At 73.6% G+C, this 96,353-nt stretch carries 85 protein-coding genes; 40 read left to right on the top strand and 45 right to left on the bottom strand.

Going from position 1 to position 96,353, the window contains the following annotated elements; genetic code table 11:
* The first annotated feature begins 73 nt into the window (after positions 1–73).
* A complete protein-coding gene (locus ABD324_RS28750) occupies positions 74–436 on the top strand; it encodes a DUF2516 family protein (protein WP_344424011.1) in 363 nt (120 codons plus the stop codon).
* Positions 437–443: 7 nt separating this feature from the next.
* The gene (locus ABD324_RS28745) at positions 444–974 is read left to right on the top strand and encodes a YbaK/EbsC family protein (protein ID WP_344424008.1); all 531 of its coding nucleotides are present in this window, start codon (positions 444–446) and stop codon (positions 972–974) included.
* 62 nt (positions 975–1,036) lie between these two features.
* Here the strand turns inward: ABD324_RS28745 and ABD324_RS28740 are convergent, their stop codons facing one another.
* Genes ABD324_RS28740 through ABD324_RS28730 form a run of 3 tightly spaced genes read right to left on the bottom strand, consistent with a single transcriptional unit; the run spans position 1,037 to position 5,722 of the window.
* Positions 1,037–3,049 (bottom strand): ABC transporter ATP-binding protein, encoded by a 2,013-nt coding sequence (locus tag ABD324_RS28740; protein WP_344424005.1) that lies wholly within the window; start codon positions 3,047–3,049, stop codon positions 1,037–1,039.
* A complete protein-coding gene (locus tag ABD324_RS28735) occupies positions 3,046–4,743 on the bottom strand; it encodes an ABC transporter transmembrane domain-containing protein (RefSeq protein ID WP_344424002.1) in 1,698 nt (565 codons plus the stop codon). The genes ABD324_RS28740 and ABD324_RS28735 overlap by 4 nt, the downstream gene beginning before the upstream one ends.
* Before the next feature lie 7 nt (positions 4,744–4,750).
* A complete protein-coding gene (locus ABD324_RS28730; protein ID WP_344424000.1) occupies positions 4,751–5,722 on the bottom strand; it encodes an ABC transporter substrate-binding protein in 972 nt (323 codons plus the stop codon).
* 174 nt (positions 5,723–5,896) lie between these two features.
* Between ABD324_RS28730 and ABD324_RS28725 the strand changes: the two genes are divergently transcribed.
* The 4 genes from ABD324_RS28725 to ABD324_RS28710 all read left to right on the top strand — a co-directional run bounded on the left by ABD324_RS28725 (position 5,897) and on the right by ABD324_RS28710 (position 11,508).
* Positions 5,897–6,640: a helix-turn-helix transcriptional regulator gene (locus ABD324_RS28725; protein ID WP_344423997.1), complete on the top strand. Its 744-nt coding sequence runs from the start codon at positions 5,897–5,899 to the stop codon at positions 6,638–6,640.
* Positions 6,641–6,725: 85 nt separating this feature from the next.
* On the top strand, positions 6,726–9,053 hold the full coding sequence (gene lon, locus ABD324_RS28720) for an endopeptidase La (protein ID WP_344423994.1): 2,328 nt from the start codon (positions 6,726–6,728) through the stop codon (positions 9,051–9,053).
* A gap of 178 nt (positions 9,054–9,231) precedes the next feature.
* Positions 9,232–10,593 carry an FAD-binding oxidoreductase gene (locus tag ABD324_RS28715; RefSeq protein ID WP_344423991.1) on the top strand — a complete coding sequence of 454 codons (1,362 nt, stop codon included), beginning with the start codon at positions 9,232–9,234 and terminating at the stop codon, positions 10,591–10,593.
* Positions 10,594–10,671: 78 nt separating this feature from the next.
* The gene (locus tag ABD324_RS28710; protein WP_344423988.1) at positions 10,672–11,508 is read left to right on the top strand and encodes a hypothetical protein; all 837 of its coding nucleotides are present in this window, start codon (positions 10,672–10,674) and stop codon (positions 11,506–11,508) included.
* A gap of 33 nt (positions 11,509–11,541) precedes the next feature.
* Here ABD324_RS28710 and purU read toward each other — a convergent pair whose 3' ends face one another.
* Both purU and ABD324_RS28700 read right to left on the bottom strand, forming a co-directional pair.
* Positions 11,542–12,426 carry a formyltetrahydrofolate deformylase gene (gene purU / locus ABD324_RS28705; protein WP_344423984.1) on the bottom strand — a complete coding sequence of 295 codons (885 nt, stop codon included), beginning with the start codon at positions 12,424–12,426 and terminating at the stop codon, positions 11,542–11,544.
* Positions 12,427–12,535: 109 nt separating this feature from the next.
* Positions 12,536–13,027, bottom strand: coding sequence for a DUF2505 domain-containing protein (locus ABD324_RS28700; RefSeq protein ID WP_344423981.1), 492 nt, complete (start codon positions 13,025–13,027; stop codon positions 12,536–12,538).
* Positions 13,028–13,062: 35 nt separating this feature from the next.
* Between ABD324_RS28700 and ABD324_RS28695 the strand changes: the two genes are divergently transcribed.
* Both ABD324_RS28695 and ABD324_RS28690 read left to right on the top strand, forming a co-directional pair.
* Positions 13,063–14,088, top strand: coding sequence for a UDP-N-acetylmuramate dehydrogenase (locus ABD324_RS28695; RefSeq protein WP_344423978.1), 1,026 nt, complete (start codon positions 13,063–13,065; stop codon positions 14,086–14,088).
* A gap of 112 nt (positions 14,089–14,200) precedes the next feature.
* Positions 14,201–15,364 carry a L,D-transpeptidase gene (locus ABD324_RS28690; protein WP_344423975.1) on the top strand — a complete coding sequence of 388 codons (1,164 nt, stop codon included), beginning with the start codon at positions 14,201–14,203 and terminating at the stop codon, positions 15,362–15,364.
* Positions 15,365–15,488: 124 nt separating this feature from the next.
* Here ABD324_RS28690 and ABD324_RS28685 read toward each other — a convergent pair whose 3' ends face one another.
* Both ABD324_RS28685 and ABD324_RS28680 read right to left on the bottom strand, forming a co-directional pair.
* Entirely contained in the window at positions 15,489–16,226 is a 738-nt protein-coding gene (locus ABD324_RS28685; protein WP_344423972.1) for an SDR family NAD(P)-dependent oxidoreductase, read from the bottom strand.
* A 52-nt stretch (positions 16,227–16,278) separates the two neighbouring features.
* Complete coding sequence (locus ABD324_RS28680; RefSeq protein ID WP_344423969.1) at positions 16,279–16,536, bottom strand: DUF2530 domain-containing protein; 258 nt, start codon at positions 16,534–16,536, stop codon at positions 16,279–16,281.
* Between the two features lie 77 nt (positions 16,537–16,613).
* Here ABD324_RS28680 and ABD324_RS28675 point away from each other — a divergent pair, with 77 nt between their 5' ends.
* On the top strand, positions 16,614–18,044 hold the full coding sequence (locus tag ABD324_RS28675; protein ID WP_425565921.1) for an NCS2 family permease: 1,431 nt from the start codon (positions 16,614–16,616) through the stop codon (positions 18,042–18,044).
* Positions 18,045–18,065: 21 nt separating this feature from the next.
* Positions 18,066–19,334: an MFS transporter gene (locus ABD324_RS28670; protein WP_344423963.1), complete on the top strand. Its 1,269-nt coding sequence runs from the start codon at positions 18,066–18,068 to the stop codon at positions 19,332–19,334.
* Between the two features lie 48 nt (positions 19,335–19,382).
* Here ABD324_RS28670 and ABD324_RS28665 read toward each other — a convergent pair whose 3' ends face one another.
* The 6 genes from ABD324_RS28665 to ABD324_RS28640 all read right to left on the bottom strand — a co-directional run bounded on the left by ABD324_RS28665 (position 19,383) and on the right by ABD324_RS28640 (position 26,751).
* Positions 19,383–20,537 (bottom strand): DMT family transporter, encoded by a 1,155-nt coding sequence (locus ABD324_RS28665; protein WP_344423960.1) that lies wholly within the window; start codon positions 20,535–20,537, stop codon positions 19,383–19,385.
* Positions 20,538–20,707: 170 nt separating this feature from the next.
* A complete protein-coding gene (locus ABD324_RS28660) occupies positions 20,708–21,835 on the bottom strand; it encodes a glycoside hydrolase family 16 protein (RefSeq protein WP_344423957.1) in 1,128 nt (375 codons plus the stop codon).
* 7 nt (positions 21,836–21,842) lie between these two features.
* Positions 21,843–22,685: a VldE C-terminal domain-containing protein gene (locus tag ABD324_RS28655; protein WP_344423954.1), complete on the bottom strand. Its 843-nt coding sequence runs from the start codon at positions 22,683–22,685 to the stop codon at positions 21,843–21,845.
* A gap of 2 nt (positions 22,686–22,687) precedes the next feature.
* Entirely contained in the window at positions 22,688–23,899 is a 1,212-nt protein-coding gene (locus ABD324_RS28650; protein WP_344423951.1) for a hypothetical protein, read from the bottom strand.
* Positions 23,896–24,978: a hypothetical protein gene (locus ABD324_RS28645; RefSeq protein WP_344423948.1), complete on the bottom strand. Its 1,083-nt coding sequence runs from the start codon at positions 24,976–24,978 to the stop codon at positions 23,896–23,898. The genes ABD324_RS28650 and ABD324_RS28645 overlap by 4 nt, the downstream gene beginning before the upstream one ends.
* A gap of 264 nt (positions 24,979–25,242) precedes the next feature.
* Positions 25,243–26,751, bottom strand: coding sequence for a glutamate-cysteine ligase family protein (locus ABD324_RS28640; RefSeq protein ID WP_344423945.1), 1,509 nt, complete (start codon positions 26,749–26,751; stop codon positions 25,243–25,245).
* Between the two features lie 180 nt (positions 26,752–26,931).
* Here ABD324_RS28640 and ABD324_RS28635 point away from each other — a divergent pair, with 180 nt between their 5' ends.
* Complete coding sequence (locus tag ABD324_RS28635) at positions 26,932–27,744, top strand: TrmH family RNA methyltransferase (protein WP_344423942.1); 813 nt, start codon at positions 26,932–26,934, stop codon at positions 27,742–27,744.
* A gap of 4 nt (positions 27,745–27,748) precedes the next feature.
* Entirely contained in the window at positions 27,749–28,300 is a 552-nt protein-coding gene (locus ABD324_RS28630) for a DUF2537 domain-containing protein (protein WP_344423939.1), read from the top strand.
* Positions 28,301–28,694: 394 nt separating this feature from the next.
* On the opposite strand, the gene sepH is transcribed toward ABD324_RS28630, so the two are convergent.
* Together sepH and serC are read right to left on the bottom strand one after the other, a co-directional pair.
* Positions 28,695–30,056 carry a septation protein SepH gene (gene sepH, locus ABD324_RS28625; protein ID WP_344423936.1) on the bottom strand — a complete coding sequence of 454 codons (1,362 nt, stop codon included), beginning with the start codon at positions 30,054–30,056 and terminating at the stop codon, positions 28,695–28,697.
* Between the two features lie 276 nt (positions 30,057–30,332).
* Positions 30,333–31,466 carry a phosphoserine transaminase gene (gene serC, locus ABD324_RS28620; protein WP_344423933.1) on the bottom strand — a complete coding sequence of 378 codons (1,134 nt, stop codon included), beginning with the start codon at positions 31,464–31,466 and terminating at the stop codon, positions 30,333–30,335.
* 125 nt (positions 31,467–31,591) lie between these two features.
* On the opposite strand from serC, the gene ABD324_RS28615 reads away from it, so the two are divergent.
* Positions 31,592–32,188, top strand: coding sequence for an LLM class flavin-dependent oxidoreductase (locus ABD324_RS28615; protein ID WP_344423930.1), 597 nt, complete (start codon positions 31,592–31,594; stop codon positions 32,186–32,188).
* Positions 32,189–32,320: 132 nt separating this feature from the next.
* Here the strand turns inward: ABD324_RS28615 and ABD324_RS28610 are convergent, their stop codons facing one another.
* Positions 32,321–33,256: a GlxA family transcriptional regulator gene (locus ABD324_RS28610; protein WP_344423927.1), complete on the bottom strand. Its 936-nt coding sequence runs from the start codon at positions 33,254–33,256 to the stop codon at positions 32,321–32,323.
* A gap of 71 nt (positions 33,257–33,327) precedes the next feature.
* Here ABD324_RS28610 and ABD324_RS28605 point away from each other — a divergent pair, with 71 nt between their 5' ends.
* Positions 33,328–34,614 carry an MFS transporter gene (locus ABD324_RS28605; RefSeq protein WP_344423925.1) on the top strand — a complete coding sequence of 429 codons (1,287 nt, stop codon included), beginning with the start codon at positions 33,328–33,330 and terminating at the stop codon, positions 34,612–34,614.
* Between the two features lie 103 nt (positions 34,615–34,717).
* Here the strand turns inward: ABD324_RS28605 and ABD324_RS28600 are convergent, their stop codons facing one another.
* Entirely contained in the window at positions 34,718–35,839 is a 1,122-nt protein-coding gene (locus ABD324_RS28600; protein ID WP_344423922.1) for a citrate synthase 2, read from the bottom strand.
* 213 nt (positions 35,840–36,052) lie between these two features.
* Between ABD324_RS28600 and pdxH the strand changes: the two genes are divergently transcribed.
* From pdxH to ABD324_RS28575, 5 genes are all read left to right on the top strand, one after another.
* Positions 36,053–36,709 carry a pyridoxamine 5'-phosphate oxidase gene (pdxH, locus tag ABD324_RS28595; protein WP_344423919.1) on the top strand — a complete coding sequence of 219 codons (657 nt, stop codon included), beginning with the start codon at positions 36,053–36,055 and terminating at the stop codon, positions 36,707–36,709.
* An 86-nt stretch (positions 36,710–36,795) separates the two neighbouring features.
* Entirely contained in the window at positions 36,796–38,334 is a 1,539-nt protein-coding gene (locus tag ABD324_RS28590) for an MFS transporter (RefSeq protein ID WP_344423916.1), read from the top strand.
* Positions 38,335–38,516: 182 nt separating this feature from the next.
* The gene (locus ABD324_RS28585; RefSeq protein ID WP_344423913.1) at positions 38,517–39,821 is read left to right on the top strand and encodes a citrate synthase; all 1,305 of its coding nucleotides are present in this window, start codon (positions 38,517–38,519) and stop codon (positions 39,819–39,821) included.
* 145 nt (positions 39,822–39,966) lie between these two features.
* Positions 39,967–41,370 carry a cryptochrome/photolyase family protein gene (locus ABD324_RS28580; RefSeq protein WP_344423910.1) on the top strand — a complete coding sequence of 468 codons (1,404 nt, stop codon included), beginning with the start codon at positions 39,967–39,969 and terminating at the stop codon, positions 41,368–41,370.
* 71 nt (positions 41,371–41,441) lie between these two features.
* On the top strand, positions 41,442–42,125 hold the full coding sequence (locus ABD324_RS28575) for a sunset domain-containing protein (RefSeq protein WP_344423907.1): 684 nt from the start codon (positions 41,442–41,444) through the stop codon (positions 42,123–42,125).
* A 43-nt stretch (positions 42,126–42,168) separates the two neighbouring features.
* Here ABD324_RS28575 and ABD324_RS28570 read toward each other — a convergent pair whose 3' ends face one another.
* Positions 42,169–43,359 (bottom strand): ABC transporter permease, encoded by a 1,191-nt coding sequence (locus ABD324_RS28570; RefSeq protein ID WP_344423904.1) that lies wholly within the window; start codon positions 43,357–43,359, stop codon positions 42,169–42,171.
* Complete coding sequence (locus ABD324_RS28565; RefSeq protein WP_344423901.1) at positions 43,356–44,288, bottom strand: ABC transporter ATP-binding protein; 933 nt, start codon at positions 44,286–44,288, stop codon at positions 43,356–43,358. The genes ABD324_RS28570 and ABD324_RS28565 overlap by 4 nt, the downstream gene beginning before the upstream one ends.
* A 35-nt stretch (positions 44,289–44,323) precedes the next feature.
* On the opposite strand from ABD324_RS28565, the gene ABD324_RS28560 reads away from it, so the two are divergent.
* Positions 44,324–46,090 carry an NAD-binding protein gene (locus ABD324_RS28560; protein ID WP_344423897.1) on the top strand — a complete coding sequence of 589 codons (1,767 nt, stop codon included), beginning with the start codon at positions 44,324–44,326 and terminating at the stop codon, positions 46,088–46,090.
* A 60-nt stretch (positions 46,091–46,150) separates the two neighbouring features.
* Here the strand turns inward: ABD324_RS28560 and ABD324_RS28555 are convergent, their stop codons facing one another.
* Positions 46,151–48,034 (bottom strand): sigma-54-dependent Fis family transcriptional regulator, encoded by a 1,884-nt coding sequence (locus ABD324_RS28555; protein ID WP_344423893.1) that lies wholly within the window; start codon positions 48,032–48,034, stop codon positions 46,151–46,153.
* Positions 48,035–48,326: 292 nt separating this feature from the next.
* Between ABD324_RS28555 and ABD324_RS28550 the strand changes: the two genes are divergently transcribed.
* The 6 genes from ABD324_RS28550 to ABD324_RS28525 all read left to right on the top strand — a co-directional run bounded on the left by ABD324_RS28550 (position 48,327) and on the right by ABD324_RS28525 (position 55,819).
* Positions 48,327–49,961 carry a ferritin family protein gene (locus ABD324_RS28550; protein ID WP_344424234.1) on the top strand — a complete coding sequence of 545 codons (1,635 nt, stop codon included), beginning with the start codon at positions 48,327–48,329 and terminating at the stop codon, positions 49,959–49,961.
* Between the two features lie 161 nt (positions 49,962–50,122).
* Complete coding sequence (locus ABD324_RS28545) at positions 50,123–51,175, top strand: FAD-binding oxidoreductase (RefSeq protein WP_344423890.1); 1,053 nt, start codon at positions 50,123–50,125, stop codon at positions 51,173–51,175.
* Positions 51,175–52,359, top strand: a complete 1,185-nt coding sequence (locus tag ABD324_RS28540) for an aromatic/alkene monooxygenase hydroxylase subunit beta (RefSeq protein ID WP_344423886.1) — start codon at positions 51,175–51,177, stop codon at positions 52,357–52,359. The genes ABD324_RS28545 and ABD324_RS28540 overlap by 1 nt, the downstream gene beginning before the upstream one ends.
* The gene (gene mimD, locus ABD324_RS28535; RefSeq protein WP_344423884.1) at positions 52,356–52,730 is read left to right on the top strand and encodes a propane 2-monooxygenase effector subunit MimD; all 375 of its coding nucleotides are present in this window, start codon (positions 52,356–52,358) and stop codon (positions 52,728–52,730) included. Before ABD324_RS28540 ends, mimD begins: the two co-directional genes overlap by 4 nt.
* A 200-nt stretch (positions 52,731–52,930) precedes the next feature.
* Positions 52,931–54,616, top strand: coding sequence for a chaperonin GroEL (gene groL, locus ABD324_RS28530; protein ID WP_344423882.1), 1,686 nt, complete (start codon positions 52,931–52,933; stop codon positions 54,614–54,616).
* Between the two features lie 90 nt (positions 54,617–54,706).
* Positions 54,707–55,819, top strand: a complete 1,113-nt coding sequence (locus ABD324_RS28525) for an amidohydrolase family protein (protein ID WP_344423879.1) — start codon at positions 54,707–54,709, stop codon at positions 55,817–55,819.
* Between the two features lie 82 nt (positions 55,820–55,901).
* Here ABD324_RS28525 and ABD324_RS28520 read toward each other — a convergent pair whose 3' ends face one another.
* The 3 genes from ABD324_RS28520 to ABD324_RS28510 all read right to left on the bottom strand — a co-directional run bounded on the left by ABD324_RS28520 (position 55,902) and on the right by ABD324_RS28510 (position 59,253).
* Positions 55,902–57,233, bottom strand: coding sequence for an MFS transporter (locus ABD324_RS28520; protein ID WP_344423876.1), 1,332 nt, complete (start codon positions 57,231–57,233; stop codon positions 55,902–55,904).
* A 133-nt stretch (positions 57,234–57,366) separates the two neighbouring features.
* Positions 57,367–58,545, bottom strand: coding sequence for a GNAT family N-acetyltransferase (locus ABD324_RS28515; RefSeq protein ID WP_344423873.1), 1,179 nt, complete (start codon positions 58,543–58,545; stop codon positions 57,367–57,369).
* 21 nt (positions 58,546–58,566) lie between these two features.
* A complete protein-coding gene (locus ABD324_RS28510) occupies positions 58,567–59,253 on the bottom strand; it encodes a gamma-glutamylcyclotransferase (RefSeq protein WP_344423870.1) in 687 nt (228 codons plus the stop codon).
* A 74-nt stretch (positions 59,254–59,327) separates the two neighbouring features.
* Between ABD324_RS28510 and mtnA the strand changes: the two genes are divergently transcribed.
* Together mtnA and ABD324_RS28500 are read left to right on the top strand one after the other, a co-directional pair.
* The gene (gene mtnA / locus ABD324_RS28505; protein ID WP_344423867.1) at positions 59,328–60,242 is read left to right on the top strand and encodes an S-methyl-5-thioribose-1-phosphate isomerase; all 915 of its coding nucleotides are present in this window, start codon (positions 59,328–59,330) and stop codon (positions 60,240–60,242) included.
* 265 nt (positions 60,243–60,507) lie between these two features.
* Positions 60,508–61,608, top strand: coding sequence for a LacI family DNA-binding transcriptional regulator (locus ABD324_RS28500; protein ID WP_344423864.1), 1,101 nt, complete (start codon positions 60,508–60,510; stop codon positions 61,606–61,608).
* Positions 61,609–61,699: 91 nt separating this feature from the next.
* On the opposite strand, the gene ABD324_RS28495 is transcribed toward ABD324_RS28500, so the two are convergent.
* The 4 genes from ABD324_RS28495 to ABD324_RS28480 all read right to left on the bottom strand — a co-directional run bounded on the left by ABD324_RS28495 (position 61,700) and on the right by ABD324_RS28480 (position 64,771).
* Positions 61,700–62,617 (bottom strand): ribokinase, encoded by a 918-nt coding sequence (locus tag ABD324_RS28495; protein ID WP_344423861.1) that lies wholly within the window; start codon positions 62,615–62,617, stop codon positions 61,700–61,702.
* Between the two features lie 144 nt (positions 62,618–62,761).
* Positions 62,762–63,388, bottom strand: a complete 627-nt coding sequence (locus ABD324_RS28490; protein WP_344423858.1) for an MBL fold metallo-hydrolase — start codon at positions 63,386–63,388, stop codon at positions 62,762–62,764.
* Positions 63,388–64,476, bottom strand: a complete 1,089-nt coding sequence (locus tag ABD324_RS28485) for an S-(hydroxymethyl)mycothiol dehydrogenase (RefSeq protein ID WP_344424232.1) — start codon at positions 64,474–64,476, stop codon at positions 63,388–63,390. The genes ABD324_RS28490 and ABD324_RS28485 overlap by 1 nt, the downstream gene beginning before the upstream one ends.
* A gap of 79 nt (positions 64,477–64,555) precedes the next feature.
* Positions 64,556–64,771, bottom strand: coding sequence for an FDXHR family putative zinc-binding protein (locus ABD324_RS28480; protein WP_344423855.1), 216 nt, complete (start codon positions 64,769–64,771; stop codon positions 64,556–64,558).
* 87 nt (positions 64,772–64,858) lie between these two features.
* Here ABD324_RS28480 and ABD324_RS28475 point away from each other — a divergent pair, with 87 nt between their 5' ends.
* Genes ABD324_RS28475 through ABD324_RS28465 form a run of 3 tightly spaced genes read left to right on the top strand, consistent with a single transcriptional unit; the run spans position 64,859 to position 67,246 of the window.
* Positions 64,859–65,251: a DUF3224 domain-containing protein gene (locus ABD324_RS28475; protein ID WP_344423853.1), complete on the top strand. Its 393-nt coding sequence runs from the start codon at positions 64,859–64,861 to the stop codon at positions 65,249–65,251.
* Positions 65,252–65,270: 19 nt separating this feature from the next.
* The gene (locus ABD324_RS28470) at positions 65,271–66,437 is read left to right on the top strand and encodes a fumarylacetoacetate hydrolase family protein (protein WP_344423850.1); all 1,167 of its coding nucleotides are present in this window, start codon (positions 65,271–65,273) and stop codon (positions 66,435–66,437) included.
* Between the two features lie 14 nt (positions 66,438–66,451).
* Entirely contained in the window at positions 66,452–67,246 is a 795-nt protein-coding gene (locus tag ABD324_RS28465) for an enoyl-CoA hydratase-related protein (RefSeq protein ID WP_344423847.1), read from the top strand.
* Between the two features lie 69 nt (positions 67,247–67,315).
* On the opposite strand, the gene ABD324_RS28460 is transcribed toward ABD324_RS28465, so the two are convergent.
* Complete coding sequence (locus ABD324_RS28460; protein WP_344423844.1) at positions 67,316–67,939, bottom strand: class I SAM-dependent methyltransferase; 624 nt, start codon at positions 67,937–67,939, stop codon at positions 67,316–67,318.
* A gap of 52 nt (positions 67,940–67,991) precedes the next feature.
* On the opposite strand from ABD324_RS28460, the gene ABD324_RS28455 reads away from it, so the two are divergent.
* The gene (locus ABD324_RS28455; protein WP_344424229.1) at positions 67,992–68,516 is read left to right on the top strand and encodes a gamma carbonic anhydrase family protein; all 525 of its coding nucleotides are present in this window, start codon (positions 67,992–67,994) and stop codon (positions 68,514–68,516) included.
* A gap of 106 nt (positions 68,517–68,622) precedes the next feature.
* Entirely contained in the window at positions 68,623–69,468 is an 846-nt protein-coding gene (locus ABD324_RS28450) for a Gmad2 immunoglobulin-like domain-containing protein (RefSeq protein ID WP_344423841.1), read from the top strand.
* On the opposite strand, the gene ABD324_RS28445 is transcribed toward ABD324_RS28450, so the two are convergent.
* From ABD324_RS28445 to ABD324_RS28415, 7 genes are all read right to left on the bottom strand, one after another.
* Complete coding sequence (locus tag ABD324_RS28445; RefSeq protein WP_344423838.1) at positions 69,455–70,051, bottom strand: hypothetical protein; 597 nt, start codon at positions 70,049–70,051, stop codon at positions 69,455–69,457. The two genes, ABD324_RS28450 and ABD324_RS28445, sit on opposite strands and share 14 nt — an antisense overlap.
* Before the next feature lie 98 nt (positions 70,052–70,149).
* Positions 70,150–70,785 carry a MadR family response regulator transcription factor gene (locus ABD324_RS28440; RefSeq protein WP_344424226.1) on the bottom strand — a complete coding sequence of 212 codons (636 nt, stop codon included), beginning with the start codon at positions 70,783–70,785 and terminating at the stop codon, positions 70,150–70,152.
* 50 nt (positions 70,786–70,835) lie between these two features.
* Entirely contained in the window at positions 70,836–72,245 is a 1,410-nt protein-coding gene (locus ABD324_RS28435) for a MadS family sensor histidine kinase (RefSeq protein WP_344423835.1), read from the bottom strand.
* Complete coding sequence (locus ABD324_RS28430; protein WP_344423831.1) at positions 72,242–73,429, bottom strand: iron-containing alcohol dehydrogenase; 1,188 nt, start codon at positions 73,427–73,429, stop codon at positions 72,242–72,244. The genes ABD324_RS28435 and ABD324_RS28430 overlap by 4 nt, the downstream gene beginning before the upstream one ends.
* A 305-nt stretch (positions 73,430–73,734) precedes the next feature.
* Positions 73,735–74,847: an XdhC family protein gene (locus ABD324_RS28425; RefSeq protein ID WP_344423829.1), complete on the bottom strand. Its 1,113-nt coding sequence runs from the start codon at positions 74,845–74,847 to the stop codon at positions 73,735–73,737.
* On the bottom strand, positions 74,840–75,970 hold the full coding sequence (locus ABD324_RS28420; protein ID WP_344423826.1) for a vWA domain-containing protein: 1,131 nt from the start codon (positions 75,968–75,970) through the stop codon (positions 74,840–74,842). The genes ABD324_RS28425 and ABD324_RS28420 overlap by 8 nt, the downstream gene beginning before the upstream one ends.
* Positions 75,971–76,885, bottom strand: coding sequence for an AAA family ATPase (locus tag ABD324_RS28415; protein WP_344424223.1), 915 nt, complete (start codon positions 76,883–76,885; stop codon positions 75,971–75,973).
* 523 nt (positions 76,886–77,408) lie between these two features.
* Between ABD324_RS28415 and ABD324_RS28410 the strand changes: the two genes are divergently transcribed.
* Positions 77,409–77,981, top strand: a complete 573-nt coding sequence (locus ABD324_RS28410) for a LysM peptidoglycan-binding domain-containing protein (RefSeq protein ID WP_344423823.1) — start codon at positions 77,409–77,411, stop codon at positions 77,979–77,981.
* A 21-nt stretch (positions 77,982–78,002) separates the two neighbouring features.
* Here the strand turns inward: ABD324_RS28410 and ABD324_RS28405 are convergent, their stop codons facing one another.
* Genes ABD324_RS28405 through moaC form a run of 3 tightly spaced genes read right to left on the bottom strand, consistent with a single transcriptional unit; the run spans position 78,003 to position 79,379 of the window.
* Positions 78,003–78,419, bottom strand: a complete 417-nt coding sequence (locus tag ABD324_RS28405) for a molybdenum cofactor biosynthesis protein MoaE (protein WP_344423819.1) — start codon at positions 78,417–78,419, stop codon at positions 78,003–78,005.
* 17 nt (positions 78,420–78,436) lie between these two features.
* Entirely contained in the window at positions 78,437–78,916 is a 480-nt protein-coding gene (locus tag ABD324_RS28400) for a MogA/MoaB family molybdenum cofactor biosynthesis protein (RefSeq protein ID WP_344423816.1), read from the bottom strand.
* Positions 78,909–79,379 (bottom strand): cyclic pyranopterin monophosphate synthase MoaC, encoded by a 471-nt coding sequence (moaC, locus tag ABD324_RS28395; protein WP_344423813.1) that lies wholly within the window; start codon positions 79,377–79,379, stop codon positions 78,909–78,911. The genes ABD324_RS28400 and moaC overlap by 8 nt, the downstream gene beginning before the upstream one ends.
* Before the next feature lie 415 nt (positions 79,380–79,794).
* Here moaC and ABD324_RS28390 point away from each other — a divergent pair, with 415 nt between their 5' ends.
* Positions 79,795–80,403: a LysM peptidoglycan-binding domain-containing protein gene (locus ABD324_RS28390; protein WP_344423810.1), complete on the top strand. Its 609-nt coding sequence runs from the start codon at positions 79,795–79,797 to the stop codon at positions 80,401–80,403.
* 109 nt (positions 80,404–80,512) lie between these two features.
* On the opposite strand, the gene ABD324_RS28385 is transcribed toward ABD324_RS28390, so the two are convergent.
* Positions 80,513–81,091: a nucleotidyltransferase family protein gene (locus ABD324_RS28385; protein WP_344423808.1), complete on the bottom strand. Its 579-nt coding sequence runs from the start codon at positions 81,089–81,091 to the stop codon at positions 80,513–80,515.
* Positions 81,091–81,270: a hypothetical protein gene (locus ABD324_RS28380; RefSeq protein WP_344423805.1), complete on the bottom strand. Its 180-nt coding sequence runs from the start codon at positions 81,268–81,270 to the stop codon at positions 81,091–81,093. Before ABD324_RS28380 ends, ABD324_RS28385 begins: the two co-directional genes overlap by 1 nt.
* A 117-nt stretch (positions 81,271–81,387) precedes the next feature.
* Between ABD324_RS28380 and ABD324_RS28375 the strand changes: the two genes are divergently transcribed.
* Positions 81,388–83,616 carry a helicase-associated domain-containing protein gene (locus tag ABD324_RS28375; protein WP_344423802.1) on the top strand — a complete coding sequence of 743 codons (2,229 nt, stop codon included), beginning with the start codon at positions 81,388–81,390 and terminating at the stop codon, positions 83,614–83,616.
* Between the two features lie 15 nt (positions 83,617–83,631).
* Here the strand turns inward: ABD324_RS28375 and ABD324_RS28370 are convergent, their stop codons facing one another.
* From ABD324_RS28370 to ABD324_RS28355, 4 genes are all read right to left on the bottom strand, one after another.
* A complete protein-coding gene (locus tag ABD324_RS28370; RefSeq protein WP_425565920.1) occupies positions 83,632–84,168 on the bottom strand; it encodes a GTP-binding protein in 537 nt (178 codons plus the stop codon).
* A gap of 94 nt (positions 84,169–84,262) precedes the next feature.
* The gene (locus tag ABD324_RS28365) at positions 84,263–84,880 is read right to left on the bottom strand and encodes a DUF742 domain-containing protein (RefSeq protein WP_344423798.1); all 618 of its coding nucleotides are present in this window, start codon (positions 84,878–84,880) and stop codon (positions 84,263–84,265) included.
* A gap of 67 nt (positions 84,881–84,947) precedes the next feature.
* A complete protein-coding gene (locus ABD324_RS28360) occupies positions 84,948–85,370 on the bottom strand; it encodes a roadblock/LC7 domain-containing protein (RefSeq protein WP_037048693.1) in 423 nt (140 codons plus the stop codon).
* Between the two features lie 55 nt (positions 85,371–85,425).
* A complete protein-coding gene (locus ABD324_RS28355) occupies positions 85,426–91,398 on the bottom strand; it encodes a nitrate- and nitrite sensing domain-containing protein (RefSeq protein ID WP_344423787.1) in 5,973 nt (1,990 codons plus the stop codon).
* Positions 91,399–91,924: 526 nt separating this feature from the next.
* On the opposite strand from ABD324_RS28355, the gene ABD324_RS28350 reads away from it, so the two are divergent.
* The 3 genes from ABD324_RS28350 (at position 91,925) to ABD324_RS28340 (ending at position 94,195) form a co-directional block, all read left to right on the top strand.
* Positions 91,925–93,586, top strand: coding sequence for a DNA repair helicase XPB (locus ABD324_RS28350; protein WP_344423784.1), 1,662 nt, complete (start codon positions 91,925–91,927; stop codon positions 93,584–93,586).
* Positions 93,587–93,700: 114 nt separating this feature from the next.
* The gene (locus tag ABD324_RS28345; protein WP_344423781.1) at positions 93,701–93,895 is read left to right on the top strand and encodes a hypothetical protein; all 195 of its coding nucleotides are present in this window, start codon (positions 93,701–93,703) and stop codon (positions 93,893–93,895) included.
* 66 nt (positions 93,896–93,961) lie between these two features.
* A complete protein-coding gene (locus ABD324_RS28340; RefSeq protein ID WP_344423778.1) occupies positions 93,962–94,195 on the top strand; it encodes a PspC domain-containing protein in 234 nt (77 codons plus the stop codon).
* Position 94,196: 1 nt separating this feature from the next.
* Here the strand turns inward: ABD324_RS28340 and ABD324_RS28335 are convergent, their stop codons facing one another.
* On the bottom strand, positions 94,197–94,769 hold the full coding sequence (locus ABD324_RS28335) for a TIGR03086 family metal-binding protein (protein ID WP_344423775.1): 573 nt from the start codon (positions 94,767–94,769) through the stop codon (positions 94,197–94,199).
* A gap of 61 nt (positions 94,770–94,830) precedes the next feature.
* On the opposite strand from ABD324_RS28335, the gene ABD324_RS28330 reads away from it, so the two are divergent.
* A complete protein-coding gene (locus ABD324_RS28330) occupies positions 94,831–95,847 on the top strand; it encodes a helix-turn-helix transcriptional regulator (RefSeq protein ID WP_344423772.1) in 1,017 nt (338 codons plus the stop codon).
* Positions 95,848–96,353 lie beyond the last annotated feature (506 nt).

The following is a 96,353-nucleotide window of genomic DNA, read 5'->3' as shown; positions in this document are numbered from 1 at the left end:
TCGGTCTCTCCGGGGACGCCGCTCACGGGGCGCGGGTATGTCCTGATCGCGCCACCGCACGTAGTCTGGCTCCGTGAACTGGCTCGCGAACCTCGACCTCCTGGTGATGGCCGTCATCGGCATCGTGGTCGCCGCGTACTCGGGCTACGCGTTCGTGCACGCGATCCGGCAACGGGCGGACGCGTTCCAGGCGGCGAGCAAGCTGACGAAGAACGCCTGGCTCGGGATCACGGGTGCGGCCGCGCTGTTCCTGCTGATCATCCCGATCTTCGGCGTGATCTCCTCGCCCTCGCTCGTGGGCGTCGTGTTCTCGTTCCAGGGCCTGCGCAGCGAGCTCACGCTGTTCTGGCTCGCCGGGACCGTCGCGATGATCGTCTACCTGGTCGACGTCAAGCCCGCCGTGGTCGCCGCCTCCCGCGGGGGCAACAGCTGGTGAGCGTGCAGTGCTGAAGGTCCTGGGCTCGCTCACGCCGCTCCCCGCCGCCGAACATCCCGAGCTGCTCGCCGAGCCCGTCGCCAAGGCGATCGCGGGGCTCACGGGCATCGAGGTCGCGGTGATCGATCCCGCGCTGGCGGACACCGCCGCGTTCTGCGAGGCCTACGGCTCTGCACCCGAGTACTCGGCGAACTGCGTGGTGGTCTCCGGGAAGCGGGCCGGCGAGGTCCGCTACGCCGCCTGCCTGGTCCTCGCGACCACCCGGGCGGACGTGAACGGCGTGGTCAAGCGGCGCCTCGACGTGCGCAAGGCGAGCTTCGCCCCGATGGACCGGGCCGTGGAGCTGACGGGCATGGAGTACGGGGGCATCACCCCGCTCGGCCTCCCCGCGGACTGGCCGCTGTTCGTCGCGCCCGGGGTCGCGGCCGCCGAGGCGGTCGTGGTGGGCAGCGGGATCCGGGGCTCCAAGCTCGCGGTCCCCGGCGCCGTGCTGGCAGCCCTCCCGAACGCCGAGATCGTGGACGACCTCGCCCTCTGACCGCCCCACCCGCCGAGATGAACCTCAGGGCGGTTTTCACCATGATCGAACCGCCCTGACGTTCATCTCGACCAGGCTTGCCAGAGGGTGGCGTAGGGGCCGGCGGCCTCGGTCAGGGCCTGGTGGGGGCCCTGCTCGACGATGCGGCCCTCCTCGAGGACCAGGATCTCGTCCGCGGCGGCGGCCTGGCCCAGGCGGTGGGCGATGACGACGCCGGTGCGGTTCTCGAGCACGGCGGCGGCGGAGCGGTCGAGGGAGCGGGCGGCGTCGCTGCCCGCCTCGGCGGTGGCCTCGTCGAGCAGCACGACCTGCGGATCGAGGAGCAGGACGCGGGCGAGCGCGAGCTGTTGGGCGCGGGCGGCGGCGAGCGGGGTGCCGCCGGCGCCGACCGCGGTGTCGAGACCGTGCGGGAGGGCGTCGACCCAGTCGAGGGCGCCGATCGTGGCGAGCGCCGCCCGGAGGTCGTCGGGGGTCGCGTCCGGGGCGGCGAGGCGGAGGTTGTCCGCGATCGAGCCGCTGAACAGGTGGACCTCCTGTGTGACCAGCGCGATCGCGTGGCCGGGGCGGGTGGGTAGCCCGCCGAGGGTGATCCGGCCGCTGCGGGGCGCGCGGAGGCCTGCGATCAGGGTGGCCAGCGTGGACTTGCCGGAACCGGTGGTGCCGACGATCGCGAGCCGGCCCCCGGGCGGGACGTCGAGGTCGATGCCGTGCAGGACCTCCGGGCCCGCGCCGTAGCCGAAGCGGACGTGCTCGGCCCGGAGCGCGGAGTCCGCCTGCGGGAGGGCTCCGTCGACCGGGCGGGCGGGGACGGCGCCGTGGCCGGGTGGGTCCTCGTGGGCGAGCGGCCGGGCACGACCTGCCGGCGCGTCATGGCCGGGAGCCGGGCCGGGGGCCGCGGGAGCCGGACCGGGGGCTCGGGGAGCCGCCGCGGCCGTCACGCCGACCATGCGGGCGAGCCCCGCGCCCGCCTGCTGCAGGGTGTCGACGGTGCCCAGGACCGTGTTGATCGGGGTGAACAGGTTCGCGAAGAACAGGGCCGCGGTGGTCGCCGCGCCGATGCCCAGCACGTCGGCCCGGACCAGCAGGAACGACACCAGCAGGATGGCGGCGAGGCCGATGTACTCGGCCAGGTTGAGGCGGCCGAAGAAGCGGGTGGCGGCGCGGGTCGCGCGGAACTCGTACTCCATCGACTCCGCGGAGGACTCCTGTACCTCACGCTGCCGGCGCGGCCCGAGGCGCAGCGCGCGGACCGTGGGCAGCGCGCTGAAGCCGGTGAGCAGGGCGGCGGTCCGGCGCCCCTCGGCGATCCGGCCGGCGGCGTAGATCGGCCTGGAGGTGCGCAGGTACCAGCGCAGGGTCACCGCCTGGACCGGGACGGCGAGCAGCCCGGCGAGCAGCAGCCGCCAGTCCAGGCTCGCGAGCCCGCCGAGGGTCACGAGGATGGTCAGGGCGGCGCCGAGGAAGCCGGCGAGAGCCTCCTGCGAGGCCTCGGTGAGCTGGTCGGCGTCGCCGGACGCGCGGGCGACGAGATCGCCGGTGCCTCCGGCCTCCAGCCGGTCGAGGGGCAGGGACAGTGCGGCGGCGAGGGTCTCGCTGCGCACCGCGCCGACGGCCGGGAGCACCGCCCGGGCGAGGAGCACGGCGGCGGCCCAGGTGGTCCCGACCCCCACGATCGCCGCCGCCACCAGCAGCACGACCGGCCCGACCAGCGCGGACCCGACCTGCTGCGCGGTGACGGCCTGGGTGATCACGCCGATCGCGATCGGGCCGACCAGGGCCAGGGCGCTGTCGGCGAGGAGGGCGACCGCCGCGGCGACGGCCACACCCCGGCGGCCCCGGAGGAGGCGGCGCAGGTGGGTCCGGACCTCGGAGCCCGTCGCGGTCGGGAGGATCGCGCGCACGCCCGGCGCCGACGGCTCGCGCCCATCCGCCGGCGGGTCGAGCCTGTCCGCCGGCGGGTCGAGCTTGTCCGCTGACGGCTCGCGCCCACGCGCTGGCAGCTCGAGCCCGCCCGTCGACGGCCCGCGCCCACCCGCGGCCGGCCGGGCCCCGTCCCTCCTCCAGTCGTCGCTCATCGCGCCACCAGCTCCGCGTAGTCCGAGCGCTCCCCGAGCAGGTCGTCGTGCGTCCCCGCCCGCCCCTCGAAGATCACCTGATCACACCTCGAGAGCCAGGCCGGACTCGTCGTCACGACCACCGTGGTGCGGCCCCGCCGCAGGTCCCGGACCCGTTCGGCGACGAGGTTCTCGGTGGCCGCGTCGACCGCCGTCGTCGGGTCGTGGAGGACCAGGACGGGCGGGTCGGCCGCGAGTACCCGGGCCAGCGCGATCCGCTGGCCCTGCCCGCCCGAGAGCGTCTCGCCGAGGTCCCCGACGGACGTGTCGGCGCCGTGCGCGACGGTCGTGAGGACCTGGTCGGCGAAGGCGGCGTGGACGGCGCGGTCCACGGGGCCGCCCAGCGCCGCCAGGTTCTCGCCGATCGTCCCCGGGAAGAGGACGGTGTCGTGCCGCGAGACCAGTAGCCGGCCGCGGAGATCGGCGAGCGACAGGGAGCCCAGGGGCCTCCCGTCGAGCCGGATCTCCCCGGCGGCGGGGTCGGCCTCGCGGGCCAGCAGCCCGGTGAGTGCCGTCGCGGTCGCCGGGTCCTCGCAGACGATCCCGGTCAGCGAGCCGGCCTCGATGCGGACGTCGAGCGGTACGCCCCCGATCCGCACCCGGTCCAGCTCCACGAGGCCGGGGCCCGCGGAGGTGCCCGAGCCGGCGACGACCGCGTCCGGCGACGAGAGGACCTCCCGGATCCGCCCGACGGACGCCACGGCCCGGGCGTAGGCGGCATTGGCCTGCGAGAGCCCACGCATCGGCCCGATCACGAACTGCGCCAGCCCGAGCGCGGCCACGAGCTCGCCGATCCCGAGCTCGCCGTTCAGCGCCGACCGGCCACCGATCGCGGCCACGAGCGCCAGGTACAGGCCGGTCAGCAGCGCGGCGACCGCACCGAGCAGGCCCTGTGCCGAGGCGGAGTGCCGTGCGGCCCGCACGGCGTCGCGGCTGGCGGCGGCGTAGCTCGCGGCGGCCGTGGCCTCGGCGCCGATCCCGGCGAGCACCCGGTGGCCCCGGATCAGGTCCGCGGCCAGCGCGGTGGCCTGCGCCTGCCGCCCCTGCTCGACCGCGCTGCGCCGTTGCAGGAGCGCGGCCACGCGGGACTGCGCGACGAGCAGGACCACCGTGCCGCCCAGGATCGTGAGCCCGAGCACCGCGTCGACGAGGAGCAGCAGCACGGTCGCCCCGACCAGCACCACGACCGCCGAGACCAGCCGCGCCAGGAACCCGGCGAAGGCCCCGGCCCGCTCGGCGTCGCTCGACGCCCTGCTCAGCAGCTCCCCGGGCAACCGGTCGGCTCCACCGGTCTCCCGCAGCACCCGCGCGGTCAGCCACATCCGGAGCTGGTGGGCGGTGTGCTGCCGCGCCCGCACGCTCGCCCGCGCCCCGAAACGGAAGGCCATCGACAACAACAGGAAATCCGCGCCGAGCACCGCGAGCCAGCCCGCGATCGCCCCGACGCCCCCGCGGTCCACCGCCCGGCCGACGGTCGCTCCGATGATCACCGGGACGAGCGCCTCGCCCAGCTGATGCAGGCTGAACAGGGCGGAGGCCGCCGCGAGATCACGACGACGGGTGCGCAGCGCGCGTCGCAACAGGGCGGGATCGGACACCGCCCGGCCGCCGGGTGGCCCCGCGACCGACGCGGGGCCGACCTGTATCGCGCTCACGCCGCGATCACGAGCTGGGGTTGCGGCCGTACGCCGTCAGGGCCTTGTCGAGATCGTCGAGCAGCAGGTTCGCCGCCTGGTAGCCGGCGGGGAAGAACCACTTCGTGACGGTCGTGTGGTCCGCCTTGACGGCGGCGAGGTTGTCGTACCCGGCTTGGCCCGCGAGCGCGTTGTTGCCACTGGCGTCGACGGACACGATCAGGCCGTTCGTGCCGTTCAGGACGCCGAAGTTCTCCCCGGACTGCTGCACGAAGTTGTCCTTCTGGCCGGCCGCGGCCCCGAACCGGATCCCGGCCTCGCCGAGCACGACCCCGTGTGACGACGCCGGCCCGTACAGGTACCAGGGAGCACCCGGCTGGCCGCTGACCAGGTCCCAGGTGGTGCGGCCGAGGACGTCGGCGTGGGTGCTCCTGATCTGCGCGGCCTTCCGGTGCATGCCGTCGGCCAACGTGGTCATGTCCGCCGAGCGGCCCACCGCGGCGGCGGTGCGGGAGGCCTCGTCCTGCCAGTTCCCGCCCGCGACCTTCCACTCGAACAGGACGGTCGGCGCGATCGCGGAGAGCTTGTCGTACGGGATCGCGCCGCCGGCCCGCTGCGTGGGGGAGCTCGGGGCGAAGTCGCTGCCGATGATCACGTCAGGCTTCAGCGCGGCGACCTTCTCGACGTCGATCTGGTTGTTGGCGTCGACCCGCGGGACGGTCGCGATCAGCGCGTCGTAGGCCGGGACCTTCGGCACGTAGGTGGGCAGCCCGATCGGCACGATCCCCAGGTCGAGCAGCGCCATGGCCTCGGGGAAGTTGATCGCGACGATCCGCTTCGCGTCCGCGGGGATCTCGATCGGGCCCCGGATGGTGTCGACCGTCCGCGTGGCCGCGGCGGCGGTGGTCGCGGCGGGTGCTCCGGCGCACGCGACCGTGCCGAGGGCGAGGGCTGCGGCCGTGAGACCGAGGACCAGACGGGTGAGGGTGGATCGAGGCACGGGACTCCTTCCGAGGGGCGAACTGAGGTTAGCCACGCCTTATGTCGACGGGAGGTCAGTTCGTGCCGAGTCGCGGCCACACCGGGTCGGACCTGCGGTAGCGGGCCCGGAATGTCACGGCGGTCACGCGCGGATTCCCCGGACGCTGGCGTATGCGCGATAGGGTGGGTCACTGTGTCGGAAGGCGGCCAGCAGGCGATCTCAGTGGTCAACTTCGAGCTGGGGCGCGGGCAGTTCTACCCGGACCACGAGCACCCGGTCCACCAGCTCGCCTGGTCGCCGACGGGGGTGCTGACCGTCCGCTCCGGCGTGCGGTCGTGGGTGCTGCCGTCGAACCTGGGTCTGTTCATCCCGGCCGGGCTGCGCCACTCCACCGGCGCCCAGCGGGCGACGACCATGCTCGCTCCCTACCTCGATCCGGCCCGGTGCGCCCTCGACTGGGCAGAGCCGACCGTCGTCCGGATCGGGGCGCTGGCCCGGGCGCTGATCGAGTACCTCGCCGATCGTGAGCTCCCCGACGCGCGCCGGCAGCCGGCCGAACAGGTGCTGTCCGACGTGCTCGCCCCCGTCGGCGTCGCCACCATCGACGTGCGCGGGCCGGCCGATCCGCGCGCCGCGGAGGTGGCGAAGGCGCTCGCCGCCGATCCCGCGGACGATCGCAGCCTCGAGGCCTGGGGTCGCAAGGTGGGCGCGTCCGTACGCACCCTGACCAGGGCCTTCGCGGTGGAGCCGGGGACGAGCTTCACGCGGTACCGCACCCAGGTCCGGCTGCGGGCCGCGCTCTCCCTGCTCGCCGACGGCGTGCCCGTCGGCACGGTGGCCCATCGTGTCGGCTACCGCAGCCCGAGCGCGTTCATCGCCGCCTTCCGTCGTCAGACGGGGGTGGCGCCGGGCGGCTACTTCACCGAACCTGAGTGAGGTCTGCTCAAGGTTCCTGTGTTCGCTCCGGGAAGAATTACTTGAGCGCTGGAATGAGGCTTGCAGGGTAAGCGTTGGGCAGGACATGACACAGACGCTGAAGCTGCCGGTGCTTCCGCTGACCGACTCGGTGGTGCTGCCCGGCATGGTGGTTCCCGTCCGGCTCGACGCGCCGGAGGTTCAGGCTGCTGTTGACGTCGCGGCCGATGCCGCGTCGTTCAACGGCACAGAAGGCAAGAAGGTCCTCGTCGTCCCCCGTCTGGACGGCAAGTACGCCGCGATCGGTGTGGTCGCGGTCCTCGAACAGATCGGCAGGCTCCCGAGCGGGGAGCGCGCCGCCGTCGTCCGCGGTGAGTCGCGGGCGCGGATCGGGTCCGGCGTGACCGGTCCCGGCTCCGCCCTCTGGGTGGAGGCGTCGCTGGTGGAGGAGGCCCCGGTGACGGGGCGGACCCACGAGCTCGCCAAGGAGTACAAGGCCCTGGTCGTCTCGATGCTGCAGCAGCGCGGCGCCTGGCAGATCATCGACGGCGTCCAGCAGATCACGGACCCGTCCGAGCTGGCCGACACGGCCGGCTGGAACCAGTGGCTTGACCTCGAGCGCAAGTCGCAGCTGCTCGCGGAGCCGGACACGACCCGCCGTCTCGAGCTCCTCCTCGAGTGGACCAAGGAGCACATGGCCGAGCAGGAGGTCTCCGACAAGATCGCCGGGGACGTCCGCGAGGGCATGGAGAAGCAGCAGCGCGAGTTCCTGCTGCGCCAGCAGCTCGCCGCGATCCGCAAGGAGCTGGGCGACGACGATCCCGAGGGCGAGGCCGACTACCGGGCCCGCGTCGAGGCCGCCGACCTGCCCGAGGACGTGCGCAAGGCCGCGCTGACCGAGGTCGGCAAGCTGGAGCGTGCCTCCGACCAGAGCCCCGAGTCCGGCTGGATCCGGACCTGGCTCGACACCGTCCTCGACATCCCGTGGTCCGAGCGGACCGTGGACACCGACGACCTCGTGGAGGCCCGCCGGATCCTCGACTCCGACCACGCGGGGCTCGACGACGTCAAGGAGCGGCTGATCGAGTTCCTGGCCGTCCGGTCCCGGCTCTCCCGCAAGGGCGTCGAGAACGTCGGCGGCCGCGGCTCCGGCGCGGTACTCGCGCTCGTCGGCCCGCCCGGCGTCGGCAAGACGTCGCTGGGTGAGTCCGTCGCCCGCGCGCTCGGCCGCAAGTTCGTCCGCGTGGCGCTGGGCGGCGTGCGGGACGAGGCGGAGATCCGCGGCCACCGGCGCACCTACGTCGGCGCGCTGCCCGGCCGCATCGTCCGCGCGATCCGCGAGGCCGGGACGATGAACCCCGTCGTCCTGCTCGACGAGATCGACAAGGTCGGCAGCGACTACCGCGGCGACCCCTCGGCGGCCCTGCTCGAGGTGCTCGACCCGGCGCAGAACCACACGTTCCGCGACCACTACCTCGAGGTCGACCTGGACCTGTCCAACGTCCTGTTCCTCGCCACGGCCAACGCCTACGACACCATCCCCGGCCCGCTGCTGGACCGCATGGAGATCGTGACGCTCGACGGCTACACCGAGGCGGAGAAGGTCGCCATCGCGCGCGACCACCTGCTGCCCCGGCAGATCGTCAAGGCGGGCCTGGAGCCCACGGACGTGGAGTTCTCCGACGTCGCGCTCGGCATGATCGCCGCCGAGTACACCCGTGAGGCGGGCGTGCGGCAGCTGGAGCGGGGCCTGGCGAAGGTCCTGCGCAAGGCCGCCGTGAACCTGGACTCGGGCACCGAGGCGCCGATCCACGTCGACGCCAACACCCTGGTCGAGTACCTGGGCCGGCCGAAGTTCACCCCGGAGTCCGCGGAGCGCACCTCCGTCCCCGGTGTGGCGACGGGCCTGGCGGTCACGGGAGCGGGCGGAGACGTCCTGTTCATCGAGGCCACGGCCATGGACGGCGAGTCCGGCCTGACCCTGACCGGGCAGCTCGGCGACGTCATGAAGGAGTCCGTCTCCATCGCGCTCTCGTACCTGAGGAGCAAGGGGCTGGCGGGCGAGCTGGCGTCGAAGCGGCTGCACGTGCACGTCCCCGCGGGCGCGGTCCCGAAGGACGGGCCCTCGGCCGGCGTCACCATGACGACGGCGCTGGCCTCCCTCGCGTCCGGACGTCCGGTGAAGTCGTCGGTCGGCATGACCGGCGAGGTCACCCTGCAGGGCAAGGTCCTCCCGATCGGCGGGGTCAAGCAGAAGCTGCTGGCCGCCCACCGGGCCGGGCTCACGGACGTCATCATCCCGAAGCGCAACGAGCCCGACCTGGACGACCTGCCCGCGTCGGTGCTCGCCGAGCTTCGCGTCCACCCGGTCGCCGATGTGTCCGAGGTGCTCGCGTTGGCCCTGGAACCTGCGGACGCCGGCGTCCCGGCCTGAGCAGCTGTGAGTGGCGACAGTCGCCGGAGCGACTATCGCCACTCACGACCGGACGGCGCTCCCGCTCACTCCCCGTGAGCGAGAGCGCCGTTCTGCTGAACGGGTCGGGAACTGCGTACAGCCGTATCGGTCGCGCCTGCGGGAGCCTCGGTCCTCGCAGAGCCGCGAGGAGGCACCGATGACGAGCACCGCACCGCTGTCCGGACAGGTCGTCCTGCCGTCGGACCCGGGATACGACACGGCCCGCGCGATGTGGAACGGGCGGATCGACCACCATCCCGGGATCATCGTGCGCTGCACGACCCCCGACGACGTCGCCACCGCCATCGGGCACGCCCGCGCCGAGGGGCTCGAGATCGCGGTCCGCTGCGGGGGGCACGGCAGCTGGACCGCGACGCTCGCGGACGGCTTCCTGCTCCTGGACCTCTCACCGATGAACCGGGTGGAGGTCGATCCCGAGCGGCGGATCGCCCGCTGCGGCGGTGGCGCGCTGCTCGCCGACCTCGACGGCGCCACCCAGGCGCACGGACTCGCCGTGCCGGCCGGGACCGTGAGCAACACCGGCGTCGGCGGGCTCACCCTCGGCGGCGGCTGGGGCTGGCTGTCCCGGGTGCACGGCATGACGATCGACAACCTGCTGTCGGCGGAGGTCGTGCTCGCCGACGGCCGGATCGTGCGCGCGAGTGCCGACGAGCACCCGGACCTGTTCTGGGCGATCCGTGGCGGCGGGGGCAACTTCGGTGTGGTCACCGAGTTCGAGTACCGGCTGCACCCGGTGGGGCCGATGGTGCAGCTCGACATGGTGTTCGTGGAGCAGGCGCGTGCGGCCGAGGCGCTCGTGGCGGCCGAGGACCTGCACGCGGACTGGCCGGCATCGGTGTCGGGCGGGGTCGCGTGCATCTGTGCACCGCCGGCGCCGTTCGTGCCGCCCGAACACCACTTCGCGCCGGGTGTCGCGTTCCTGATCGTCGGGTTCGGGGACCCGGCGGAGCAGGCCGTCGCCGTCGACGCGGCGGTCCGGCGGCTCGATCCGCTCTTCCACGGGTCGACGCCGATCCCGTACGTCGCCCTGCAGCAGATGCTGGACGAGGCCGCCGCCCCCGGCTCGCGCTCGTACACCAAGGGCCTCTACCTGTCGGAGCTCACGGACCAGGTCGCGAAGGAGCTCGCCGAGCGGACCGCGGTGCGCTCGCCGCTCTCGCAGGTCCTGCTGCTCCGGTTCGACGGCGCGATCGCCGCGGTGCCGGACGACGCCACCGCCTTCGGCGGCGTGCGGACCGGCTGGGCCGTCGCGATCGAGGCCCTCGGCCACGACCCGGCGACCGACGACGCCGAACGCGACTGGGCGCGCGAGACCTGGACGACCCTGCGGCCCTTCGCCTCCGGGGCCGGCGGCTACGTGAACCTGATCACCGAGCAGGAAGGGGTGACCGTCGACGTGCTGTACCCCGGGAAGCTGGACCGGCTCGCCGCGATCAAGGCCGAGTACGACCCGGAGAACGTGTTCCACGTGAACGCGAACATCGCGCCGGCCTCCTGAGCCGTACGAACGACGCGCTCCCGGGCGCCGCTGCCGGTGGGGGAGGGCCGGGTAACGCTCGTCGGTCAGGCTGCGGGCGTGACGGAGATCGATCCCGCGGCCCGGATCGCGCGGTGTGCACCGGGGACGACCATCGGGGAGCTCGTCGAGGCGGCGGGGGAGCGCGGGCTCGCGGTGCCCCTCGGGACCGTGGGGGACGACCCGATCCACCTCGACGGGCGGGACTGGCTCAGCCGGCGGTACGGCACGACGGGCGACAACCTGGCGACCGCCGCCGTCCCCACCGATTCGGCCACCCTCGCGGATGCCCCCGCCGGGGTGGACGAGATCGCCATGCCGGTGGCTCGCACCGTCCCGCGCCACCCGGCCGGGGCAGGCGAGCCGGCGGGTCTCGCGGTAGCCCTCACTCTCCATCCCGTCCCCCGCGCCGTGCAGCTCGGGATCGTGTTCGTCGGGCGGGAGCGGGTGGCGGAGGCGCTGGTCCGGGGCGCGGAGCTGATCGCGGACTGGCCCGACGAGCTCACCGGCGGGCTGTCCTGCCGGGCCGCGCCCTCCTCGCCCTTCGTCCCGCCCGAGTACCAGCTGCTGTCCGGGCTTGCGCTCGTGATCGTCGGGCTGGGCGACCAGCGGGTGCACGGGGCGGCCTGCGCGGCCGCGGCGGAGGCGCTCGATCCGCTGTTCCGCGCGGTCCTGCCGATCTCCTACCCGGCCCTGCACGCGCTGCTCGGCCCACCACCGGACGTCACGAGCCGGTCGGCGCGCCTGCAGCGGTCGAGCCTCGACGCGGTCGCCGAACGGGCGGCCACCCGGTCGCGGCACGATCGCATCGAGCTCTTCCCCCACGCCGGGGGCTGGGCGGCGGAGATCGCCGGCGAGCCGCACTGGGTCGCCACCACCGCTCGTGAGTGGCGATAGTCGCCATGGCGACTATCGCCACTCACGGACAGCTCAGCGGAAGACGACGGTCTTGTTGCCGTGCACCAGGACCCGGTCCTCGAGGTGCCAGCGCAGGCCCCGGGCGAGCACCAGGCGTTCGATGTCCCGGCCTCGGCGGACCATGTCCGGCACCGTGTCGCCGTGGTCGACCCGGATCACGTCCTGCTCGATGATCGGGCCCGCGTCGAGGTCCGCCGTGGCGTAGTGGCAGGTGGCGCCGATCAGCTTCACCCCGCGCGTGTGGGCCTGGTGGTAGGGCCGCGCGCCGGCGAAGGACGGCAGGAAGCTGTGGTGGATGTTGATCGCCCGGCCCGCCCACTCCTCGCACAGGTGCGCGGGCAGGATCTGCATGAACCGCGCCAGCACGATGGCGTCCGGCGCGAACCCCTCGACGATCTGGCGCACCTTCTCGAAGGCCTCGACCTTCCCCTGCTCCTTGCGCGGGTCCTTCGCGCCGGGGAACGGCACGTGGTGGAACGGCACGCCGTGGGCCTCCACCAGCCGTCCCAGGTCGGGATGGTTGCCGATCACGGCGTCGAGGACCACGGGCAGCTCACCGGCGGTGACCCGGCCGAGCAGGTCGTGGAGGCAGTGCGGCTCGCGGGTGACGAGCAGGACGGCGTGTTTGGGCTCGCCGGTGTCGGTGACCCGCCAGACCGCCTCCGGCCCGAACTCCGCGGCGATCTCCGCGAACCGCGAGCGCAGCTCGTCGACGGAGAAGGGGACGGAGTCCGCGCGGACCGCCTGCCGGGTGTGGAACCAGCCCTCCTGGGCGTCCGCGTGGTAGGCGGCTTCGACGATCCAGGCGCCCGTCTCGGCGAGGAAGCCCGCGATCCGCGCGACGATGCCCGTCCGGTCCGGGCAGCTGAAGGTGATCACGTAGCGACGGTCGTCCACCACCGAATCGTGCCACCGGCGAGATCACACCCGCCGCGGGGTGCGAGGGGCCCGTCGTCGGGCGCGTGGTGTGGCCGGCCGCTGCCGCCCGTTCCCGCAGCTCAGCCGCTCACAGGCGGGTGAGGGTGTAGTCGGTCTCCATCGCCAGGAGGCGCTTGATCTGCTCGGCGACGGTCTCCTCGATCTTGCCGCCGATCAGCGGGACCCGGACCGTGATGTCGCAGTGCACGTGGAAGCTCGTGCCGGCGCCGGCCGGTTCGAGGCGCATCGTGCCGTCCGCGCCGGCGGGCATGCCGGGCAGCGCCACGCGCACGGTGCCGTCGTAGCCGTCGCCGGCCTTGCGCCAGGTCTCGTCGCGTTCGACGGTGATCCCGCCGCCCCCCACGAACGTCTTGACGACGCCCGGGAGGTCCTTCTCGTCGATCCCGTGCCGGATCCGGTAGCGGCAGCCCTGCTCGTCGCTCGCGTACTCGAGGATGCCGGCGCCGGGGCCGCCCATCCTCTCGAGGCGGTCGGCGAGGATGGCCCGGTCGCTCATCGCCGCGTAGACGGCGTCGACGGGATGGTCGGTCGTGGCACGGAAGTCCATCGGGCGGGACATGGGCGGAGGTTAGCGGGCGGCTACCGTGGCGCGCTGTGCAGACTCGCGTGGACAGTGGGACGCGTCGCCTGGCCGAGTTGACCACCCTCCGGCTGGGCGGCCCGGCGACGGCGCTGGTGGAGGCGGAGTCCGGCGAGGCCGTGGTCGAGGCCGTCCGCGCCGCCGACGGCCCGGTGCTCGTCCTGGGCGGCGGCTCCAACCTGGTGATCTCCGACGAGGGCTTCGACGGCACCGTCGTCCACGTCGCGAGCCGGGGGATCGCGTTCGAGCGACTGGCCGACGGGCGCGTGCTGCTCACGGTGGAGGCCGGCGAGGACTGGGACGGCGTGGTGGCCGCCACACTCGCCGAGGGCCTGGGCGGGCTCGAATGCCTCTCCGGCATCCCCGGCCGGACCGGCGCGACCCCGGTGCAGAACGTCGGCGCGTACGGCGTCGAGATCTCCGCGCTGCTGGTCTCCGTGGACCTGTACGACCGGCTCACCCACGAGGTCCGCACGGTCCCGGCCGCCGACCTCGGCCTCGGCTACCGCACCAGCGTCCTCAAGGGTTCCGACGCGGCGGTGGTCCTGCGGGTGCGGTTCGCCCTGCCCGGCGGCGCGGCGAGCATGCCGATCGCCTATGCCGAGCTGGCCCGGACCCTGGGCGTCGATCCGGGAGCGACGGTGCCGGCGGCGACCGCCCGCGAGGCGGTGCTGGGGCTGCGCCGCGGCAAGGGCATGGTGCTCGACGCCGCGGACCACGACACCTGGAGCGCGGGCTCCTTCTTCACGAACCCGATCGTGGACGCCGCGCCGGACCCGGACATGCCCCGCTGGCCCGCGGGGGACCGGATCAAGCTCCCCGCCGCCTGGCTCATCCAGCACGCCGGTTTCGCCCCCGGCCACCCCGGCCCCGGTGGCCGGGTCGCGCTGTCGTCGCGGCACGTCCTCGCCCTCACCAACCGGGGCGGGGGCCGCACCGAGGACCTCCTGGCCCTGGCCCGCGAGGTCCGCGACGGGGTGCGCGCCCGCTTCGGCATCACCCTCGAGCCCGAACCGGTCATGGTGGGCTGCGCTGTCTGAGAGTGTCGGTAGCGGGGCGTAACGTCCATGGGCGGACGAGACGCCCAGGGCAACCCCAATCGCCCCCGGGCGTCCTCCCTACGGGGAGGCACGCGCTACTTCGGGGGAGAGAATGCGCCGGTTCCTGCTGGTCGTGGCCGTGATCGTGGTCGGCGTCCTGGGCGTGGTCACCGCGGCGACGGCGGCCGGTCGCGGGGGATCCGCGACCCCGTCCCTGCTCGCGTCGGCCGCCAAGGTGAGCTACGAACCGGCCGCGCAGGCCACCGGCGTGAGTCCCACGTCACCCGTCTCGGTGAAGGTGACGGACGGCACGTTGCAGCAGGTGACCCTGCTCGGCGCGGCGGGCAAGCCGGTCGCCGGGGCGCTCGACGCGGGCCGCACGACCTGGACCTCGACGGGACCGCTGGCGTACGACGCGCAATACACCTGGTCCGGCACGGCGGTGGGTCCGGACGGCGTGGCCGTGCCGCTGCAGGGCGGCTTCCACACGGTCAAGCCCACCAGACAGGTCCGCGGAGTGATCAACATCGGTGATGGGCGCACCGTGGGCATCGCCGCGCCGATCGAGATCCAGTTCAACGCCCACGTCGAGGACCGGGCGGCCGTCGAGCGCGCCCTGTCGATCACCACGTCGAAGCAGGTCGAGGGCTCCTGGGGCTGGCTGCCGGACGAGAACGGCGGCTCCCGCGTGCACTACCGCCCCAAGGCCTACTGGCCCGCCAACACCAAGGTCTCGGTCGAGGCGGACCTCTTCGGCGTGGCCTACGGCGGCGGGCAGTTCGGCGCCGCGAACGTGTCCAGTGCCTTCACGATCGGCCGCGCGCAGATCGTCAAGGCGGACGCGACCTCGTTCCGCATGGTCGTGGTGCGGGACGGCAAGCAGGTGGCCGACTACCCGGCCAGCTACGGCCTCGCCGCGGACCCGGACCGCAACACCCGCTCCGGCATCCACGTCGTCACCGAGAAGTTCACGGACAAGCGCATGACGAGCCAGCAGTACGGCTACGACGTCATGGAGAAGTGGGCCGTGCGGATGAGCAACAACGGCGAGTTCATCCACGCCAACCCGGCCTCGGCGGGGGCGCAGGGCTCGTCGAACGTCACCCACGGCTGCGTCAACCTGTCGATCGAGAACGCGAAGGCCTACTACGACACCGCCCTCTACGGCGATCCCGTCGAGGTCACCGGCACCCCGGTCCAACTGAGCGCCAAGGACGGCGACGTGTGGGACTGGACCCTGAGCTGGGACCAGTGGCAGAAACTGTCGGCGCTGTAGTTCGCCGGGCGTAGTTCTGGCCGTGTGGTTCCGCCCGTGTGGTTCGGGCAGGCCAGGGGCAGGAACAGCCTCGTGAGTGGCGATAGTCGCCATGGCGACCATCGCCACTCACGGGGGGCGGGGGTCAGGGTTCGCGGTGGACCCGGCCCGGGCCTGCCTGGGCGCGGGGCATGAGGGTGATCTGGTCCAGGTTGACGTGGCTCGGGCGGGTGGCGGCGAAGGCGATCACGTCCGCGACGTCGTCGGCGCTCAGCGGGGTCAGGCCCTTGTAGACGTTGTCCGCCTTCTCCCGGTCACCACCGAAGCGGACCAGCGAGAAGTCGGTCTCGACCATGCCCGGCGCGATCTCGGTGAGCCGGATCGGCTCGCCCAGCAGCTCCCCGCGCAGCGTGCGGTGCAGCATCGCCTGCGCGTGCTTGGCGCCCGTGTACCCGGCACCGTTGTCGTACGGCCCCAGGGCGGCGATCGAGGTGACGGTGATGATGTGCCCGTCGCCGGAGGCCCGCAGCGCCGGCAGCAGGCCCTGGGTCATGCGCAGGGTGCCGATCACGTTGGCCTCGTACATCCAGCGCCAGTCGTCCTCGTCGGCCTCGGCGACGGGTTCGAGGCCCTTCGCGCCGCCGGCGTTGTTCACCAGCAGCCGGCACTCCGGCACACCCGCGACGAACTCGGCGACGGAGGCCTTGTCGGTGACGTCGAGGCGCAGGGCGGTGCCGTCGATCTCGCCGGCGATCTCCTCGAGACGGTCGACCCGGCGGGCCCCGAGGACGACGTGGAACCCGGCCTCGGCCAGGGCGCGGGCGGTGGCGGCGCCGATCCCGGAGCTCGCTCCGGTGACGACGGCGGTGGGGCGATCGCTCATGCGCCCAGTCTGCCCCGCGGCGCGCATCCCGCCGGACGGAACCCCGGGCCGCTCAGTCCTCCGCGAGCCCCTGCTGCGCCAGCCGGGAGCCGCGCCGGGCCGCCGCGCGCTGCCACGCGAAGACGCCGAAGCCGAGCAGCCCCAGCCCCGCACCCGTCACGCAGGTGGCGAACCAGATGTCGAGCGGTCGCCCGCCCACGAGGGAGACGACGAGCAGGACCGCCGCGGCCACCAGCCAGACCAGCGTGCCGACGGCGACGACCACCGTGACGTCGCTCGTGCGGCGGGGGAGGGCGGGCGGGTCGACCACGGGCGCGACCCTACCGCGCGGCGCGTCCCCCGTCCGTGGCCCGGCGAAACCGCCGTGCGGCGCTTACGGTGTCGGCTGTGATCGAGCGCCTGTTCCAGGTGTCCGAACGAGGGTCGACGGTGCCCCGCGAGCTGCGCGGCGGCCTGGTCACCTTCGTGACGATGTCCTACATCATCGTGCTGAACCCGCTGATCCTCGGCAGCGTCTCCGCGACCGATCCGAGCGCCAAGACCGACGTGCTGGGCAACATCCTGCCGATCTCGCAGGTCGCCGCGGTCACGGCGCTCGTCGCGGGCGTCATGACCATCCTGTTCGGACTCGTCGCCAACCTGCCGTTCGCCATCGCGACCGGGCTGGGCATCAACACCCTGCTGGCCGTCACGATCGCGCCGCTGATGTCCTGGCCGGAGGCCATGGGCCTGGTGGTGATCGACGGTGTGGTGATCGTCCTGCTCGCGGTCACCGGCTTCCGGACGGCCGTGTTCAACGCTGTGCCGGCCGCGCTCAAGTCCGCCATCGCCGTGGGCATCGGGGCGTTCATCGCGCTCATCGGGCTGGTCGACGCGGGCTTCGTGCGCCGGCTCCCGGACGCCGCGCACACGACCGTCCCCGTCGGGCTCGGCATCGGCGGCTCCATCGCGAGCTGGCCCACCTTCGTCTTCGTCGTCGGGCTGCTGATCACCGGCGTGCTGGTCGTGCGGGGCATCCGCGCGGGGCTGCTCATCGGAGTGGTGACCACGACGGTCATCGCGATCATCGTCGAGGCCATCGCGCACGTCGGCTCGTCGGCCACGAACCCCAAGGGCTGGTCGCTCTCGGTCCCCACGCTGCCGTCGAGCGTGGTGGGGCTGCCGGACCTGAGCCTGGTCGGGAACATCTCGTTCAACGCCTTCGGTCGGCTGGACGTCCTCACCGTCGTCCTCCTGATCTTCACGCTGGTCCTGGCCAACTTCTTCGACGCCATGGGCACCATGACCGGCCTCGGCCAGCAGGCGGGGCTCACGGACGAGAAGGGCCAGCTGCCCAACATCGGCAAGGCGCTGGTCGTCGAGGGCGCGGGCGCGATCGCGGGTGGGGCGGGCTCGGCGTCGTCGAACACGGTGTTCATCGAGTCGGCGTCCGGCATCGCCGAGGGCGCCCGCACGGGCATGGCGAACCTGCTCACGGGCCTGCTCTTCCTCGCGGCGATGTTCTTCACCCCGCTCTACGCGATCGTGCCCGTGGAGGCCGCGGCGCCCGCGCTGGTGATCGTCGGCGCGATGATGTTCCGGCAGGTCGCGGGCATCGAGCTGACGGACCTGCGCTCGGCGATCCCGGCCTTCCTGACGATCGTCGTCATGCCCTTCACGTACTCGATCGCCAACGGCATCGGTGCCGGCTTCATCAGCTACGTGGTGCTCTCGGCGGCCACCGGCAAGGCGCGCACCGTGCACCCGCTGATGTGGGTCGTGGCGGTGGCGTTCGTCGGCTACTTCGCGGTGGGACCCCTGCGGGCGCTCTTTACTTGATTGCAGTAAACTAACTAAATCGTGAGCGCTGTGTCCGTCGAGAGACCCCCGGGTGGCATGTTCGCCTCCCTCCACACCCGGAACTACCGGCTCTACCTCTCCGGTCAGGTCGTGTCCAACGTGGGCACCTGGATGCAGCGCATCGCCCAGGACTGGCTGGTCCTCGACCTCACCCACGGCAGCGCGACCGCCCTGGGGATCGCCGCGGCCCTGCAGTTCGCGCCGATGCTCGTCCTCACCCTGTGGGGCGGGGTGCTGGCGGACCGCGTGGACAAGCGCACGATGCTCGTCGTCGTGCAGTCGGCGATGGGGCTGTGCGCCCTGGTGCTCGGCACCGTGGTGCTCACGGGCGTCGTCGAGCTCTGGCAGGTCTACGCGTTCTGCCTGCTGCTGGGCTGCTTCTCCGCGTTCGACACCCCGATGCGGCAGTCGTTCGTGTCCGAGATGGTCGGCCCGGGTCAGGTGGTCAACGCCGTCGCGCTCAACTCGCTCGTGTTCAACCTCGCCCGCATCGTCGGGCCCGCGGTCGCCGGTCTGCTGATCGTCGCGATCGGGACGGGCTGGGTGTTCCTGCTCAACGCCGTCAGCTTCCTCGGGGTGATCGCCGGGCTGCTGCTCATGCGGCCGGAGGCGCTGTTCCGCACCGAGGGGGTGCCGCGCGCGCCCCACCAGCTGCGCGAGGGGCTGGCCTACGTCCGCTCCCGGCCGGACCTCGTCGCGATCCTGGTGCTGGTGTTCCTGGTCTCGACCTTCGGGATCAACTTCTTCATGACGATCGCGCTGCTGGCCCGCAACGTCTTCGGCCGCGACGCCGAGGGCTACGGCCTGCTCACCACGCTGCTGGCCGTCGGCTCGGTGCTGGGGGCGATGATCGCCGCGCGGCGCTCGGCCAAGCCGCGGCTGCGGGTGGTCGCCGGGTCCGGGCTGGCGTTCGGCGTGGTCCTCACCGTCGCCGGCAGCATGCCGACCTACCTCGCGGCCGGGCTCGCGCTGATCCCCGTCGGGTTCCTGTCCCTGAGCTTCACGACGGCGGCGAACTCGTCCGTGCAGCTGTCCGTGCCGCCGGAGCTGCGGGGCCGGGTCATGGCGATCTACATGCTGGTGCTCCTGGGTGGCACGCCGCTGGGTGGGCCGCTGCTGGGAGTGCTGGCCGAGCACTACGGCGGGCGCGCGCCCCTGGTGGCGGGCGGGATCGTCACCGTGCTGTCCGTGCTGGCGGTGGGCGCCGTGCTGGCCCGCCGGCAGGTCGCGCTGTCCAGGGTGTTGACGCGCCAAGCAAGGTTAGGCTAACTTCATCACGTCGCTTCGTGGTGGGAGCGGCGCGTCAGTTCGGGAACATCAGGCCCCCCGGCTCCGGCCGGGGGGCCTGATCCGTGTCGGCCCGACTCTCGTCAGGGCCACGCCCGCGAGGCAGAGCGCGCCCCCGACCAGGGCCAGTGCCGGAGGGGCCTCGCCGAGCAGCAGCGCCGCCATCCCCACCGTGATCGGCGGGACGACGTAGGTGGTCACGCCGAGGCGTCCGGCGTCCATGCGGGCCAGGGCGTAGGCCCAGGTGCTGAACGCGAGCGCGGTCGGCACCAGGCCGAGGTAGACGAGGGCGGCGGTGCCGGTCCAGGGCGCGCCGCCGACGTCGTGGACCAGGGAGCCGGCGAACGGCAGGCAGGCGACCGTGCCGATCGCGCAGGCCAGGAAGGTCACCTGCAGGGCGGGGAGCCGGCGCAGCGTCGGCTTCTGGGCGAGCACGCCGACCGCGTAGGTCACCGCCGCGACGACGCACAGCACCACGCCGAGGAGGTCCGCCGAGCCGCTCCCGGACGTCGAGGCGCCGATCACCACGGCACCGCCGAACGCCACCGCGGCGCCGATCAGCAGCCAGCGCGGGAAGCCCTCGCCGAGCAGCAGGCCCGCGGCCAGGGCGATCAGGATCGGCCCGATGTTGACGAGCATCGCGGTCGTCCCGGCGTCGACGCGCTGCTCGGCGGCATTGAGGGCCACGTTGTAGACCGCGAACCACGCGATCCCGCACAGCAGGAGCAGGGCCCACTCGCGGCCGGTCGGGCGGACCCAGCGGCCGCGCACGAGCTGCAGGGTGCCGAGGGCGAGGGCGCCGACCAGGAGCCGCCCCAGCGCGAGCGCCCCGGGCTCGTAGACCCGCCCGGCGAACCGGATACCGACGAAGGCGCTGGCCCAGGCGAGGACGGTGATCGCGACGGCGAGCAGGGCGGCCCGGCCGCCGCCCGGGGCTGCCGCGCTGTCGACCAGGGCTGCGCTCACGGCCCTCTCGGCGGGCGCGGCGCTCTTCGTCGGGGTCGTGCTGTCGACCGGTGCTGTGTCGACCTGTGCCGCGCCGTCGGCCGGAGCCGTGTCGACCGGTGCCGTGTCGGCCGGTGCCGTGGCACGGACCGGTGCCGCGGGGGCGCCGGGGGGCGGACCGTGCGGGCGCGGCGGTGCTGCTGCGGGGCCGTTCGGGTCGACGGGGCCGGGCTCGGTCACGACCGGACACTAGGCCGCGCACGGGCCGGTCCGCTCGCGGATTCCGGTCGAGGGGTTGCGCAGTGAGAAAGGGTAGGCTAACTTAAGACACGTCGCTTCGTGGTGGGAGCGGCGCGTCAGTTCGGGAAGAGTGTGGCCCCCAGCCTGATCGGCCGGGGGCCACACTCGCGTCAGACGTCGTACTGCCGGACCCAGTCGACCTCCATGCGGGACTCGCGCACGCCGCCCCCGCTCGGGAACCAGTCCAGCTGGATGCAGAGGTGCATGGGCCCGGGCGGGAGGACCGAGGTGTCGCTGGTGTGGAACCACTCCTCACCGTCGACGAACGCGGTGATGCCGGTGGGGGTCCACTCGACCGCCCAGTTGTGCCACTGGGTGCCGTCGATGTCGACGTCCCCGGAGAGCTGCGAGTTGTCCGCGCCGTAGTGCAGGAACATGTTCGTCGTCCGGCGGCTGTCGTCCATCATCTCCATGAAGTCGACCTCGCCGCCGACGGGCCAGTTCTCGGCGTCGGGCCAGAGCAGCAGCAGCGCGTGGTAGCTGGGGTCGCTGGCGGGTGCCCGCACGCGGGCCTCCCACCGGCCGTACTTCCGGCCCGGGTTCCAGGCCATGCCCGCGGTGTTGCCGGCGGAGTCGCCGGTGAGGGTGAGGACACCGCCGGAGGTGGACACGGCGTCGGGCGTGCGGCGGCCGTTGCCGCCGTGGCCGTCGCCGTCGTAGATGCCCCAGCTCCCGAGACCGCCGGTGAAGTCGTCGGAACGTTCGGGGGTGCCCCAGCCGTGGGTGGCGGCGGCGGTCACGCCCTCGCCCGATCCGGCCCCGGTGGTGGACCGGCCGGCGGAGGTGCTGGACCCCGGGCTGCCGGCGTTCCCGGAGCGGGTGCCGCCTGTGCCCGAGTTGCCGCTGCCCGAGCCTGCGGTCCCGGAGCTCCCGGAGCTCCCGGAGCTGCCGCCGCGGGAGCCGGTCGTGTCGCCGCCGGTGCCGCGCCTGTCGGGCCCGCCGGAACTGCGCTCGGCCGTCCCCCCGGTACCGGCTTCGCCCCGGGTTCCGGTGCCGTTCGTGTCCTGCATGCGGTCGACCGTGCCCGAACGGGCCGTCGTCCCGCCACCGACGCGCCGTTCGGGCGCCGGGATCCGGCGGACCCGTTCGCCCCCGCTGTGGTCGCGCTCGGCGGCGGTGTGGACGACCGGCACCTCCACGGGCGGCGGGGGAGCGGGGCTGCCGAGCCCGATCGCGAGGGCGATCGCGCCCGCGATCACGCGGACGACGGCGGCGGGGAAGTCGGGCGGGATGGTCACGGGGTCCTCACCGGAAGCTGACGTGGACGTGGTCGTAGTGGCCGCCGGTGACGTCCGAGGTGTCGTACACGGAGCTCCGGTACGGGCTGCCCCAGCCGCCCTGGTCCTTCGTGGACGGATCCCAGTAGCGGCCCTGCCAGATGAGGTAGGCGACGTCGAGCGGTCCGGCGTTGGCGCGCAGGTAGTCCGCGACCTTCCAGCCGGCGTCGAGCCGGTCGCCGTGCGGCATGGCCCCGGCGGTGCCGGGGAAGAGGTCGCAGGCCCTGCCGGACGGGTGGTCGCTGTGCGGGTTCCAGGCATGGGCGTCCCAGCAGCCGGCCGAGCGGATCGTGGGGCCGTCGTGCAGGGGGCCGAAGGCGGCGGCCAGGACGACGAGCCCGTGCCGGGTCGCTCCGGTCACGCAGCCGTCGCCGCCGGTCGGGTCCGGTGGGGTGCAGGCGGTCCGGCCGCCGGTCCAGGGCTCGGGCGCCGCCGGCGTGTCCACGGCGTGCTCCCGGGCCGTGGCGACCGAGTGCCGCAGGGCGTCCGGGCAGGTGCCGGCGCAGGCCCCCGGCGGTGGCGCGGCCTCCCAGAGCGACGCGACCCCGCTGCGCAACGCGGAGCAGGTGCGGCGCAGGCCGGTGACGAGCTCGGGCTCGTCGGACGACCGGGCCGCGACCCGCCGCACGGCACCTCCGGGTTGCGTGGGTGCGAGCTCCGGGCAGCCGCGGGCCGCGAGCCGCTCGGCCAGCGGCGCCCGGGTGGGTGCGGCGACGACCCGGATCCCCGCCGGGGGGTCGGTCGCCGGCGCGATCGGGGCGGACGTGACGAGGGCACAGGTGAGGGCCGCGAGAACGGCGCCGAGGGCCACGGTCAGCTCCACCCCGCGCCGGGCAGCCCCGCGGACGAGACCGCCAGGATCCGGATCCCGCGCACGGGCCGGAGCTCGGGGCTGAGCGAGGGTCCCGGCCCCGCCCCGGCAGGCTCAGATTCCGCAGTCTCCGGCTTGGCCCGCTCGGAGGGCGCGGGTCCGCGACGGCGCGGTGCCGATCCGATCTCCTCCACTGTGGATGCAAGGGCGCGGGCGTCGACGGATGTGGTGCGGGCCGCGGTGTCCCAGATCGCGAGCCTCGGATCGACCTCGGGCTCGGCGGGGGACACCCCGCCGACGAGCGATGCCGGCGGGCGAGCGTGATCGCCGGTCGTGCCGGCGACCGTGAGGTCGGCGGCGTGCTCCACACCGGAACCGGTCCCGCCGGCAGCCGTCCCGGTGGGCCGTCCGTGGGAGGCCTCGTCCTGCGCAGGATCGTGAGCCGCCGCGGCGATGAGCTCGGGGCGCGGGTCCGTCCGCCCGCTCCGGGCCGTATCCGACCGCGGCTCGGCCGTGACCGGCCCGGCGGCGGCGGTCTTCCGGGGCCCGGGGTTCTGCGCCGCGGAGCCGGCCGGGTCGGGTCGTCGGGTCGGGTCGCCGTCGCGCCCGACCGCCTCCGGCGCGGCCGCGGCCTGCGCGATCGCCGCCATGGCCGGCGCCGCGGGTTCGGTACTCGGCAGGCGGCGCGCCGGCCGGGGTCCGGGGGACCGGCGCTCCGGGTGCGCGGGAGCGCTCCGGGGCGCCGCGGGGGCCGGCCCCGTGAGCCGTCCGGTCCCGGCGACCGTGCGGGCCAGCCTCGTCACCGCCAGTAGGTACGGGCGCAGTACCCGGGGCAGCTGGTCGGGCGGGGTGCCGAGCAGGCCCGCGGCCTCCCGGTACGGGTCGAACACCGACCGCCACCGCGCCACGTGCGGCAGCAGCACGACTCCCGACCATCCCGGGTCGAGCTCCTGGAGCCGCTCGGGCCGCCGGCGTTCCGCGCCGTCGATCGTCACGGCCAGGATCGGGGCGGGCAGCGCGGGATCGAGCAGGTCCGCGATCCGGGCCGCGCGCTCCAGCGACTCCACGCTGCTCCGGCAGACGATCACGTCCGCGTCGCCGGTCGCGCCGGCCCCGGCGTCCCGGCCGTGCAGCGCGAGTGCGACGGTGCTGGTCCCGACCCCGCCGGACACCCCGGCCACGACCGGCGGACGGAAGCCTCCGGGGCCGGTCATCGGTCCTCCTCCAGGTCGGGCACGTCGAGGGCCTCGCTCTCCAGGTCGGTGTCGGGTACGGGCGGATCGGGCCAGGGATCCTCGGCCTCCTCCTCGGCGTCGATCACCAGGCGGTCGCCCTCGACGACCACCGCGACGCTGAGCCGCACCCACTGCGCGGGCAGCCCGCGCCAGCCGCGGGCCGCGGGGGCCGGTGCCGCCGACGGCACGGCGGGGCCGTCGTCCTCCGCGGGTTCCGCGGGGTGCCGGCGGCCGGGGACCTCGGCGTAGGGCGTCACGCGGACCCGGACGTCGACCAGCACCCGCCCGTCGCCGTCGGGCCGGACCAGGCCGGGGAGGGCGAGATCGGCGCGCTGCCGCCCGCGGCCCGACCACCCGAGCCGGACCGGCCGCCGCGCGGCCAGGTAGTCGCCGAGCACCCGCGCGCGGCGCTCCGGGTCGTCCTCGTCCCAGGAGAGGTAGTCCGCGGCGAAGGCGCCGCCCAGCGCGGCCGCCTCCGCGGGATGCGGCACGGGCTCGGGCGCCGACGGCCGCGGAGGCTCACCGGGCAGGCCGGCCGCAGCCCGTCCGTCGATCCCGGCGGCCAGCGGACCCCTGCCGAGCAAGGGCGGCCCTCCGCCCGGCGGCCCGGCGGAGTGCGGCACGGCGGAGTGCGGCACGGCGGAGAGCGACCCGGCCGACAGCGGCGCGGCGGAGTGCGGCCCGGCCGAAAGCGGCCCGGCCGAAAGCGGCCCGGCGGAGTGCGGTGCGGCCGAGTGCGGCCCGGCCGGAAGCAGCCCGGCGGAGAGCGGCTCGGCGGAAAATGGGCTGGCCGCGAGCGGACCGCCGGCCTGTCCGACGCCGGGCTCGCCGCCGGCGTGCGGGACCCGCGAGGGCAGCTCCGGGTGCGCCGTCGCCGCGAGACGTCGTTCCCAGCCTGCCCCGATCGCCGGGAAGCCGTGCGGGTCCGTGGGTGGGTCCGCGACCGGCCGTCGGGGAGCCAGCAGGTCCTCGGCGCGCCGGGCGGGCCGCGCCTGCCCGGTCGCGCTGGCCGGGTCGATCTCGGGGACCTCGGGGCGGCCGAACAGGCGGAAGGCCACGCCCTTCACCGGCCCGTGCCGGACGGCAGCTGGGGCACCGGGATCTCCCGTCTCGCGGGCACGGCGAGACCCCGGACCGGGCCCCTGACGTGCGGACGACGGGGACCCTAGGAAGCTCGACGGCTCCCGTGGGCCGATCCGGGAAAGCCGTTCACCATTGCGAACGGGTACGCCCGGCGGACTCCGCCCGAAATGAACCCCAGGGCGATTCCGACCATGATCGAATCGCCCTGAGGTTCATCTCGGCCGGTGGGCCGGGTGCCTCTACGCGGGCAGCGCCCAGGTGTGCACCGGCTCGTTGGCCTGCGAGGCCTCCAGGTAGCGCTCCAGCATCCCCGTCAGCGCGCCCGACCGGGACAGCCCGCGCTCCTCCAGGGCCGCCACGGTGTCGAGCTGCCAGGTCGCGCCCGTCCGGCCCGTCACACAGCGGCGTTCGATCACCGTGAGGTACCGGTCCCGCACCGCGGTGCTGACCCCCCAGCGCGCCAGCCCCTCGTGGGCCAGCGGGAGCAGCTTGCGCAGGGTGAGCTCGTCCGGCTTGATCCAGCCCGTGCCCGGCCAGTACAGCGGCGCGTCCATGCCGTGCCGGGCCGCCGTGGTGAAGTTCTCCTCCGCCGCCTCGAACGACATCGACTGCCACAGCGGCCGGTCGGACTCCACGAGCACGCGCAGCAGCCCGTAGAAGAACAGCGCGTTGGCCACCATGTCGACGGCGGTGGGCCCGGCCGGCAGCACCCGGTTCTCCAGCCGGATGTGCGGCTGGCCGTTCGCCACGTCGTACACCGGGCGGTTCCAGCGCCAGATCGTGCCGTTGTGCAGGCGGAGCTCGTCCAGGTCGGGGACGCCGCCGTTGCGCAGCGTGGTGATCGGGTCGGAGTCGCCGGGGAAGGGGACGATCCCGGGGAAGTAGCGGGCGTTCTCCGCGAAGAGGTCGAGGACCGAGGAGATCCAGCGCTCCCCGAACCACACCCGCGGCCGCACGCCCTGGTTGCGCAGCTCGATCGTCCGCACGTCGCAGGCCTGCGTGAACAGCGGGATCCGGGTCTCGGCCCACAGCCGCGAGCCGAGCAGGAACGGCGAGTTCGCCCCGAGCCCCAGCTGGACGCCGGCCAGGCACTGCGCCGCGTTCCAGTAGCTCGCGAACGAGCCCGGCGAGACCTGCAGGTGCAGCTGCATCGAGGTGCAGGCGGCCTCGGGGATGATCGTCTCGAAGTCGGAGGCGAACCGCTCCGGGGCGACGGCGTGCAGCCCGCCCGGGTCCCCGCCGGTGATGTCGACGTGGATCGGCTCGCCGCGGGCCGCGAGCATCTGGTCGTTGAGGACGGCGTACCGGTCGTCCGCGGAGATCGACTCGGAGACCAGGTGGCTGCGCTCCAGCGTCGGCAGGATGCCGATCATGGCGAGCTGGGAGGAACAGTCGCGGGCCTTGGCACGGGCGACGGCCAGCTCGTCGAGCAGCTCGTGCTCGAGGTGGCGCCACTCGTCGCCGGGCAGCGGGCGCGGTGGGAGGTTGAGCTCGATGTTCCAGCGGCCGAGCTCGGTCTGGAACTCGGTGCCCCCGATGGCCTGGAGCACCTCGCGGCCGGTCATGGACGGGGCGAGCGCGCCGTCGACCAGGTTGAGCTCGACCTCGATGCCGGTCATCGGGTCGTCCTCGGCGAACGGGTGCTCCCGCAGCATCATCGTCAACGCCTCGAGGCAACGTTGCACCTTGGCTCGATACCGCTGGCGTTCCCGCCGACTGAACCGTGTCCGGTCGACGTCCTGGCCCATACGCTCCCGTTGCCTCCTCGCTCCCGGCGGCCCCTGACACGCACACGAGTTCGTGAGGCCCGTGCGGGGGCCGATCGGGGCAGCGGCCTTCCACCGTGGCACATGCGCAAAGTTCGCGGTACCGGCTGACCGGGCGACCTGGTGCGACGAGCGGCAGGCCACCTGGGACGATCGGTCACCGTGGCGACCATCACCGCGATCGGCGACCCCGCCGACCCCCGGCTCGACGACTACCGCGACCTGACGACGGCGGACCGCCGCCCGGACCGTCCGGGCGGGCGGGGGCTGGTCATCGCCGAGGGGGTCGTGGTCGTCCGCCGGCTGCTGGAGTCGCCCTACCCCGTGCGGTCGCTGCTGGGGGTGCCCAGACGGCTGGAGGAGCTGGCGTCCGACCTGACGCACCTCGACGTCCCCGCCTACGCCACGAGCGCGGACACCATGGCCACGGCGGTCGGGTTCCACCTCAACCGCGGGGTCCTCGCCGTGGCGGACCGGGCCGCCTCGCCGGATGCCCTGTCACTGGCCCGCAGCGCCCGCGTGCTGGCGGTCTGCGAGGGCGTCGGGGACCACGAGAACCTCGGCTCGCTGTTCCGCAACGCCGCCGCGCTGGGCGTCGACGGGATCCTGCTCGGCCCGCGCTGCTCCGATCCGCTGTACCGGCGCAGCGTGCGGGTGTCGATGGGGCACGTGCTGCGGGTGCCGTTCGCGACCCTGCCCGGCGAGTGGCCCGCGTCCCTGGACCTGCTGCGGGAGGCCGGGCTGCGGGTCGCCGCGTTGACGCCCGCCGCCGGCGCGGTGCCCATCTCCGCGGCCGGGCTCGCGGGGGAGCGGGTGGCGCTGCTGCTCGGCGCCGAGGGCCCGGGCCTCACGGACGAGGCCCTCGAGGCCGCCGATCTGCGCGTGCGGATCCCCATGGCGTCCGGTGTCGACTCTCTCAATGTGGCAACGGCCGCGGCCGTCGCCTTCCATGCCGTGGCGCCGCCCGTAGTCTGACGCCGTGCACCTCGCTGCGGGGGGTCAGGTGGTGCTCGGCGACAGGCGACCGGGCGATGCCGTGCTGCCCGCGGAACTGAGCGCTGACCTGCGGGAATGGGGTGCGGTGGCCGCCCGTGTCGGGGCCGACGCGATCCCCGAGCAGCAGGACATCGTGAGCCGCCGGGGTCGTCAGCTGGCGGGCCGGCTGTCCGACGTGCTGGGCCGACCGGTCGAGTACCGGGACCCGCTGACCGGCGGGGTCGACCTGGTGCACGGGCGTACGACGGAGCCCATCCCGCTGCTCCAGGCGCCGGAACCGATCCCGTGGGGCACCGGCCTGACGGTCTCCGCGTTCTTCGCCGTGGTAGCCGCGATCGGGGACGTCACGCTCAGCCGTGCGTTCGGCGAGGCCTTCGGGATGCTGTGGATCCCCGCCAACGTCCTGGTGGTCGGGGGCCTCTCCCCGTCGCTCTGGCTGATCCGCAGGCTGCCCTTCTGGCGCTGGATCGGCTACGGAGTCGCGGCCGGCCTCGCCGCGGCCTGGGTCATCCTGCTCCTCACGGCCTTCCTGTAGCCCGCATCCGCGCCGCCGCAGCCCCTGCGCCGCCGCAGCCCCCTGCGTGCCTCGGCCGCCCCTCCCACCCGCGAGTCGGCACATTCGGTAGCCCGAAACACACATCCACGACGTCGACCGAGATCGCACATTCGGACGACCGAAAGTGCCGACTCGCGGGTGGGGACACGCCGATCATGCCGGCGAGCGGGCCGTCGCAGCGAGCGGGCCCGCGGTGTGCGGGCCCGGTAGGGCGGGGCCCGGGGAGCGTCTGACGGACCTCCGCCGCCCCGCGACGCACCGGGCGGACGCCCCGCGGCGTTGGCGACAGGCCCGACTACGCCCGGTACGAGGGCCTGTCGCGGCCGTGTGGGGCATCCACCTGGAACGCCGCGGACTCGACGGCGATCCCTCCCTAGCGGCCCCGGACGCCCAGGAGAACCTCGTCCCAGGAGGGCATGACGGGCTTGCCCTTCTTGGTGCGCCTCGGCGCCGCGGAGGTGGCGGGTCCCTCGGCCGTCGCGGGCGGCGCCGCGGCCTCGGGCTCCTCGGCCTCCGCGGGTGCGGGCTGTACGGACGCGGGTTGTGCGGCAGCGGGCTGCTCGGGCCCCGCGGGCTCGGGCTCCGGCGAGGCGGTCTCGCGAACCGGATCCGGGGTCGCGGACGTGGTGACGGCCGGGGTGGGCTCGGCCGCGGCCTCCCGGCTCTCGAGGACCTCGGGGCTCTCCGCCGGCTCGCCGGTCGCGTCCTGAACATCGGTGGGCGTCCCGGCCGTCGGCGACACGTCCTCGACGTCCGCCGGGGCCGAAACCCGCGGCTCCTCCGCGAGCGGGGTGCGCGTGTCCGTGGTCGCGGTGCTCCGGGTGTCCGTGCTGCGGGTGTCCGTGCTCCGGGTCGCGGGATGGGCGGGCGGGCGGACCGGGGGGTTCACCGGCTCCGCGACCAGCTCCGACCGCACCTCGGTCCGGGCGTCCACGCGAGCCTCGGCCGAGCGCGACTCCGTGCGCGACTCGGTGCGCGGTTCCGGGGAGCGGGTGCGGCTCCGGGTCCCGGGGACGCTGGCGCGCCGCTGCTCGGGGGCGATCCGCGGGCCGTCCCCGTTGACCGCGGCCGGGACCGAGGCCGTCTCGACGGGTTCCGCGACCGGCTCCTCCGGGCGGGCGATGTCGATCACCGGGCCGACCGGGCGCAGCGGCTGCTGCGGGCGGCCCTCGACGAGGTCGCGGGCGTGGTCGTCGAGCGCGGTGACCGTGCCGCCGTGGGCGCCGGGCTGGAAGGTGAAGTGCGCGCGGATGTCCGAGCGGCCGGTGCGCCAGCAGAGCGCGACGACCCAGCGGCCGTCCTCGCCCTTCCAGCTGTCCCAGTCCGTGCCGGTGTGGTCCTGGCCGCGCAGCCCGAAGGTGTGGGCGACCGTCTCGGCCAGCGTCCGCACGTCCGGGCCGTCCTGGCGGACGGGATGGGCGTTGCGTGCGAGGTCCGCCGTCCGGGTGCGTTCGAGCAGGACCGGATAGGCGAATCGTTCGATCTTCTGGACGGGCACCCCGGCGGCCGAGGCGACCTGTTCCACGGACGCTCCGGCCCGGATGCGGGCTTGGATCTCGCGTGGTCGCAACTGGCTCTCCAACTCGATCGCGATCTGCCCGAGCCGGGTGAGGTCCCCTCGCGCAGCGGCCCGGAGCTGTTCGTCGGCGGGCACGGTGAAGCGTTCGCGACGAGCCGAGTCCTCGAGAACCACCGAACCGTCCTCGGTGATCCCGACGACCCGCAACGACCGCATCTCGTCGGCCTCCTCTCGCTGACGACCCCGTCCGGGTGACGGTAGTTGCCGAATCGTGTCCGACGGGTGAGGCGCGCCGGGGCGAGTTCGGGCCCACCGACGTGGCCCTTTTCCGCTCGTCGCGCCCCGTGACCATCGATCGACTTTGCGTGATCAAAGCACGGACGGCCGGGCACGGTAAAGCTGAGGCGGATGTTACTGATGTGACTACATTCCGTCACCCCCGGGCACGAAAAAGGGCCGGACCCGCAGGTCCGGCCCCTCGTCGAGGAGGTTCTAACCGAGCCGCTCGACCACCCAGTCGATGGCGGCCGTGAGCGCCGAGACGTCGGCCGGGTCGACCGCCGGGAACATGCCGATCCGCAGCTGGTTGCGGCCGAGCTTGCGGTAGGGCTCGGTGTCCACGACACCGTTGGCGCGCAGCACCTTCGCGACGGCCGCGGCGTCCACCGCGTCCGTGAAGTCGATCGTGCCGACGACCTGGCTGCGGTGCGCCGGGTCGGCCACGAACGGCGTGGCGAACTCCGCCTTCTCGGCCCAGCCGTACAGCCGGTCCGAGGAGTCCTTGGTGCGCGCGACACACGCGTCGAGCCCGCCGAGGCCGAGCATCCACTCGATCTGGTCGGCCAGCATGACGAGCGTGGCGACGGCCGGGGTGTTGTAGGTCTGGTCCTTCACCGAGTTGTCGACGGCCGTGGCCAGGGACAGGAACGGCGGGATCCAGCGGTCGCCCTGGGCCAGCTCGGCCACGCGGCCCAGCGCGGCCGGCGACATCAGCGCGAGCCAGAGGCCACCGTCGGAGGCGAAGCCCTTCTGCGGGGCGAAGTAGTAGGCGTCCGCCTGCGTGATGTCGACGGGCAGGCCGCCGGCGCCCGACGTGGCGTCGATGACCACGAGCTGGCCCTCGATCGCCTCCGCCGGCCGCACGACCGGCACCGCGACACCGGTGGAGGTCTCGTTGTGGGCCCAGGCCAGGACGTCGCACGACGCGTCCGCGGTCGGCGCGGGCGCGCTGCCCGGCTCGGCCGAGACGATCACCGGGTCGGCCAGGAACGGCGCGCCCTTGGTGGACTCCGCGAACTTCGAGGAGAACTCGCCGTAGGTCAGGTGCAGCGAGCGCTCGCGCACCAGGCCGAACGCGGCCGCGTCCCAGAACGCGGTGGAGCCGCCGTCGCCGAGGACGACCTCGTAGCCCTCGGGGAGGGAGAAGAGCTCGCGCAGCCCGGACCGGACCCGCCCGACGAGGGACTTCACCGGCTTCTGCCGGTGGGAGGTGCCCATGACGTCCCCGGCCTTCGCGAGCGCGGCGAGCTGCTCGGGACGGACCTTGGACGGTCCGCATCCGAAGCGCCCGTCGCCGGGGAGCAGGTCGGCGGGAATCTGCAGGTCGGTGCTGGTCGACGAGGTCACCTCCCCAGTGTCGCAAGCCGCCTCCGCGGTCCGTGGCGCGGGGGAGGGAAGTCACCCGCCGTTTCCTGCAACGTTCGGCCCCCGTCGATCGAGATACCGCTGGACAACGGTTGGGAGGTCCCCCCATGGAGATCGACTGCGCCCTCGCCGTGGGGGTGGCCACGCCGGAGCACGTGGCCCGCGCCGAGGAGCTCGGCTACACCCGCGCGTGGTGCCACGACGCGCCCCGGCACTACTCGGACGTCGGCATGGCGCTCGCCGTCGCCGCGGGCCGCACGAGCCGGATCCGGCTCGGCGTCGCGGTCGGCGGGTACTGGCGCCGCGCGACGACCGACGCGGGCCGGGTCGCCGACCTGGCCGAACGCGCCCGCGGCCGGGTCGAGCTGGTGGTCGGGCTGCCCGGCACCGACGTGCCGGACCCCCAGGCCCACGCCGCTTCCGTGCGCGAGCTGCTCGTGGCCGAGCACGGCATCGAGGGCGTCCCGGCCTGGGTCGCCCGGCCCGGCACCGGCGCCTGGGTGCCGCAGAACTTCCGGGTCCCGTCGCCGCGCGGGGCCGCGCTGCGCTCCGTCCTGGAGGTGACGCCCGGTGCGGACCTCGCCCGGATCGTCCACGCGCTGCGCCCGGCCGGCCTGCTCGTGCGCCCGACCGGCCCGGACGTCGTCGCGGAGCTGGCCGAGTTCGCCGAGGCCGTCCGCCGGATCGAGACCCTGGCGGCCTGACCCCGACCCGCGCGACCCCACCTCGCCACTCGCACGGCCCGACTCGCGGCACCCCGCGAGTCGGGGCGAAGCACTCCGCGAGTCGGGAGCTGGGACTCCGCGAGTCGGGCCGTGGTGCCGTGCGAGTCGGGGTCACGCCCCCACAGGGGCCCGCTGGCTGCGCCGATACGCCAGGGGGGACATCCCGATGGCCGCGTGCAGGTGCTGACGCAACGACACCGTCGTCCCGAAGCCGGCCCGCTCGGCCACCTGCTCGACCGGCAGGTCGCTGCCCTCCAGCAGCCGCCGGGCCAGCTGGACCCGGTGCGTCACGAGCCAGCGCCCGGGGCTCTGCCCGGTCTCCGCGCGGAACCGGCGGGTGAAGGTGCGCACGCTCATCGCGGCGTGCGCCGCCAGGTCGTCGAGGGTCAGGGGCAGGCCGAGGTGCGCGAGCGCCCAGTCCCGGGTCGCCGCGGTGCCCGGGCCCCCGCCGGGCACGGGCACGTCGATGAACTGCGCCTGCCCGCCCTCCCGCCACGGCGCGACAACGGCCCGGCGCGCCACCCGCGCCGCCACCTCGGCGCCGTGGTCGCGGCGCAACAGGTGCAGCAGGAGATCGATGCCGGCGGCGTTGCCGGCCGAGGTGAGGACGTCTCCTTCGTCGACGTACAGCACGTCCGCATCCATCTCGACCTGCGGGAACAGCTCCCGGAACCGCGCGGCGTGCAGCCAGTGCGTGGTGGCGCGGCGCCCGTCGAGCAGGCCCGCGGCGGCGAGCACGAACGCCCCCGTGCAGATCGAGAGCACCCGTGGCGCGGCCCGGAGCGCCCCGACGATCCCCGGTTCGACCGGGACGCCGGTCTGCGGCCCCGCCTGATGCCCCGGGACGATCACCGTGTCCGCGGTGCGGAGGATCTCCGGCCCGTGCTCCGGGACGAGCGAGAACCCGGCGGAGGTCGGCACCGGGCCGCCGTCCGCACTGGTCACGCGCACGTCGTAGAGCTCGGGCGGCAGGAACTTGTGCGGCAGCCCGACCTCGAACGCGAGCACCGACGGCATCGCCAGCACGGCCACCCGATGCAGAGACATGGCCGGATTCTTTCACAGAGTGGCAGTCCGGCCACTTCTCTTCCGCGATCCCGTCGGGAAGGCTGCATTCCGTGAGCGAACTCAGCACGCGCCCCACCGAGGTCCCGAAGCGGCGCGTCCACTGGGCCTGGTGGGTCGCGGCGGCGACCTTCCTGTCCCTGATCTGTGCCGCGGGCGTCCGGTCGGCGCCGGGTGTGCTGCTCGATCCGCTGCACGAGGAGTTCGGCTGGTCCATCGGCACCATCTCCGGCGCCGTCTCGGTCAACCTGGCCCTCTACGGCCTGGTCTCGCCGTTCGCGGCGGCCCTGATGGAGCGGTTCGGGGTGCGCCGCGTGGTGGCGTTCGCGCTGACCATGGTGGCGCTCGGCGCCGGCGCGACCGTGTTCATGACGTCGTCGTGGCAGCTGTTCCTGCTGTGGGGCGTGATCGTCGGGCTGGGCACCGGGTCGATGGCGATGTCGCTGGTGGCGGTGGTCGTCGGCCGGTGGTTCGTGGCCCGGCGCGGGCTCGTCTCCGGCCTGCTGACGGCGGCGAACGCCACCGGCCAGCTGGTGTTCCTGCCCCTGGTCGCGCACCTGGCGACCAGCTCGGGCTGGCGGACGGCGTCGCTCACCGTGGCCGGCGCGGCGCTCGTGGCGCTCCCGATCGTCGTGCTGCTGCTGCGGGACCGGCCGGCCGACGTCGGTGCGCTGCCCTACGGCGGCACCGAGGCGGACGTCGTCGAACCGCTGCGGTCGGGCGCGGCCAAGCTGGCGATCACCACGCTGGTCTCCGCGTCGAGGAGGAGCACGTTCTGGCTGCTCGTCACCGGGTTCTTCGTGTGCGGCGCGACGACGAACGGGCTGGTCCAGTCCCATTTCATCCCCGCGGCCCACGACCACGGCATGCCGCCGACGACGGCGGCCGGCCTGCTGGCCCTGGTCGGCATCTTCGACCTCGTCGGGACGATCTTCTCCGGCTGGCTGACCGACCGCTTCGATCCCCGGCTGCTGCTGCTCGCGTACTACTCGCTGCGCGGCGTCTCGCTCGCGCTGCTGGTGCCGCTGTTCGGGGCGGACGTCAACGCGTCGATCTTCGCGTTCATCATCTTCTACGGGCTGGACTGGGTGGCCACGGTGCCGCCCACGCTCGCCCTCTGCCGGGAGCACTTCGGGGCGTCGGCCCCGGTGGTGTTCGGCTGGGTCTTCGCGAGCCACCAGGTCGGTGCGGCCGCCGCCGCGCTGGGTGCGGGGCTGGTGCGCGACGCCCTGGGCAGCTACGACCTCGCCTGGTACGGCGGGGCGATCCTGTGCGGCTACGCGGCCGTCGCGTCCGTCGTCATCCGCCGCCGGAGCACACCCGCCCCCGTCGCCGTGTGATCCAGCGGCGCTCTCGCTCGGTAGGTGTGAACGAGGGTGCCGTTCGCTCACACGAACGGCGCCCCCGCCTGACGGGCCGAGCGGGAGCGCCGTTCGTCGGTCGTCAGGCGGTGAGCAGGTCCCAGCCCTCGACGTCCTGCGGCTTGCGCGGGCCGGGCCCGATGTACTGGGCGCTCGGGCGGACCAGCTTGTTCTCGCGCTTCTGCTCCATGATGTGCGCCGACCAGCCCGCGGTCCGGGCGCTGGTGAACATCGCCGGCATCATGTGCGGCGGCACCTTGGCGAAGTCGAGGATGACCGCGGCCCAGAACTCGACGTTCGTCTCGATGGGGTGGTCCGGGCGGCGCTCCCGCAGGACCTTCAGCGCGGCCTGCTCCAGCGCGGCGGCCGGCTCGTACCGGGCGGCGCCCAGCTCCTGGGCGGTGCGGCGCAGCACGCGGGCGCGCGGGTCCTCGGCCCGGTAGACCCGGTGCCCGAAGCCCATCAGCTTCTCCTTGCGGTCGAGGATGCCGCGGACGAGTCCCTCGGGGTCCCCGGTGCGCTCGACCTCCTCGATCATCGGCAGCACGCGGGCCGGGGCGCCGCCGTGCAGCGGGCCGGACATCGCGCCGATCGCGCCGGACAGCGAGGCCGCCACGTCGGCCCCGGTGGAGGCGATGACGCGCGCGGTGAAGGTGGAGGCGTTCATGCCGTGCTCGGCGGCGGACACCCAGTAGGCGTCGATCGCGCGGACGTGCGCCGGGTCCGGCTCGCCCTGCCAGCGGATCATGAACCGCTCGGTGATCGTGGCGGCCTGGTCGATCCGCGACTGCGGGACGGCCGGGACGCCGATGCCGCGCGCGGACTGGGCCACGTAGGACAGCGCCATGACCGAGGCGCGGGCGAGCTGGTCCCGGGCCTCGTCGGGCTCCGTGTCGAGCAGCGGCTTGTAGCCCCAGTGCGGGGCGAGCATGGCCAGCGCGGCCTGCACGTCCACCCGGACGTCGCCGGTGTGCACCGGGATCGGGAACGGCTCCGCCGGCGGCAGGCCCGGCCCGAACCGGCCGTCGACCAGCAGCGCCCAGACGTTGCCGAAGCTCACGCTCCCGACCAGGTCCTCGATGTCGACGCCGCGGTAGCGCAGCGACCCGCCGTCCTTGTCGGGCTCGGCGATCTCGGTGCGGAAGGCGACGTGGCCCTCCAGCCCGGACTTGAAGCCGGGTGGCGGCGGGGGGATCTCGGACACCGGTACTCCTCGGTCGTCGGCAGGCCCGGCCGTACCGGGGTGCGCCGTCGGCCGATTCCTGCGCTGGTGCGGCGCATTGTTGCGTCAGGGTGTCCGACCCGACCCCGCCCGCACAACGCACGGTTCGGGTGTCATCGGTCACCGGGACCCGAACGGAGGGTGTCGCCACAGGTGTGTCGGAACCTACTGTCGGCAGTCCACGAGGAGGTGTGGATGACGGGTACGACAACGCTGGCCGGGATGCGCGTGGACTACGGCTCGGACGGCTTCGACGTCGACCAGCTCGCCCCCACCTGGCACGAGCAGCTCGCACGCTGGCTGGCCGAGGCGGGGGAGGCCGGGGTCGACGAGCCCAACGCGATGGTGCTCGCGACCGCGGACCCGCAGGGACGGCCCGCGTCGCGCACCGTCCTGTGCAAGGGCCTCGACGCGCGGGGTGTGGTGTTCTACACGAACTTCACCTCCGCCAAGAGCCGTGATCTTCGGCAGTCGCACGAGGCGTCCGCCACGTTCCCCTGGTACGCGATGCACCGCCAGGTGCACGTCCGGGGCCTGGTGCAGCAGGCGAGCTACGACGAGGCGGACGTCTACTGGGCCAGCCGGCCGCGCGGCTCGCAGCTCGGGGCCTGGGCGTCGGCGCAGTCGGTGGTCGTGGCCGGCCGCTCGGTGCTCGACGACGCTTTGGAGGCCGCCCAACGGCGGTTCGCCGACACCGAGGAGATCCCGCGACCCCCGCACTGGGGCGGCTGGCGGATCGTGCCGGACGAGGTGGAGTTCTGGCAGGGCCGGACAAACCGGATGCACGACCGGCTGCGGTTCGTCGGGGACCGGGACGCCCGCACGTGGAAGGTGGAGCGGCTCGCGCCCTGACCGGTACGTCCCGTCCGTGCGGCGCTGACCAGCTCTGACCAGCGTCGATGAGGGATCCGTCGGTGCGGCGTGGTAGTCGTGGACACGTGAGTCGCCCGGATCAGCCCACCGACCGCCTGCGGGCGGGCCACGAGCCGCCGACCCGGCCGTCCCGGGATCCGCAGGCCGACCCGCCGACGGTCGGGGCCCCGGCCGACCCGCCGACCGTCGCGACCCCCGGTCCGGCCGAGGCCGGCACCGAGCGCCTTGCCGTACCGGGCGGGGCCGTGCCGGGCGGGGCCGTGCCGGGTGGGACGCGGAGGATGCCCGTCGATCCCGAGGCGCCCACCGCGCCGCTGCCCGAGGGCCGGACCCTGCGCACCCGGCTGGGCTCGTTCGCCCGCAGCACCTTCGCGGACACCACGCCGCTGCGGACCGTCTCCTACCGGCGGCTGTGGCTGGCCGGGATCGTCACGACGATCGGGGCGCAGCTCTCCGTCGTCGCCGTGCCCACGCAGATCTACGCGATGACCCAGTCGTCGTCCTATGTGGGCCTGACCGGCGTGTTCGGCCTGCTCCCGCTCGTCGTGTTCGGGCTGTGGGGCGGCGCGATCGCCGACGCGGTGGACCGCCGGGTGATGCTCCTGATCACCGGCTCGGGCATCGCGATCACCTCGCTCGCGCTGTGGGTGGTGGCCGCGAGCGGGGTCGGCAGCGTCTGGGTCGTGCTGGTGCTCTTCGCCGTCCAGTCGTCGATGCTCGCGATGAACCAGCCGGCGCGCGCGTCCGTCATCCCGCGGCTGCTGCCGGCCGGGCAGCTCCCGGCGGCCAACGCCCTGAACATGACGGTCGTGCAGCTCGGCGCCATCGTGGGCCCGCTGCTGGCGGGCGTGGCGATCCCGCTGGTGGGGCTCGGCACCCTCTACCTGGTCGACGCGATCTTCCTGCTGGCCACCCTGTGGGCCACCTTCCGGCTGCCGGCCGTGCCGCCGAGCTCCACCGGGGAGCGCCCGAAGGCCGGGATCCGCCAGATCGTCGAGGGCTTCCGGTACGCCGCGCTGCACAAGGTGCTGCTGGTGTCCTTCCTGGTCGACGTCATCGCGATGGGCTTCGGCATGCCGCGGGTGGTCTTCCCGGAGATCGCGCACACCGTGTTCGGCGATCCCGTCGACGGCGGGTTCGCGCTGGGCCTGCTCTTCGCGGCCATCCCGATCGGCATGGTCGCGGGCGGTGTGCTGTCCGGCTGGCTGGCGCGGGTGTCGAGGCAGGGCGTGGCGGTCACCGCGGCGATCTGCGTGTGGGGGATCGGCGTCGCCCTCTTCGGGCTGACGTCGTCGCTCTGGCTCGCCGTCCTGTTCCTCGCGATGGCCGGAGCGGGGGACCTGGTGAGCTCGGTCTACCGCAACTCGATGCTGCAGTCCGTGGCCACGGACGAGATGCGCGGGCGCATGCAGGGGGTGTTCACGGTGGTCGTCGCCGGGGGCCCGCGGCTCGCCGATCTGTGGCACGGGCCGGCCGCCTCCGCCGTCGGTCCGGGCACCGCATCGCTGATCGGCGGCATCGCTGTGGTGGTCGTCACGCTCGTCGTGGTGATGCGCTTCCGCGAGTTCTGGTCCTACCGGGTTCCCGTCGATTCCCGACCGTGACCGGCCAGGGGATGCCATCCGGGCCCCCGGGGCGGACGATGACGGCCACGGTGAGGACCCGAGACCGTGAGTGATCCTTGCCGCGTCCCGGCGTGATGCGTGCCCGAGACACCTACGGAAGCCCGTTCGCGCACTAGCGTGGCGCCCATCAGGAAGAACCGAGTGTGAGAGGGAACCTCCACATGGCTGACGAGTCCGCCGGAGCAGACACCGCTGTCCTCAACTACCCGGGCGGCACGCACGACATGCCGATCAAGGCGCCGACGGAGGGTGCTTCGGCAGTCGACGTCAGCAAGCTTCTCGGGCAGACGGGGATGACCACGTTCGACCCCGGCTTCACGAGCACCGCCGCCTGCGCCTCCGCGATCACCTACATCGACGGCGACGCCGGCATCCTGCGCTACCGCGGGTACCCGATCGACCAGCTGGCCGAGAGCTCGACGTTCCTCGAGGTCAGCTACCTTCTGATCTACGGCGAGCTGCCCACGGCGACGCAGCTCGAGAAGTTCACCACCGACATCAGCCGGCACACGCTGCTGCACGAGGACCTCAAGGGCTTCTTCGACGGCTTCCCCCGCGACGCGCACCCGATGCCGGTGCTGTCGTCGGCCGTCTCGGCGCTCTCGACCTTCTACCAGGACTCGCTGGACCCGTTCGACTCCGACGCGGTCGAGCTCTCCACCGTCCGGCTGATGGCCAAGGTCTTCACGATCGCGGCCTACGCCTACAAGAAGTCCGTCGGCCAGCCGTTCCTCTACCCGGACAACTCGCTGGGCCTGGTGGAGAACTTCCTGCGCATGACGTTCGGCTTCCCGGCCGAGCCCTACGAGATCGACCCGGTCATGGCGAAGGCCGTGGACACGCTGCTGATCCTGCACGCGGACCACGAGCAGAACTGTTCGACGTCGACGGTCCGGCTGGTGGGGTCGTCGCAGGCGAACCTGTTCGCGTCCATCTCCGCGGGCGTCAACGCGCTGTTCGGCCCGCTGCACGGCGGCGCCAACCAGTCCGTGCTCGAGATGCTCACCCGCATCCAGGCGGAGGGCGGCAACGCCGACGCCTTCATGGAGCGCGTGAAGAACAAGGAGCAGGGCGTCAAGCTCATGGGCTTCGGCCACCGGGTCTACAAGAACTACGACCCGCGGGCGAAGATCGTGAAGCAGAAGGCGGACGAGGTGCTCAAGGCCCTCGGCGTGACCGACCCGCTGCTCGACATCGCCATGAGGCTCGAGGAGAAGGCCCTGGCGGACGACTACTTCGTCGAGCGCAAGCTCTACCCGAACGTCGACTTCTACACCGGCGTGATCTACCGGGCGATGGGCTTCCCGGTGAAGATGTTCACCGTCCTGTTCGCCCTGGGCCGGCTCCCCGGCTGGATCGCCCACTGGCGCGAGATGATGGCCGACCCGCAGAACAAGATCGGCCGCCCCCGCCAGCTCTACATCGGCGCCACCGAGCGCGACTACGTGGAGCTCACCAACCGATAACCGCCCCCGTGAGTGGCAATAGTCGCCCGGACGACTATTGCCACTCACGAGTCCGGCCCGTCCCGCGAGTCGCCCGAGTCGCCCGTCCCGGTCGTCCGGCCTCGTTCGGCGCGCGCCTGCGGAGGCGCGCCGTTAGCGTCGGCCCATGCCCGACCGCGCCGCGAAGTCCCGCTCGATCGTCTGGTTCCGGCGGGACCTGCGGGTCGCCGACCAGCCCACCTTCCTCGCGGCGGCCGACGCGTCCGACTCCTCGCTCGCCCTGTTCGTGCTCGACCCGGCCCTGACCGGCCCGAGCGGCGGCGCCCGCCTGTCCTTCCTCTACGGCTGCCTGCGGGCGCTCGACGCCGATCTGAACGGCAGGCTCCTGGTCGTCAGGGGTGATCCCGCCGACGTCGTGCCCCGGATCGCGGAGGCCGTCGGCGCCGGCTCCGTGCACGTCGCCGCGGACTTCGGGCCCTACGGCGCCCGCCGCGACGAGGCCGTCGAGAAGGCACTCGCGGACGCCGGACGCGAGCTCGTCCGGACCGGCTCGCCCTACGCCGTCGCCCCGGGCCGCGTCCGCAAGAACGACGGCGAGCCGTTCAAGGTCTTCACCCCCTTCCGCCGCGTCTGGGCCGACCACGGCTGGCGCGCCCCCGCGGACACGTCGGCCTCGACGGTGACCTGGATCGACCCGACGGAGAAGGACGGCGGGCCGCGCGCGGTGGCGATCCCCGACGACGTCACCGTCGAGGCCGAGCTGCCCGAACCGGGGGAGAAGGCCGCGCTGGCGGCCTGGAAGGACTTCCTCGACGGCGCCGTGGACGACTACGGCACCGGCCGCGACCGCCCGGACCGGCCCGGCACGTCGCACATGTCGCCCTACCTGAAGTACGGCTGCGTGCACCCGCGGACGCTGCTGGCGGACCTCGCGAGGAAGCGCTCCGCCGACGCGGACACCTACCGCACCGAGATCGCCTGGCGCGAGTTCTACGCCGACATCCTGAACCAGCGCCCCGACTCGGCCCGCAAGAACTACGACCGCGCCTTCGACGCCCTGCCGCTCGCCTCGGGCAGGAGCGCCGAGGTCGCGTTCGAGGCCTGGAAGGAGGGCCGCACCGGCTACCCGATCGTCGACGCGGGTATGCGCCAGCTCCGCGCCGAGGCGTGGATGCACAACCGGCTACGCATGATCGTCGCGTCTTTCCTGGTCAAGGACCTGCACCTGCCGTGGTGGTGGGGCGCGCGGCACTTCATGCAGCTCCTCGTCGACGGCGACCTGGCCTCCAACCAGCACGGCTGGCAGTGGACGGCGGGCAGCGGCACGGACGCCTCGCCCTACTTCCGCGTGTTCAACCCGGTCACGCAGGGGGAGAAGTTCGACCCGAACGGCGACTACGTGCGCCGGTACGTCCCGGAGCTGCGGGGGATCGAGGGCAAGGCCGTGCACCAGCCCTGGAAGCTGCCCGACGGCGTCCCGGAGGGCTATCCGGAGCCGATGGTCGACCACAAGGCGGAGCGGCAGGAGGCCCTCGCCCGCTACGAGCGGGTCAAGGACGCGCGGCGCTGACCTGGGCCGGGGGCGTCCGGTCGGGGCCGACCGCATAGTGTGCGGCGAGGACCGACGAGGGGAGCCCCGCGATGGCCGACGGACGGACCCGGAGACGCCGCGGCCTCGTGCTGCTCGCGGTGGCGGGCGTCGGCGTGGCAGGCGGCCTGGTCGTCTGGCGCCGCGCGTTCGCGGGCGCGGGCACGGACGTCCACGAGGCCTGGCGGCAGGGCGACGCCTCGCTCCCGCCGGCGACCACGCGCCCCACGACGGCCCCCGCCCGACCCCAGCCCGAGGCACCCCGGCCCGCACCCCGCCTCGCCGCGGTCCCCGACCCGCAAGCCCGACGGCCCCCGGCCGACGGTGGATCCGCGGCCCCGGCCTCCGAGAGTGGATCCGCCGGCAGCGTGGCGGCCGACGCCGGATCCGCCGGCGCGGCGAAGACCTCCGCAAGCAGCGCGGCGGCCCTGGCGAGTGGCACGGCGAAGGCGGCGGTGAGCGGATCCGGGAGTACGGCGGAGGACGCCGAGAAGCCCACCCCGGCCCCCACGGATCACCCCGCCGAGCAGCCCTACGGCCCCGGCTCGGCCGCCCCGCTCCCGGACGGTTCCGCACCCGGCCCCGAGTTCACGATCAAGGGCAACGCCTCGTCGAAGCTCTTCCACACCCCGGCGAGCCCCTACTACCGCCGCACCAAGGCCGAGGCCTGGTTCCGCACCCCCGAGGACGCCGAACGGGCCGGCTTCACGGCCTGGAGGCCCCGACCCCGCTCGTGAGTGGCGATGGTCGCCCGGGCGACCATCGCCACTCACGGGGGCCTCAGGCCCGGGCACCCCGCAGCGCCTCGGAGAGCGACACCCGGGCGCCGGTGCGCAGCACGGAGTTGCGGTAGATCCGCGCCGCCACCAGCACCGTCCCGACGATCGCGGCGAGCGTCAGCACGATGGCGATGCCCACCTCCCACCACGCCGCGACGCCGAGCGCCTGGCGGGCCGGCATCAGCGTGGGGGCGAAGAACGGGACGAACGACAGCACCGTCCCGACCGTGTTGCGCGGATCGCCGGGCAGCACGCTGACGGCGAAGATGAACGGCAGCAGCAGCGGGAACATGATCGGCGTGACGAGCGACTGCAGCTCCTCCTGGCGGGACACCATCGAGCCCGCGGCCGCGTAGAGCGACGCGTACAGGAAGAACCCGAGCAGGTACCACACCACGGCCGCGACCAGCGCCGACGCCGCCGCCGTCGGCACCGTGAGCAGCCCCGCGACCGTCCCGCCGACCACCCCGATCGCGCCCAGGATCACCAGCTGCAACAGCCCCACGAGGCCGAGCCCCAGCACCTTCCCGGTGAGCAGGTGGACGGGTTTGATCGTGGCGAGCAGCAGCTCCACCACCCGGCTGGACTTCTCCTCGACGACGCCCTGCGCCACCGCCGTCCCGTACCCGATCAGCGACATGAACAGCAGCACGGACGTGACGATCGCCAGCCCGAGCCGTTCCCCGCGCTGCGGGTCGACGGGTTCGAGCGTGGACACCGCGACCGTGCCCCGCTGCGCGACGGCGGCCGGGTCCTGCCCCGCGGCCTGCAGCGCCGAGGTGAGCGCCTGCTGCCGCACCACCCCGGCCACGATCGATTGCAGCGAGTCGCCCACCGAGTCCCGCCCGACCAGCCGGTACGACCCGGGCGTCCCGGTGAGCACGGCGTCGAGATCGTCGTTGCGGACCTGGACCTCGCCCGCCGAGTCCGAGACGTCCGTGATCGTCAGCGTCCGGTCCATCGCCTGCGCCGCCTGCTGCAACGCCGGGACCAGCGGCTGCGCCCCCGGCGTGACGCCGAGGGTGTCCGACGACGTCTGCTTGCCGATGAACTGGAAGATCAGCGCGTAGATCGCGAAGATCACGATGGTCACGACGAGCCCGATCAGGAAGCTCCGCGACCGGACCTGCGTGGTGAACTCGCGCTTCGCGACGAGCGCGACGACCTGCCCCGGCGACAACGACCCGTTCATGCCGCACCCCCGGACACCACGTGCCGGTACAGCTCCGTGAGCGGTGGCCGGTAGGGCGCGAACTCGTGCACCGGCCCCGCGGCGAGCGCCGCCGCCAGGACCTCCTGGTCCTTCGTCCCGTCGCCGAGCTCCACCCGCGTCCGGTTCCCTTCCTGCGTGACGACCGTGACCCCGTCCAACCCGGCCGTCCAGTCCCCGCCCGGCCCGACGACGTCGATCCGGCTGACCCCGCCGCTGCGCAGCTCCTCGACGGTCCCGACGGCCACCATCCGGCCCGCCGCGATGATCCCGACGCGGTCGCACAGCCGCTCGACCAGATCCAGCTGATGGGACGAGAACACCACCGGCACCCCCTCGTCCGCCTTGCCCCGCAGCACCGCGCTCATGACCTCGACGGCCGTCGGGTCGAGGCCCGAGAACGGCTCGTCGAGCACCAGGACCTGCGGATCGTGGATCAGCGCGGCGCACAGCTGCACCCGCTGCTGGTTGCCCAACGAGAGCTTCTGCACCTCGTCCCCGACCCGTTCCCCCACGCCCAGACGATCCGTCCAGCGCGTCACGGCGGCGGCCGCGTCCGAGGCGGCCATCCCGTGCAACCGGGCCAGGTAGGCGAGCTGCTCGCCGACCTTCATCTTCGGGTAAAGGCCGCGCTCCTCGGGCATGTACCCGATCCGCCGGCGCCCGTCTGCGTCGATCGGCGCGCCCTCCCAGCGGACCTCGCCGCCGTCCGCCTCGAGCACGCCGAGCACGATCCGCATGGTCGTGGTCTTGCCGGCGCCGTTGCTCCCGACGAACCCGAACACCTCGCCCGGGCGCACCGAGAACGTGACGTCCTCCAGCGCGACCCGGCCCCCGAACTTCTTGGCCAAGCCCCCGATGTCCAGCACCTGCCGGACCCTAGTGGAGATCACCGACGGGAACCGGGTCATTCCGCCGTCACACGGTTCGGCCACACTCCCGCGTCATGGCAGGTCACGTGGTGGTGTGCGGGATCGGGGCGGTGGGCCTCAGGACGGTGGAGCAGCTGCACGCCGCGGGGGTGGAGACGGTGGTGGTCGACGCCGGCGAGCGGCCGGGCGCGGTGGCCGGGCACCTGCTGGAGCTCTGGGGCGTGCGGCGGGTACCGGGACGGCCCAGGGACGCGCTGGTGGAGGCGGGGATCGAGCAGGCCGCCGCGGTCGTCGTGGTGCCGGACGACGATCTCGTCGCCACCGAGTGCGCGCTGCTCGCCCGCCGGCTCGCCCCCGAGGTCCGGCTCGTCGTGCGGGTCGCGAATCCCGCCGTCGGGCGGGCGCTGGCCGGGGTGACCGGGCCGAACAGCGTTCTCGACGTCGCCGCCCTGGCCGCCCCGTCGGTGGTCGAGGCCTGCCTGGGCCGCCGCCCCCACCCGGTCGAGCTCGCCGGCCGGACGTTCGTGGTCGCCACGATCGACGCCACCCGGCCGGGCATCCTGCGCGACCTGTTCGGCGATCTCGCGCCGCTCGCCGTCACCGGCGCCGGCCAGGAGATCTGCCCCGGCCGCGATCACGAGGTGGCCGTGGGCGACCGGGTGACGCTCATCGGCACGCCCGAGCAGTTCGCCGGCCATCCCGTGGACGTCACGGCGTCCCGGCCCGTGCCGCAGGTTCGCCGCGGCGCGCGGACGGCCGGTGCCGAGCGGGCGGCGCGGCTCGCCGAGGAGGGCGGCCGGACGAGCCTGCTGCTGGTCCTGCGCACGCTGCTCGCGGAGGCGGAACGCCCGCTCAAGGTCACCCTCTGCGTGCTGCTCTCGGTGTTCGCGATCTCGGTGTTCGTGTTGCGCGCCGGCTACGTCAAGACCGACGGCAGCCACATGACCTGGGTCGACGCCGTCTATTTCACCGTGGAGACGATAGGCACGGTCGGCTACGGCGACTTCTCCTTCGCCGAGCAGCAGACCTGGCTGCGCGTGTACGCGATCGGGATGATGTTCCTCGGGGTGGTGCTCGCCGCGGTGCTGTTCTCGCTGCTCACCCAGCTGCTGGTGAGCAGCGGCATCGAGCGCTCGGTGGGCAGGCGGCGGATCGGTTCGATGCGCGGCCACGTGCTGGTCGTCGGCCTCGGCGCGGTCGGCATCGGGGTGCTGGAGGGCCTGCTCGCCGCGGGCGCCCGGCCCCTGGTCCTCGAACGCGACGGCACCAACCGCCACCTCGCCCGGGCCCGCGAGCTCGGCGTCCCCGTCGTGACGGGCGACGCCACGGACGCCGCCGTCCTCGCGTCGGTCAACCTCGACGAGGCCGTCGCCGTGGCGGTCATGACCAGCGACGATCTCGTCAACATCGAGGCGGGCCTCGCGGTGCGGGATCAGCTGGGCGAGCGCTGGGACTCCGTGCCGGTGGTCCTGCGGGTGTTCGACCGCGACCTGTCCGAGGCGGTCGAGGAGGGCTTCGGCTTCCGCTACGTCCGCTCGACGGCGGCGCTGGCCGCGCCCTGGTTCGTGGGCGCCGCCCTGGGGCTGGACGTCCTCGGCACGTTCTACGTCGAGCACACGCCGTTCATGATCGGGAAGCTGGCGGTGGGCGCGGCCCTGGACGGTCTCGCGATGCGCGAGCTCTCCGCCCGCACCAGGGTCGTCGCCCTGGCCCACCGCGACGGCACCCTGGACTACCCGCCGCGGAGGGACACGAGGTTCACCGAGGGCGACGAGGCCTACGTCGTCGGCCCCTACCAGGAGCTCCTCACCCTGCTCCGCCCCCGCATCATGGAACCATAATGCGAAAAACAGCCCCCGAAATTCGCGTTATGGTTCCATAACGCGAAAAATCCGGATCCCTCAGACCTCGGAGCCGTCGGGCATGGAGATGCCGTAGCCGCGGATCTTGCGGTAGATCGTCGCCCGGCTCATGCCCAGACGACGAGCCGCCTCGGCCTTGTTGCCGTCCGTGTCCAGCAGCGCGTCCACGATCGCGTCGCACTCGATGGCCTCGAGCGGGGTGAGCACCCGGCGGGTGATCGCGCGCGTCTCCGGCGGCAGGTCCTCCGGCCGGATCGTGCCCGTCCGCCGGCGCGCCACGACCTTGCGCAGCACCTGGTAGAGCTGGTCGACGTTGCCGGGCCACCGGTTGCGCATCAGCACCCGCATCGCTTCGGGCGAGCAGTGCAGGTCCGCGCCCCGGGTGAGCCGCGCCAGCAGGTACGGGACGAGCTCGGCGACGTCCTCGATGTGGTGGCGCAGCGGGGGCACCTCGATGCTGCGCGGGAAGCAGCTCAGGAGCTCGGCGAGCTCCGGCGAGTCCGCCTCGGAGCTGCGGGAACGGGTCGCGACGACCCACTGCCGCTCCGGGTCCGTCGACTCCCGGTAGGGCTCCAGTGCGTCCGCCAGGGCCAGCGCGTTCTCCGCCGACAGGGAGTCGACGTGCTGCAGCACGAGCGTCCCGCCGCCGGTGTGCAGCTCGTCGGCCACCTCGGCGATCCAGCGGGGGCCGCAGTTCGCGGCGTCGAGCACCCGGACGTGCCCGGCGGGCGAGTGCATCTGGTGCGTCGCGCGGGCGAGCGTGGTCCGCCCCGAGCCCGGCTCGCCCTCCAGCAGCGGCCACTCGTTGAGCCGGAAGTGCCGGTCGACGGTCTGCGCGCACTTCGTCCACAGCGCGCCGGACCCCACCGCGGCGGGCAGCGCCGTGGTGATCGACGGCGTGCCGGGCCGGTTCAGCGAGGCCCGCGACACGAGCTGGACCTGCAGCACCCCGCCGGAGAGCCCGTTCTCGGCCCAGCTCGGCCGGCACTGGACCCGTGCCGTGGCACCGCTGGGCAGGTCCACGAGCAGCTGGCGACGGCGGCCGGTGCGGATGGCCTCCGTGGCGTCGGCCAGCAGCGGGACCTGGTCCGCGGGGTCGATCAGCTCGCGCGCCCGGTCGTTCATCATCACCAGGTCGTCGCTGACGGCGAGCACCGCGCCGCGGCCGCGCCGGCAGGCGGCGAGGTAGTCGTGCAGCAGGGTGAGCTCGCGCCGCCCGGACTGCTCGAGCAGCACCTCCTCGATGCGCCGGGCGATCGTGGCGGCGGTGGCAGCCATCATCGCGCTGGCCTCGCTGCGCCAGCAGGTCAGGTCGAGGACGCCCAGCAGCTTGCCGGTGACGGGATGGTGGATCGGCACCCCGGCGCAGGCCATCTCCTCGAGGTGTTCGACGTAGTGCTCGTGCCCGAACACCTGCGCCGGCGCGCGCCCCTCCAGCGCGGTGCCGATCCCGTTCGTCCCCACGTACTGCTCGGCGTAGCTGAAGCCGGGGGCCAGCCAGATCCGGTCCAGCTGGGCGCGCAGCGCGGAGTCCCCGGTGCGCCGCTCGAGGACCACACCCTCGTCGTCGCACAGGATGACGCTGACCGGCTCGGTGGCGAACTGGTCCGCGAGGTCCTCGATGACGGGCCGGGCCGCGCGCATCAGTGGGCTGTCGGCCTCCGAGTCGCTCTCGTAGGGCAGCTCGAGATGGTCCGTGGGCACGGAGAACTGCCGGGAACGGGTCCAGGACGCGAGGATCGGCGCCCGGACCAGACCGGGCGCGGGGTCCTCGTCGTGCAGGAAGGACTCCCGGGCGAGAGCGACGCGCGCCGCAGCCGCGCCCACCGCGACGGGTGCGGCGGGCGCAGGGACGAACCGGTCGGCTGCCTCACGGGCATCCGACCTCTCGTGGTGGACGGCGCGTTCGTTCTGTTCGACCAACCGGTTGCCCTTCTCGGAGCAGCTGTGGTCCGCGTTCACGCGGCAGCCGGGATCGATCCGGACGCTACCGCCCGGACGAGAGGAACGATAGGCCCAGGTCAGCCCCCCACCGTCTCATATTGAGACCGCAGGTCAGCGGGGTGGGCGGTGTGATCTGCGTACCGAAGGCTGTGACGTGAGTCGCATCCTCCGGCACAGGGTCCGGCGACGCCGCGGGCTCCCGCGCCGCCCACCGGCAGCCGGCTCTGTGACTTTCCCACCACCGTGAGGAGACGATGTGAGTCGGCAGAGTCTGGCTAAGGCTCACCAGAAGATCCAGGAACTCGCCTGGGAGCCGCAGTACCACGAGCCGTACATGAAGTACGGAACCGACTACACCTTCCGGAAGGCGGCGAAGAAGGACCCGCTCAAGCAGGTCCTCCGGAGCTACTTCCCGATGCAGGAGGAGAAGGACCACCGTGTCTACGGTGCGTCCGACGGTGCGATCCGCGGGAACATGTTCCGCCAGGTCCAGGAGCGTTGGCTGGAGTGGCAGAAGCTGTTCCTGAGCATCATCCCGTTGCCGGAGGTCTCGGCGGCGCGTTCGATGCCCATGCTCTTCCACGTGGTTCCGAACCCGGAGCTGCACAACGGCCAGGCCATTCAGATGATCGACGAGGTACGCCACTCGACGATCCAGCAGAACCTGAAGCGCCTGTACATGAACAACTACATCGACCCGGCCGGCTTCAACAACAGCCTGCGGAACTTCCACAGCGACTACTGCGGCACCATCGGCCGTCAGTTCGCCGAGGGGTTCATCACCGGTGACGCGATCACCGCGGCGTCGATCTACCTGACCATCGTCGCGGAGACGGCGTTCACGAACACCCTGTTCGTGGCCATGCCGGCGGAAGCGGCCGCCAACGGCGACTACCTGCTGCCGACGGTGTTCCACTCGGTCCAGTCCGACGAGTCGCGACACATCTCCAACGGTTACGCCACGCTGCTGATGGCCCTGTCCGACGAGGACAACCGCCAGCTGCTCGAGCGCGACCTGCGTTACGCGTGGTGGAACAACCACCGCGTCGTCGACGCCGCCATCGGTACCTTCATCGAGTACGGCACGAAGGACCGCCGCAAGGACCGCGAGTCCTACGCGGAGATGTGGCGCCGCTGGATCTACGACGACTACTACCGCGCCTACCTGGTGCCGCTCGAGAAGTACGGCCTGGTCATCCCGCACGACCTGATCGAAGAGTCGTGGAAGCAGATCTGGGAGAAGGGCTACGTCCACGAGGTCGCGCAGTTCTTCGCCACCGGTTGGCTCGCCAACTACTGGCGCATCGACGCGATGAACGACGAGGACTTCGAGTGGTTCGAGTACAAGTACCCAGGGTGGTACGACAAGTACGGCAAGTGGTGGGAGAACTACTCCCGCTTGGCGAAGCCGAACGGGCACAACCCGATCGTCTTCGAGGACGTCGACTACGTGTACCCGGCCCGCTGCTGGACGTGCATGGTGCCGTGCCTGGTCCGTGAGGACATGGTCACGGCCGAGGTCGACGGCGTGCACCGCACGTACTGCCACGAGGTCTGCCGGTGGACGGACGTCGAGGCCTTCCGACCCACGTACCAGGGTCGCGAGACCCCGAACATGGGCCGGCTGGTCGGCAAGCGCGAGTGGGAGACGCTGTACCACGGCTGGAACTGGGCCGACGTCGTCTCCGACATGGGCTTCGTGCGCGACGACGGGAAGACGATGACGGCGCAGCCGCATCTCGACCTCGACCCGAAGAAGATGTGGACGCTCGACCACATGCGGCGTTGTCCGCCGCTGGCGAGCCCCAACGTCCTCTTCAACGAGATGAACGACGAGGAACGGGCCGCCTACGTCGCCGACTACAACCGGCAGGGCCCCGCCGGTCGCCCGGCGCCGAAGAGCTGACGCTCTGAAGGCATGACGGGCCACTCGGTCGCCTGAGCGCGGGTCAGGCGAGGGGGGAGGGCCGGGGCCTCCGGCCCTCCCCCCGCTCGACCCTGCCCTTTTCAGGGCTGCTCGACCCGGCCCTCTCGGGCCCTGTCCACGACGATCGAAGGAATTCATCAGTGGGTGAGAAGCACGTCGTCCGGTTCGAGCCGGTCGGCATCGAGATCGAGGTCGACGAGGACCAGACCATCCTCCGCGCGGCTGCCGAGCAGGGCGTCCAGCTCATGCACGGGTGCAAGGAGGGTCAGTGCGCGGCCTGCAAGTCCTTCGTCCTCGAGGGCGAGGACATCGAGCTCGACAGTTACTCCACGTTCGCGCTGCCGGACTACGAGAAGGAGGAGGGGTCCACCCTCCTCTGCCGGGCCCACGCCTACGAGGACCTCGTGATCGAGCTCCTCAACTACGACGAGGAGATCATCCGTTCGGGCCTGCCGCTGCGGAAGGGCACGGTCGAGGTGGTGGCCAACGACGAGGTCACCCACGACATGCGCCGCCTGGTGGTCAAGCTCCTCGAGCCCGACGAGATCAAGTTCTTCCCCGGCCAGTACATGGACTTCGTGGTCCCCGGCACGGAGGAGACCCGCTCCTTCTCCATGGCGAACACCCCGAACCGCGACGGCGAGTTCGAGTTCGTCATCAAGATCTACCCCGGCGGCCTGTTCTCCGAGCACCTCGCCGAGAAGATCCAGGTCGGTGACCATCTCGAGGTCGAGGCGCCCTTCGGGACGTTCACGCTCCGGGAGAACCGCACCTCGGACATCATCTTCGTGGGTGGTGGCGCCGGCATGGCGCCGGTCCTGGGGCTGCTCCGCTCCATGGCCGAGCGCAACGTGGAACGCAAGGCGCGCTTCTACTACGGCGCCCGCACCGCGAAGGACCTCTGCTTCGCGGACGAGATCGCGGCGCTCGGTGAGCAGCTCCCCTCGGGGCTGACCTACACCCCCGCGCTGTCGGACCCGGACGGCGATCCGTGGGAGGGCGAGACCGGCCTGATCACGGAGGTCGTGCAGGCCAAGGAATCCACTTTGGAGGGATGTGACGCCTATGTCTGCGGTCCGCCGCCCATGGTCGACGCGGCGATCGCGACGCTGACCGCACTGGGTGTGCGCGAGGAGAACATCTTCTACGACAAATTCACCACCACCGGTGAAACAGAAGGCGAGGACGGCTGATGACGACAACGGAACGGCCCGAACGCAGTGTCCCGAAACCCGTCTTCACCGACGCGGAAGCCGGCGCACGCGAATTCCCCGACTCGGGCGCCAGCGCCCGCCGCTACAACTACTACAAGCCGGCGAAGCGCAAGCAGACCCACTACGAGGACGTCACGGTCGACGTCCAGCCGGACCCGCGGCACTACCTGTCGCAGGGCTGGATCTACGGCTTCGCGGACGGCAGCGCGGGATACCCGCTGACCTGGACCAAGCTGAAGGCATGGGGCGTCGACCGGCCCGAGCCCGAGCGCTTCCCCGGATCCGGTGGCAAGGGCTACGAGTGGCCGGCCCACGGCTGGCACGAGTTCCGCGACCCCAACGAGGAGTGGGAACTCACCTTCTACCGGTACAACGCCAACGTCGTCCGGCAGACGAACCAGAACATCGAGAACGCCCGCAACGCCAAGGCGTTCGAGCAGTGGACCTCGAACTGGCAGCAGTTCGTGGAGCGCAACGTCGGCGCCTGGATGCACATCGAGCACATCCTCGGCCTCTACGTCTTCGCCGCCTGCAACCGCTCCGGCCCGACGAACATGCACAACACCGCCATGGCGGTGAACAGCATGCACAAGATCCGGTTCGCGCAGGACCTCGCGCTCTACAACCTCACCCTCACCGAGGAGATCGAGGGCTTCGACGGCGCGGCCCACCTCGACGCCTGGAACAACGACGAGGTCTGGCAGGGCGTCCGCAAGGTCACCGAGGCGCTCACGGCCGTCGACGACGACTGGGGCGAGTCGATCTTCGCCACCAACGTCGTGTTCGAGCCCCTGCTCGGCGAGCTCTTCCGCTCGCAGCTGGTCATGCAGGCGGCCGCGGGCAACGGCGACTTCGTGACCCCGACCGTCATGGGTGCCGCCGAGTTCGACTTCGCCCAGCGCGACCTGCGCTGGACGCAGGCCTGCTTCGGCCCGCTCACGCAGGACAAGGAGTTCGCGCAGCACAACAAGGACCTCATGCAGGGCTGGCTCGCGCACTGGGTGCCGCAGGCGATCGAGGCGGCGCGCACGCTGCAGCCGATCTGGTCGCTTCCCGACGCCAAGCCGCCACGCTTCGAGGACAGCCTCGACCGCGTGAAGAGCCGCTTCGCCGGCATCTTGACGGACCTCGGATTGGACGCCCCGAAGGAGCTGAACCAGTGACGAGCTTCACCACCGCGGAGAGTCCGTTCAAGGCGGACCGGACGGCATCGGGCAAGGCCGGCGTGACGCTGATGAACAACCAGATCGGCGTGGTCGTGGCGGACGTACTCGACCAGTACGACAACGTCACGGTGACGCATCTGCCGTCGATGATCCGCGTCGACTGCGTCGGCCGGATGGACTTCGTCTACGACGACATCTCCGAGGCCCTCGGCGAGGAGCCGGGCTTCTACGACGCCGCCGAGTTCGAGGAGAACATGTCGACGCACTACGGGAAGATGATCCACATGGACGACCGGACGGTGATGTTCGGCAACCTCGAGGAGGCCGCCGAGTTCATCGGGGACATGCTCCCGCCCGCCGTCACCTGACCCTGTGAGTGGCAATGGTCGCCATGGCGACCATTGCCACTCACAAGGCCCCGGCCCGTCGCGAGGCCCGCACGGCCCGGGGTTCTGCACGTCTCTCTCACACCGTTCCCGCCACCGTCCCGGGTCCGCAGCCCGGGACGGAAGGCGGGGAGGTCACCCGCGCCCGACCGACATCGCTGTCGTATCCAGGAGGACTCGTCATGGCCAAGGAACTCAAGTTCGGGGCGGACGCCCGAAAAGCACTGCAGGCCGGTGTCGACCAGCTCGCCGAGGCCGTCAAGTCCACCTTGGGCCCGAAGGGCCGCAACGTCGTCCTCGAGAAGATCACCGGCACGCCCGAGGTCACGAACGACGGTGTGACCATCGCCCGCGAGATCTACCTGCGCGACCCCTTCGAGAACATGGGCGCGCAGATCCTCAAGGAAGCGGCGATCAAGACCAACGACATCGTCGGCGACGGCACCACCACCGCCACGGTGATGGCCCAGGCGATCGTCCGCGAGGGCATGAAGGCCATCCAGTCCGGCGGCAACCCGGTGCTGGTCAAGCGGGGCATCGACGTCGCCGTCGCCAAGATCGTCGAGCACCTGTCCACGGTGGCGCACCCGGTCGACTCGCTCGAGCACCTGTCCCGGGTCGCCGCCATCTCCGCCAACGACGACGAGTCGATCGGCTCGGTCGTCGCGCAGACGCTGCACACCGTCGGCGACGACGGCGTGATCTCCGTCGACGACGGCCCGGTCCTCGGCCTGCAGGTCAGCTTCGTGGAGGACTTCGAGTTCGACAACGGCTACGTCTCGCCCTACCTGGTCACCGACCCGGGCTCGATGATGGCGATCCTCGACGATCCCTACATCCTGCTGTCCGCGGAGAAGATCACCGACGTCCGGCAGCTGATGCCGGTGCTCGAGAAGATCATGCGCGACCCGCGGCCGCTGGTGATCGTGGCCGAGAAGGTAGAGGGCACGGCCCTGCAGATGCTGGTGCACAACCACGTCAACGGGCACCTCAAGGTCACTGCGATCCAGGCGCCGGGCTTCGGCGAGAAGCGCGTCCACATGCTGGAGGACATCGCCGCGCTCACCGGCGCGAAGGTCCACAGCAAGGCCTCGAGCTTCGCGCTCGAGCAGATGACCGCCGAGCACCTCGGCCGCGCCACCCAGGTCCGAGCGACCAACGAGCACACGGCGATCATCGGTGGCTCCGGCGCCCGGGAGGCCGTCGACACGCGGTTGTCCCAGCTCCGCGCCGAGATGCACCGCGCGAGCATCGGCACGGACGAGGACTGGCTCAACGACCGCATCGCCCGGCTGTCCGGCAAGGCGGCGATCATCTCCGTCGGGGCGCCGACGAACGCCGAGCTCAAGGAGATCCGGCACCGCGTCGACGACTCCCTGCAGGCCACCCGGGCCGCCATGGCCGAGGGCATCGTGGCCGGTGGCGGTTCGGCGCTGCTGCACGCCGAGTCCGCCCTCAACTCGCTCGAGGTGAACGACGACTACCGGATCGGCGTCGAGATCGTGCGGGCGGCGCTCACCGAGCCCGTGCACCTCATCGCCTCCAACGCCGGGTACGACGGCGCCGACGTCGTCAAGCAGGTCACGGACCTCGGTGTCGACGAGGGCTTCGACGCTCTCGAGGGCCGCTTCGGCAACATGATCGAGATGGGCGTCATCGACCCGCTGCGCGTCGTGCGCTCCGCCCTGCAGAACGGCGCGAGCGTCGCCGGCCTGATCCTCACGACCAACTCCCTGGTCGCCGAGGAGCAGACCCCCTGGAACAAGGCGCTGATGACGGAGTACGGCCCCCTGGACGACGGCATCCCCCAGCCCAGCCCGGACAGCTCCACCCCGCAGTCCCTGGGCCTCGGCCCGTCCATGGGCTAGCTGTCTTTTTCCGCATTATGGAGCCACAACTGTCGTTTCCGGCCCGGAAAATGACAGTTGTGGCTCCATAATGCGCTCGGGGGAGGGCGAGTGTTCGAGATCGGCGGGGAGAGGTATCTCGTTGTCGACGCGCACGTGCACGCGTGGGACGGGGCTCCGGCCAACCAGGCGGGGCCTGCGGGGGAGCAGTTCGTCGCCGATCTCCATCACCGGCACCGGGTGCTCGACCGGCGGCCGCGGCCGCTGACCGTCGACGAGTTCGAGCGGGTCAGCGAGCACGGGCTGGCGGCCGACCTGCTCGGCACCGGGCACGTCGATCGCGCTGTGCTGCAACCGCTCGGGCTGTCCGAGCTGTTCGTGCTGGGCTTCGACCCGTCGTCCTGGCACGCGGAGCTGGCCGAGGGGCTGGCCGGGCGGTTCGTGGTGACGGGCGAGCTGGACCCGACGGTCGACGGTGCCGGCCGGGGGATGGCGGCCCGGATCCGCGACGAACAGCTCCGCGGGATCTCGCTGGTGTCCGCGCGGCGCCCGGAGTCCCGGACATCGCTGGCCGCGCCGTGGTTGCGCCGCACGCTGTCCCGCGCCGAGCAGGCCGGGGCGGGGGTGGTGCACCTCGGCGTCGGCGTGGTGGCGCACCCGCCGCCCGGGGCACCGGTCTGGGCCCACGCCGGCGTGCCGGACCGGCCCACCGCCACCCGTGCCACCCGCTCGCGCTGGCCCAGCTGGGCCGAGCCCGTCCGGGCGGGGTCGGCGCTGCCGGTGCGGGTGCGCAACCTGCGCCCGCCGCCCGCCGGCGGCTTCGACGCCACCGAGCTGTCCGTGCTGGCCGGGGCCCTGCCGCGGGTGCAGTTCGTGGTGGGCAGCGGCTGCCTGCCCACCGCCGTGCTCGCCCGGCTCGCCCGGCTGCCCAACGTCTCCGTGCTGCTCGCGGACCTGCTCGTGGGCCTGCGGACCCATCCGGAGGAGGCCGGCGACGCCCTGGACGCGCTGCTGGCCGCCTACGGTCCGCAGCGGCTGCTGTTCGGCTCGGGCTATCCGCTCGTGCGGCCCGGCCCGCTGGTGGCCGAGACGGTCGCGGCGCTCCGATCCCGGGGCCTCGGACCTGTTGCGCTGCAAGCGGTCCTGGGCGCCACCGCGGCCCGCCTGTACCGCCTGCCGGTGCCGGAGACCCTGATCCGGCACGACGACGCCGCCCGGGCCTGACACGCCAGCCGCCCGGGCCTGACACGCCACCGGCCCGGTTCCCGTGGTGGGAACCGGGCCGGCGGTGTGGTGGGAGCGGAGATCAGGTGGACGGGTCCGATCCGCGCCCGGACCCGGACAGCGCCGGCGCGCGTTCGGGCACGTACTTGTCCGTGCCGGGGATCCGCGTCGGGTGCGACAGCGACTTCCGCGCCGTCTCCGGCATGATCAGGATCGGGATGATCGCGATCACCGCGGCGCCCATCAGGTAGTAGGCCGGGATGAGGTCGTTGCCGGTGCTCGAGATCAGCGCCGACACGATCAGCGGCGCGGTGCCGCCGAAGGCCGCGGTGGACGTCGAGTAGCCGATGGAGAAGCCGCCGTAGCGGTTGCGCGTCGGGAACATCGCGGGCAGCGCCGAGCCGATCGTGCCGAGCATCAGCAGCAGCAGGATGCCCACGATGGCCAGGCCCACGATCACCGGGAACACGGCCTTCTGCCCCAGCAGCAGGAACGCCGGGATCGACAGCACCAGGAAGCCGATGGCCGAGGTCAGCAGCACGGGCTTGCGGCCGACCCGGTCCGAGAGCGAGCCCACCGGCGCGATGAGCGCCATCATCACGACCATGACGCCGATCAGGACGAGCAGCGACTCGGTGTCGCTGATCTCCAGCACCTGCGTGAGGTAGGTCGGCATGTACGTCAGCAGGATGTAGTCCGCGACGTTGAGCAGCACCACGAAGCCGACGAGCTGCAGGATCTGCGGCCAGACGTTGGCGATGACCTCCTTGAAGGGGCTCGCCGCGGTCTTGCCCTCGGCCTCGGCGTACTGGAACGCGGGCGTGTCCTCCAGCCTGCTCCGCAGCCAGAAGCCGATCAGGCCCAGCGGGCCGGCGACCAGGAACGGGATCCGCCAGCCCCAGCTCTGCAGGGTGGCGTCGTCGAAGCCCAGCTGGACGACGGTCGCGAGCACCGCGCCGAGGATGGTGCCGCCCAGGGTGCCGAACTCCAGGAACGAGCCCCAGAAGCCGCGCTTGCGGTCGGGGGCGTACTCGGCGATGAAGGTCGCGGCGCCGCCGTACTCGCCACCGGTGGAGAAACCCTGCACCAGCCGGAAGAACAACAGCAGGATCGGGGCCCAGACGCCGATCGTCGCGTAGCCGGGGATGAGACCGACGCAGAACGTCGATCCCGACATCAGCAGGATGGTGACGGCCAGGACCTGCCTGCGGCCGAAACGATCGCCGAGCGGGCCGAGGATGATGCCGCCCAGCGGGCGCAGGATGAACGGGATCGCGATCCCGGCGAACACCAGGATCGTCCCCGCGGCCGGACTGACATCCGGGAAGAACACGCTCTTGATGACCGTGGCCAGATAGCCGTAGACGCCGTAGTCGTACCACTCGATCGCGTTGCCCATCGCGGCGCCGGACACGGCCCTGCGGACGGTCCTCGTATCCGCTTCCTCGACCACTGGCGTCGCGCCATCGGTATCGCTGATCAGTTCCCCCGTCCGGTTCGCGGGACAACGCTAGGCGAGGTCGTTCCGGGTCGCAGGATGAGGCGGCTCAGAAATCGGTGCCGTGCACGGGGGACCGGTCGGCCGGGAAGGCGGCGTCGATGTGCCGTACGACCTGCGGGGACGCCTCGATCAGACGGGCCCGGGCCAGCGGTGCGGCACGCTGCCCGCCGAGATACAGGGCACCGAGCGCGCTGCTGCCGAGGGAGGCATCGGGCTGGTCCGTCGTGGGGGCACACGTTGCGCCGTCCGGCCCACCGGTGAGGTGGACGCGGGTGGGGCCGGGCAGCACGGGATCGTGGATGTCCAGCACCAGGTCGACGTCCACCGCGTACCGGCGGGCGGCCAGGGCGGCGGCCGGATCGAGGAGGCGCGCCCACACGCCGTCGCGCAGCCGGGTCGTCCGGACCTGGCGCGGGTCGGTCAGCAGGAACGGCAGCGGATCGCCGAGGGGGCACTCCGCCGTCTCGACGCCCTCGACCAGGTCGTTGCCCAGCAGCACCCGCCAGAGCGCGACGTGCGCCTCGTCCGTCACCGCGAAGAAGTCCCTCACGACCAGCGTGCGCCGGGCATGGTCCATCCGGTAGGACGCGTAGCCGTCCGCGTGCAGCAGCCGGAACAGGATGCTCCCGCCGCCGCGGATCTCCGGCGGGTCGGCGTCGAACAGGTCCCACACGACGTCGTGGCGCAGCACACCCGCCGGGGTCGCGGCGGCCCAGCGACGCTGGACCTCCCGGATCCCGGGCTCGTCGGCCTCGACCATCCGCACGCCGCCGGGATCGGGGACCTCCGGGCGGAAGGTGGCGGCGCGGCACTCGATCCGCACGTCGCGACACTCGGTCGCGGCGCCGTAGCCGAAGCGGCCGTAGATGCCGCTCTGGCTGGCCATCAGTGCCGCCACGGTCACCCCGGACTCGGCGAACCCGCGCAGCTGGGCGTGCATCAGGGCCCGCAGCACGCCCCGGCGGCGGTGCGTCGGCAGCACGGACACCCAGGTCACGCCCTCGACGTCGACCTGTCCACCGGGGACCCCCATCGGGAACGGGACCGAGCCCGCGATGCCCGCGAGCTCGCCGTCGACCTCGCCGAGCAGGAAGCGGTCCATGTCGAACAGCCGGCGCATCCCCTCGACCCAGCCGGGGGTGTGGCTGTTGCCGAAGCCGCGCTCGTCGTGGCGCATCACGGCGTCGAAGTCGGCATCGGTGGCCCTGCGCACGGAGACGGTCACGAGATCGGGAGTGTGCCGCCGTCAGCCCCCGGCGTCGAGCGCTTTCGGGATCGTGGTCGCGTCGAGGCCGTCGGAGGGGGCGGGTGCGCCGCGCAGGCCCCGGGCCCCGGTCTGCGGCACGTCCGCACAGCGGACCATCCGGCCGTCGACCAGCAGCGGCCGGCGGATCCCGGCGTCCCCGAGATAGGTGGCGACGTCGGGGTGGACCGTGCCGTCCTCGGTGCGGACCTCGCCGGTGTGCAGGTGGGCCAGGCGGTAGCGGCCGGAGCGGCGGCCCTCGCAGACGTCGAGCACCTCGACCTGCGCGGGCGTCGCGTACCAGACGGCGTGCTCCTCGACGACGCCCGGTGCGGTGGCGAGCACGGCCGGGCGCTGGTCGTCGACGATCCGCAGCCCGTGCGCCCACACCGCGGCCACGCCGGTCGTCCGGGCCCGGAGCACCACGACCTGCCCGGTCAGCCCCAGCTGGGCGCGCAGCCAGCCGATCTTCGCCGGGTTCCGGTTGGAGCCGTAGGTGAGCAGCGGTGTCCGCTGTCCGAGCGGGACGTCGAGGAACCCGTCGAGATCGCCGCCGCGGACCCGCCACCCGGACGGCATCCCGGGATCGGGCAGCACCGCGATCCCACCCCCGGGCACGTGCACGAACGAGCGGTCCGGCACCACCCCCGGATACGGCGCCGCGGGGTACTCGGCGTCCGGGAAGTCCACGCCCCCACCGTAGGACCCGCGAGTCGGCACTTTTGGTAGGCCGAATGTGACGTTCCGGATGAGAGGGTGGAGGCATGGATCTGCCCCCGACGCTCGAGTGGCGGGACGGGAGGCTCGTCCTCGTCGACCAGACGCGGCTGCCGGAGCTGCACCTCGTCGCGATCGGGACCGTCGACGAGCTGGTCGACGCCATCCGGCGGCTCGTCGTCCGCGGGGCCCCGGCGCTGGGCGTCGCGGGGGCGTACGGGGTGGTGCTCGCGGCCCGGGAGGGCCGCGATCCCGAGGTGGTCGCCGCGGCCCGGCCCACCGCCGTCAACCTGCGGCGCGGGGTGGAGCGGGCGCTCGCCGCCGCGGATCCGCTGGCCGCCGCGCACGCTTTCCGGGCCGAGGACATCGAGGGTTGCCAGGCGATCGGCGCCCGCGGTGCGGCGCTGCTGACCGAGCTGTGCGGGGACAGGCCCCTGCGGCTCCACACGCACTGCAACGCCGGCGCCCTGGCCTGCGTGGAATGGGGGACGGCGCTGGGTGTCGTCCGGTCGCTGCATACGCAGGGGCGGGTGGAGCTGGTGGTCGCGGACGAGACCCGGCCGCTGCTGCAGGGGGCGCGGATCACCGCCGTCGAGCTGGCGGCGATCGGGGTGGAGCACCGCGTGATCGTCGACGGGGCCGCGGCCTCGGTGATCGCGCGCGGGCTGGTCGACGCCGTGGTCGTCGGGGCGGACCGGATCGCGGCGAACGGCGACGTCGCCAACAAGATCGGGACCTATCCGCTCGCGCTCGCCGCGGCGCGGGCGGGGATCCCGTTCGTCGTGGCCGCGCCGGAGACCACTGTGGACGCGGACACCGCGTCCGGGGCGGAGATCGAGATCGAGGAGCGGGACCCGGCCGAGGTGGTCGCGGGCGCGCCGGCGTGGAACCCGGCCTTCGACGTGACGCCCGCCGATCTCGTGACGGCGATCGTCACCGACACCCGCACCTGGCGGCCGTGAGCAGTGCCGCCTCCCGAGCCGCCTCCCGAGCCGTCTTCTGTGCTGCTGCCCTCCCGTTCTCGCAGGTCGAGAGGGGTCGCCTCGGACGAGCTCCGGCTCGGGACCACGAGCGGTCGCCGGCGGGGCTGACGGAGATCGTTTCCGGACGGGTCCGGTGCGTCCGGGTTGCCGCCGTCGTCCTCGGTCCGACGGCCTCGGATGAGGGTCCGGCGCCGGGGCCGCTGTAGCGTGACGTGCTGTCTGGTGTCGACGGGACGGCGGTGCAGTGGGTCAGGACGTCAAGCTCGACGACGTGGCTCGTGAGGCGGGGGTGTCCATCGCGACGGCGTCGCGCGCCCTGTCGGGTGCGTCGCGGGTGTCGCCCGAGACCGTCCGGCACGTCACGGAGGTCGCGCGCCGCCTCGGCTACCGGGTGGACAAGATCGCCCGGGCGATGCGGGCCGGCACCACGCGCACGGCCGGGATGGTCGTGCCGATCATCGCCAACCCCTTCTTCGCCGAGCTCGTCGGCGCGGTCGAGGGAGAGCTGCACAAGCACGACTTCGAGCTGCTGCTCGCCGACTCGCAGGCCGATGTCGAGCAGGAGGCCAAGCGCCTGAACACCCTGGTCGAGCGGCGCGTGGACGGCATCTTCGTCGTCTCGCAGGACTCGCGGTCGGCCACGGCCGTCGAGCTCGTGCAGCGGTCGGTCCCGATCGTCCAGGTCGACCGGAGCATCGCCCGGATCGACGCGGACTTCGTGGGCATCGACAACGAGATGGGCGTGGCGATGGTGCTCCGGCACCTCGCGGAGCTCGGCGCCCGCAGTGTCGTGCTGGTGTCCGCGGACGACGCCAACTCCGTCGGGCGGTCGAGGCGCCGCGCCTTCCAGCGGGTCAGCGCGGAGCTGGGGCTGTCCGTGCGGGAGCCGGTCATCGGGGCGTTCGACGTGGACACCGGGAGCAGGGCGGCCGGCGTCCTGCTCGAGCGCGGCGAGCTGCCGGACGCCGTCGTCACCGGCTCCGATCTCATCGCGTTCGGGGTCATCGCCGCCCTGCGCGAGGCGGGCCGCGAGGTGCCCGGCGACGTCCTGGTGACCGGGTACGACGGCAACGCGATGAGCGGCCTGTACAGCCCTCCCCTCACCACGGTCCACCAGCCGCTCGGCGTGATCGCCCGCGAGGCGGTCATGTTCCTCATGGAGCGGCTCAAGGAGCCGGGCCTGCCGCCACGCAGGATGGAGGTCCGCCCCGAGCTCATCGTGCGGCGTTCCACCGACGGCGCCCCGCCCCGCTCCGCACCCGACGCGGCGGCAGCCGTCGACCCCGCCCGGCCCGGGTGTCACCCGGGTGCGCCCGCGTCCGGCGGCCGCACCCGGGGACGTTAGTCACCGCGATGTCGCCGGCCCCCGAGGTCCGGCACGCGGGCGCGGTACCCGGGTACGACCGAGACGGGCCGGGCTCGAGCAGCGTCGTCCGTCACCGGCCGACGGTCGTGCCCTGCCAGCCGTCGAGCTCCTCGGACGAGGCGTAGGAGGCCTGCGCCCCCGCGCCCCGGGCGGCCCATGCGCCGGCGACGACCCCCAGCCTCGCGGCGTCCACGAGGGACGACCGGCGGGCCAGCCCCGCGGCGACCGCGCCCATGAAGGCGTCGCCGCAGCCCGTGGTGTCGACGACGTCCACCCGCACGGCGGGGATCTCCGTGATCGATCGCGGCTCCAGGACCACGGCACCCCCGGCGCCCAGCGTGACGATGCAGGAGGGCACGCCCCGCCGGGCGAAGGCCGCGCGGAGGCTCGCCCAGCCCTCCTGGTGCTCCACGCCGGTCAGCGCCGTCGCCTCGGCGTGGTTGACCACGACCACGTCGGTGGCCCGCCACAGCCCGTCGGGCAGCTCGGCCGCGGGTGAGGCGTTGAGCAGTACCCGCCCGCCCAGCGCGGCCGCCCGCTCCGCCACCGCCTCGACCACCGGCACGGGGCTCTCCAGGCTCAGGACGACGATCGCGCCCGTGCCGAGCGCGGAGTCCGGCACCATCGCGCTCTCCAGGAGCGCGTTGGCCCCCGGCCAGACGACGATGCAGTTCTCCCCGCTTGTATCCACCGTGACGACGGCCGATCCGCTGCGCCGGCCCGCTGCGCGCACCACGCCCGCGGTGTCCACCCCGCGGGCGGCCACCTGGCCGACGAGGGCCGAGCCCTCGGCGTCGTCGCCCACGACGGCGAACAGGGAGGTGCCGGCACCCAGCAGCGCGGCGGAGACGGCCTGGTTGGCGGACTTGCCGCCCACGCCCCGGTGGCTGGCGACCGCGAGCACGGTCTCCCCGGGGCTCGGCAGCGCCGTCACGGTCAGGCTGTGGTCGGCATTCACCGTTCCGACCACAGTGACGTCGAGATCCACGCTTTAGCTCCCCTCGCTGTGGAATCGATTACGCCCAGCCTAGGGTCCGCCGGCCCCGGAGTCGACAGTGTCACGCGGGCGACGGTGTGGCGTCGACCGCGGGTGGTGGTGCCACCGCTCCCGGGGCACCCCCACCCGCGGGGCCTAGTGCCCCCGGGCGATCCACTCGTCGAGGTGGGGTGCCTCGGAACCGACGGTCGTGCCGTCGCCGTGGCCCGTCCGGACCTCGGTGTCCCCGGGGAGGGGCAGCAGCGTCGACCGGATCGAGTCGATGATCGTGTCGAAGCTCGAGTACGACCGGCCCGTGGCGCCCGGCCCGCCCGCGAACAGCGTGTCCCCGGTGAAGACGGTGCCCAGTTCGGGGACGTGGAGGCAGGTGGAGCCGGGGGAGTGGCCGGGGGTGACCAGCGCCCTGAGCTCGATCCCGCCCGCGGTGAGGGTCTGGCCGTCCGTCAGCTCGCCGTCCGGTTTGCGGTCGGGCCAGGTGAGCTCCCAGAGCGGGGCTTCGGCCGGGTTGAGCAGGATCGGCGCCGAGAACCGGTCGGCCAGAGCCGGGGCCTGGTTGACGTGGTCGTCGTGGGCGTGGGTGCACACGATCGCCACGACCCGGCGATCCCCGACCGCCTCGGCGATGGCCTCGGCGTCGTGCGCCGCATCGATGATCAGCACCTCGTCGGAGGAGCCGACGATCCAGACGTTGTTGTCGACGTCCCAGGTGCCGCCGTCCAGCGAGAACGTGCCGGAGGTGACGAGGTGCTCGATGCCGGCCATCAGAAGACGACGACCGAGCGGAGCACGTCGCCGTGGTGCATCTTCTCGAAGGCGGCTTCGATGTCGTCGAGCCCGATCTCCTCGGACACGAACTTGTCGAGCGGCAGCCGGCCCTGCAGGTGCAGGTCGATGAGCATCGGGAAGTCCCGCGAGGGGAGGCAGTCGCCGTACCAGCTCGACTTGAGGGCGCCGCCGCGGCCGAAGTACTCGATGAGCGGGAGCTCGGGCGCCTTGAGGTCGGGGGTGGGGACGCCGACGAGGACGACGGTGCCGGCGAGGTCGCGGGCGAGGAAGGCCTGCTTCCAGGTCTCCGGGCGCCCGACCGCGTCGACGACGACGTCCGCGCCGTAGCCGCCGGTCGCGGCCTGAATCGCCTCGACCACGTCGGCGCTCTTGGCGTTGACGGTGTGGGTGGCGCCGAAGCCCTTGGCCCACTCCAGCTTCCGGTCGTCGGTGTCGACGGCGATGATCGTGGAGGCGCCGGCGAGGGTGGCGCCGGCGATGGCGGCGTCGCCGACGCCGCCGCAGCCGATGACGGCGATGGAGTCCCCGCGCCCGATGCCGCCGGTGTTGATGGCGGCGCCGATGCCGGCCATGACGCCGCAGCCCAGCAGGCCGGCGACCTGGGGGGTGGCGGCGGGGTTGACCTTGGTGCACTGCCCGGCCGCGACCAGGGTCTTCTCGACGAACGCGCCGATGCCCAGGGCGGGGGAGAGCTCCTGGCCGCTCGTCAACGTCATCTTCTGGGTGGCGTTGTGGGTGTTGAAGCAGTACTGGGGCTTGCCCTTGGCGCAGGCGCGGCACTGCCCGCAGACGGCGCGCCAGTTGAGGATGACGAAGTCGCCGGGGGCGACCTCGGTGACCCCGTCGCCGACGGACTCGACGATGCCGGCGGCTTCGTGCCCGAGCAGGAACGGGAACTCGTCGTTGATGCCGCCGAGCTTGTAGTGCAGGTCGGTGTGGCAGACCCCGCAGGCCTGGATCGTCACGACGGCCTCGCCCGGGCCGGGGTCCGGGATCACGATCGTCTCGACCGAGACCGGCTTGCCCTTCTCGAGGGAGACGACCCCGCGGACCTCTTGCGCCATGCTCACTCACTCCTCGTCGCCCGCGCGCGGATGCACGCATTCATGGCGACCCTTTCATGAGTTGCCACCCGTCCGCCGCTCACCCGGCGAGATCGAGGGGCCGCAGCCAGATGCCGTTCTTCGTCTGCGCCAGGTCGATCTCCCGGGGATCCCGGCAGGTGCCCTGCGGCCGGTGCGCGTCGAACAGCGGCGCGTCGTCGAACACCCGGCCGCAGCCCCGGGACCGCCGGCAGCAGTGCGCCCGGTCCGCCCCCACCCAGGTCAGCTCGCAGCACGACATCCTCACCACGTCCACGTGCGGGGAGGCTACGGGGCCCCACCGACGAAAACGGGTGTCGGGTTTCTCCAAGACCCTCCGCGCGGGCTCCGCCAGGATGGGCGCATGACGCAGACGAGCGGCGGGTTCGAGCTCCCCACCTGGGAGGACAGCATCTACGCCGAGCCCGAGGGCGAGTCCTACGCCCGGGTGAGCAACACCAAGATCTGGTCCGGGGGCATCACCGGTGAGAGCTCCGCCGAGCTGATCACCATGCGGGCGGCGTCGGGGAGCGCGGCCTACGTCGGGATCGAGCGGCTCGACGTGGCGCTCGACGGCCGCAAGGGCACCTTCGTCCTCGCGCACGTCGCCCAGGGCGACGCGAGCGGCGGCTCCATGACCGTCACCGTGGTGCAGGGTTCGGGGACCGGGGAGCTGGTGGGGCTCACCGGGAGCATGCAGATCCGGCGCTCCGACGAGGGCGCCCACACCTGGGAGTTCGAGTACACCCTCGGCTGAGGCGCTAGCGTGCCGGAGCATGAGCACCGCCGCCGTCCTGCCGCCGGATCCGCCCCTGGGCACCGCGCTGGGGGTGGTCGCGGGCTCCGGCAGGCCCGGGCCGTCGCGGATCGTCGCTCCCGTCGGCACCGCGTACGTCGACGTCGGGACCCTCGCCGCGGCGCAGGATGGCCCGCACCCGTCGCTGCTCGGCGAGCCCGACCTGGACGGTCTGCTGGCCGCAGGGCGGTCCGCGTGGCGCGAGGTCTGGGAGTGGCTGACCTCCTGGCTCACGGACCCGGAACGGTTGGCGCCCTACGCGTTGCCGCAGGCCGGTGTGGTCCCGGTGCTGCCCTTCACCGTCGCGGACTACGTGGACTTCTACGCGTGCGAGCAGCACGCCACGAACGCCTCGGAGATCTTCCGGCCCGGCGCCGGACTCGTCCCGAACTGGAAGCACCTGCCCGTCGGCTACCACGGCCGCGCCGGAACGGTGCAGGTCAGCGGCAGCCCCGTGATCCGGCCCACGGGGCAGCGCGGTCCCGGTGACCTCGGCCCGACCCGGCGCCTGGACTTCGAGGCCGAGCTCGGCTTCGTGCTCGGCGGCGCGAGCACCGGCCCGGTCGCGGTGGGCGACGCGCTGGACCATGTCTTCGGCGTCGTGCTGCTCAACGACTGGTCGGCCCGGGACGTGCAGGCCTGGGAGTCCCGGCCGCTGGGACCGTTGCTGGGCAAGTCCTTCGCGACGTCGGTCTCCGCCTGGATCACCCCGCTCGACGAGCTGGCCGGCGCCTGGGTGGACCCGCCCGCCCGCGATCCCGAGCCGCTGCCGTACCTGCTCGGTCCCACGGACCGCGGCCTCGACATCACCATCGAGGTGCGGCTCAACGGGGAACGGATCTCCACCCCGCCCGCCGGGGAGCTCTACTGGACCTCCGCCCAGCTCGTCACCCATCTGACGACCAACGGGGCCCCGATCCGCCCGGGTGACCTGCTCGGCTCGGGCACGGTCTCGGGCGCGCGGCGCGACCAGCGCGGCTGCCTGCTGGAGATGACGTGGGGCGGCCGGGACGACTTCGCGCTCGCCGACGGCACCACCCGGATCTGGCTCAACGACGGGGACGAGGTCTCGATCGTCGCCAGCGCGCCGCGTCCCGACGGGAGCCGCGTGTCGCTGGGCGAGGTGCGCGGGACCGTCACCCCCTGAGGCGAGGAGCCGGCATGGACTACGAGGACATCCTGTTCGAGATCGACGGCGGCACCGCCGTGATCACCATGAACCGGCCGGCGCGCTACAACGCGTTCCGCGCGCGGACCGTCGAGGAGATGATCCACGCGCTCCGCCGTTCCTGGGCGGACCACGACGTGCGGGCGATCATCCTGACGGGCGCGGGGGACAAGGCGTTCTGCACCGGCGGGGACGTCAAGCAGCGGGCCGAGACGGGCGACTACGGGCCGAGCGAGAGCGGCCTGTTCGAGATCGGGTACCTGCACAAGTTGTTGCGGGACATCCCGAAACCGGTGATCGCGGCCGTCAACGGGCTGGCGATCGGCGGCGGTCACGTGCTGCACGTGCTGTGCGACGTCACGATCGCCGCGGACACCGCGCGCTTCGGGCAGACCGGGCCCAAGGTCGGCTCGTTCGACGCCGGCTTCGGCTCCGCGTACCTGGCGCGGGTGGTGGGGGAGAAGAAGGCGCGCGAGATCTGGTTCTGGTGCCGGCAGTACAGCGCGCAGGAGGCCCTCGAGATGGGCCTGGTGAACACGATCGTGCCGGCCGCGGACGTGATGGCGGAGGCCAGGTCCTGGGCCGCGGAGGTCGCGGAACGCAGCCCCACCGCCCTGCGCGTGCTCAAGCACTCGTTCAACGCGGACACCGACCACCAGGCGGGACTGTCCAACATGGCCATGGCGGCGCTGGACCTGTTCGCCGTGTCGGACGAGGGGATGGAGGGCGCCCACGCCTTCGCCGAGAAGCGCCCCCCGGACTTCGCGCGCCACCACCGCCCCCACTGACCCCCACCGCCCGCCCCACCCGACCCCACCGCCCGCGAGTCGGCACTTTCGGTAGCCCGAAACACACGCTCACGACGTGAGGACGTGCCGGGTGACTCCGGGGGCCTCGGTGGGGTGCGACGTGACCGTCCACCGGTCCGCGGCGGCGGCCAGGAACTCCGGCGCGAGCGGACGGCCCGGGTCGGTCAGCCACACCTGCGGGGCGAGGCGGGGCAGGACCTCCAGCAGCTCGACGACGTTGCGGTGCCCGTAGAGGAGGTCGGCGCCGAGGACGAGATCGACGCGCCCCGCGACCTCCGTCCAGCTGTGCGCCACGGCCCGAAGAGTGCCGGAGGCGCTGCGGCGCACCAGGTCCACCGCCGTCGTCGACAGGTCGGTGGCCAGCACGTCGGCGCCGGCCCGGGCGGCCGCGAGGCTCGGGAGTCCCAGCCCGCACCCGATCTCCAGCACCCGGGTGCCGGGCGCGATCCCCTCCGCCGCGCGGGCCAGCTCGATCCCGCTCGGCCACAGCTGCGCCCAGTGCGGGGGCAGGAGCTCGTCGCCCACCTCGTCGAACGGCACGTCGGTGCCGGGTGCGGGCCGCAGGAAGCGCAAGCGCCCGCCGGCGAGCTCGACCACGTCCCACTCCAGGTCCACCGCGCCATGATCGCCGAGAGTGCGCAGGATCGGCCACCAGCGGCCGGGGATCCGCACTCCCGGTGACCATGGTCAGGCGGGCGGCGTGACCAGATGGCAGGGTGGCGGGGTGCCGCTGTTCAGCTTCGAGGGCGTCTCGCCCACGGTCCATCCCTCCGCCTTCGTGGCCCCGACCGCCACCGTGGTCGGCGACGTGACGATCGAGGAAGGGGCGTCGATCTGGTACAACGCCGTGCTCCGCGCCGACTTCGGGCCGATCCGGGTGCGGGCCGGCGCGAACGTGCAGGACGGCTGCGTGGTCCACGGTGGCTCGGACGGCACCGAGATCGGGCCCGGCGCGACGATCGGGCACCTGTGCGTGGTGCACGGCTGCGTGATCGGCGCCGAGGCGGTGATCGGGAACGGCTCGACGATCCAGGACGCCGCCGTGATCGGGCCGCGGTCCATGGTCGGGGCAGGGTCGCTGGTGCCGCCCAACGCCGTCGTCGAGGAGGGGACGCTCACGCTCGGGGCCGCGGCGAGGTCGCGCGGGCCGCTGTCCGAGGGTGCGCAGTGGTGGGTGCGGGAGAACCCGCAGGTCTACCGGAACCTCGCCCAGCGGCACCGGGCCGGCGTGGTGCCCGTCGTGCCCTGACCGCCGCCGCAGGCGGGCCGGTCGTGCCCTGATCGGGGTGGCGCGGCGGCGCGGGCGTGTCGTCCGTTTCGGGTCATGATGGGGCTTCTCGGACGGCGGAGGTCGCATGACCGGAGGCCCGGCTCGGTGCCGGCTGCTCGCGACGGCATGCCTGCTCGTGCTGCTCGGCGGGTGCGCCGGGACCTCCGATGCGGACGACCGCCGCATCCCGCCGCCCCCGGTCCCGACCGCCACGGGCGTGCCCGGCGCGTCGGGGGTGGTGGTCTGGTTCGTCGGCGACACCCCGGCGGGGGAGCGGCTGTTCCGGGAACGCCGGGCGCTCACCGACCGCGAGCCGGCCGATCCGGTCGGGCTCGCCGTCACCACGATGCTCGACGGCCGGGCGCAGGACCCGGACTACCGCTCGGACTGGCCCGCGGGCGTGGCCCTGCGCAGCCCGGTGACCCGGGCGGACGGGATGCTCACCGTCGATCTCGCCGTCGCGGGGCCGCTGCGCGGGCCGGCGGGCCTTGCGCTGCAACAGCTCGTCCACACCGTGCAGGACGCCGCCGGCAGCGACGACCCGGTGCGGGTGCTGGTGGGCGGGGAGCCGGCCGCGACGCTGCTCGGCGAGCCCGTGTCCGCGCCGCTGACCAGGGCGGACCCCTACTCGGTGCGGTCGCTCGTCCAGGTCGACGATCCGGCGGAGGGGGCTCCGGTCCGCTCGCCCCTGGTGGTGACGGGTGAGGCGGCGGTCTTCGAGGCCACCGTGCTCTGGGAGCTGCGGGACCGGAGCGGCCGGGTGGTCGTCGCCGGGGCCGGGACGACCGCCGAGGGGCAGCGGTTCGCGCCCTACCGGTTCGAGGTGCGCGCGGCGCCGGGGGAGTACGACCTCGTGGTGTCCGAGGACGATCCGTCCGGCGGGGCGGGGCGCGGGCCGATGGTGGACACCAAGCGCGTCACCGTCCGCTGATTCCTCTGAGCCCCAAGGCTTTCAGCTCCAGATCGGCGAGCGCCCCGACGACCTCCGGATCACCGGTGCGCCAGGCCGCCGCCGGGTCCGTACCGACCCGGTTGAGCTGCCGGACGGGCCGGTGGGCCAGCGCGCGCAGGGCCAGGACCTCCCCGCTCGCGCCGCGGGCGGCCGTCGCGGCGCGGGCGAACCGGATCCGCAGGGGCAGCCAGACCGCCAGCACGGGGAGCAGCCCGAGCACGACGATCAGGATCCCGGCCCCGGTGGCGACCGTGCCGACCACGGAGATCTGCTGCTGACCGGCCTCGACGAGCGTGCGGCCGGCGTCGGACCCGGGGCCGAACGCACCGGCCAGCCGGTCGCCGATCAGCGGGACGTCGCCGGCCCCGCGGGCGGCGCCGTCGAAGGCGTCCCGGATGGACTCACCGGCCCTGACCAGCGTGAAGCCGGGTCCTTGGAGGCGGAGCAGGAGATCGTGGGCCGCGACGCCGAGCAGGATCCAGACGACGGCCCAGGCGATCGCGAGGACATCGGCGAGGACCTGACCGGTCAGCCGGGCGGGACGCTCCGCATACAGGCGCATGCGCACGGTTCCTACCGGGTGGCGCGGTGCGGCGCGACCCCACGTCGCAGATGTGTGTTTCGGCCTCCCGAATGTGCCGACTCGCGGGGTTGGGTCGGTCAGAGGAGGCCGAGTTTCGTGGCGGCGTAGACGGCCTCGGCGCGGCGGCTGACCATGAGCTTGCGCATCAGGTTGCCGACGTGGAACTTCACCGTGGTCTCGGAGATGAAGAGCTCGGCGCCGATCGCGCGGTTGGAGAGGCCGCGGGCGAGCAGGCGCAGGACGTCGAGCTCGCGTTCGGTGAGGCGTTCGCGGTCCGGGACACCGCCCGACAGCGAACGGACCATGGCGCTTGCGCTGCGGGCGTCGAAGGCGCTCTCGCCGCGCGAGACCGCGCGGATGGCGCGGACCAGCTCGGTGGTGTCGACGTCCTTGACCACGTAGCCCCGGGCCCCCGCCTGCACGGACTCGACGACGAGACGGTCCTCGGCGAACGTCGTCAGCACCAGGACGCCGATGCCGGGATGGGCCTCGCAGAGCGTCCGGCAGACGTCCAGGCCGTCCGTCTGGGGGCCCGCGGTGAGCTTGAGGTCGAGCAGCACCACATGAGGGCGCGTCGCCGCGACGGCGGCGACGGCGTCCGCGGGCGTGCCGGCCTCGCCGACGACGCGGAGGTCCTGCTCGCGTTCGAGCACGGCGCGCAGGCCCTGGCGCATGATCGAGTGGTCGTCGACCAGCACGATCCGCACGGGCATCGGGCGGGCACGGTTCGGCGGCCGCTGCTGCGGCGGTGCGGTCCGGACGTTCACGACGCGACTCCCCTGCTCGGTTGCGCCCCCGGGGAACCCAGTGGGACGTCCACCTGGACCTGCAGCCCACCCATCCGGGCACGGCGGAAGGTCACGGTGCCGCCCATCTCGGCGGCCCTCGTCTGCATGTTCACCAGCCCGCGGTGCTCCCCCGACGGAGACACGGCCGCCGCGCGCATGCTGCGGCGGACCTCCTCGGGCCGGCCCCGGCCGTCGTCGGACACCGTGAGGCGCACGGCGCCGGGCCGGTAGGCGAGCCGGATCGAGGCGCGGGTGGCCTCGGCGTGCATCGCCGTGTTGAACAGCGCCTCCCCGGCGATCCGGAACAGCGACTGCTCGGCCTCGGCCGGCAGCGCGACGGGCTCACCGCCGATCCGGACGTCGATGCGCAGCTCGTCCGGCATGTGGACGGTGGTGAGCTGGCGCAGCATCGCGGGAAGGTCCTGCTCGGCGCTCTCGTGGTGGTTGAGCGCGTAGATCGCCGAACGGAGCTGCTCGACCGCCCGTTTGGTGAGGTCCTTGGCGGTGTCGAGGTGCTCGCGCAGGGCCTTCGACGCACCCAGCCCCGCGATCTCGCCGCGGACCACCTCGATGTGCATGCCGGCCGACAGCGCGTACTGGGTCACGCTGTCGTGCAGCTCGCGGGCGATCCGGTGCCGCTCGCTGTCGAGCACCTCGCGCTGGCGCGCCGCGCCGAGCTGCTCCTGGGTCTGCTGCAGCTCGGCGTTGCGGGCGCGCAGGTCCGCGGCCTGGCGGGCGGTGCGTGCATAGAGCCGCTCGGAGCGTTCCAGCAGCGCGCAGTTCTGCAGCGCGGAGGCGGTCTGACCGGCCAGGATGCGCATGACCGAGCGGTCGGTGTCGTCGATCTCGCGGTCCCGCGGCGTCCAGGCGACGAAGCCGCCGACGGTCCGCGAGTCCAACCGCAGGGGCACGTGGAGGTGGCAGCGGGAGGCGTCGCGGTCGTGCTCGCTCTCGCCGGAGTCGCCCGCCCGCACCTTCTCGATGTGCGCGCGCACACCGGGCGGCACCATCTCCAGGTCGGAGCGCTCGACGCCGTCCGGGCCCAGCACGAGGTGGCGGGGCCGGGCGTCGGCCAGCCGGCCGTCGACCAGGGCGAAGGCCACCCAGTCCGCGGAGAGATGGTCCGCGGCGGCCGCGACCACGGCCCGGACCAGCGCGTCGGAGCCCTCCATGGTGCGGACGAGCGCGGAGGAGATCCCCTCGAGCGCGAGGATCACCCGGCGCAGCCGGACCGCCGACACCCGGTACTCGGGATAGAACGACGGCTTGCCGGTGCGCAGCCCGGTCAGGGCGTCGAGGTCCGGGCCGGGCCACGACCGGCCGTCGTGCGACCGCGGCGGCCAGGGCCCGGAGGACGGGACCGACCCGTTCGCGGCTCCGCTCACAGCGCCGCCCGGAACAGCGTCTCGACCTGGTCCACGGAGGCGGGCCGGGGGTTCGTGGTCAGGCAGGCGTCGCCCAGGGTGAGGACGGCGAGGCGCGGGATGTCCTCCTCGGTGACGCCGAGGGCGCCGAGCCCCGTCGGGACCCCCACCTCGTCGCCCAGCTTGCGCACGGCGGCGGCCACCATGTCGACGGCCTCGTCGCCCGGGACCCCGGGGCCGCACAGGCCCATGGCCTGCGCGATCGGCACGAACCGCTCCGGGGTGACCGCTCCGTTGAACCGCACGACGTGGGGCAGGAGCACCCCGTTGATCACCCCGTGCGGCAGGTCGAGCATGCCGCCGACCTGGTGGCTCATCGCGTGGGTGGCGCCGAGGATGGCGTTGGTGAAGGCCAGCCCGGCCTCCAGCGCGGCGTGCGCCATGGCCTGCCGGGCGGCGGTGTCGCCGGGGGCGGTCATGGTGTGCGCCAGGTTCGAGTTGACGAGCGAGACCGCCTGCAGCGCATGGACATCGGTGAGGGGGCCGTGCGCCAGCGACACGAACGCCTCGATGCCGTGCGTCAGCGCGTCGAGGCCCGTGGCGGCGTTGAGCCACTCCGGCATGGTGACCAGCAGCCGGGGATCGATCACGGAGACGTCCGGGACCAGCGCCCGTCCCATGATCGTGATCTTGGTGTGCCGCTCGGTGTCCGTGACGATGCAGAACTGCGAGACGTCCGCGCCGGTGCCCGACGTCGACGGCATCATGATCAGCGGTGGGATGGGGTTCGCGATCCGGTCGATGCCCTCGTAGTCGAGGATCCGGCCGCCGTTGGAGGCCAGCAGGGCCACGCCCTTGGCCGCGTCGATCACCGAGCCGCCGCCGAGCCCCATCACCACGTCGCAGCCGGAGGCGATGTACTCGTGGTACCCCGCCTCGATCTCGTGGTCCTTGGGGTTCGGGGTGACGTCCGTCCAGAGGCGGGGGTTCAGCCCGGCGTCGCGCAGGTCGCGGAGCAGCTCGTGCGGCCAGCCCGCCTCGAAGACCCCCGGATCGGTGACGACGAACGGCCGCCGGGCGCCGAGCCGGACCGCGGCGAACGCGGCCTCCCTCAGCGAGTCCGGGCCGAAGACGATCTCCGGTGCGTGGAACTTGGACAGGCGTAGGCCTTCGTGCTCGTGCTGGTCGGTGTTCTCGAGAGCCACGTTGCCCTCCCGCCCCTCGCCGTGTGGACCGCGCTCGGGAATGCCGACACGGGAAGTCCGCGCCGCGTCACCCACGGTAGACCGGACGGGCCCGTCCGGCTCGACGGTCGCGAGCGCGGCGACGGCGGAGGACGCGACGGCCGGGCCGATCGTGCGCACGATCGGCATCAGGCGTGACCGGCGGCGATGCGGGACACGGGGCGACCTCCTCGTCCGGTGGTCCGGACGCTAGTCGGATCGCACCGCGCGGGGACCGTCCGACGGAGGGGGCGGTACCTGACCCTGTGGTGAGGATGGGCCCGAGATCAGGCGTGGATCGGGCCCTCGCGCTCCGCCAGCCGGGTGCCGGCGCCGCCCCAGTGCTGGGCGATCATCTCGGCGGCGATGGACACCGCCGTCTCCTCCGGGGTGCGGGCGCCGAGGTCCAGGCCGATCGGGCTGGACATCCGGGCGATCTCGGCCTCGGTGAGGCCGCGCTCGCGCAGCCGCTCGAGCCGGTCCTCGTGGGTGCGCCTGCTCCCCATGGCGCCGATGTAGGCCACCTCCGGAAGCCGGAGGGCGACCTCGAGCAGCGGGACGTCGAACTTGGGGTCGTGGGTGAGCACGGTGAGCACCGTGCGCCCGTCGATGCGGCCCTCCTCGGCCTCGGTGGCCAGGTAGCGGTGCGGCCACTCGACGACGACCTCGTTGGCGCCGGGGAAGCGGCTGGCCGTGGCGAAGACGGGCCGGGCGTCGCAGACGGTGACCCGGAAGCCCAGGAAGTTCCCCATCTTGGCGACGGCGGCGGCGAAGTCGATCGCGCCGAAGACGATCATGCGGGGCGGGGGCGCGAAGGACTCGACGAAGACCATCAGGCCCTCGCCGCGGCGCTGCCCGTCCGTGCCGTAGGTGATGGTGGCGTTGCGGCCCGAGGCGAGCAGGCCGCGGGCGTCGTCCGTGGCGGCGCCGTCGAGGCGAGCGGAGCCGGTCGTGCCCTCGACCCGGTCCTCCCACACGATCAGCCGCTTGCCCAGGCGCTCCCCGGGCCCGGACACGACCGTCACGACGGCGACGGGGGTCTCGTCCCGGATGGCCTCGGCGATCCGGCCGAACTCGGGGTAGGCCTCGGGGGAGACCTCCTCCACGTAGACGTCGAGGATCCCGCCGCAGGTCAGGCCGACGGCGAACGCGTCGTCGTCGGACACGCCGTAGCGCTGCAGGACCGGGCGGTCGTTGCCCAGCACCTCCTGCCCCAGCTCGTACACGGCGCCCTCGACGCAGCCGCCGGACACGCTGCCGACCGCCTCGCCGCCGGGCCCGACGAGCATCGACGCCCCCGGCTGCCGCGGCGCCGAGCGGAAGGTGGCGACCACCGTCGCCAGGGCGGCCCGCTCGCCGTTCTTCCACCAGCCTTCGAGCTGGTCGACCACATCACGCACGTCTGATCACCTCGAGGAGTCTCTCCAGCGTCGCCAGGCTGTGCCCGGCGAGCAGTTCGTCCAAGTACGGGAGGACGGCCACTATTCCGCCCTGGACCGGCGCGTAGCCGTCCTTGCCGGCGTGCGGGTTCACCCAGACCACGCGGTGCGCGAGCCGGGAGAGCCGCTCCAGCTGCCGGCCGAGCAGCTCGGGCTCGCCGCGCTCCCAGCCGTCCGAGAAGATCACGACGACGGCGCGGCGGGCCGCCCCGCGCTGCCCCCACCGGTCCACGAACGCGGCCACGACCTCGCCGAGCCGGGTACCGCCGGACCAGTCCGGGATGGCCTTGCCGGCCGCGCGCAGGGCCCGCTCGGCGTCGCGCTGGCGCAGCTCGCGGGTGACCCGGGTGAGCCGGGTGCCCAGGGTGAAGGCCTCGGTACTGCGCGGGGAGCGGCGGACCACGGCGTGGGCGAAGCGCAGCAGCGAGTCCGCGTAGGGCTCCATCGACCCCGAGACGTCCACCAGCAGCACGACCTTGCGGGGACGGCGGGTGGGCGCGCGCCGGTACAGGGTGCGGATCTCGCCCTGGTTGCGCAGCGCGGCGCGCAGGGTCCGGCCGGGATCGGCGGCACCGTGCCGGGCGGGGCCGCGACGGCGCGAGGGCCGGGTGGGGGGCTCGGGACGCAGCAGGGCCATCAGCCGGTGCAGGTGGTCGCGCTCGGCCGGGGAGAGCTCGCCCAGGTCGCGGCTGCGCAGCACCTCGGTCTCCGACGCGGTGGCCCGGACGACGGGGCCGTCGTCCTCGTCGTCCTCCCCGCTGCCCGAACCCTGGTTCGGCATCAGGGAGGCCAGCTTCGGCGGGGGCGGGCGGCGCTCGTCGGTGACCGTGGTGCCGCCGCTGCCGCGCTGCGGGTCGAACCAGGCCTCGAAGGCGGCGTCGTAGCGGCGGACGTCGTCCGGGTCCGAGCACAGGGTCACCCGGCCGGCCCAGTACGTCTGCATCCGGTCGGTGACGTCGAGGGTGTCGAGCGCCTCGGTGAACGCCGCGACCCGGTCCGTGGTCATCGGCACGCCGGCCGCGCGCAGGACGGCCGTGAACCCGACGAGTGCGGGGAACGGATCGGTCCCGACGGCCCCGCTCATCTAGCTGGCGAGCAGGGCGGCGAGCTGGGGCCGGACGCGGTCCGCGTCCTCGCGGTACTTCAGCACCGCGCCGAGCGTGCGGGCGGCGCTCTCCACGTCGAGGTCCCGGGCACCGACGAGCTGCAGGGCCCGCGCCCAGTCCAGGGACTCGGCCACCCCCGGCGGCTTGATGAGGTCCGTGCGCCGCAGCTGCTGGGCCGCCGCGGCGACCTGCTGGGCGAGGCGCTCGGGGACGCCCGGCAGCCGGCTGCGCAGGATCTCGGTCTCCCGGACGACGTCCGGGTGGTCCAGCCAGAGGTAGAGGCAGCGGCGCTTGAGCGCGTCGTGCACCTCGCGCGTGCGGTTGGAGGTGAGGACGACGACCGGCGGGACCTTCGCCCGCACCTCGCCGACCTCGGGGATCGTGACCGCGTGCTCGGAGAGGACCTCCAGCAGGAAGGCCTCGAACTCGTCGTCCGCGCGGTCGATCTCGTCCACCAGCAGGACGGACGGGGAGGTCCGCAGGGCCTTCAGGATCGGCCGGGCCAGCAGGAACCGGTCGTCGTAGAGGGAGGCCTCCACGCTGTCGGCGTCGAGAGTGCCGCCCTCGACCGTCGCGGCCGCCTCCAGCGCGCGCAGGTGCAGGAGCTGGCGGGGGAAGTCCCAGTCGTAGAGGGCCTGGGAGGCGTCGATGCCGTCGTGGCACTGCAGGCGGATCAGCTCGGCGCCGAGGACCTGGGCGAGCGCCTGGGCCAGTGCCGTCTTGCCGGTCCCGGGCTCGCCCTCGCAGAACAGCGGGCGGTGCATGCGCAGCGCGAGGAAGGCCGCGGTCGCCAGTCCCTCGTCCGCGAGGTAGCCGGTGGCGCGAAGGGCGTCGGCGAGCTCGCCGGGGGAGTCCGGACCGTCGGTTCCGGGGATCGGGGTCCCCGGGTTCACGTCACTCACGCCCCCAGGATGAACCACCGCGCGCCCGTCGGCCACCACGGGCCGGCGCGGTCGAACATCACCGCTCGTTCACGGCCGTTCACAGGCAGTCACGAAATGGTTGTGAGCGAGACGACAACATTTCCGGATTGGTTGAATTCGTCGGACCGTGATCCCACCGTAATCATGACCCTCTGACCAGGGGTTCTAGAGGTATCGCGCGGGTCACGTATTCGTTACGGTGACCGACGTCACTTCTCCATAGTTTGACGCTCGCCGTCGTTCGAAACGTAGCGTCCTCGCTCGGCTGTTCCGCAGGGAACGGTCGAAATGCATCCGGAACCGTCGCGCCACATCCCTGTCCCGCGGTTTCCGGTCCGTCGAGCAACGAGACGGGACAGGGCGAGGAAGTATTTCCGGAACGGAAAGGTCGGCATTCCGAAACGAATGTCGCCCGCGGACGCTCCCCAGGTCCGAAGTTGCGGATTCCCCGGACCGGAGACCCCACTCCGGTGGCGCGGCATGGAGCTTCACGATGAGCATGTCCGGTCGGAACGTCGCGCGCCTCGCCGTCGCAGGTGCGATCGCGGTGGGCGCGCCGCTGGCCCTCGCGGGCACCGCCAACGCCGCCCCCGCCTCGGCGTGGGACGCCCTTGCCAAGTGCGAGAGCGGTGGCAACTGGGCCATCAACACCGGCAACGGTTACTACGGTGGCCTGCAGTTCAACCTGACCACCTGGAGGGCCTACGGCGGCCCCGGGATGCCGAACCAGGCCTCCCGCGAGACCCAGATCGCGATCGCCGAGAAGGTCCTCGCGAAGCAGGGCTGGGGCGCCTGGCCCTCGTGCTCCAAGAAGGCCGGCGTGACCGGCTACGCGGCCTCGCCGGGTGGTGCTGTCGCGCCCGCCCCGGTCGTGCGGGCCTCCGCCCCGGCTCCGGCGCCGGCTCCGGCCCCCGCCGTCGCCGGCCCGAGCTACACCGTCGTCGCGGGCGACACCCTGAGCAAGATCGCCCAGCGCCTGGGCACCAGCTGGCAGCAGCTGGCCCAGATCAACGGCCTGGCGAACCCGAACCTGATCAACGTCGGTCAGGTCCTGCGCACGGCGTGACGCCCGGACCGGGTGGGTCGCTCAGGTCGAGTTGACCCACTCGTCCGTGCCGTCGGCGAAGGCCTGGTGCTTCCACACCGGGAGCAGGCGCTTGACCTCCTCGACGAGCTCCGCGCAGGTGGCGAAGGCCTCCTGCCGGTGATCGGCCGAGACGGCGCAGGCCAGGGCCACCTCGCCGATGGCGAGGGTGCCGACCCGGTGGCTGACCGCGATCGCGCGCACGCCCTGTGCCCGGCCTGCGACGGCCGCGGCCACCTCGGCGACGACGGAGGCGGCGGTCGGATGGGCGCTGTACTCCAGCCCCCGCACCGACCGTCCGCCGTCGTGGTCCCGGACCACGCCGGCGAAGGTCACGACCGCGCCCGCGGCGGCGTGGTCGACGAGCCGGGCGTGCTCGTCCACGTCCAACGGGTCCTCGGTGACGAGGGCGCGAAGCACCTGAGGCGACGGTCCGGTCATGTGTGGTCCCCTCCACGCAGCTGGTCGACGGCATGGTCCAGCACGCCCTCGAGTACGGCCAGCCCGTCCTTCACGCCGCCGGTGGAGCCGGGCAGGTTCACGACCAGGGTGCGGCCGGCGACGCCGGCCACCCCCCGCGACAGCACCGCGGTGGGGACCTTCGGGGCCCCGTACGCGCGGATCGCGTCCGCCAGGCCGGGTACCTCGTAGTCCAGCAGGGCCCGGGTGACCTCGGGGGTCGCGTCCGTGGGGGAGATCCCGGTGCCGCCGGTCGTGATCACCACGTTGACGCCGGCCGCCACGGCGGCCCGCACGGCCTCGCCCACGGGCTCGCCGTCCGGCACCACGGCCGGGTCGGGCGTCTCGAAACCCTTGGTGCGCAACCAGTCCGCGATGACGGGGCCGCTGCGGTCGGGGTAGACGCCGGCCGCGGCGCGGTTCGACGCGGTGACGACCGCGGCCCGGCGCTCAGGCATCTCGCTCCCAGAGGCCGGTCTTGCCGCCCTCCTTGCGCTCCACGCGGACCTCGTCGAGCGTGGCGGCGGGATCGACGGCCTTGATCATGTCGTGGAGCGTCAGCCCGGCCACGGCGACCGCGGTGAGGGCCTCCATCTCCACGCCGGTCCGGTCCGTGGTGCGCACGGTGGCCCGGATCCGCACCTCGGCCTCGCCGGGCTCGAGGTCCAGCGTGACGCCGGACAGTGCGATGGGATGACACAGCGGCACGAGGTCCGGGGTCCGCTTGGCGCCCATGATCCCGGCGATCCGGGCGGTGGCGAGCGCGTCCCCCTTGGGGAGGCCGTCGCGGCGCAGGAGGTCGATCACCTCGGCGGTCGTGCGGACCACCCCGGTGGCCACGGCGGTGCGGGCGCTGGGCTCCTTGGCCGACACGTCGACCATCCGGGCCGCGCCGGCGGCGTCGACATGGGTGAGCTCCACGTGCGCACCCTACGTCCGGGCCGCGGAGGGCGTCAGGCGGGCATCTGTTGTGATGTGAATCACGTCGGGGCAACCGGGTCGCAGCGAATCGTGACCGTGTTGTGTTCGTTATACGACGCGCGTGACCAGCGATGACGGCGGCTACCACAGATCACGGTACGAACAAAGTCGATCTTGTGGATGATTCCGCGGTCGCTTTCCCCGGGGCGGAGCAGCCCGTACGGTCCGCTGCGGCCCGAAGGACTCCCCCACTGCGCCGGAGGGCCACGGAACCGCGACGCGCTCCCTGTCCGGCGGTTCCGGCCCCCGGAGCACGACGCGGGACAGGGACGGAAGAAGCGGCGGCCACCCACCGCCGTCGCACCGGACGAGAGCCCGGCGCGACATTCCGGTCGGCGCCGCGACGGAGACCGTCATGGCACGAAACCGGACCCGATCCACCGGACGCCACCGCGCGCCGACCTCCACCGGCCGCACCCTGGCCCGTACCGCCATCGGGGCCGCGATGGCCGGCGCCCCGATCGTCGCCCTCGCCCCGGCGGCCAACGCCGCCGCGGACTCCACGTGGGACCGCGTGGCGCAGTGCGAGAGCGGCGGCAACTGGGCCATCAACACCGGCAACGGCTTCTCCGGCGGCCTGCAGTTCACCCCGTCGACCTGGAAGGGCTTCGGCGGCGGCGACTACGCCCCCGCGGCCTACCAGGCCAGCCGGGCGCAGCAGATCGTCGTGGCCGAGCGCGTGCTGGCGAAGCAGGGCTGGGGCGCGTGGCCGGTCTGCTCGCGCAAGGCGGGCGCCACCGGCGAGGCCGCGACCCAGCGCTCCGCCCCGGCGGCCCCGGTCGCCCCGCAGATCCGCCTCAGCGCCCCGGCCGCGGCCGGCAGCTACGTGGTGAAGGCGGGCGACACCCTCGGGAAGATCGCCGCGGCCCACGGGCTGGGCAGCTGGCAGTCGCTGCTGGCGAAGAACCCTGCGCTGCAGGGCAACCCGAACCTCATCAAGCCCGGTCAGGTCGTCCTGATCTAGGGCCGGATCCCCGGCCCGGGTCAGGGCCCTGATCTGCTCTGCGCGGCGCGCCCTGTACCTCGGGCGCGCCGCGCAATCACGTCGTGAGTGGCGATGGTCGCCATGGCGACTATCGCCACTCACGGGAGTGCAGTTGTTCGGGGGTGTCCACATCCTCCGGGGTGGCGATGTCGCCGCACTCGACGAGGACCACGGCGGGATTGCCCCTCAGATAGCCCCTGGCGCCCGCATCGCCGACCGCGGCCTCGCGGACGGCCGGCCAGTGAGCGCGGCCCAGCAGGACCGGATGAGCGGGAGCGCCGCCGTACGCCGCGCGGGCGAGGGCCCCGGGAGTGCCCAGGGCGACCAGCCGGGCCACGGCCTCGGCCGTGACGCCCGGGAGGTCCACCAGGTGGACGACGACGGCCTGCGCGGCCGTGGGCTCCAGCGCGGTGAGGCCGGCGCGCAGCGAGGCGCCCATGCCCTCCGCCCAGTCCGCGGCCTCGACGACCTCGGCCGCGCCGCCGACGGCGGCGCGCACCCGGGCGGCCTGCGCGCCGACGACCACGGTCGGCGGGGCGGCACCGCCCGCGGCCAGCACGCGCAGTGCCCGGTGGACGAGCAGCTCGCCGTCGAGCTCGACCAGGGCCTTCGGCCCGCCCATCCGGCGCCCGGCGCCGGCGGCGAGCAGCAGGCCCGCGGCCGGCACTACTTGTTGATCTCCGTGACCGGGTGCTCGTAGGGCACCGAGTCGAGCGGGAACTCGATGTCCCCGAACGGTGACATGTTGCCCTGCACCGGCCCCAGCAGCTCCGTGAGCGGGTGCTCGCCGTCCGCCAGGTCCGGCCAGGTGGGGTCGATGCGTCCCGGCCTGAGGTTCTTCGCCACGGCTGTCCTCCACTGTGTCCTCGTTCGCAGGTCCCGGCCGGCGCATCGCCGGACGTGACCGAACCGGCGTCCAGTATCCCTGATCGCCCCCGGGGGTGGGCGGCTACCGTGGAACCGATGACCACCTCCCTGGTCGACGCGCTGCGCGCGCAGGACGACGCGAGCCTGGCCGCCCTGCTCCGGCTGCGGCCGGACCTCGCCGTGCCGCCGCCCGCGGACCTCACGGTGCTCGCGACGCGGGCCGGCATCCGCGCGTCCGTGCACCGGGCGTGCGACGAGCTCGACACCGTGACCCTCGCCGTCGTCGAGGCCCTGGTGGTGGCGGACGCGGACCACACCGGTGCCGAGCGCGACGGGCTCGCTGCGCTGCTCGGCCCGGACGTCCCCGCGGAGGCCCTGGACCGGGCCCTGGTGGCGCTGCGCGAGCGGGCGCTGGTGTGGGAGGACGAGCAGGGACTGCGGGTCGTCCACGCCGTCCGGGACATCGTGCCCACCCATCCCGGCAACCTCGGCCGGCGCGCGGGCGGGCCCGCGGCGTCGAGCGAGCTGCCCGCGATGCTCGCGGCCCTCGAGCCGGACGAGCGCCGGGTGCTCGACGCGCTCGTGGCCGGCCCGCCGATCGGCCGCAGCCGCTCCGCGGGCGCGCCGGAGACCCCGGTCGGGCGCCTGCTGGCGAAAGGCCTGCTGATCCGGGTCGACTCCGACACCGTGGAGCTTCCCCAGCAGGTCGGGATCGCGCTGCGCGGGGAGCGGCCGATGGGCCGGATCGTCGCGCTGCCGCCGGCGCTCGACACCCGGGAGCGCCCGCCCGGACAGGTCGACGGCACCGCGGGCGGTGCCGCGATGGAGCTGCTGCGCCGCACCGAGCGGCTCGTGGAGCTGTGGGGGACCGCCCCGCCGGCTGTGCTGCGCTCCGGCGGGCTGAGCGTGCGGGACCTGCGGCGCACCGCCCGCGAGCTGGACACCGACGAGACGGCCACCGCCCTGATCGTCGAGATCGCGCTGGCCGCGGACCTGATCGGGGAGAGCGACTCGCCCAACCCGGACTGGCTGCCCACCACGACCGCGGACATCTGGCTGGCCGGGTCCCCCGAGCACCGCTGGACGGCGCTGGCGCGCGCCTGGCTGGACCTGCAGCGGCTGCCCGGGCTGGTCGGCCGCCGGGACGACCAGGACCGTCCGATCAACGCCCTGTCGGAGACCCTGCGCCGCCCGTTGGCCGCCCGGGACCGCCGCCGGGTGCTCGAGGCGCTGGCCGCGCTGCCGCCGGGCACCTCGGTCACCAGCCCGGCGGCACTGGGAGAGCTGCTCGCGTGGCGGGCGCCGCGGCGCGGCGGGCGGCTGCGGGACGAGCTGGTCGAGTGGGCGCTCTCCGAGGGGACCGTCGTCGGCGTCGTGGCCCTGGAGGCCGTCTCGGAGCCCGGACGGGTGGTGCTCGCGACCGCGCCGGGGGACAACGCCCCGGTCGTCGCCGCGTTGCGGGCGGTGCTGCCCGAACCGGGCGAGACCGTGTTCCTGCAGGCGGACCTCACCGCCGTCGCCCCCGGGCCGCTGGTGGCCTGGCTGGCCCGCGAGCTGCGGCTGATGGCGGACGTCGAGTCCGCGGGTGGCGCCACCGTGTACCGCTTCACCGAGACGAGCGTCCGGCGCGCGCTCGACGCCGGCCGCTCGGTCACCGACCTGCGGGACCTGCTGGAGCGGCACTCGTCGACACCCGTCCCGCAGGCCCTGACCTACCTGGTGGACGACGTCGGCCGCCGGCACGGGCGGCTGCGCGGCGGGGTGGCGGCGTCGTTCCTCCGCGCGGACGACGAGGTGCTCCTGTCGGAGGTGCTCGCGCACCCGGACGTCGTGCCCGCGGAGCTGCGCCGGATCGCCCCCACGGTGGCCGTCAGCCCCGTCGCGCTCGCCGAGGTCCTGGACCTGCTGCGGGCGGCCGGGTTCAGCCCCGCCGCCGAGGACGCGGCGGGCTCGGTGCTCGACCTCGGGCCGCGGGGTCGCCGCACGGACCCGCGCCAGCCGCGGGGCCGGATCACGACACCGGAGCCGTCCGCGGAACGGCTCGACGCGATCGTCGCCAAGATGCGGGCGGGGGACGTGCTCGCCGCGGCCCGGACGGGAGCGGGGCCCACGACCACCCGGACGCTGGCGACGCTGCAGGAGGCCGCGCGGGAGCAGCGACGGGTGTGGATCGGCTACGTCGACCGGCACGGCGTGCAGGGCGAGCGCGTGCTCGCCCCGACCCTCGTCGGCGGGGGCGTGGTCGAGGGGCGGGACGCCGTGGACGGGGAGCTGCACCGCCTCCCGCTGCACCGGATCACGCGGATCGCGGTCCTCGAGAGCTGAGTGCCGCAGAGCCGGCTAGCGGGCCCCGCCCGCGGCCATCCGGGCGGCCATGGCGTGCTCGACGAGCGCGATCAGCGCCTGCTTGGTCGACTCCCGGTTGCGGGCGTCGCAGGTGATGATCGGGATCGACGGGTCGATCGACATGGCCTCGCGGACGTCCTCCACGCGGTACTGCTGCAGGCCGTCGAAGGCGTTGAGCCCCACCACGTACGGCAGGCCGCGGTCCTCGAAGAAGTCGATCGCCGCGAAGCAGTCCGCGAGCCGGCGGGTGTCCACGAGGACGACCGCGCCGATGGCGCCGCGCACCAGGTCGTCCCACATGAACCAGAACCGGTGCTGCCCGGGCGTCCCGAACAGGTACAGGATCAGGTCCGAGTCGAGCGAGACGCGGCCGAAGTCCATCGCGACCGTGGTGGTCTGCTTGTTCGGGGTGGCCGACAGGTCGTCGTGACCGGCGCTGGCCTCGGTCATCACGGCCTCGGTGGTCAGCGGGTCGATCTCCGACACCGAGCCGACGAACGTCGTCTTGCCCACGCCGAAGCCACCGGCCACTACGATCTTCGCCGAGATCGTGGTCGGCCCCGGGCGCGGTGCCGGGCTCGGCGGCCGCGTCGCCGCGGCCGGGGCGGCCCCGCTGGCGGGGTAACTAGAGCCGACGGAGTCCACTCAACACCCTTTCCATCAGTGCGAGATCCGGCAGGTTGCCGGTGGTGCTCGCGGTCTGGTGCACCGTCATGACACCGAGCCCCGCCATGTCGCCGAGCAGCACGCGGGCGACGCCGAGGGGGAGTGAGAGCAGCGCGGCGACCTCGGCCACCGAGCGCGGCCGGTCGCAGAGCTCCGCGACCGAGCGGTGCTCCATCTGCAGCATGTGCAGCTGGTCGCGGCCCGACGCGCTGGTCGACACGAGCGTCTCGATCGCCAGGTCGAAGGTGGTCTTGGTGCGACCGCGGGTCCACGCGTAGGGGCGCACGGCCGCGGCGCCGGTGGGCGCCGACAGGGGCAGCGGATCGTCCGGGATGCGGTCGATCGGGCCCGTCTGGTAGTTGCCGTAGCCGGAACCGGCGAACCCGGCGTCACCGGGCGCGGGCGGCAGCTCGTGCCGGCCGGAGTCGCCGGAGGGCGAGGTCAGCTCGTCCTCCGGGCGTCGCCGGCCCCAGCGGCGCCGCTTGCGCGGACGCCCTGAGTCCAGGGTCAACCCGTTCATCACGTCCGCGAACGTCGGCTCCTGCTGCCGGCGCGGGTCGTCGGGACCACTGGTCATCGGACCTCACCTGCCTCGGTCGTTGCGCGGACGGATGGACACGGCTCGTACTCGTCGCTCGCCCCGGTCAGGGACCGAACGAGCCCTGCAGCTCGGCGCGCAGCTCCGGGGTGAGCAGCTGGCCGACCCGGTCGACGAGCAGCGTCATCTCGTAGCCGATGAGGCCGATGTCGCAGCTCGGGGAGGCGAGGACCGCCAGGCAGGAACCGTCGCTGATCGACATCAGCAGCACGATCCCGCGGTCCATCTCCACGACGGTCTGCACGACGCCACCGGCGTCGAAGCAGCGCGCCGCGCCCTGGGTCAGGCTCACCAGCCCGGAGGCCACCGCGGCGAGTTGGTCGGCGCGGTCGCGGGGGAGCCGGTCCGAGGCGGTGAGCAGCAGCCCGTCCGCCGAGACGACGATCGCGTGCGCGACCCCCGGGACCTTCTCCGCGAAGTTGGTCACCAACCATCCGAAGCGGCTGGGCTGGGTCTGTGGTGCGGTCACGCCGCGACCTCCCTGACGTCGGTCGGGCCGGTCGTGCCGGCGAATCCCTGCCCGATCACTGGTTCTCCTCGTGCTGCTCGGTCTCGCTCCGGGTCCGCTCGCTACCCGGTCCACCCGCCGCCTGGCGGCGCAGGCGGCTCTCCCGGCCCTGCCGGACGCCCTGCTGGTAGGACGCCAGCCGGCCCCGGATCGCCTCCGCGTTGCGTGCCGGTCCCGAGGGCGGGGCCAGCACCGCGGATCCTGCCGCGCTGCCCGGGACGAGCTTCGCCCGGGGCCTCCTCTTGGGGAGGCCGGCGTCCGTCGTCTCGCTCTGACGGTTGGACTCCGCCTCGGTCTCGGTCGCGGTGCGGTCCGCGACCAGCCAACCCTCGTCCGCCGCCGTGGCGAACGCGCCGCCCGCCCGGGGGGCGGGTTCCGGCTCGGGAGCCGGGCCGGAACCGTCCGGGCCGTCCGCCCAGCGCACCGGGACGGAGCGGTTGGACCGGAACCAGGCCGACGCGATCTCCTCGAAGATCGGTGTGGTCTGGCCCAGGTCGAAGCCGGCCTGGGGGCTGGGGCCGCCCAGGGCGCCCGCGCCGAGGGGGCGGGGGTCGGGGCGGCCGGGTGCCGGGGTGGCGCCGGGGCCGTAGGCGGGCAGGCCCGGGCCGGCGAAGCCGTTCCCGAAGCCGTTCCCGTTGCCCTGGCCGAGTCCGTTGCCCTGCCCGGTCCCGTTGCCCGGGAAGCCGTTGGGGCCGCGGTTCTCCGGTGCGGGGCCCCGGGGGGTCCCGTTCTCGGGCCGGTACGCCGCGGGAGCGCCGAAGGCGGGCCGCCGGTCGGAGCCGGGCTCCGACGCGGCGCCCGTGGGCTCGGCCCGGCCGCCGTCGGTGTACTCGGGTCCGGTGGGGCCGCCCTGGAACGGGCCGGCGGGGGCCGACGGTGCGTAGGGGGGCCGGCCGGTCTCGATGCCGTCGATGCCGTCCGCGCCTGCCTGTCCTGCCCCGAACTGTCCTGCCCTGAACTGGCCCGGCTCGGACTGTGCCGCCCCGGACTGGCCCAGCCCGTCCCGGCCGGGATCGGTCTGTCCGAACCCGGCCTGCCCGAACCCGGTCTGTGCGGGCCCGGTCTGCTGGAGCCCGGTCGGTTCCGGCTCGGTCTGCCCGAACCCTGTCTGCTCGAACCCGGTCTGGTCGGACTGGGCGGAGCCGCTCGGACCGGTGGCGGTCTGGTCCGGGCGGGCGGTCGCCGGGGTCCGCGGCTCGAAGCCGCCGGGACGGCGCATCTGGCCGCCCCCGCCCTGACCGGCGGCCGGGGTGGTCGAGGAGAACAGCCCCTCGGTCGGCGCCGGTGCCGTCGGCGGGCGCCCGGGACGACGCTGCGGCAGCCCCGCGGGGCCGACGGGCAGGCCGCCCTGACCCGCATCGCTGCCGGTACCGCCCGGGAGCCCCTGGGGGCTGCCGTTCGCTGCCGCCCGCTGGGGGAGGCCCGACGGGGCGCCGGGGGGAGTCGGTGCGCCGCCGGGGATCCGGCGGGGCAGGCCGGCACCCTGGGGTGCGCCCGACGGGCTGCCCTGAGAGGTGCCGGCGGGGTCGTCCTGGGGGGTGTCGGCGGGGCCTGCCGGGGAGGCCGCCGCGGGGCGCTGGGGCAGGTCCGCCCCGGCGGGGCCCTCGGAGCCGGGCCTGTCGGAGCCCGGTCCCTGCGAACCCGGTCCGGTGGAATCCGATCCGTCGGAGCCCGGTCCTCGGGAGTCGGCGTCCTGCCGGATCTCCGGCTCCTCGCCGCGTCGGCGAGCTGCCGCCGCACCGGCCAGGCCCGCCGCGCCGAGCGCGGCGGCACCGAAGACGGTGATGCCGTTCTCGGAGAGGGGGTCCGATCCGGGACGCTCCGCCGGGCCGGCCTCGGCGGCCGCGCCGCCGGAGCGGGTGGCCGCGGGGGTGGTTGTTCCCGAGCCGGTGCCGGTCGCCCCGGAACCGGGCGTGCCGGAGCCGGGCGCCTGGGCCGCAGAGCGCTCGGTGCCGGTGAGCTCGGAGCGGTCGTCGTCCGCGGCGTCGGCCGCCGCCCTGGTGTCGGACTCGCTGTCGGACTCGCTGTCGGCCGCGGCGCGCGTCCCGGCCGGGGCTCCCGGCCGCGGCGTCTCGCCGAGCGGGGTGCGGGCGTCGGTCTCGGGGCTGTCCGGTGTGGACACCCCCGGCGCCGTGCCCGTACCTGTGGCGCCCGCGCGCGTCGTGTCGGAGCCGGCCAGGGACGCCTTGTCCGTGTCCGGGCGGTCCGCGACCGGGCCGGCCGAGGACGCGCCGTCCGCGCCCGAGGTGACCGGCGACCGGCCGGCCGAGGGCGCAGCGGCCCAGGACCGGGTGGACGGTGCGGAGGCCGGGCTGCCGGTCGCGGGAGTGCCACGGTCCGGGCCGGCGTTCTCGTCGGCCGTTCCCGAGCTCGCCGGACCCTCGTCCGCGGCGATCGGGCGGACCGTCTCGCGGGACTCGGCGGTGTCCGCCGCCTCGTCGCGCTCGCCCTCCGGCGAGCCGGGCGAGGTGTCCGGTCCGGTCCGATCCGCCGCCGGGACGCCGCCCGGGCGCTCGGCAGGCCGATCACCGGCGGAGCGATCCGCAGGGGAACGATCAGCGGGCGAACCGTCGGCGACAGCCGGATCAGCGGCGGGCGCGCCGGTGCCGGGCCGCTCCTGCGGGGCGCCGGGGAACCGGCGCGGCAGGGCCCCGGGCGCGTCCGTGCGGTCCGCAGATCCGTCGGACCGGTCGCCAAGGGGACCGCGGGCGAGGGACCGTGGGGCGTCGCCGCCCTCGGAGCCGCTGTCCTGCTGGTCACCGAAAGGCTTGCGGGAGAAGGCGTCCGGTCCGTCCGTCCGGCCGCCGAGCGGTCGACGGGGGAGGGCGCCGGGGCCGTCCGTCCGGCCGCCGAGGGGGCGGCGGGGCAGGTCTGCGGCCGCGCCGTCGGAGCGCTCCGGGCCACCGGGGCGTGCATAGTCGGTACGTGCGGAGTCGGTACGTGCGGAGTCGGTACGCGTGGAGTCCGGGCCGCCCGCGAGGGGCATCCGGGGCAGGGCCGACGGCGGGCGCGGGCTCGCGCCGTTCGCACCCGGCGTCCGCCGGGGCAGGCCCGCCGCGGTCGACGGGGGCACCGGCGGTGCGGCCGGGCCCGAGCTGTCCGGGCCGTCCGCACGGGCGGGCGTCTCGGCGTCCGCGGGAGCTGCCTGGGCCCGATCCGACCGGTCCGGCCAGGACCGATCCGAGCGGGTCGCTTCGACGGACGGACCGGCGGGGCCGCTGCCCTGCGCCGTCCCCGCGGTCCCACGACCAGGCTCGGCGCCGGGCCGGGCCGGGGTGTCACGCCCGTCCCGCTCCGCCGGGGCGTCCGGGGTCGAGAGTCCACCGGCGAGAGCCGACAGGCCCCGCTGAGGGAGGGCGGCCCCGCCCTCGGTGTCCTCGTGCACGTCCCCGGCGAGGGCGGTGGGCCCGTCGACGGTCTCCGAGCCGGTCGGGGCTGCGTCGTCGTCCCGGGCTCCGCGGCCGAACGCGGTGGCACCCGCGGCGGCGGCACCGATCGCACCGGCGGCGCCGAGAGCACCGGCCGCGAGACCGGGACGGTCGGACTGGGGGGCCTCCGGCCCGGCCGGGTCGACGCCGCGCGGCGTGCGCCGCGGCAGCCCACCCGGGTCACCGGGGCGCTCCTCGTGTCCGGCGAAGCCGTTGACCTGGCGGGTCGGGTACGTCTGACCGTTCGGCGGGCGCTGGAGGTTCTCGACCGGCCACGGGCCGCCGTCGGGACCCGCGGGCCGCTGCGGACCGTCCGAGGGGGAGTCCGGCGAGCCGGAGGAGTCGGGCGCCTCGTCGTCCGGCGGGCCGGGGCGACGGACCGGCAGACCCACGCCGTTGACCGGCGGGGTGGGCGGGCGCCCACCGAAGGCAGGCGCCGGGCTCATCGGGCCGTCGTCGCCGGCGACCAGGGCGGACAGCGGGCGCGGCGCGCTGCCGTTGCTGCCGGGCCGCTGGGCGGGCACCGTCGAGGGCAGTGCGGGGGCGGCGGGCGCCCCGGCGAAGGCCTGCGGCCCGCCGAAGGTGTCGGCGCCACCGGTGCGGGCACCGGCGGGGACCGGGCGCCGCTCGGGCTGCTCGGCCGTGGGCACGAGGCTCGCCGGGACCGTCACCGAGGCGGTGAGGCCACCGGTGCCGCCGCCCGTGGCGCCACCGAGGTGGATGCCCAGGCCGTGGCGGTGGGCCAGCCGGCCGACCACGAACAGACCCATCCGGCGCGAGGCCGACACGTCGACCGCGGCCGGCGAGTCGAGGCGCTGGTTGGCCTCGGACAGCTCGTGGTCCGCCATGCCGACGCCGCGGTCCGCGATCTCGACCAGCAGCGATCCGTCGTTCGCCCGCGTGGTGGCCATGACCACCTGCGAGTCCGGCGGGGAGAAGTTGGTGGCGTTGTCGAGCAGCTCGGCCAGCAGGTGCACGAGGTCGGACGCGGCGCGCCCGGCGATCGTCGCCACGGGCGGGGGCTGCACGACGACCCGCTGGTACTGCTCGATCTCGGACACCGCGGCCCGCAGCACGTCGACCACGGGGACCGGGGCGACGTTCCGCTTCGCGAGGTCCGTACCCGCGAGGACCAGGAGGTTCTCGGAGTTGCGCCGCATACGGGTGGCGAGGTGATCCAGCTGGAACAGGTTGGACAGCTGGTCCGGGTCCTGCTCGTTGCTCTCCAGCTGCTCGATCAGCTGTAGCTGGCGCTCGACCAGCGCCTGCGAGCGGCGGGAGAGGTTGACGAACATGTTCGACACGTTGCTCTGCAGCGCGGCTTGGTCCACCGCGAGGCGGACGGCCTGGCCGTGCACGGCGTCGAACGCGCGGGCCACCTGGCCGACCTCGTCCCGGCCGGTGAGCGGAACGGGCTCGACGACGGCGTTGAGCGGGTTGCCGGCGCGCAGGTCCTCGACCGCCTGGGGCAGCCGCCGCTCGGCGACGTCCATGGCGGAGTGGCGCAGCACCCGCAGCGAGCGGATCAGGCTGCGGGCCAGCAGCACGATGATGGCGATGCCGAGCAACAGCCCCAGCATCAGGATGACCGAGTTGATGCCGGCCTGGTTGCTGGCGTCCGCCTGCGCGGCCCGGACGCCGTTCGTCAGCTCGGCCGAGACGGCGGTCGCGGAGCGGTCCACCGCGCCCGCGGCCTGCTGGTACGCGGAGTCCCAGGTGGCGAGGTCCGCGACGACCGGCCGGCTGGACAGCACGGCGTTGCGCAGGTACTCGCGCTGGACGTTCGCCCCGTCCGTCGCGAAGTTGCCGTACTGGGCGAGCTGGGCGGGCGTGAGCACGACCTGGTAGTCGGCGAATGCCGAGGTGAAGGAGGCGTCCGCCGCGGAGGCCGCGCTGCGCCCGCTGTCGGTGAGCACCTTGGAGACGATCGCGCCGGCCAGCACCGAGTGCTGCAGGGCCAGCGCCTCGCTGGCCTGGCTGGTGGCGGTCAGCGCGTCGCCGAGACCGCCCTGGGCGTCCGCGCGTGACTGGCGGATCAGGGCGCGCTCGAGGACGTCCGCGCGCTGCAGGATCGCCGTGTACCGGTTGATGACGTCGTCGAGCACGTCACCGTTGATGTTGCTCACGTCCGTGCGCAGCACGGGGAGCTGGGTGTACCCGCCGTCGGCGAGCGACTCCGCCGCGGTGCTCGACCCGTCCAGCACCGCGCTCGCGCCCGTGAGGGAGGTGCGCAGCGTGTTGATCTTCGCGTCCGTGGCCGCGCCCGCCTGCTCCAGCGCGGTCCGGTCGCCCTTGCGGCCGCCGGCCACGTACAGGGTGGCGGCGTTGCGCTCCTCACGCAGGGTGGTGCTGACGTTCGCGACGTCCTGCCGCACCTGGAGCACCTCGCTGGCGGTGCCGATGCGCGCGGCGTCGCTCGCCTGCTCCGACACCCGGAGCACCCCGAGCACCAGGGCCAGGACGGTGGGCACGAGGCCGACGGCCACGAGCTTGGCGGCCAGGCTCCAGTTGCGGGGGTTCAGTCGCTCGGACCACGAGGGGCCACGCTCGTTGCTGGTCACGTCAACGTCTCCCTGGATCCGGCTCGCGACGACCTGAACGACCTTGACATGCCCGACCGTGCATCTGCGCCCCGCGAGCACCGGCGGGAGCCGAGGTGCGCGCTGGTAGCGACCAGTGGCCGAGCGGCGCACGACCTGGCTGGGGGCGGTGCGACGGGTCCGGCGGGGAGCGCGGTGTCGATCGTTCGGGCCTTCCGGTCTCGCGCCGGCGCGCCGCCGCACCCGGGGTGTTCCCCGGGGCGGACGGCCCACCGCCGCTGCTCGTACTGCCGTTTCCGCGACACGCGACCGCTGGGGAGGTCGCCTGCGCCGAACCGGCGATAGAATCGTCTTGGCACACGTACGTACTGCGACTTGCGCCCGGAAGCATAGCCCGAGGTGGGCCACTTCCCACCCCGATCGGGTGTGGAGTGGACAACCCCGATCGGGTGGCGGCACCACCGACCGCTCACCGTACGTGGACAACCGCCCGACTCACCCTCCGTGGTGACCCGGGCACTGATCGACACCCCCGAAGGGACCGTGCGTGACCGACGGACCGCTCATCGTCCAGTCCGACAAGACGCTCCTGCTCGAGGTGGACCACCCGGCCGCCGCCGAGGCCCGGATGGCCATCGCGCCGTTCGCCGAGCTCGAGCGCGCCCCCGAGCACATCCACACCTACCGGGTCACCCCGCTCGCGCTGTGGAACGCGCGCGCCGCGGGGCACGACGCCGAGCAGGTCGTCGACGCGCTCGTCCGCTTCTCCCGGTACGCGGTGCCCCAGCCGCTGCTGGTCGACGTCGTGGACACCATGGGCCGCTACGGCCGGCTCACGCTCGCCAACCACCCGGCCCACGGCCTGGTCATGGCGACGACGGACCGCGCGGTGCTGGAGGAGGTGCTCCGGCAGAAGAAGATCGCCCCGCTGCTCGGCGCGCGGATCGACCAGGACACCGTGATCGTCCACGCCTCCGAGCGCGGCAACCTCAAACAGCTGTTGCTGAAGATCGGCTGGCCGGCCGAGGACCTCGCCGGGTACGTCGACGGCGAGGCCCACCCGATCGACCTCGTGCAGGACGGCTGGGAGCTGCGCGACTACCAGGCCCAGGCGGTCGACGGGTTCTGGGACGGTGGGTCCGGCGTGGTGGTGCTGCCCTGTGGCGCCGGGAAGACGCTGGTCGGCGCGGCCGCGATGGCCCGTGCCAAGGCGACCACCCTGATCCTCGTCACCAACACGGTGAGCGGCCGGCAGTGGAAGCGCGAGCTGATTGCGCGCACCAACCTCACCGAGGAGGAGATCGGCGAGTACTCGGGGGAGAAGAAGGAGATCCGCCCGGTCACCATCGCCACGTACCAGGTGATCACCCGCCGCACCAAGGGCGAGTACAAGCACCTGGAGCTGTTCGACTCCCGCGACTGGGGCCTGGTCGTCTACGACGAGGTGCACCTGCTGCCCGCCCCCGTATTCCGGATGACGGCGGACCTGCAGTCCCGCCGCCGGCTCGGGCTGACCGCCACCCTCGTCCGCGAGGACGGCCGGGAGGGGGACGTCTTCTCCCTGATCGGCCCCAAGCGGTACGACGCGCCGTGGCGGGACATCGAGGAGCAGGGCTGGATCGCGCCCGCCGAGTGCACCGAGGTCAGGGTCACCCTGACCGAGAACGAGCGGATCATGTACGCCACCGCGGAGGCCGAGGAGCGGTACCGCATGGCGTCCACGGCGAACACGAAGCTGCCCGTCGTCAAGGCGATCCTGGACCGCCATCCGGGGGAGCCCACGCTGGTCATCGGTGCCTATCTCGACCAGCTCGACGAGCTCGGCGAGGTCCTCGACTGCCCCGTCATCCAGGGCTCCACGAAGAACAAGGAGCGCGAGTCGCTCTTCGACGCGTTCCGCAAGGGCGAGATCTCGCGGCTCGTCGTCAGCAAGGTCGCGAACTTCTCCATCGACCTGCCGGAGGCGACGATCGCGGTGCAGGTCTCGGGCACCTTCGGCTCCCGCCAGGAGGAGGCGCAGCGGCTCGGGCGGCTGCTGCGGCCGAAGAAGGACGGCCGGCAGGCGCACTTCTACTCGGTCGTGTCCCGGGACACCCTGGACACCGACTACGCGGCGCACCGTCAGCGGTTCCTCGCCGAACAGGGGTACGCCTACCGGATCGTGGACGCGGACGACCTGCTCGGCCCGGCGCTGCCCGACGTCGGCTGAGGGACGGCCACCCCGCGTCGCCTTTCGTGCCGGCGGGTCACTCCTTCTACCGCGTGCACTCAGGGGGCTGTTCGGGGACACTCGGCGACAGGATCGGTTACAGGGAGCCGAAGTATGTCCGTCGCCGGGTGGATCGTCGTCGGGGTGGTGGCCTGGGTGGCCGTCGCCCTCGTCGTCGCGCTGCTCGTCGGCCGGATGGTGCGCCTGCGGGACCGGCAGGTTCCGGAGCCGCCCGCACCCGCGGTGCCCCGGCGGGTCGAGCAGGACCCCACGTGGCGGGCCCCCGAACCCCGACATCCCCGAGGCTGAGGATCCGGGCCCTCTCGGGGTGGTTCCCGGAGGTCCGGCGGCCCGCGGGGCGGCAGTGTCGTCGTCATGGAACAGACCACGATGACCCCCGCCCCCACGTCCGAGAACGAGAAGAAGCCCTTCCGGCTCCACCGCAGCACCGAGGACCGCATGGTCGCCGGTGTCTGCGGCGGGCTCGCCGAGAGCCTCGGCGTCGACGCCGCGGTGATCCGGATCGGGCTCGTCGCCCTGACCGTGCTGGGCTTCGGCGCCGGCATCGTCCTCTACGCGGCCGCCTGGGTGCTGGCGCCGGAGGGGTGAGCTACCGGGAGTGCCCGGACCAGTTCGCCAGGCGCTCGGTCGGCCCGGCGTCCACCGCGGGCGCGACCGGCGGGGCGAACGGGAAGCCCTCGCGCTCCGCGGGGACGAGCGTCGTCGCGATCGCGAGGGCCAGCTCGCTCCCCTCGGCCGGGCCCTCGGCGTGTTGCCCCGTCGACACCGCGACGTCCCAGGTGTGGACGAGCAGCTCGTTGACGTAGCCCCACAGCGCCAGCCGACCCGGTGTGCGGCCCCACGGGGCGGCCACCTCGCGCTCCAGCACGTCGGCCGCGGCCCAGATCCCCTCCATGTCCTCCCGCGCGGCGGCGAGCTCGGCGAGGGGGTCCTCGTCCGGGCCGATCGTGGCCGGCAGCGCCTGTGGGTCCTGCGTGCCGGCGCCGATCAGCGCGATCTTGTGGACGGTCCCGACGAGATGCCTGGTCAGGCCGTCGACGTCGAACTCGGGGCAGGGAGTCGGAAGGCCTCGCTGGTCCTCGCGTACCCCTCCCACGACGGTGGCGGCCCAGTCGAGGGCGCCGGCGTAGACGGTGCGGGGATCGATCTCGGTGGTGGTCATGGGGCAACCCTGGCGCCGAAACACGACATCCTCTGTCATGATTTTCTGTCACGATTCGCGGATGCGCGCGGATCGGTTGCTCTCGCTCGTCCTCCTGCTGCGCCACCGCGGCCGGATGACGGCGCCGGAGCTCGCCGCGGAGCTGGAGGTCTCCACCCGGACCGTGCTGCGGGACGTCGAGGCGCTCTCGACCGCCGGCATCCCGGTCTACGCCGAGCGCGGCCGGCACGGCGGGTTCGCGCTGCTCCCGGGCTTCTCCACGGATCTCACCGGGCTCACCCCGGACGAGGCGGTCGCGCTGCTGACCTCGCCGGCCCGCGCCACGTCCGACGCGCTGGGTCTCGGCTCCGCGTTCTCGTCGGCGATCCGGAAGGTGGTCGCGGCGATGCCGGAGGGGGCGCGGGTCGCCGCCACGGACGCGGCCGGACGCGTGCTGGTCCGGCGGAGCGGATGGCTGTACGAGGCGGCTGCCCCGGGCTCGCACCTGGCCGTCGTCCAGCGGGCGGTGCTGGCGGGGCACCGGCTGCGGCTCGGCTACCGGTCTCGGGAGGCCTCCCTGTCGGGGACGGGGCAGCCGCGGGAACGCGTGATCGACCCCATCGGGCTCGTCGAAGCCGCGGGCCAGTGGTACCTGCTCGCGCTGCACGACGGCGCGGACCGCACCTACCGCATCTCGCGGATCACCACCGCCGAGGAGCTCGCCGAACCCGCGCGACGGCCGTCCGGAGTGGATCTCGAGGAACTCTGGGAGCGCCGTCGCGAGCGCTTCCGGGCCACGCTCCCGGGCGTCGTGGTCCGGGTCCGGGTGCGGGAGGAGCGGCTCGCAGAGCTCGCCGGCACCGCGCTGTACCCGATCCCGGACGTCCCGGCCCCGGCGCTCGACGGCTGGGTGGAGGTGGACGCCCGCTTCGCCGACCTCCACCACGCCGCCGCCGTGGTGTGGTCCCTCGCCCCGGACGTCGAGGCCCTCGACCCGCCGGAGGTGATCAGCACCCTCCGCACCCGCGCCCGCCAGGTCCTCGCCGCCCATGATCATTCCGAGGGTGACGGGGGTGGGGGGCGGACAGCGCTGAGGTGACACTCGCGGTGGTGATCGTTCCGAGGGTGACGCGATAGTGGGGTGGACGGCGCTGGAGTCACAGTCGTGGGTGGTGATCGTTCCGAGGGTGACGAGTTGGTGGTGCAGCCAGCGTTGAGGTGGCGCTCGCGGAGTGTTGATCGTTCCGAGTGCGACGTGGGGTGGCGGCAGCAGCGCTGGAGTGACGCTGGGGAACGGGTCAGGTTTGGGGCGGATGCGATGGTGGGGCAGGCAGCGTTGAGGTGGCGCTCGCGGTCGTGATCCTTCCCAGGGTGACGCGATGGTGGGGCGGACGGCGCTGGAGTCACAGTCGTGGGTGGTGATCGTTCCGAGGGTGACGAGTTGGTGGTGCAGCCAGCGTTGAGGTGGCGCTCGCGGAGTGTTGATCGTTCCGAGTGCGATGTGGGGTGGCGGCAGCAGCGCTGGGGTGACGCTGGGGAACGGGACGCTCCTATGTCGCGTCAAGGACTGTCGGCGGCCCGATTTCGAGCTGTCGGAAGAGCTGG

Origin of the sequence: Pseudonocardia ailaonensis (assembly GCF_039531635.1) — a bacterium.
Lineage (GTDB): Bacteria > Actinomycetota > Actinomycetes > Mycobacteriales > Pseudonocardiaceae > Pseudonocardia > Pseudonocardia ailaonensis.
Note: the sequence above shows the minus strand (reverse complement) of the source record. Positions and strands in the feature narration are given on the sequence as shown.

What these genes read in the sequence shown, in the direction of transcription:
- ABD324_RS28740 (WP_344424005.1), bottom strand. Translation starts at nt 3,049, where the DNA reads ATGAGCGACGACTGGAGGAGGGACGGGGCCCGGCCGGCCGCGGGTGGG.
- lon (WP_344423994.1), top strand. Translation starts at nt 6,726, where the DNA reads ATGACACAGACGCTGAAGCTGCCGGTGCTTCCGCTGACCGACTCGGTG.
- ABD324_RS28715 (WP_344423991.1), top strand. Translation starts at nt 9,232, where the DNA reads ATGACGAGCACCGCACCGCTGTCCGGACAGGTCGTCCTGCCGTCGGAC.
- ABD324_RS28700 (WP_344423981.1), bottom strand. Translation starts at nt 13,027, where the DNA reads ATGTCCCGCCCGATGGACTTCCGTGCCACGACCGACCATCCCGTCGAC.
- ABD324_RS28690 (WP_344423975.1), top strand. Translation starts at nt 14,201, where the DNA reads ATGCGCCGGTTCCTGCTGGTCGTGGCCGTGATCGTGGTCGGCGTCCTG.
- ABD324_RS28685 (WP_344423972.1), bottom strand. Translation starts at nt 16,226, where the DNA reads ATGAGCGATCGCCCCACCGCCGTCGTCACCGGAGCGAGCTCCGGGATC.
- ABD324_RS28650 (WP_344423951.1), bottom strand. Translation starts at nt 23,899, where the DNA reads ATGACCGGCCCCGGAGGCTTCCGTCCGCCGGTCGTGGCCGGGGTGTCC.
- ABD324_RS28640 (WP_344423945.1), bottom strand. Translation starts at nt 26,751, where the DNA reads ATGGGCCAGGACGTCGACCGGACACGGTTCAGTCGGCGGGAACGCCAG.
- sepH (WP_344423936.1), bottom strand. Translation starts at nt 30,056, where the DNA reads ATGCGGTCGTTGCGGGTCGTCGGGATCACCGAGGACGGTTCGGTGGTT.
- ABD324_RS28615 (WP_344423930.1), top strand. Translation starts at nt 31,592, where the DNA reads ATGGAGATCGACTGCGCCCTCGCCGTGGGGGTGGCCACGCCGGAGCAC.
- ABD324_RS28610 (WP_344423927.1), bottom strand. Translation starts at nt 33,256, where the DNA reads ATGTCTCTGCATCGGGTGGCCGTGCTGGCGATGCCGTCGGTGCTCGCG.
- pdxH (WP_344423919.1), top strand. Translation starts at nt 36,053, where the DNA reads ATGACGGGTACGACAACGCTGGCCGGGATGCGCGTGGACTACGGCTCG.
- ABD324_RS28585 (WP_344423913.1), top strand. Translation starts at nt 38,517, where the DNA reads ATGGCTGACGAGTCCGCCGGAGCAGACACCGCTGTCCTCAACTACCCG.
- ABD324_RS28580 (WP_344423910.1), top strand. Translation starts at nt 39,967, where the DNA reads ATGCCCGACCGCGCCGCGAAGTCCCGCTCGATCGTCTGGTTCCGGCGG.
- ABD324_RS28575 (WP_344423907.1), top strand. Translation starts at nt 41,442, where the DNA reads ATGGCCGACGGACGGACCCGGAGACGCCGCGGCCTCGTGCTGCTCGCG.
- ABD324_RS28570 (WP_344423904.1), bottom strand. Translation starts at nt 43,359, where the DNA reads ATGAACGGGTCGTTGTCGCCGGGGCAGGTCGTCGCGCTCGTCGCGAAG.
- ABD324_RS28565 (WP_344423901.1), bottom strand. Translation starts at nt 44,288, where the DNA reads ATGACCCGGTTCCCGTCGGTGATCTCCACTAGGGTCCGGCAGGTGCTG.
- ABD324_RS28560 (WP_344423897.1), top strand. Translation starts at nt 44,324, where the DNA reads ATGGCAGGTCACGTGGTGGTGTGCGGGATCGGGGCGGTGGGCCTCAGG.
- ABD324_RS28540 (WP_344423886.1), top strand. Translation starts at nt 51,175, where the DNA reads ATGACGACAACGGAACGGCCCGAACGCAGTGTCCCGAAACCCGTCTTC.
- groL (WP_344423882.1), top strand. Translation starts at nt 52,931, where the DNA reads ATGGCCAAGGAACTCAAGTTCGGGGCGGACGCCCGAAAAGCACTGCAG.
- mtnA (WP_344423867.1), top strand. Translation starts at nt 59,328, where the DNA reads ATGGATCTGCCCCCGACGCTCGAGTGGCGGGACGGGAGGCTCGTCCTC.
- ABD324_RS28490 (WP_344423858.1), bottom strand. Translation starts at nt 63,388, where the DNA reads ATGGCCGGCATCGAGCACCTCGTCACCTCCGGCACGTTCTCGCTGGAC.
- ABD324_RS28485 (WP_344424232.1), bottom strand. Translation starts at nt 64,476, where the DNA reads ATGGCGCAAGAGGTCCGCGGGGTCGTCTCCCTCGAGAAGGGCAAGCCG.
- ABD324_RS28475 (WP_344423853.1), top strand. Translation starts at nt 64,859, where the DNA reads ATGACGCAGACGAGCGGCGGGTTCGAGCTCCCCACCTGGGAGGACAGC.
- ABD324_RS28470 (WP_344423850.1), top strand. Translation starts at nt 65,271, where the DNA reads ATGAGCACCGCCGCCGTCCTGCCGCCGGATCCGCCCCTGGGCACCGCG.
- ABD324_RS28465 (WP_344423847.1), top strand. Translation starts at nt 66,452, where the DNA reads ATGGACTACGAGGACATCCTGTTCGAGATCGACGGCGGCACCGCCGTG.
- ABD324_RS28450 (WP_344423841.1), top strand. Translation starts at nt 68,623, where the DNA reads ATGACCGGAGGCCCGGCTCGGTGCCGGCTGCTCGCGACGGCATGCCTG.
- ABD324_RS28445 (WP_344423838.1), bottom strand. Translation starts at nt 70,051, where the DNA reads ATGCGCCTGTATGCGGAGCGTCCCGCCCGGCTGACCGGTCAGGTCCTC.
- ABD324_RS28440 (WP_344424226.1), bottom strand. Translation starts at nt 70,785, where the DNA reads ATGCCCGTGCGGATCGTGCTGGTCGACGACCACTCGATCATGCGCCAG.
- ABD324_RS28420 (WP_344423826.1), bottom strand. Translation starts at nt 75,970, where the DNA reads ATGAGCGGGGCCGTCGGGACCGATCCGTTCCCCGCACTCGTCGGGTTC.
- ABD324_RS28410 (WP_344423823.1), top strand. Translation starts at nt 77,409, where the DNA reads ATGAGCATGTCCGGTCGGAACGTCGCGCGCCTCGCCGTCGCAGGTGCG.
- ABD324_RS28400 (WP_344423816.1), bottom strand. Translation starts at nt 78,916, where the DNA reads ATGCCTGAGCGCCGGGCCGCGGTCGTCACCGCGTCGAACCGCGCCGCG.
- ABD324_RS28390 (WP_344423810.1), top strand. Translation starts at nt 79,795, where the DNA reads ATGGCACGAAACCGGACCCGATCCACCGGACGCCACCGCGCGCCGACC.
- ABD324_RS28375 (WP_344423802.1), top strand. Translation starts at nt 81,388, where the DNA reads ATGACCACCTCCCTGGTCGACGCGCTGCGCGCGCAGGACGACGCGAGC.
- ABD324_RS28365 (WP_344423798.1), bottom strand. Translation starts at nt 84,880, where the DNA reads ATGACCAGTGGTCCCGACGACCCGCGCCGGCAGCAGGAGCCGACGTTC.
- ABD324_RS28345 (WP_344423781.1), top strand. Translation starts at nt 93,701, where the DNA reads ATGTCCGTCGCCGGGTGGATCGTCGTCGGGGTGGTGGCCTGGGTGGCC.
- ABD324_RS28340 (WP_344423778.1), top strand. Translation starts at nt 93,962, where the DNA reads ATGGAACAGACCACGATGACCCCCGCCCCCACGTCCGAGAACGAGAAG.
- ABD324_RS28335 (WP_344423775.1), bottom strand. Translation starts at nt 94,769, where the DNA reads ATGACCACCACCGAGATCGATCCCCGCACCGTCTACGCCGGCGCCCTC.
- ABD324_RS28330 (WP_344423772.1), top strand. Translation starts at nt 94,831, where the DNA reads ATGCGCGCGGATCGGTTGCTCTCGCTCGTCCTCCTGCTGCGCCACCGC.